The following is a 109,947-nucleotide window of genomic DNA, read 5'->3' as shown; positions in this document are numbered from 1 at the left end:
CGACCCGGGTGAGGACGTCGACGTGGTCCTCGTCGGCGGCGCCGGGCCCGAGTTCGGCTACGCGGCACTGAACCGCGCCTTCGGGCACCTCCAGCGCGGCGCCCGGCTCGTCGCCATGCACCGGAACCTGTACTGGCGTACCGACCACGGTCTCGACCTGGACTCCGGCGCCTTCCTCGCGGGCCTGGAGGCGGCGGCGCGGACGGAGGCCGAGGTCACGGGGAAGCCGTCGCCCGCGTTCTTCGCGGCGGCCCTGGACCGGCTGGGCGTGGCGCCGGACGCGGCGCTGATGGTCGGCGACGACGTCGAGTCCGACGTGCTGGCCGCGCAGCGCGCCGGGATCACCGGTGTGCTGGTGCGGACCGGGAAGTACCTGCCGGAGACGGAGCGGGCGGCGAGCGGCACGCCGGACCACGTCATCGACTCGTTCGCGGACCTGCCCGCGCTCCTGGGGCCGCGCGACGCCACGCGCTAACGCAACAGCAGTTGCAGGCCCCCCACCACCGTCGCCGCGATCACGAGTTGTTCGAACAACCGCTGGTTGATCCGGTTCACCGCCCATTTGCCGAGTAGCGCACCCGGCACCACGAACCCCACCAGCGCCGCGTCAAGCAGCAGCGAGTTCCCGTCGATCAGCCCCAGCCCGGCACTGAAGGGCACCTTGGCGACGTTCACGATCAGGAAGAAGAACGCCGACGTGCCGAGGAAGCCCAGCTTCCGGAAGCCCGCCGACAGCAGGTACATCGCCATCACCGGGCCGCCCGCGTTCGCCACCATCGTGGTGAAGCCGCCCATGACCCCGTACGAGCGGGCCTTCCAGCGGCCCGCCCTGGTGGCCACCGCGTCCGGTTCCGCCGCCGCCCGCTCCGCGATCCGCCGCCGCCACACGGTCACCCCGGCCATCAGCAGCAGGATCGCGCCGATCGAGGTCCGTACGCTCCCGTCGTCGGCCCACAGCAGGAACAGCGTGCCCGCGACCACGCCCACCCCGACCGCGGGGAACAGCCGCGCCAGCGTCGGCCAGTGCGCGTGCCGCCGGTAGACGAGCACGGCGAGGACGTCGCCGAAGATGAGCACCGGCAGCAGGATGCCGGTGGAGGCGCGGGCGGGCAGCACCGCCGCGAAGATGGCGAGGCTGACCGTGTTGGCCCCGCTCACGGCGGTCTTGGAGAAGCCGACGAGCAGGGCGGCCACGGCGAGCGCCGTGAACCCCCAGCCGGATATGTGCCACAGCGTCATCGTGTCCATGCGGGCACCGATGCTATGCCCACGCATGTGCCGACCGTAAGGACCGTCTCGGCAGACGGTCCCGCACAGGGGGGGGCAGCGGGTCACCCGGCGTCCGCGTACCGCGCCCGCAGCTCCCGCTTCAGCACCTTCATGCTCGGCCCGAGCGGCAGTTCGTCCGTGAACCGCACCTGCCGCGGGTACTTGTGCCTGCCGAGCCGCTCCTTGGCCCACTCGGTGAGCGCGGCGGCGTCCGGTACGCCGCCGTCACCCGGCTCGGGTACGACGACCGCGCACACCTCCTCGCCGTGCAGCTCGTCCGGCAGGCCGATCACGGCGACCTGGGCGACGCCGGGGTGCCGCATCAGGACCTCCTCGACCTCGCGCGGGTAGACGTTGAAGCCGCCGCGGATGATGACGTCCTTCTTGCGGTCGACGATCCGCAGGAAGCCGTCCTCGTCCTTGGTGCCGAGGTCGCCGGTGCGGAACCAGCCGTCGACCATCGCCTCCGCCGTGGCCTCGGGTCGGCCGAGGTAGCCGGAGAAGACGTTGTGGCCGCGGATGACGACCTCGCCCAGCTCCCCCACCGGCAGCAGCTCGATCCGGTCGTCGGTCTCGGCGCGGGCGATCTCCACCTCCACGCCCCACAGCGGGTGCCCGATGGTGCCGGGCCGGGCGCCGAACCAGGGCTGGTTGACGGTCGCCGTCGGCGAGGTCTCGGACAGCCCGTACCCCTCGTAGATCCGGGCCCCGAACGCCGCCTCGAACCGCTCCAGGACCGCCACCGGCAGCGAGGCGCCGCCCGAGACACACACCCGCAGCTCGGGCAGGGCGTCCGCGTCGGCCGCGGCGGCGGCCAGCGCGACGAACATGGTGGGCACGCCGTGGAAGGTGTTGACGTCCTCCTTGACCATCAGCTCGATCGCGCGGGCGGCGTCGAACCGCGGCAGCAGCACGAGCGTGGCGCCCGCCCGCCACACCGAGTTCATGGACACCGTCTGCCCGAAGGCGTGGAACAGCGGCAGCGCGCCCAGCGCGATGTCGTCGGCGCGGATGTCGTTGGAGTCGAAGGCGTTGACGGTCGCGTTCATCACCAGGTTGAAGTGGCTGAGCACGGCGCCCTTGGGGACGCCGGTGGTGCCGCTGGTGTAGAAGACCACGGCCGGGTCGTCGGCGTCGCGGGTCTCGTACGAGCGCAGCGGTTCGGCGTCCGCGGCGAGCCGCTCGAACTCCGCGCCCAGGGTGACCGTCCGCACCCCGACGGCCTCGGCGGCGGCGGCGCCGGTCGCGGCCTGCGCGGGGTGGCAGAGCAGCAGGGTGGCGCCGCTGTCCCTGAGCACGTGCTCGACCTCGCCGGGCGACAGCAGCAGGTGGACGGGGACGACGACGGCCCCGGCCGCGGCGATCGCGTGGTACGCCGCCGGGAACTCCGCGGTGTTGGGCGCCATCAGCGCCACCCGGTCGCCCGGCCGCACCCCGAGCCCGGCCAGCGCCCCGGCCTGGGCGCGGGCCCGCTGCCACACCTCGGCGAAGCTCAGCCGCAGGTCACCCTCCACGAGGGCGGTCTTGTCGGGACGGCGCCGGGCGTTCTCGGCGAGGATGGCGGCGACGGAGAGGGTTGCCATGTGCGGGTGTGCTCCGTTTCTCGATCAGCGACTCATGAGACCTGCTGGGGGCGGCGGGAAACGCGCCTATCCGCGCTGCACCAGCACCGCGCTCCCCTGCCCCACCCCGACGCACATCGTGGCCAGCCCCCGCCCCGCGCCCGTCCGCCGCATCCGGTGCAGCAGCGTCGTCAGGATCCGCGCCCCCGAGCACCCCAGCGGATGCCCGAGCGCGATCGCCCCGCCACTGGGGTTGACCAGCTCGGCGTCGATCCCGAGCTGGTCCACGCACGCGAGCGCCTGCGCGGCGAACGCCTCGTTGAACTCGGCCTCCTCGACCTCCCCGACGCCCCACCCCACGCGGGCCAGCGCCTTGCGGGTGGCGGGGACGGGCCCGATGCCCATGACGTCGGGGTGCACCCCGGCCGAGGCCCCGGCGACGTACCGCCCGAGGGACTTGAGGCCGAGGTCGTTCAGCGCCTCCTCGCTGACCAGCAGCAGCCCCGCGGCCCCGTCGTTCATAGGGGAGGCGTTGCCCGCGGTCACGGTGCCGCCCTCGCGGAACACGGGCCGCAGCTTGGCCAGCTTCTCGTAGGAGGTGTCCTCGCGGACGCACTCGTCGCGGTCGACGACGACACCGTCGGGCCGGGTCACCGGCACCAGTTCGTCGTCGAAGTGCCCGTTCTTGCGCGCGTCGGCGGCCCGCTGGTGGCTGCGCAGCGCGAACTCGTCCTGCCGGGCGCGGGAGACGCCGTACCGTGCGGCGACCTCCTCGGCGGTCTCGCCCATGGACAGCAGCCCGTGCAGGTCGGCCATCCGCGGGTTGACCAGCCGCCAGCCGAGGCGGGTGTCGGCGGTCTCCATGCGGTGCGGCAGCGCCTCGTCGGGGCGGGGCAGGACGAAGGGGGCGCGGCTCATCGACTCGGAGCCGCCCGCGATGACGACGTCCGCCTCGCCCGCGGCGATGGTGCGGGCGGCGGCGGTGACCGCCTCCAGGCCGGAGGCGCAGAGCCGGTTGACGGTGGCGCCCGGCACGGAGTCGGGGAGCCCGGCGAGCAGGGCGGCCATGCGGGCGACGTTGCGGTTGTCCTCGCCGGACTGGTTGGCGGCGCCCCAGTAGACGTCGTCGATCCGAACCGGGTCGAGCGCGGGCACCCCGTCGACGAGGGCGCGGATCACGACGGCGGCGAGGTCGTCGGGGCGTACGGCGGACAGGGCGCCGCGGAGCTTTCCGATGGGGGTGCGGCGGGCGGACGCGAAGTGGACGGGACGCACGAGGGGACTCCTGACCGACACTGGGCTCCAGTGACCAGTAACCAGTAAGCAAGGACCAGCGGCAGCTTAATTAGCACTGCTAGTTTTGGACTATAGACCCGGGACCCGCCCCCTGGGAAGATCCCCGGAGGCACCTTCACCCACCCCGGGAGGCGACCAGATGACCGACGTCCGCGCCCACGCCCTCGACGGCACCCGGGGCGTGATCGCCGCCCGCGAGTGGCCGCACCCCCGGCCGCGGTACCTCGCGCTGCTCGTGCACGGCTACGGCGAGCACATCGGCCGCTACGCCGCGCTGGCCGCCGTACTCACCGGCCACGGCGCGGCCGTCTACGGGCCCGACCACGTCGGGCACGGCAGGTCGGCGGGCGAGCGGGTGGTGATCGAGGACTTCGAGGACGTCGTCACCGACGTGCACACCGTCGCGGCACTGGCGCGCGCCGCGCACCCCGGCCTGCCCGTGGTGCTGGTCGGGCACTCGATGGGCGGCCTGGTCGCCGCGCGCTACGCCCAGCGGCACGGCGCCGAGCTGACCGCCCTGGTGCTGTCCGGGCCGGTGATCGGCGCCTGGGAGACACCGGGGCAGTTGCTGGCGCACGCCGAGCGGCACGGGGAGGTCCCGGACATCCCGGTCAGCCCGTCCGCGCTCTCCCGGGACCCGGAGGTCGGACCGTCGTACGCGGCGGACCCGCTGGTCTGGCACGGCCCGATGAAGCGCCCGACGCTGGAGGCGTTCGTGCGCACCCTGAAGGCCGTCGACGAGGGCGGCACCGTGGCCCCGCTGCCGGTGCTCTGGCTGCACGGCGCCGACGACCGCCTGGTCCCGCTGCCCGGCAGCCGCACCGGCGTACGGCGGCTGGCCGGGGACGGCCCGCTCACCGAGCGGGTCTACCCCGGCGCCCGGCACGAGGTGTTCCTGGAGACCAACAAGGCCGAGGTGTACGCCGACCTGATCCACTTCCTGGACGGCGTGCTCACCCCCTGAGACCCGAACGGGTGGCGTTTGCACCTTTTGGCCTTGGGCACCCGCGCCCCCATGGAGTGGTTGCGCAGTGCGGCCTGTGTGGGAGAGGACCCCGAGCTGTTCTTCCCCGTGGGCACCAGCGGACCGGCGCTGCGGGACACAGCCGCCGCGAAGCGCGTGTGTGCCCGTTGCCCGGTGATCACCGACTGTCTGGTCTACGCGCTGGACAGCGGACAGACCTCGGGTGTCTGGGGAGGGACCTGTGAGGAGGAACGCGGCGAACTGCTCCGTACCGCAAGAGCCGACGCCACAAGGAGAAGCACGGTATGACTGTCGTCAAGAGCACGCTGCCCGAGGACGCCCGCCGGATCGCCGGGGACGCGCTCCAGGGCACCCTCGTGGATCTCCTGGGCCTGTCCCTGATCGGCAAGCAGGCGCACTGGAACATCGTGGGGCCCCGGTTCCGTTCCATCCACCTCCAGTTGGACGAGGTGGTCTCGGCGGCGCGTGACTTCGCCGACACCGTCGCGGAGCGCTCGGCCGCGCTCGGGCTGCCGCCGGACGGCCGCCCGGAGACCATCGCCAGCGCCTTCACGCTGCCCGGCCCGAAGGAGGGCTGGGTGCGCGACAGCGAGGTGGTCGAGGTGATGGTGGAGTCCCTCGCGGCGGCGATCGAACGGCTGCGGGAGCGCGTCGACGCCACCGACAAGCCCGACCCGGTCACCCAGGACCTGCTGATCGGCATCACGGCGGAGCTGGAGAAGCAGCGCTGGATGTTCGACGCGGAGAACTGGCCCCGGGAACACTGACGGCACGGATGAGGAAGGGGCAGGCCATGAGCGACCCCCTCGAACTCGACACGCTGTGGGAGGACTTCCACCGCGTGGTGAACATGACCTCCAACGAACTGGCGACCTGGCTGCGGGTCAGCGACGCCGACGAGGACACCGAGCCCCTGCCGGACCACGCGGGTGAGCCCATGGGGCAGCACGTCCTCGCCATCCTCCAGAAGCGGCGGACGGACCTCACCGACGACGACATCGAGGTGATGTACGAAGTCGTGGACACCATCAGCGCCGAGGCGGACCTGGAGAACGAGCCCGAGGCCGACCAGACCCGCCGCAGGCACCACCTGATGTCCCTCGGCCACGACCCGCTGAAGCCATGACCGACGACCGGCGCGTGCTGCGCGAACTGGTGGGCGCGCACGGGCGGACGTACGCCGAGGAGGCGGGCGTCCGGCTGCGGGACACCCCGCAGCCGCTGTACCAACTGCTGGTGCTGGCCCATCTGCTGAGCGCCCGCATCCGCGGCTCGGTCGCCGTCGCCGCCGCCCGCGAACTGTACGGCGCCGGGATGCGCGACCCGAAGCGGATGGCCGGGGCCACCTGGCAGCAGCGGGTGGACGCGCTGGGCCGGGGCGGCTACCGGCGCTACGACGAGCGCACCGCCACCCAGCTCGGCGACGCCGCCGAGCTGGTCACCGAGCGCTGGGGCGGCGACCTGCGCCGGATGCGCGCGGAGGCGGACGGCGACGGGGAAGCGCTGCGCCGACTGCTCCAGGAGGTCCCGGGGGTGGGCCCGGCGGGCGCCGACATCTTCCTGCGGGAGGTGCAGCGGGTCTGGCCGGAGTTCGCCCCCTACCTGGACGGCAAGGCCCTCCAGGGCGCCGAACGGCTCGGCCTGCCGAAGGACCCCGCCCGGGTGGCGAGGCTCGCCGGTGACACGGAACCGGCGGTGCTCGCCGCGGCGCTGGTGCGGGCGTCGCTGGACAAGGACGTGGTGGAGGACAGCCTCCACCGCGCCGCCTGATCACCCGAGCCGACTGAGCGCGGCCGACACCAGCGTCCGCACCCCCGGCAGCAGCACGCCCAGGTCGGGCGCGAACAGCGGGCTGTGGTTGCTGGGCACGCCGCCGATCTTCTCCGCGAGGTCGGCGCCGGGCACCGCGTCCCACACGGCGGCCGGGGTCGAGGTCACGAACCAGTAGTCGTACGGCACCCCGGGCGGCGCCAGCCGGGAGAAGTCCTCGCTGCCCATCGCCGGGCCGAAGTCGAACACCGCGCCCGCGCCGAACAGTTCCCGGTGGGCCGCGGCGACCTCGGCGTCCAGGGCGGCGTCGTTGACGGTGTTCGGGAACTCCGCCGAGAGGGTGATCTCCGGCGGGGACGGACAGCCCGCCGCCTGGCACTCCCCCGTCACGATGCGCCGTACGGCGGTCAGGATCCGCTCCCGGACCGTCGGGTCCTGGGTGCGCAGGTTCAGGGTGAGCGTGGCCTCGGCGGGGATGACGTTGGCCTGGGAACCGGCGTGGAAGCGGCCCACCGTCAGTACGGCGGAGTCCTTCGCGGCGACCTCGCGCGAGACGACGCTCTGCAACCGGGTGACGATGTAGGCGGCCGTCACCAGCGGGTCGACGGTCGTCTCGGGCCGCGAGCCGTGGCCGCCGACGCCGTGCACGACGACCTCGATGTCGTCGCTTGCCGACAGCAGGAGGCCGGGCGTGTGCGCCAGCAGCCCGGCGGGGCCGGGTGCCGCGTGCTGCCCGAACAGCGCGTCGGGGCGCGGGAACCGCTCGTGGACGCCGTCCGCGACCATGGCCGCCGCTCCCCCGCCGCGCTCCTCGGCGGGCTGCCCGACGACGACCACCGTGCCGGACCAGCTCCCACGGGCGGCGGCGAGCGCCTCGGCGGCCCCGGCCAGCCAGGTCACGTGCAGGTCGTGGCCGCAGGCGTGCATCACGCCGTCCACCGTCGAGGCGTACTCCAGGCCGGTCGCCTCCTTCACCGGCAGCGCGTCCATGTCGGCGCGCAGCCAGACCACGGGCCCGTCCCCGTCGCGGAGGACGCCGACCACGCCGGTGCGGCCGACGCCCTCGGTCACCTCGTACCCGGCGGCCCGCAGCCGCGTGGCGAGCCGGGCGGCGGTGCGGTGCTCCGCGAACGCCAGCTCGGGGTGCCGGTGCAGGTCGCGGTAGAAGCCCTCCAGATCGGCGGCGTCGAGCTGGGCGGTGGCCTCCCGGGTGCGGCGGGCGACGGCGGCGGGGTCGCTCATGGGGCTTCCTTCCTGCTGCTCCGTTCCGGCACGGGCGGGCACGGAGCCGCGCCCGTGCCGCCCATCCTGCCCCGGGCGCCGGTTCAGCGCGGGTCGGGGGAGGGCAGCCGGAGCACGTGGGCGATGGTGCGCAGGACGCCGTTGTCGTTGTTGGCGGGCGCCAGGTGGCGGGCGCGGCGGACGACCTCGGGGTGGGCGTTGGCCATGGCGAAGGACCAGTCGGCGGTGTCGAGCATCTCCAGGTCGTTGAGGTAGTCCCCGAAGACCATGGTCTGCGCGGGCGTGATGCCCAGGTCGCGCTGGAGGCGGCGGACGGCGGCGCCCTTGTCGGCGGTGCGGTTCATGACGTCGACCCAGTGCGCGCCGGAGACGACGACGCGGTGGGTGGCGGCGAAGGCGGCGAGCGCCGGTGCGGTGGTCCGCTCGGCGGGGCCGAAGTCGTACAGGGCGATCTTGAGGATGTCGTCGTCGACGGCGGCGACGTCCTCGACGACGCGGTGCTCGACGTAGTACGGGCGCACCTCGGCGAGGAACGCCTCGTCGGTCCGCTCGACGTAGGCGGACCGCTTGCCGCAGACGACGGCGCCGACGTCGACGCCGCCCGCGGCGAGCCGCCGTACGCAGTCCACGACCCGGGTGACGACGTCCGGGGCGAGCGGGTCGGAGCTCAGCTCGACGCCGTCGCGGACGACGTACGTGCCGTTCTCCGCGATGAACACCATGCCCTCCGCCGCCTGCTCGAACTCGCGTGCGAGGGTGGCGTACTGCCGCCCGCTGGCCGGGCTGAACAGCACCCCGCGCTCCCGGAGCTGCTCCAGGACGGTCCACAGCTCACGCGGGGCGCGCTTGGCGTCGTCGAGGAGGGTGCCGTCCATGTCGGTGACGATGAGCCGGATGTCGACGGCGTCACGGGCGGGATCGGCGTCGGACGGCGTGAGCAGCGGCGAGTCGGAGTAGGGCATGGCCGCCCACCCTAACCGGGCCGTCCCGCGCTCCCCGCGCCGGGGCCGTTGCGCGGTGCGGGCCGCGCACTGATCATGAGGGCGGCACCATGGACGCCACGGACCCCTGAGGCCACGGACGCCCCGGACGCCCCGGACGCGAGGAAGGCGCACGACATGCCCGACATGCCCGAGAGCCAGCCGCCCACGGAGGGCGCCGCACGGCTGAACACCACCGTGGCGCACAACGCCCGCGTCTGGAACTACTGGATCGGCGGCAAGGACAACTACGCCGTGGACCAGCAGGTCGGCGGCCAGGTCGCCGCGATGTTCCCGCTGATCAGGGATGTCGCGCGGGCGGACCGCGCGTTCCTGGGCCGGGCGGTGCGCTTCCTCGCCGAGGAGCGCGGCATCCGGCAGTTCCTGGACATCGGCACCGGGCTGCCCACCGCGGACAACACCCACGAGATCGCCCAGCGCGTGACGCCCGAATCGCGGATCGTGTACGTCGACAACGACCCGATCGTGCTGCTGCACGCCCGCACCCTGCTGACCGGCACCCCCGAGGGCGTCACCGCCTACATCGACGCCGACGTCCACGATCCGGACGCCATCCTGGAGCGCGCCGCGGCCACCCTGGACCTGTCCCGCCCGGTGGCGGTGATGATGCTGGGCATCCTGAACTTCGTCCTGGACACCGACGAGGCCCGCCGCATCGTGAGCCGCCTCATGGCCCCGCTCCCCTCCGGCAGCCACCTCGCCCTCACCCACCCCACTCACGAGCCGGAGCTGGGCGGCGCGGGCCAGCGGGCGGCGATGGCGTTCTGGAACGAGCACGCCACACCCCCGATCACGGCCCGCGGCCGCGCCGAGGTCACCGCCTTCTTCGACGGACTGGAACTCCTCGAACCGGGCCTGGTGTCGTGCTCGACGTGGCGCGCCGGGCTCCAGGACCCCGCCGTGGTGCCGCAGTTCGGCGCGGTAGCCGCGAAACCCTGACCGCCCCACCCCCGGAAAGTATGATCACCCAATGTCTGACATGACCGAGACCACGCCCGGCTGGCTCTCCCCGGACGAACTCGAGATGGCGCGTGCCCGGATGCCGATCCTGTACGTCGAGGCGGTGCCGGTGCGCGTCGACGACAGCGGCGAGGTCACCAGCATCGGGCTGCTGCTGCGCATCGGCCCGGACGGCACGGTGAGCCGCACCCTGGTCTCCGGCCGCGTCCTGCACCACGAGCGCGTCCGGGACGCCCTGCTGCGCCACCTGGAGAAGGACCTCGGCCCGGTCGCCCTGCCCCGCGTCCCCCCGTCCCTCCAGCCCTTCACGGTCGCCGAGTACTTCCCCACCCAGGGCATCACCCCGTACCACGACCCCCGCCAGCACGCGGTCTCCCTGGCCTACGTCGTCCCGGTCACCGGCGACTGCCGCCCCCGCCAGGACGCCCTGGACCTGGTCTGGTTCACCCCCCAGGAGGCCCTCTCCCCCACCCTCCACGAGGAGATGCCGGGCGGCCACGGGGTCCTGCTGAAGCAGGCGCTGGCACACGTGGGCCTGACGCACTGACGGCCCGCGCCCGACGCGGAAACGACGAGGGCCGGTTTCGGATGCCTCCGAAACCGGCCCTTGATCTACTGATCTACGACTGTCTCCAGTCGGGACGACAGGATTTGAACCTGCGACCCCTTGACCCCCAGTCAAGTGCGCTACCAAGCTGCGCCACGTCCCGGTGCCGTCTGACCTGGGGTTTCCCCCGGGTGAAACGCGCAGGGAAACAATACCGCACTCGGGTCCGTGGTCGCGCGCGGCTTTCTGGGAGGGGTCGCGGTTGACCTCAAGTTCGGTTGAGGTTGCACGATCGTCGGCATGGCGATCATCGAAGCGACCATCAGGGAGCGTCTGTCGGGCCTCATGGGGCTGATGACCGGCGACGAGAAGCACGGGCCCGCGGCCACCTCCACCCTGGACGTGCTGTGGGTGCTCTACGACCGGGTGCTGCGGGTCACGCCGGAGACGGCGGCGGACCCGGAGCGGGACCGGTTCCTGCTGTCCAAGGGGCACGGGCCGATGGCGTACTACGCCGTGCTGGCGGCCAAGGGGTTCGTGCCCGAGGAGTGGCTGCCGGGGTTCGGCGGGTACGAGTCGCCGCTCGGGCACCATCCGGACCGGACGCTGGTGCCGGGCGTGGAGATCGGCAGCGGTTCCCTCGGGCACGGGCTGCCGCTCGCCGTGGGCACCGCGCTGGGGCTGCGCGCCCAGGGGCTGGACGATCCGGCGGTGTGGGTGCTGGTCGGCGACGCCGAGCTGGACGAGGGCTCCAACCACGAGGCCATCGCCTTCGCGGGCCCGGCCGGGCTGGACCGGCTGCACACCGTCGTCGTCGACAACGCCTCCGCCAGCCACGCCCGGCCCGGTGGCATCGCCGCCCGCTTCGAGGCGGCGGGCTGGTCGGCGGTGACCGTCGACGGCCGGGACCACGAGGCGCTGTACGACGCCTTCACCGCACCGCACCCGGGACGCCCGCACGTGGTCGTGGCCCGGGTGGAGCCCAAGTCCGCCTGAGACCCGACCCGAGCTATCACTAGGAGCGTTTTCGTCATGGACACCATGCGTGACCGTTTCGCGCCCGTCGTCTCCCGGCTGCTCGACGAGGACCCCCGGGTCGCCGTCGTCCTCGCCGAGATCGGCACCGTCGGGTTCGAGGAGGCGCGGCGCCGCCATCCCGACCGGGTGATCAACGTCGGCATCCGGGAGCAGCTCCTCATCGGCGCCGGGGCGGGGCTCGCGCTGACCGGGCTGCGGCCGGTCGTGCACACCTTCGCGAGTTTCCTCGTCGAGCGGCCCTTCGAGCAGGTCAAGCTGGACCTCGGGCACCAGGGGGTGGGCGCCGTGCTGGTCAGCGCCGCGGCCTCGTTCGACTGGCCCGCGGGCGGCTACACCCACATGGCGCCCGGGGACGTGGCGCTGCTCGACACGCTGGACGGCTGGACCGTGCACGTGCCCGGCCACCCGGACGAGGCCGAGACCCTGCTGCGGCACGCCGTCGCCGCCGGGGACGACAAGGTGTACGTACGGCTGTCGGTGCAGTCGAACGAGGCCGCGCTGCCGGTGGACGGCGAGCGGTTCCGGGTCGTGCGGGAGGGGCGGCGCGGGGTCGTCGTCGCCGTCGGGCCGGTTCTCGACGCGGTGCTCGCGGCGGCCGAGGGGCTCGACGTGACCGTGCTGTACGCGACGACCGTGCGGCCCTTCGACGCGGCCGCGCTGCGCCGGGCCACCGGGGCGGCCTCGGCGGACGTCGTGCTGGTGGAGCCGTACCTCGCGGGCACCTCCACGGCCGCCGTCAACGACGCGCTCTCCGACGTGCCGCACCGGGTGCTCGGACTCGGCGTGGGCCGCCGGGAGCTGCGGCGGTACGGGACCGTGGACGAGCACGTGGCCGCCCATGGGCTGGACGCCGCGTCGCTGCGGGAGCGGATCGCCGGGTTCCTGACGGGCCACCAGCCCGCCTGATCAGGCGCCCGGTGGGCGGCCCAGTGCCGGGTACGCCTCCTGGAGGCGCTGCGGGGCCGCCTGGCGCCAGGAGTCGGCGAGGATGTCACGCAGTTCGTCCTCGTCGTCCAGGGCGGCGAGCCGGGCGCGGACCCAGGCGAACTGGGCCTCGTGGCCCGCGATCCAGAACTTATCCGGCTCGGCGAGGACGAGTTCGTCGCGCTCCTCCTTGGGGCAGCGCACCGCCACGGACGTCTCGTCCTCCGGCAGGGTGGCGAACATCTTCCCCGCCACCCGGAACGTGGGCATACTCCAGGCGATCTTCTCCGTCGTATCGGGCAGGGACAGGGCGATACGGCGTACGTCTTCGGCGTGCGGCATGACAGGCACCGTAGCCGCCACCACTGACAATCACGGCAGTCGCTTGTAGTAGATCGTCGTCGGGCGCAACTCCCCGGCCGGGGTCGCGGCGTAGTCGGGGATGGCGCCCACGCGGGTCCAGCCCGCGGTGTCGTAGAGGCGTTCGGCGGGGCTGCCGGTCTCGGTGTCCAGGTGCAGGAGCGTGATCCCGGCCGTGGCCGCCGCCGTCTCCGCGGCGGTGAGCAGGCCGCGGCCGAGGCCCCGGCCGCGGGCCCCGCGGTGCACCATCAGCTTGACCAGTTCGGCGCGGTGGCGGCTGTTGGGCTTGTCCGGGAAGGCGAGGCTGACGGTGCCCAGCACCGGGCCCGCCCCGTCCTGGCGCGCCACCCAGACCGCGCACCGCCCGGCGGCCACCTCCGCCGCCCGCCCGCGCCACCAGGCCTCCGCCTCCGCCCGCCCGAACGGCGGGACGAAGCCGACGGAGGCGCCGCCCGCCACCGTGTCCGCCAGCAGGTCCGCCAACTCCCCCAGGCAGGCGAGCAGTTCACGCTCGTCGAGACGGCTGACCGTCATGGCAGCACCACCGCGAGCACGTACCGCACGCCCTCCGGGTCCGCACAGCGGAACCGCGTCGGCCCCCAGACCCGCAGCCGCAGGCAGTCACCGGCGCCGAGCTGGTGGGTCTGGTCCTGGGCGGTCACCTCCAGGGCGCCCTCCAGCACCCAGACGTGCTGTTCGAGGCCGGGGACGGGCGGGCGGTCGTAGGCGATGTCGGCGCCCGCGCCGAGCCGTCCCTCGACGAGTTCGCCGCGCAGCCCGGTGTGCGGCGGGGAGACGGAGCGGCGTACGAAGCCGGAGGCGCGGTCCTCCCAGACGGGCTGGTCGGCGGCGCGGACCAGCGGGTCCGGTGCCGTCTCCACCTCGCTGAGGAGCTGGGACATGGTCCGGCCGTAGACGGCGCACAGGCGGTTCAGGAGGGCGGCGGTGGGGCTGGTCTCGGCGCGTTCGGCGCGGGAGAGCGTGGACCGGCTGACGCCGCTGCGCTCCGCCAGCTCCCCGAGGGACCAGCCGCGTTCGGCGCGCAGCTCCGCGAGCCGGGCGCCGAGGCGGGTGTCGACGGGGTCGGGCGGAACATCGACCATCGGCTGTTTCATATACGGGATGCTATCCCAGATGTGAAACGCCCACGGTCACCGGGTCGCCCGCAGCGCCTCCCACACCCGGTCCGGGGTCAGCGGCAGCTCACGGAAGCGGACGCCCGTCGCGTGGTGGACGGCGTTGCCGATCGCCGCCGCCGTGCCGACGATGCCGATCTCGCCGATGCCCTTGCTGCCCATCGGGTTGACGTGCGGGTCCTCCTCGTCGATCCAGTGCGCCTCGATGTCCGGCACGTCGGCGTGCGCGGGCACGTGGTACATGGCCAGGTCGCACTCCGCGAAGTCCCCGAACGCGGGGTCCAGGGTGCTGCCCTCGGTCAGCGCCATGCCGAGCCCCATCGTCATCCCGCCGATGAACTGCGAGCGCGCGGTACGGGCGTTGAGGATGCGCCCGGCCGCGTACATGCCCAGCAGCCGCCGTACCCGGGTCTCCCCCGTGACCGTGTCCACGGCGACCTCGGCGAAGTGCGCGCCGAACGCGTGCCGCGCGTAGGGGCTCTCGGCGTCGGCGCGGCCGGTGGTGTCGGCGTGCGCGGTCAGGCCCTCCGGCGGCAGCGGCCCGGCGTGCACGGCCAGGGCGGCGGCCAGCCGGGTGCACGCCCCGTGCACCGACCAGCCCCACGACGAGCTGCCCGAGGAGCCCCCGGCCAGCGGCGCGGGCGGCAGCTCGGTGCTGCCGACCTCGGTACGGACCCGGTCCAGCGGCACGCCGAGCGCGTCGGCGGCGACCTGCGCGAGGACGGTACGGGCGCCGGTGCCGATGTCGGTGGCGTTCAGCCGGACGGTGAAGGTGCCGTCGGGCAGGGCCTGCGCGCTCGCCGTGGACGGGCCGACCAGCACCGGGTAGGTGGCCGCCGCCACTCCCTGCCCGACCAGCCAGGGCCCCTCCCGGGTGCGGTCGCGGTCACGGGACCAGCCGAACCGGTGGGCGCCCTCGCGCAGGCAGTCCACGAGGTGGCGGCTGCTGAACGGCTTGCCGCTGTCGGGTTCGGCGTCCGGCTCGTTGGCCACGCGCAGCTCGATCGGGTCCATGCCCAGCTCGTCGGCGAGTTCGTCCATGGCCGACTCCAGCGCGTACATGCCGGGCGCCTCGCCGGGGGCGCGCATCCAGGACGGGATCGGCACGTCGAGCGGGACGGCGCGGTGCACGGTGAGACGGTGCGGGGCGGCGTACATCACCCGGGCCGGGACGGCGGCCTGCTCCACGAACTCCCTGATCCGGGAGGTGTGCGTGGTCACCTCGTGCAGCACGCTCGTCAGCCGCCCGTCCGCGCCCGCGCCGAGCCGCACCCGGTGCAGGGTGGGCGCCCGGTGCCCGACGACGGACGGCAGCATCCGGCGGTGCAGGGCGAGCGTCACCGGGCGGCCGGTGTGCCGGGCGGCCAGCGCGGCGAGCACCACGTCGGGGCGGGGGGTGCCCTTGGAGCCGAAGCCGCCGCCGACGTGCCGGGCGGTGACGGTGATCGCGTCCTCGGCCATCCCGAACAGCGCGGCGAGGGTGGCCCGCACCACCGTGGTGCCCTGGCTTGAGGTGTGCACCAGGAGCCGGTCGCCCTCGAAGTGGGCGGTGCTGGCGTGCGGCTCCATGGGGTGGTTGTGCAGCGGCGGCACCCGGTAGGCGGTGTCGACGCGCACGGTGGACTCGGCGAACACGTTCTCGGGGTCGCCCTGTTCGCGGCGTCCGGGGTGGCCGCCGTTGGCCTGCTCGGGCTCGTAGCGGTCCGGGTGGTCGGCGCGCAGCGTCACGTCGTACGCCTCGGCGTCGTACGCCACCCGGACCTCCTCGGCCCCGGACCGCGCCGCCTCCGGGGTCTCGGCGACGACCAGGGCGACGAAGGCGCCCCGGGACGGCACGCGGTCGTCCTGGAGGACCCGCAGCATCGGGTCGTCCGGCTCGGCCAGCCGGGGCGCGTTCTCGTGGGTGAGGACGGCGAGCACGCCGGGCAGCGCCAGGGCGGCGGCGGCGTCCACGGAGCGGACGCGTCCGCGGGCGATCGTGGCGGTGACCGGCCAGGCGTGGGCGCGGCCGGGCAGCTCGTGCTCGGCGGCGTAGCGGGCCCGGCCGGTCACCTTCTCCCGGCCCTCGCGGCGTTCGGCGGGCGCGCCGACGGCGGTGTGCGCGCGGGCGGCGACAGTGGGGGCTGCCATCACGTCCTCCCGGACAGGTCGCGCAGGACGTCCACGGCGACGTCGTGGGCCAGGGCCACCTTGTAGGCGTTGTCCCGCAGCGGCTCGGCCGCGGCCAGCTCCAGGTCCACGGCGTGCGCGAACAGCTCGGGGGTGGGGGCGGCGCCCAGCAGCGCCTGCTCGGCGAGCCTGGCCCGCCACGGCCGGTGCGCGACCGCGCCGAGGGCGAGCGCGACATGGCTGACCACCCCGTCCTCGACGCGCAGCACGGCGGCGGCCGAGGCGAGCGCGAAGGCGTACGAGGCACGGTCGCGGGCCTTGCGGTACGCCGAGGGCAGCCCTGCGGTCGCGGCGGGCAGCACCACGGCGGTGATCAGTTCGCCGGGGCGCAGGTCGGTGTCGCGCTCGGGGTGGTCCTCGGGGAGGCGGTGGAAGCCGGAGACGGGGACGGTGCGCTCGCCCTCCGGCCCGTACAGCTCCACCCGGGCGTCGAGGGCGACCAGCGCGACCGCCATGTCCGAGGGGTGGGTGGCGATGCAGTGCGGGGAGTGCCCGAGGACGGCGTGGTCGCGGTGGACGCCGTCGCGGGCCCCGCAGCCGCTGCCCGGCTCCCGCTTGTTGCAGGGCTTGGAGACGTCCTGGAAGTAGGCGCAGCGGGTGCGCTGGAGGAGGTTGCCGCCGGTGGTGGCGGCGTTGCGGAGCTGCCCGGACGCCGCCGACAGCAGCGCCTGGGAGAGCGCCGGGTAGCGGTCGCGGACGGCGGGGTGCGCCGCGAGGTCGCTGTTGCGCACGGTGGCGCCCGCGCGCAGTGAGCCGTCGGGCAGCTCCTCCACGGTGTCCAGGGGCAGTCGGCGTACGTCGATCAGGGTGCCGGGACGTTCGACGCCCAGCTTCATCAGGTCGACCAGGTTGGTGCCGCCCGCCAGGTAGCGGGCGTCGGGCGCGGCGGCGTGCGCGTCGGCCGCCTCCTCGACGCTTGTGGCGCGGACGTAGGCGAAGGGCTTCACGTCAGTACGTCCTCCACGGCGTCGACGATGTGCGGGTAGGCGCCGCACCGGCACAGGTTGCCGCTGAGCCGCTCCCTGATCTCGTCCCGGGTCAGCGGCACCGGCCGCCCGGACGGCACCTCGGCGCCGGTGACGTGCGAGGGGTGCCCGGCCTCGGCCTCGGCGATCGCGCCGACGGCGGAGCAGAGCTGGCCGGGGGTGCAGTAGCCGCACTGGAAGGCGTCCCGGTCGAGGAACGCCCGCTGGAGCGGGTGCAGCGCGTCGCCGTCCGCGAGGCCCTCGACGGTGGTGACGGAGCTGCCGTCCAGGGCGACCGCGGGCAGCAGACAGCCGTTGACCCGCCGCCCGTCGACGAGCACCGTGCACGCCCCGCACTGCCCCTGGTCGCACCCCTTCTTGCTGCCGGTCAGCCCGAGGTCCTCCCGCAGCAGGTCAAGCAGGACCCGGCGGTGGTCGACGGTGAGGGTGTGCGCGGTGCCGTTGACCTCGACCGTGATGACGGAGCTGTATGCGTCCACGTCCATGCGACCAGCGTGGAGCACCCACGACACTCCGGCACGCTGAGCGCGCCCCATAGGGGCGCGGGGAACTGCGCGAGCAACCACGACGAAACCCGCGCCTGGCCACTCACCCCGCGGCGGCCCCCGCCAACGCCCCCAGCACCGGCGCGATCAGCGGATGCGCCTCCGCCCCGCGCCGCACCGCCGCGAACACCCGCCGCGTGGGCGCGACCCCGTCGACGGGGCGTACGACGACCCCGCCGAGCGACATCCCCCGCAGCGCCGACCGCGGCACCAGCGCCACGCCCGCGTCGGCGGAGGCCAGCGCCACCACCGCCCGGAAGTCGTCCGACAGGTGCTCAAGACGCGGCTGGAACCCCGCGCTCTCGCAGGCCAGCACCACCACGTCATGGCACGGATTGCCGGGGTACGGCCCGATCCACGGGTCCTTCGCCAGCTCCGCCAGCGGCACCTCCGCCGCGTCCGCGAGCCGGTGGCTGACCGGTACGACCGCGTCGAACGGCTCGGCGTACAGCGGTACGTGGGTCAGCCGCGGGTCGTCGGCGGGCGGCGCCCCCCGGTACTCGACGGCGACGGCGATGTCCACCTGCCGGTCGAGCACCATCGGCAGGCTGGCGTCGCCCTCGGCGTCCTGCACGCGCAGCCGGATGCCGGGCGCGGAGTCGGCGAGCCGGGCCACGGCGGGCGCGACGACCAGGGCGATGCCGGTGGCGAAGGCGGCGACGGTGACCGTCCCGGCCTCCCCGGCGGCGTACGCGGCGAGTTCCGCCTCGGCCCGCTCAAGCTGGGCGAGGACGGCGTTGGTGTGGCTGAGCAGGATCTCACCGGCGGGGGTGAGCCGTACGCCCTTCGCGCTCCGCTCGACGAGGCGGTGGCCGGTCTCCTGCTCCAGGGCGGTGAGCTGCTGGGAGACGGCGGACGGGGTGAGGTACAGCGCGGCGGCAGCCGCCGTCACCGTGCGGTGGTCGGCCACCGCACGGAGGATGTGGAGCCGCCGCGCCTCGATCATGTGACCGATTCTCTCAGGTTCTCTCAGGTCAGGCGGCCAGCTCCGCACGGGCGGCCACGAAGGCGTCGACGGCGCGCAGCACGTCGTCGGTGGAGTGCGCGGCGGAGAGCTGGACCCGGATGCGGGCCTGGCCCTGCGGCACGACCGGGTAGGAGAAGCCGATCACGTACACGCCGCGCTCAAGGAGCAGCTCCGCCAGCCTCGCCGCCTCGGCCGCGTCACCGATCATCACCGGGGCGATGGGGTGGTCGCCGGGGAGCACGTCGAAGCCCTCCTCGGTCATCCGGCGCCGGAACAGCGCGGTGTTCTCGTTCAGCCGGACGCGCAGGTCGTCCGCCGCCTCCAGCAGGTCGAGCACCTTCAGGGAGGCCGCCGCGATCACCGGGGCGAGGGTGTTGGAGAACAGGTACGGCCTCGACCGCTGGCGCAGCAGGGCGACGATCTCGGCGCGGGCGGCGACGTAGCCGCCGGAGGCGCCGCCGAGGGCCTTGCCGAGGGTGCCGGTGATGATGTCGACGCGGTCCATGACGCCGTGCAGCTCGGGGGTGCCGCGCCCGCCGGGGCCGACGAAGCCGACGGCGTGCGAGTCGTCGACCATCACCATGGCGTCGTAGCGGTCGGCGAGGTCGCAGATCTCGCGCAGGGGCGCCACGTAGCCGTCCATGGAGAAGACGCCGTCGGTGACGATGAGGCGGCGCCGGGCCGACTGGGCCTCCTTCAACTGCTGTTCCAGGTCGGCCAGGTCGCGGTTGGCGTAGCGGAGGCGGCGGGCCTTGGACAGGCGGATGCCGTCGATGATGGAGGCGTGGTTGAGGGCGTCGGAGATGACGGCGTCCTCGGGGCCGAGGAGGGTCTCGAAGACGCCGCCGTTGGCGTCGAAGCAGGAGGAGTACAGGATCGTGTCCTCCTGGCCGAGGAACGCCGACAGCCGCGCCTCCAGCTCCTTGTGCACCTCCTGGGTGCCGCAGATGAAGCGCACGGAGGCCATGCCGTAGCCCCAGCGGTCCAGCGCCTCGTGGGCGGCGGCGATCACCTCGGGGTGGTCGGCGAGGCCGAGGTAGTTGTTGGCGCAGAAGTTGAGCACCTCACCGGGGCGTCCGCCCGCGGTGACGTTGACCGTCGCGGACTGCGGGGTGCCGATGACCCGCTCGGGCTTGTGCAGTCCGGCGGCGCGGATCTCGTCGAGGGTGGCGCGCAGGTCGTCGCGCACGGAGTCGAACATGGCGGGGGCTCCTAAGGGGTTACGCGGTCCAGTCGAGGATGACCTTGCCGCCGCGGCCGCTCGCCGCGTCGGTGAACGCCGTCTCGAAGTCGCGGTAGCCGTAGCGGCCGGTGATCACGGGGGCGAGGTCGAGGCCGCCCTCCAGCAGGACCGACATGGCGTACCAGGTCTCGTACATCTCGCGGCCGTAGATGCCCTTGATGGTGATCATCGAGGTGACGATCCGGGCCCAGTCGACCGGGAACTCCTCGGCGGGCAGGCCCAGCATGGCGATCCGGCCGCCGTGGGTCATGTTGGCGATCATGTCGCGCAGCGCGGCGGGGTTGCCGGACATCTCCAGGCCCACGTCGAAGCCCTCGCGCAGGCCGAGTTGGCGCTGTCCGTCGGCGATGGCGGAGCGGGAGACGTCCAGCGCCAGGCTGGCGCCGACCTTGCGGGCGAGGTCCAGGCGTTCCTCGCTGACGTCGGTGACGACGACGTTGCGGGCACCGGCGTGCCGGGCCACCGCCGCCGCCATCAGGCCGATCGGACCGGCGCCGGTGATGAGCACGTCCTCACCGACCAGCGGGAAGGAGAGCGCGGTGTGCACGGCGTTGCCGAACGGGTCGAAGATCGCGGCGACGTCGAGGTCCACGGGCACCCGGTGCACCCAGACGTTGGAGGCGGGCAGCGCCACGTACTCCGCGAACGCCCCGTCCCGGCCGACGCCCAGGCCGACCGTGGCCCGGCACAGGTGGCGGCGTCCGGCGAGGCAGTTGCGGCACTTGCCGCACACCAGGTGGCCCTCGCCGCTGACCCGGTCGCCGACGGCGATGTCGGTGACGTCCCGGCCGGTGTCGACGACCTCGCCGACGAACTCGTGCCCGAGCACCAAGGGAGTGCGGATCGCCTGCTGGGCCCAGCCGTCCCAGGCGCGGATGTGCAGGTCGGTGCCGCAGATGCCGGTGCGCAGCACCTTGATCAGTACGTCGCCGGGCCCGATCGTGGGCTCGGGGACGTCCGTGAGCCACAGGCCGGGCTCCGCCTTCTCCTTGACCAGCGCCTTCAACGCTACGGCTCCTGACGGTGAGCCCCCGCGGCCGGGCACGCCGAAGGCGCCCACGACGGGGGGAAGGAGTGGAAACGCCTAGCAATCTGCCGTATCGGCGGCCCTCGGGTCCATCGAGGTTTTCTTAAGCGCCGCCGCAGCTTTCCTTCACACCGCCCGCCGCCCCGCGCACCGGCCGTCAGGGCCCGTGGCCGTCGTCGCCCCGCTCCAGCCGTGCGGAGAGTTCCGCGGCCCGCGCCTTGATGGTGGCCAGGCCCTCGCGGCCCCAGCGCCGGGGCTGGACGTCGACGACGGACAGGGTGCCGAGCACCATGCCGGTGGAGTCGATGAGCGGCGCGCCGAGGTAGCAGCGGACGCCGAACTCGTCGACGACCGGGTTGCCCGCGAACCGCGGGTAGTCGCGGACGTCCTCCAGGACGAGGGCCTTGCGCCGGACCACCACATGGGGGCAGAAGCCGTGGTCGCGCGGGAGGTAGCGGCCGATCAGCGGCCGGGTGCCGTCGTCGCGTACGACGGGTCCGGCGACCGGGGTGTGCAGTCCCGCGAAGAACTGTCCGCGCTCGTCGGGGAAGTTGACCATGGCGTAGGGCGCCTCGGTGTGACCGGCGAGCCAGGCGGCGAAGGCGTCGAGGGCGGGTTCGGGGCGCTCGCCGAGGCCGAGGTGGCGCAGCCGCCGTACACGGGCGGGGGCGTCCTTGTCGTCGGGGGTGAGCAGCAGGCGACCGGCCGGGCGCGGCGGCTCGTAGCTCATGGCCGGGCTCCGTCGCGATGGGCGTGTGTCATGTGCGGCTCCGTGCGGTGGTGTGCGGGTGTCACCGGTGGACGCCCTGGCTCGGCGCGGGCGCCGGGGCGTGGGCGATGAGGTGGCGGACGAGGGTCAGCAGGGTCTGGACGCCGGACGCGGAGATCCGGGCGTCGCAGCGGACGACGGGGATGCGCGGGTCGAGGTCGAGGGCGGCGCGTACCTCCTCCGGGTCGTAGCGGTGGCCGCCGTCGAACTCGTTGACGGCGACGATGAAGCCGAGTCCGCGTTCCTCGAAGAAGTCGACGGCGGCGAAGCAGTCCTCCAGGCGCCGGGTGTCGACGAGGATGACGGCGCCGAGCGCGCCCTCGCACAGCTCGTCCCACATGAACCAGAAGCGCTGCTGGCCGGGGGTGCCGAAGAGGTAGAGGACGTGCTGCTGGTCGAGGGTGATGCGGCCGAAGTCCATGGCGACGGTGGTCTCGACCTTGTTCTCGACGCCGCTGAGGTCGTCGGTGGCGGCGCTGACGGTGGTGAGCAGTTCCTCCGTGCTGAGCGGCGCGATCTCGCTGACGGCGCCGACGAAGGTCGTCTTGCCGACGCCGAAGCCGCCCGCGATGAGGATCTTCAGGGCGGTGGGGAAGGGGTCACCGCCCGGATCGCCGCCCGGGGGGCCGCCCGGGTCGGGTGTGTCGGTACGGTCGGGGCCGGGGTGGCCGTCGTAGTCAGAGCTGTCGTCGTAGTCCATCGAGCACTGCCTCCAGAAGGGCCCGGTCCGTGGGGTGGTGGTGGAAGGCGGGGGGCTTGGTGGTGAGCGCCCCGCAGTCGAGGAGGTCCGCCAGCAGCACCTTGGTGACGGCCACCGGCAGCTTCAGGTGGGCGGCGACCTCGGCGACCGGGACGGGCGCGTGGCACAGGTCCAGGGCCTGGGTGTGCTCGGGACCGAGATAGCCGAGGGGGGTGGCCCCGGTGGCCATCACCTGTGACATGAGGTCGAGGGTGGTGCTGGGCCGGGTCCGGCCGTCGCTGACCGTGTAGGGGCGCACCAGCCGTCCGGCCGCGTCGTCGAGCCACGGCCCGTCGCCAGCCGCCGCCACGTTCAAGACCTCAGCGCCGTGGGTTCGACGGCGTGCTGGCGGGGGGCGGTCACCAGGTAGGGGCGGACGCTCTTGACGAGCATCGCCATCTCGTAGCCGAGCACCGCCGCGTCGGCCTCCCGGCCCGCGAGCACGGCCAGGCAGGTGCCGGACCCGGCGGTGGTGACGAACAGCAGCGTCGCGTCGAGTTCGACGACGACCTGCCGTACGTCGCCGCCGTCGCCGAACCTGATCCCGGCGCTGCGGCCGAGGGAGTACAGCCCGGAGGCGAGCGCGGCCATGTGGTCGGCGCTGTCCGGGTCGAGGCCGTGGACCGACTTCACCAGCCCGTCGCTGGACAGGAGCACCGCGCTGCTGGTGTGCGGGACGCGCTGCACGAGGCCGCTCATCAGCCAGTCGAGATCGGATACGTGGCCGGTGGGCATGTCGCTCGCCATGGGGGATCGACTCCTTGGGGTACGGGTGTCCGCGTCAGCGGTGGGGGCGGGGCGGGGGCGGGATCGGGGACGCATCGGGTGCCGCGTGCCGTGGTCATCCGGCCGGTGGGCTCCCGTCGTGCCGGGTGGCGGGGTGTTCGGGGGCGGTGGGGGTGTGCGCGGGTCTGGGTTCCAGGGGGATGAGCCGCCCCGGGGCGCCGTACGTCACCCCGAGGGGTGCCGCCTCCGGTTCCCGCTGGGCCTCGGCGAGGCTGATGCCGCGCTGGAAGGCCGCCATCAGGTTGGGGTCGTGGCCGACGTGGGCGCTGTCGTCCGGGCGGGGCAGGGGGCCGCCGCGAAGCTGGGGCGCGAGGTGTTCCTGGGCGCGGCGCCGGGGCAGTCGGGGCTTGCCCGGGGTGCCGCGGACGGTGCCGGTGCGCGGGACGGGCGGTACGGCGGTGTGCTCGGCGAGCTGGCCGCGGTCCTCGGGACGGATGCCGGGCACGGCGTCGGCGGGGGTGGGCCGCTGGTCGTGGGCGTCGCGGACGGGGAGCGGTCCGGGGGCGGCGGCCGTGCCGTTGGCCGGGTGCGGCTGTCGCGGGGGCGCGGGTACGGCGGTGGGGTGCGGCCCGGTGGGCTGGGCGGGGGCGGGCTGGGTGGTGGCGCCGGGCGGCTGGGGGACGGTGCCGAGGAGTTCGGTGGGGATGACGAGGACGGCCTGGACACCGCCGTAGATGTTGCCCTGGAGGCGGACGGTGATGCCGTGCCGCCGGGCGAGCTGGGAGACGACGAACAGGCCGATGCGGCCGTCCGCGAGGAGCCGGGCGACGTTGACCTGGTCGGGGTCGGTGAGCAGGGCGTTCATCTTGTGCTGCTCACCGGCGGGCATTCCGAGGCCGCGGTCCTCGACCTCGACGGCGAGGCCGGAGGTGACGTGTCCGGTGCGCAGCAGGACCTGGGTGTGCGGGGCGGAGAACAGGGTGGCGTTCTCGATGAGTTCGGCCAGCAGGTGGACGACGTCGGCGACGGCGTGGCCGCGTACGTCGCCGTCGATGGGCGGCACCAGGCGGACCCGGGAGTACTGCTCGACCTCGGCGGTGGCGGAGCGCAGCACCTCGGTCATGGAGACGGGGTTGCTCCACTGGCGGCGGGAGACGGCGCCGCCGAGGACGGCGAGGTTCTCGGCGTGGCGGCGGACGCGGGTGGCGAGGTGGTCGACGTGGAAGAGGCCCTTGAGCAGCTCGGGGTCCTCCATCTCCTGTTCCAGGTCGTCGAGGAGGGAGATCTCGCGGTGCACCAGGGACTGGAGCCGCCGGGCGAGGTTGACGAAGACCTCCAGCTTCTGCTCGCTGCCGGTGCGGCTGGAGAGCTGGGCGGCCTGGAGGACGGCGGTGGCGGCGGCGTCGTGGGCGCGGGCGAGGTCGGCGGCGAGGAGTTCGAAGTCGTCGGCGCCGGGGGGCGGGGTGCCGGGCGGGGTGCGCGGGGCGGGGGGCTCGCCGCGGCGCAGCGCCTCGACGAGGGAGCGCAGGTCGGCCTCGCGGCGGGCGGTGCCGCGGCGCAGGGCGGCGACGCGGTCCTGGACGGTGCGGGCGGCGCGGCCCGCGGCGACGGCGGCGATCACGATGCCCGCGCCGGTGACGCAGAGGGCGCCGGTGAGGACGGCCCACAGGGTGGGTGCGGGGCGGACGCCGGTGGAGCGGACGGTGAAGAGCACGGCGGCGCAGGCGCTGAGGGCGACGGCGATGGGCGGCAGTACGGCGAGGCGGAGGAGCTGGGGCCGTATGTGGGCCTCGGGCAGGGTGGTGGAGGTACGGGCGACCGGCCGTCCGTGCCGCCCGCCGCTCTCACGGCGGTCTGCGCGTGCGGCCGGTGCGCGGAGGTGAGACATCGGCGTCCTCGTACTGGTCCGTCGGTCGGGGGCCTCGTCGGGAGGGCCCGACGGACACTCACAGTAGTCGCCTACGTCTCATGTGCGGTGGGCAGTTGACAAAGTCCCTCGCCACACGTCCCACTCTGGTATGAGGCTTCGTACGCCCGTCCGAGAGGACGCCGGAGGGGCGGTCGTACTGACGTAAGAAGTCGAAACTCCCTGTTCAGAAACGGTCATGAGGGGTCGACATCAGACGCGGGGGTCAATCCGGCACCCGCTTGTCATCCCTTCGCGCGCAGTCAATCGGACGATGGAGACGGACCGTCCCGGAGGCGGGGACGGCGCCTCCGGAACAGGGTTCACCAACACGCTCCGTCATACTCAGGGGTGAGGTAGTCGATCAAGGGGCCAGCGGTTCAGTGGAGCACCTCCGCGGCCGGGCGCCGGGGCACGGTCCGCACCGGCGGGGCGAAGCCGAGGCGCAGCACCATCTGCGGGAAGTCACCGGGCAGGAACTCCCGGCGCACCCGGGCGCGCAGCCGGTCGACCTCCAGCGGCTGGGTGTGGAAGGCGGCCATCACGCCCTGCGCGGCGGCGTGCAGCAGGATGCGCTCCAGCGCCTGCCCGGCGCGCAGCCAGGCCAGCCGGTCGTCCCGGTCCGTGCTCAGCACCGCCAGCAGCCCCGCCGGGGCGGGCATCCGGCCGGGCGGCACCGGGAACATGCCCGTCAGCCCGGCGATGTCGCGCCCGGCGAAGCCCGTGCAGTCGGGGTGGGTGACGCTCACGTCCGTGGGCACGCCGTCCCGCCGGGGTTCGGCGGGCCGCCAGGTCCAGTCGGCCTGCTCGGCGCTGTGCGTGAGCGTCGTGCGGTGCACGTGCTCGGCCTCCTTGACCAGCGCCGCGAGGTTCTTGCGGCTCACGGGGTCGTCCACCACGTGCAGGGCGGCGCCCTCCTCCACCGCCTGCACGCGCAGCGCGTCCAGCAGCCCGGCGGGCAGCGGGTCGGTGCGGAACGGGCCGCGGACGGTGCGCCGCCGCCGCAGGGCGCCGTACATGCGCTGTTCGTCGGGGGTGGGCCTGGCGTACGGTCCCCAGGCCACCCGGGCCAGCAGCGCCGGGTCCTGCGGGCGCGGAAAGGACCGTACGACCGGGGCGAAGCCCAGGTGCCGCATGGCCAGACGGACGTTGAACAGGGCCGCCCCGCAACTGATGACCAGTTCACGGCCGTGCGGGTCGGTGTGAGGCATCCTGCGGTCGGTGTCCGCGTGCAGTTCGATGCCCCGGTCCCCGTCCGCGACGAAGAACCAGGGCTGCGTGTTGTAGACCGAGGGGGCCGTGACGGCCGCGCGCACCAGGTAGGCGGAGGCGTGACCGGTGGGTGCGATGACGACGGACATGGGTGCCGCCCTTTCTCCAGCTTCCTGGCCCCATGGTCGTGGCCGCGCCGGTGCGGCAGCAGGGGCCGCAGGTCCCCGCGTCGGGCCGAGCGGCCTTGCGAGGGGGCCGGTGGGCCCCAGGCGCGGGGGTACCGGACGGGCCACGCTGGAAGGCGGAGAACTCCTCGGGAGGACGTTCGGGAGGGTGTCATGTCCGTACCCGGAACTGGTCCGGCCATCGTCGTCGGCGTCGACGGTTCCCCGGCCTCCGCGGCGGCCCTGCGCTGGGCCGCCGAGCAGGGCCGCGTGCTGCGCGCCGAGGTCGTCGTCGTGCACGTGTGGGAGCCCAGCGGCCCCCGCGTCGCCCCGTACGCGCCCGCCGCGGCGCGACCGGCGGCGGACGACGAGCGGATCGCGGCGGCGCGGGTCCTCGCCGAGACGGTCCGGGGGGTGATGGGCCCGCACGTCGCCCGTACGGTGCGCGCCGAGCTGATCGAGGGACCGCCCGCCCGCGTCCTGCCGCGCCGCGCCCGCGACGCGGCCCTGCTGGTCCTCGGCCACGCCACCGCGACGGGCCCGGTCAGCCGCGCGTGCCTGCGCCACGCGACGGTACCGGTGGTCACGGTCCCCGCCCCGACCGCGACGGTCACCCGGCTCACGGGGCTCCCGGGGCGGGGCGGCCCGAGGCGGGCTGAGCGGGGCGGGGCGTGAGGTCCCAGTACGGCGAGGCGCCCCGGCCGCCCGGTCCCGCACGGCGAGGCGCCCCGGCCGCCCGGTCCCGCACGGCGAGGCGCCCCGGCCGCCCGGTCCCGTCCGGGCGGCCGGGGCGCGCTCGCCCCCTCCCCTCCTAGATGGTCTCGCCGTCCGCCGTCAGCTCCTTGGCGATGCCGGTCGCCCAGGACTCGACGGCGGTGGTGTCGCGGAAGTCGCCGCCCTTGCCGGAGCGGAGGATCATGCGGGCGACCCGGCCGCGGGCGCCCTCCTCCAGCCGTCCGCCGAAGGTGACGTGACCGACCGCGTCCAGCTCCGTCATGGCGCGCTGGACGCCGGGGACGGGCGGGATCTCCCGCTCCGAGGCCGAGGTGTCGAGCGGGCCGCTGCTGAAGAACCACACCGGCCGCCCGGCGAGTTCACCGCGGTGGCGCCGCACGAAGCGGCGGGCGTCCTTGTGCCAGCGCCCCGCGTACAGCGCGCCGCCGACCACCACCGCGCCGTAGGCCGCCGCGTCGGACACGGACCGGGCGGGGCGCGCCTCGGCCGGGACGCCCTCCCGGTTCAGCACCTCGGCGACCGTCTCGGCGATCTCGGCGGTGGCGCCGTTGGTCGTACCGTAGGCAACGAGCACCTTGACGCCGTCTTTGCCGTCCATGGTGTTCCGCCTCCTCTCAGCCGTTCACAGCCTGCGCAGCCAGTCGTCGGCCACGCCGTGCAGGGAGTGCCCGTCGGCGGCGGGCAGCCGCGCGTCGTCCAGCCGGTAGGTCAGCTTGTCGACGACGGCCACGACCCCGTCCACCTGCCGGGTCATGGACACCGCGATCTCGGTCTCGCTCTTGCGCTCCAGGTCCCCGGTGAGCGTCACCACGCCCTCCGTCACCGACACGTCGATGCTGGACGGCGGCAGCCACAGGGCCCGCTCCAGCACTTCGCGCAGCACCTCCTGGCGGATCTCCGCGTCCGGCCGCAGGAACACCCGCAGCAGGTCGCGCCGGGTGACGATGCCGACCAGCCGGTCCTCCTCGTCCAGCACCGGCAGCCGTTCCACGTGCCGTTCGGCCATGGTGCGGGCGGCGGCCACGATGGTGTCGTCGGCGTGCACGGTGACCGGCGGCGCGGTCATCAGCCGTCCCGCCGTACGGGCGTGCGCCTTGGCCGCGCGGCGCCGCGCGGCGGGCCGCAGCGCGGCGAACCGCAGCCGCACGGGCGGCTCGAAGGGGTCGGGGACCTGCGCCTGCCGCATCATCAGGTCGGTCTCCGAGACGACGCCGATGACGTGCTCGTCCTCGTCGACCACGGGCAGCCCGCTGATGTCGTGCTCGGCGAGCAGCCGGGCGACGTTCTTGAACGTGGTGCCGTACTCGGCCCGGACGACGTCGGTCGTCATCACGGAGCCGACCTTGTTGTGCTTCATGGCGATTCCTTCCCTGCGGCTGAGGGTCAGCGCAGTCGGCGCAGATAGGGATCCTGGGACCGGCGGGGCAGCAGCCGCAGCCGGGCGTCGAGGACGGTGACGCGTTCGGGGGTGGCGAGTACGGGGTTGAAGTCGGCCTCGGCGAGCTGCGGCAGGTCGGCCGCCATCCGGGAGAGCCGGTGCAGCAGTTGCTCCAGGCCGTCGAGGTCGACGGGCCCGCCGCCGTGCGCGCCGAACAGCAGCGGGGCGCAGCGCGGGCCGGTGATCAGGTCGTGGACGTCGTGTCCGGTGAGCGGGGCGAGCCGGGCGGCGTGGTCGGCGAGGATTTCGGTCGCGGTGCCGCCGAGCCCGAACAGCACCAGCGGTCCGAAGACCTCGTCCTGCACGACCCCGGCGAACAGCTCGGTGCCGCGCGGCGCGAGCGGCTGGACGACGACGCCGGTGAGGAGTCCGGCGAACCGGGTCTCCAGGTCCCGGTAGGCGGCCCGGACCTGGGCGTCGCCGCGCAGGTCGAGGTGGACGGCGCGCTGTTCGCTCTTGTGCACCAGGCCGGGCCAGTGGGCCTTCAGCACGACCCGGCCGTCCGCGCCGCGCAGCCGTTCGGCGGCGAGCACGGCCTCGTCCTCGGTCTCCGCCCAGGCCCACGGCAGTTGCGGGATGCCGTAGCAGGACAGGAGGTCGGCGCAGGTGCGCGGGTCGAGCCAGCCGCCCTCGGGGTGGGCGGCGAGGTACTCCTCGGCCACCTGGTGGGCGCGGGCGCCGTCGACGTCGTCGAGGGCGGCGGGCACGTCGGCCGGGCGGGCCAGCCAGGCCGCGCGGCGGGCGGCGTGGGCGAGGGCGCGGGCGACGGCGCGGGGTTCGGCGTACGAGGGGACGGTGCCGTCGGCGGCGCGCAGCAGCGTCACCGGCACCTCCTGCTCCAGGCGGACGACGGCGACCGGGCGGGCCCGGCGGCCGGGGCCGTCGGTGAGGGCGCGGACCAGGTCGTCGCCGGTCGCGGCGGCGACGGCGGTGGGCACGAGGGCGACCAGTACGGCGTCGACGCCCGGGTGGGCGACCAGCCGGTCGACGCAGGCCCGCAGTTCGGCCTCGCCGACGGCGGCGGTGGCGTCGACGGGGTTGCCGACCGAGGCGCCCTCGGGCAGCACGGTGAGCAGGTCGTCGACGAGGTCGGGGGTGGGCTGCGGCAGCACCAGGCCCGCCTCGGCGCAGGCGTCGGCGGTGAGCACCCCGGCGCCGCCCGCGTTGGTGACGACGGCGACGCGGGTGCCCGCGGGCAGCGGCTGGGAGTGCAGCAGGGCGGCGGTCTCCAGGAGTTCGCCGATGGAGTGGGTGGCGGTGATCCCGGCCTGGGTGAACAGGGCCTGCCGGGTCATGGTGCCGGTGGCGGCGGCAGCGGTGTGCGAGGCGGCGGCGCGGCGCCCGGCGTCGGTGCGTCCGGCGTCCACGGTGAGGACGGGGATGCGGCGGGTGACGCGGCGGGCGGTGCGGGAGAAGGCGCGCGGGTTGCCGAAGGACTCCAGGTGCAGCAGGGCCAGGTCGGTGCGGTCGTCGCTCTCCCACCACTGGAGCAGGTCGTTGCCGCTGACGTCGTACTTGTCGCCGAGGGAGACGAAGCTGGAGACGCCGATGCCGAGCCGGGACAGCCCGTCGAGCAGGGCGATGCCGACGCCGCCGGACTGCACGGCGACCCCGGCGGTGCCGGGCCGCGGGTGGCTGGCGGCGAAGGTGGCGTCCAGGCCGAGCCCTGGCTCGGTGTTGGCGATGCCGAGGCAGTTGGGGCCGACCAGGCGCATCCCGTGGGTGCGGCAGGCGGTGACCAGGGCGCGCGCGGTGCCGGTGTCGAGGCCCGCGGAGACGACCACCAGGGCGCGTACGCCCGCCTTGCCGCACTCCTCGGCGATGCCGGGCACCGCGGGCGCGGGCGCGGCGACCACCGCGAGGTCGGGCACCTTCGGCAGCAGCGCGACGGACGGGTACGAGGGGACGCCGAGGACGGAGGTGCACTTCGGGTTCACCGCGAACAGGCGGCCGGTGAACCCGCCGGTGTGCAGGTGGTGCAGCAGGGCCCGGCCGACCGAGCCGGGGGTGCGTCCGGCGCCGATCACGGCGACCGTCTCGGGCCGCAGGAGCGGGCCGAGGCTGGCGACGTCGGCGGTCCGGCCGCGTTCCTCGACGGCGGTGAGGTAGGCGTCGTCGGTGTCGAGGGCGATCGAGCAGTGCACCTCGGGGCCGTCGAGCCGCCGGGTGATGTCGAGGCCCAGGTCGGTGAAGAGCCGCATCACCTTGTGGTTCTCGCTGAGGGCGTCGGCGGTGAAGGTGGTGATGCCGTCGGTGCGGGCGGCGGAGACGAGGTGCTCGACGAGGAGCGTGCCGACCCCGCGGTGGTGCAGTCCCTCGGCGACGGCGATGGAGACGTCGGCGGAGGCCGGGTCCTCGCCGCTGTGGTACTCGGCGAGGCCGAGCACCTGCTGGGCCCGCTCGGCGAGCAGCGCGCGGTGGCCGGGGCGGCCGGTGGCGCAGGCCCGTTCGGCGGCCTGCTCGGCGGCGCGGCGGCTGGCCGCGAAGAACCGCAGGCGCAGGTTCTCGGGGGACATCTCCTGGTAGAGGCCCTCGAGCTGGGCGCGGTCCGCGGGTGCCACGGGGCGGATCCGCACGGTGGTGCCGTCCGCGAGCAGGGCGTGGACCGGGGGGCGGTGCAGCACGTCGTCCGACATCACGGATCTCCTCACCTGTGGTGGTCCGGCACTTCGAGCATCCAGCGGGGCGGCGCGGGGTCCCAGGGGCTGACCGGGGACGACCGGGGGGCCGTTGGGCCCGGGTCGGGTCGCGCGGGTTCGGGTATGCCGACGGCCCGTCTCGGGTCCGTGACCCGCGAGGGCCGAGTGGGACGGGCGGACCGGGTAACCCGGCCCTTCGGCCGTCCGGCGCGTCCGGCACGTCCGGCGCCCGGGGGCGGCCCGACGCGGTGGACCCGTCGGTGGGTCCACCGCGTCGCCGGGGTTCAGCGGAGCCAGCCGTTGTCGCGGACGAAGGGGAGCTTCGCCCAGAGGCGGCCGAATCCGAGGGCGTTCCCGGCCGAGACGACGGCCAGGGCGATCAGGATCGCGGCGTAGACGACGTGGTAGTCGGCGAAGGGGTTCGTCGACATGCTCGCCGAGCCGTCCGAGAGGTGCTTGGCGGGCGGCCACTCGGCGATCCACATGAACGCCATCATCGCGGTGCCCGCGACCGCGGCGAGCCGCAGGGCGACGCCGCTCACGAGGGCCACGCCGATGCCGAGGAGGCCGAGCATGAACATCCAGTCGGCCCAGGTGTCACCGGCCCAGGAGTGGAACGTCGACTCCATCGGACCGACCTTGACGTTGCTGAGGAAGCCCAGGGTGGGCGAGCCGCCGTCGATCCAGCCCTTGCCGGACGGGGTCGCGTAGCCGAAGCCGAAGGTCTTGTCGAGGAAGGCCCACAGGAAGACGAAGCCCATGAGGAGGCGGACCGAGCCGAACACGTAGGCCCGCGCGGTGTGGGCCTCGCTCAGCGCGGCGGCGTCGGACTGCGGTGCGGCGGTGGTCCGGTTGCGGCGCAGTGACGGCAGGTGGAAGCCGGTGCCCTGCTGCGGGTGGTTGTGCACGGCCATGACGGTGGTCCCTTCGGGGAACGGTCCGGGTGGTGCCTGACACCTTCACTCTGCTGGCTCCGGCCCCTGGGCGCCGGATGCCGAAGGTCCGCGCCGAGAGGGCTGAACAGCCCTATTTACGCGGGTCGTTCGGCGGGCCTCCGCGGGCGCCCAGAGCGGCAGGTCGAGGCCGTACATGGTGCGTCCGCCGACCAGTTCGCGGCCGGTGACCAGTTCCGGCTCGACGCGCAGCAGGACCTCGCGCGGGGACGGTGCCCAGGACCGCGGGCCGGTGCGGGCGAGGCGCCGCAGGTCGGCGGGGTCGGTGACGACGGTGGCCGTGCCGGTGACGACGACGCTCCAGCCCGCCTCGGCGACGCGGTCGACCTCGTCGGCCTCGAAGGCGACCACCGCGCCGTCGACCGCGCGGACCAGCTCGGAGCCCGCGGCGGTGCGCACGAGCACGGCGCCGTCGTCGTCGAGGCTGAAGTTGACGGGCAGGACGGCCGGGAGGGCCTGGCGGGTGTGCACGATCCTGCCGATGTCGGCTCGGGCCAGCAGGCGCAGGCATTCCCGGCGCCCCAGTTCGCGGAAACCGTCATTCCGATACATGGCTATTCCATCTTTCGCCTGAGGGGCACACTGCCAGCTACGGTCCTCCCATCGTCAGGTGGTGGCGGCCGGGGCGTGAGGGACCTTCTGTCCCGGAGGGACCGGAGACCGGCCCTACCCAGGCCCTGGCGATGTCACGGCACCGTCAGCTCCGGTCGTACGAGGGTGCCGGAGCGGCCGTGCACGATCTCCTGGGCGGCGTCCAGGGCGCCGATCGCCGCCAGGCCCCCGGTGCGTTCCACGAACCGGGCGGCGGCCTCCGCCTTCGGCCCCATGGAACCGTCCGGGAAGCCGCCGCGCCGCAGGTCGGCGGGGGTGGCGTCGAGGACGGCCCGCTGCGCGGGGGTGCCGTAGTCGGCGTAGACGTTCGGGACGTCGGTGAGGATGAGCAGGAAGTCGGCCCGCAGCTCCTCGGCGAGCAGCGCGGCGGTCAGGTCCTTGTCGATGACCGCCTCGACGCCGTGCAGGGCCCCGCTGTCGCGGTCGGCGGTGACGGGGACGCCCCCGCCGCCCGCGCAGACGACCAGCGTGCCGGTGCTGAGCAGCTCGTGGACGGTGTCCGCCTCCACGATCCCCTCGGGCGTCGGGGAGGCGACGACGCGCCGCCAGCCGGTGGTGTCCTGGGCGATGTGCCAGCCGTACCGGTGGGCGAGGGCGCGGGCCTCGGAGCGCGGGTAGACCTGTCCGACGAACTTGGTCGGGTTGCGGAAGGCGGGGTCGTCGGCGCGGACCAGGGTGTGGGTGACCAGCGCCGCCACGCGCTGGCCGGGGAGGGTGTCGTGCAGGGTGCGGACCAGCAGCGAGCCGATCATGCCCTGGGTCTGGGCGCCCAGCAGGTCCAGTGGGTAGGGCGCGGTGAGGGCGGGGTCGGTGGCGCTCTCCACGGCGAGCAGCCCGATCTGGGGGCCGTTGCCGTGGGTGACGACGATCTCGTGCTCCTGGGCGAGGGCGGCCACGGCGGTGGCGACCCGGTCGATGTTGGCCCGCTGGACGTCGGCGTCGGGGCGTTCGCCGCGGTGCAGCAGGGCGTTGCCGCCGAGGGCGATGACGATGCGCACGGTTCAGCCCTCCAGGGTGGCGACGAGGACGGCCTTGATGGTGTGCAGCCGGTTCTCCGCCTGGTCGAAGACGAGGGACGCGGACGAGGAGAAGACCTCGTCGGTGACTTCGAGGCCGGTCAGCCCGTAGGTGTCGCGGAGTTGGCGGCCGAGTCTGGTGTGTTCGTCGTGCAGGGACGGCAGGCAGTGCAGGAACCCGACGTCCGGGTTGCCGGTGGCGGCCAGGGTCTTGGCGTCGACGCGGTAGGGCCGCAGCAGTTCGATGCGTTCGCGCCAGGCGTCGGCGGGCTCCCCCATCGACACCCACACGTCGGTGTGCAGGAAGTCGGCGCCCCGCACGGCGTGGGCCACGTCCTCGGTGAGGGTGATCCGGGCGCCGCTGCGCGCGGCGAGTTCCCGGCAGGTGGCGACCAGGGCCGGGTCGGGGTGGAGCGCGGCGGGGGCGGCGATGCGCACGTCCATGCCGAGCAGGGCGCCCATGGCCAGCAGCGAGTTGCCCATGTTGTTGCGGGCGTCGCCGAGGTAGCAGTAGGCGGTGTCGGTGAGCGGTTTGCGGCTGTGCTCGCGCATCGTGAGGACGTCGCAGAGGCTCTGGGTGGGGTGCGCGGTGTCGGTGAGGCCGTTGTAGACGGGGATGCCGGAGTGGGCGGCCAGTTCGGTGACGACGGACTGGGCGGCGCCGCGGTACTCGATGCCGTCGAACATCCGGCCGAGGACGCGGGCGGTGTCGGCGACGGACTCCTTGCCGCCGACGTGGGTGTCGCCCGGGCCCAGGTAGGTGGTCGCGGCGCCCTGTTCGGCGGCGGCGACCTCGAAGGCGCAGCGGGTGCGGGTGGAGGTCTTCTCGAAGATCAGCGCGAGGTGCCTGCCGCTCAGGCGGGGCCGTTCGGTTCCGGCCCGCCGGGCGGCCTTCAGGTCGGCGGCCAGATCGAGGAGGTGGGTGATCTCCTCGGCGGTGAAGTCGAGTTCGCTCAGGTAGGAGCGGCCTCGCAGGTCGACGGTCATGGTGGTTCCTCGGGGTGGGCCGGTCAGGCGACCGGGTCGCGTTCGACGGGGCAGCTCATGCAGCGCGGGCCGCCGCGACCGCGGCCGAGTTCGGCACCGGCGATGGTGACGACCTCGATGCCCTGTTTGCGCAGGTGGGTGTTTGTGGTGACGTTGCGCTCGTAGCCGACGATCACGCCGGGCGCGAGGGCGAGGAAGTTGCTGCCGTCGTCCCACTGCTCGCGTTCGGCGTTGCGGATGTCCTGCTCGGCGCAGAGCATCCGCACCTTGTCCAGGTCGAGGGCCTCGGCGAGCGCGGTCGGCAGGTCCGGGTCGGGGGTGACGGCGAAGCCCGCCTGGTGGGCGGCGCTGGGCCGCAGCGTCCAGGAGCGCAGCGCGTCCGCGAGCCCGGGGTAGATGACGAAGGCGTCCCGGTCGACCATCGTCAGTACGGTGTCCAGGTGCATGTAGGCCCGTTCCGCGGGGAGTTGCACCGCGATCAGCCGGTGGGCGGTGCCCTCGGCGAACAGCCGGGCGGCGAGGTTCTCCACGGCCTGGGCGGTGGTGCGCTCCCCCATGCCGACCATGACGGCGCCGTTGCCGAGGACGTGCACGTCGCCGCCCTCCAGGGTGCCGACGGCGCCCTGGAGCAGCGGTTCGGGGGCGGTGGCCGCGAACATCGGGTGGAACCGGTAGATCACCTCGGCGTGCAGGCTCTCCCGGCGCCGGGCGGGCTTGGCCATCGGGTTGACCGACAGCCGGTCGTAGATCCAGCAGGAGTTGTCGCGCGGGAAGAGGTGGTTGGGCAGCGGGGCCAGCGCGAACTCCTCACCGCCGAGGGCGCTCCACACCAGGCTGTGCGGCGCGGCGATCGGCAGGTCGCTCTTCAGCAGCCCGCCGACGAGGTACCCGGCGAGCGTCTCGCCGTCCAGCCCGGCGGTGAACTCCCGTACGGGGTCCGCGAGCGCCGGGCCGACGGCGGCCGGGGTGACGACCCGCTCCAGCAGCCACTCGCGTGCCTCGGGCACGTCCAGGGTCTGGGCGAGCAGGTCGGCGAAGTAGTGCACCCGGGCCCCGTGGTCCCGCAGCACCTGCGCGAACGCGTCGTGCTCCTCCCTGGCCCGCTTGGCCCACAGGATGTCGTCGAAGAGCAGCGCGTCGACGTTGCGCGGGGTGAGCCGGGACAGTTCCAGGCCCGGTCGGTGCAGGATGACCTGGCGCAGCCGCCCGGCCTCGGAGTCGACGTGGAAGGTGTTCATGACGGGCTGTCCTCCCTGGGCGTCGTCAGTCGTGGTGGCGGAGGATGCCGCGGAGCCGCCCGGCGCGGACACCGCTCGGGCGGCGGGGCGCAGGCAGCACCAGCGGCGTCTCGGGCGCGCGCCCGGGGCCGGCGTCGGCGGACTCAGAGGCGGCAGGCTCGGAGGCGACGGACTCAGCGTCGGCAGACTCGGAAGCGGCAGGCCCGGCGTCGGCGGACCCGGTGGACTCGCCGGACTCCGGCGGGGTGTCGTCCAATCCGTCGCCGCGCTTCAGCCACACGTACACCGGCAGCCCCAGCAGCAGTACGAACAGGCCGTAGTAGACGGTCTGGTAGCCGCTGCCCTGGATCGACCAGTACGAGAACGCCATGGCGAGCACGGTCACCGTCACGTCCCGGGCGAGGGCGCGCGGGCTGGCGCCGGCACGGCCGCGCAGCAGCCAGTACAGCCGGGCGGCGGCGGAGAACAGGTACGGGATGACCGCGGTCAGCACGCTCAGCAGCACGATCTTGGTGAAGACGTCGTCGAAGCGGGTGTAGCTGAACACCGTGATCAGCGAGGCCAGCACGGTGGAGGCGACGATGCCGAACACCGGCACCCCGCTCTCCCCGCGCAGCCGGGCGAACGCGCCGGGGAAGAGCCCGTCGCGGGCGGCGGCGTACGGCATCTCCGCGCACAGCATGGTCCAGCCGTTGAGCGCGCCGATGCCGGAGACGATCGCCGCGACGGCGACCGCGTCGCCCGCCCAGGTGCCGCCGAGGATGTTGTTCGCGGCGTCGGTGAACGGCGCGCCCGACTCCCCGAGCCGCGCGTGCGAGACGGTGCCGAAGACGGCGAGCGTGCCGAGGATGTAGATCACGGCGCACACCAGCGTGCCGTACACCGTCGCCCGCGGCACGTTCCGCCCGGGATCGCGGACCCGGCCCGCGACCACCGAGGCCGCCTCCAGACCGAGGTAGCTGAACAGGGCGATGGCCCCGGCCGCGGAGATCGCTCCCAGCGTGGACTGGCCGCTGGAGTTGAACGCGCCGAAGTTGTCCGGGTCGATGAACAGCAGCCCGATGGTGGCCATGAACACCAGCGGTACGAACTTCAGCACCGTGGTCACCACCTGGAAGGCGCCGGTGTTGCGCACCCCGCTGAGGTTGATCGCGGCCGGTATCCAGAGCCCGGCCAGCGCGATCAGCACCGAGTACGCCTTGTCGTGCCCTTCGTTGACGAACACCTCGACGTAGCCGACCCACGCCACCGCGATCGCGGCGTTGCCCGCCCACGCGGTGATCCAGTACGACCAGGCGTTGAGGAACCCGGCGAACTCGCCGAACGCCTCCCGCGCGTACACGTACGGCCCGCCGCTCGCCGGGGCCCGCTTCGACAGCGCGCCGAAGGTCAGGGCCAGCGCCAGCGCGCCGAGGGTGACGGCGACGAACGCGACCAGGGCGACGGGGCCGTAGGGGGCGAGCGCGGACGGCAGGGCGAAGACGCCGGTGCCGATGACGCTGCCGATCACCAGGGCGGAGGCGGCGGGCAGACCCAGCGCCGCGCTGGGCGGCGTCCTGGCGCCGCCCGTTTCGGTGGACATGGCTGTGCTCCTTGCGCCGAGGGGGGGCCGGAGTGGGGGTCGGCCGCCGTGGCGACCGGCTCCGGTCCCGATCCTGCTGCGCCCTGGCGATCACGGGGACAGGCCCAGAGGTCCCCGTCCGGTGCCGGAGGTCCCTGCTGGCGGAGCCGGTCGGCCCGTGGCCCGCGGCGGTGGCCGGACGCACGCTGAGGATGAGGAGCCCCATGGCGTCGAGGAGGACACCGTGCATCCAAGCCCCTACGTCGTGAGCGATGTGATGACGCAGACCGTCGTCGCCGTCGGCCGCGACGCTTCGTTCAAGGACATCGTCAGGCTCATGGAGCAGTGGAAGGTCAGCGCGCTGCCGGTGCTGGCGGGCGAGGGCCGGGTCATCGGCGTCGTCTCCGAGGCCGACCTGCTGCCGAAGGAGGAGTTCCGGGACAGCGACCCGGACCGGTTCACGCAGTTGGAGCGGCTGGGCGACCTGGCCAAGGCGGGCGCGCTGACCGCCGGGGAGCTGATGACCAGCCCCGCGGTCACGGTGCACGCCAGCGCCTCGCTCGCCGAGGCGGCCCGCATCATGGCGCAGCGCAGGGTCAAGCGGCTGCCCGTGGTCGGCGAGACGGGTCTGCTGGAGGGCCTGGTCAGCCGCGCCGACCTGCTCAAGGTGTTCCTGCGGCCGGACGAGGAGATCGCCGACGAGGTGCGCCGCGAGATCGTCTCGTCGGTCTTCCGCGCCTCCCCGGAGCCGTTGTCGGTGGAGGTCGTCGACGGCCGGGTCACCCTCACCGGCACGGTCCGCGACACCTCCCTGGTCCCGGTGGCCGCCCGGCTGATCCGCGCCGTCGAGGGCGTGGTGGACGTGGAGTGCCACCTCACCGGACCCGCGCCCCGGTAAGCGGCCAGGTAGCCAGGCAGGAGCGAAGGGCCCGCACGCGCCCCGTGCGGGCCCTTCACCCGTCCCGGCCGTCCGGCTCAGCCGAGCATCCGCTTCCGCCACTGCGGCTCCACCAGCGCCCACTCCGTCTCCCACTGCCCCACGCTGCGCCGCTCCAGCCCGCGCAGGGCCAGGCGGCCCCCGGCCAGTACCAGCGCGGTGATCGCGATGCCGGAGAGCACGCCGAGCAGGACGGCCTGCCGCTGGGCCTGGGCGCCGTCCACCGGTTCGGGGATCAGCTTGCCCCGGTCGTCGGTCCACACGGGCACGGACGTGCCCACGGCGACGCCCGCGTCGATCCAGGCCGCCCCGGTGCGGGTGGCGCCGTCGCCGTCGCTCCAGCGCACCTTGGCCCAGGCGCCGCTGCCGTACGACTCCACGACGCCGTTCTCCGAGTCGGCGAGTGGGATCTCCGTGACGACGGCCTGGACGCGCTGGGCCGCCGAGCGGCTCGCGGCGAGGCTGTCCGCCGTGGCCGCCTCCGCGACCCAGCCGCCGAGCACGCCGCCCAGCAGGGCGCACGCCCAGACGGCGAGCACGAACCACGCCTCGGCGCGGTCGCTGCGGCGCCGCAGTTCGTTGCGCCGCCACCGCCACAGCCACAGCCGCCTGACCCTGGTGCGGCGTCCCTCTTCCATGGCCGTTCCCCCTCTCCCGGTCAGACGGCCGGGCGGTCGCCGGGTGCCGGATCGGGCGCGGGGTGCGAAGAGCCGTACATGATTCCTCCAGGACACGGGCTGGTACGAGGGTTATGGGGGCGGCGGGACGGTTCAGCCGGGTACGCCGCTGCCGTACGGGGCGTACAGGTCGAGCAGTCGGGTGCGGGTGGCGTACAGGCGGTGGGCGAGCACCCGGCCGATCCAGAGCGCGACCGCCTCCCCCATGGCGGGGTCGGTGGCGCACATCCGCCGGGCCGCCCCGGCGTCGAACTCGTAGGCGCGCACCGGGCCCACGGCCTGGGCGCCGAGTTGCCACAGGTAGGGCGGGAACAGCCAGGACCAGCCGACGAGTTCGCCGAAGCCGACGGACTCGACGACGACCGGACGGCGGCCGGGTACCCGGACGTCCAGGGCGATGGTCCCGGACCGGATGATCCAGAAGTGGTCGGCGCGGGACCCCTCGTCGAAGAGGCGGGTGCCCGAGGGGATGTCGACCTCGCGGGCGGCGGCCATGAGCCTGCCGCGGTACTCGGTGGGCAGCGTCCTGGTGAGTCGGGGTGTGATCGTGGTGGTCGTCATGGCGGCGCCTCCTCACACGGGCCGACGGTTTCGCCGGAGGGGCACGACAGCCGGGCCCCTGATTCCAGACTCGGCCGCGCGGCGGACGCCCGGCTTGGGCCGAGTGGCCCCGACCGGGGGTCCCGGTCGGGCACTGTCGACGACCGCGGAACGCCCCACGCCCCGGACGCCCGTGTCCACCCCGGCGCGGCCGGATGGTCAGGGAAGGACCGAATGTGACGTGGTTCGGGCAGTGCGAGAACAGAAGCCGACATGCACGCACGGTTGCGTCCCGGGTGCGCTGTGATGACCGCGAACGGTAAGGAAGGGGGGAATCGGACGTGAGCGCTTTGGACCAAAGGCCGAACAGTCCGGAGACCACCGCGGTCCGGGCGCGCTGCCGCTGCGGTGGGACAGGGCTCGGCGGCGGCACGTCGGTCGCCGAGGAACGGTTCCGTGGGCTGCTTGAGGCGGCACCGGACGCGATGGTCATCGTCGACGACACCGGGACGATCCGGCTCGTCAACGCGCAGACGGAGGCCCTGTTCGGCTTCCGCCGCGAGGAGTTGCTCGGCCGCCCGGTCGAGGTGCTGGTGCCGCGGCGGTTCCGCGACCACCACACCCGGCACCGCGACGACTACACCGCCAACCGGCAGGTGCGGCCGATGGGCGCCGGACTGGAACTGCACGGGGTGCGCAAGGACGGCACCGAGTTCCCGGTGGAGATCAGCCTCAGCCCGCTGGAGACGGCGGACGGGCTGCTGGTGTCGGCCGCCGTCCGCGACGTCAGCGACCGCAAGCGCGCCGAGGCCGAGCTGACCGAACTGTACGAGCAGCAGCGGCACATCGCGCTGACCCTGCAACGGAGTCTGATGGGCACCCCGCCCGCCATCCCCGGCCTCGCGACGGCCAGCCGCTACCAACCCGCCACCCAGGGCGCGGGCGTGGGCGGCGACTGGTTCGACCTGATACCGCTGGGCGCGGGCCGGGTCGGTGTCCTGATGGGCGACGTGATGGGCCGCGGCCTGGAGGCCGCCGCGGTGATGGGCCAGCTCAGGTCGGCCGCGCACGCCCTGGCCAAGACCGGGATGCAGCCACGGCAGTTGATGCAGGCGTTGGACACGTGCGTCGCCGACCTGGACGTGCCCGACCAGCTCGTGACCTGCTGCTACCTGGTCATCGCCCCGGACACCAACACGGTGACGGTCTGTTCGGCCGGTCATCTGCCGACCCTGGTGGCCGGTCCGGGCGGCCGGGTGTACCAGCTCACCGCGCCGGTGAACGCGCCGCTGGGCGTCGGGAACATCATCTACGAGCAGACCCGCGCGGAGGTCCCGCCGGGGGCGACGCTGGTGCTCTACACCGACGGTCTGATCGAGACGCCCGGCAGCGACATCGAGGGCCGGATCGGTGAACTCACCGGCGTGCTCGACGAGTTCTTCACCGACAGCCCCACGGTCCGGCTCGAAGCGGTCGCGGACCACGTGCTGGCCGTGATGGTGCCCAACGCCGAGAGCCACAACGACGACGTGACCCTGCTGCTCGCCCAGCTCCCGGCGGCGCCGGTCGACTCGGCGGTCACGGACCTGCCCGCGGTGCCGTCCTCGGTGCCCGAGGGGCGGGCCTTCCTCCACAAGACGCTGAGCGCGTGGGACTGCACGGCGAAGGCGGACGACGCCCTGCTGCTGCTCTCGGAGATCCTCACCAACGCCGTGCAGCACGCCGAGGGCCCCATCGGGCTGCGGGCGTGCCGGTCCCTGACCGAACTCACCGTGGAGGTGGCCGACCTCAGTTCGCACCTGCCGCAGCCCCGGCTCGCGGAGAAGGACGCGGAGTCGGGGCGGGGCCTGCTGCTGGTGCGCAGCCTCGCCGACAGTTGGGGCGTCCGGCCGACCGACGAGGGGAAGACGACGTGGTTCACCCTGAGGCTGTGAGCGCGGTCAGTCCTCGCCGACCAGGTCGAGGCCGCGGGTGGTGCGCAGCGCGATCTCCGGGACCGGCCACTTCCGGGTGAGCCGCTGCGACACGTCCCGCCACCAGGGGCGTACGGGGAGGTCGCCGCCGGGTTCGAAGGGCTGGCCCGGGACGGGTACGGCGACGGCCTGGCCGACCGCCTCGGCCGCGGCGAGCGTCCACTCGCCCGGCTCGGCCCAGGGGTGCAGGGAGAGGTTGAAGGTGCCCCAGTGGATGGGCAGCAGGACGCCGCCCGGCTGGCCCTGTTGCAGGTCGAGGTGGCTTTGCACGCCCTGGGAGGGGTTCATGTGGATGTCGGGCCACGAGCCGGGCTCGGGTCCGTCCTCCGCCGCCCGGTCGCGGGGCCAGTAGTCGCTGTACGCGCCGATCTGGATCATCGTGGCGTCGAACGGCCCGTGGGCCGCGCCTATGTCGGTGAAGCCGTCGAAGTAGCCGGTGTCGCCGCTGTGGTAGATCCGGTGCCGCTCGCCCGTGACGACCCAGGACGCCCACAGGGTGTGCTGGGTGTTGCGCAGGCCCCGGCCGCAGAAGTGGCGGGCCGGGGTGGCGGTCAGGGTGAGGGAGCCGACCCGGGTCTCCTCGTGCCAGTCCAGCTCGCGCAGCCGGTCCGCGGAGACGCCCCAGTGCTCCAGGTGGGCGCCGACGCCGAGCGGCACCGCGAAGACGGTGTCGGTACCGGCGAGCGCCCTGATCGTGGGCAGGTCGAGGTGGTCGTAGTGGTCGTGCGAGATGACGACGACGTCGACCGGGCCGAGCGCGGCCAGCGGCAGCGGCGCCGGGTGCAGCCGCTTGGGCCCGACGAAGGGGAACGGCGAGCAGCGCTGGCCCCACACCGGGTCGAAGAGGACCCGCTGTCCGTCGATCTCCGCGAGGACGCTGGAGTGGCCCATCCAGGTCAGCCGCAGTCCGCTGGCGGGCGGCCGGGCGATGTCGGCGAGCGTGGTGGCGTGCACCGGGACGCCGCCCCTCGGGGAGCGGCGGGAGCGCTCGTCCTTGTCGAAGAAGATCTTGGCGAACTCCACCGCCGAGCCCGAGGGCCGGGTCCGGGCGGGCGGACCCGGGTTCTGGAAGACGCCGTCCTTGAAGTGCGGGGATCTGCGGATGCGCGCCATGCGCTCACCGCTGGGGTCCGCGCCGAAGGCCACGGGCCGCAGCGAGCGGAGCCCGGAGCGCAGGGAACGGGAACCGGCCACGGTACCTCCAGGTGGAGTCGGTGAGTCCTCCCATTATGGTCGGCTGGCGCGGTGGCGCGTTGACATCCCCGGGAACCCGTTCGAATACTGACCGGCGATTCAGTAGCGTTCCGTCGTCCCCCTGGAGTCCGTATGCCGACCGCCGCCGCCCCGGCCGCTCCCCTGCTCTCCCTCACCTGGACCGACCACGTCACCGGCCGCCGGGGCTTCCTGGTCGTCGACCGGCTGGTGCGGGGCGTGGCCAGCGGCGGACTGCGGATGCGGGCGGGCTGCACGCTGGAGGAGGTGACCGGCCTGGCCCGCGGCATGACCGTGAAGGAGGCGCTGCACTACGACCCCGGGAACCGCTACGTCCCGCTGGGCGGCGCGAAGGGCGGCATCGACTGCGACCCGCGCGACCCGGCGGCGTACGGGGTGCTGGTGCGGTACCTGCGGGCGATGCGGCCGTACGTCGAGAGCTGCTGGACGACGGGTGAGGACCTCGGCCTCAGCCAGGATCTCGTGGACCGGGCCGCCGCCGAGGCGGGGCTGGTCTCCTCGGTGCAGGCCGTGTACCCGCTGCTGGACGACGAGGCCGCCGCCCGGCGTCGGCTCGCCGACGCCTTCGCCCTGGAGGTGGACGGCATCGGCCTGGACGAGCTGGTGGGCGGCTGCGGGGTGGCCGAATCGGCGCTGGTGGCGCTGGACCGGGCCGGGGTGCCGTACGCGGGGACCCCGGTCGCCGTGCAGGGCCTGGGCACGATGGGCGGCGCGACCGCCCGCTTCCTCGCCCGCGCGGGGCTGCGCGTGGTGGCCGTCGCCGACGTCAAGGGCACCATCGCCAACCCGGCGGGCCTGGACGTGGAGGCGCTGCTCGCCGCGCGGGACGGGTACGGCACGGTGGACCGGGCTGCGCTGCGCGCCGCTGACCGGGAGCTGCCGGGGGACGCCTGGCTGACGGCGGGGGCGGAGGTGCTGGTGCCCGCGGCGGCGTCGTACGTGATCGACACCGCCAACCAGGCCCGGATCACCGCCCGCTGGGTCGTGGAGGCCGCCAACATGCCCGTCCTGCCGGAGGCGGAGCGGCTGCTGACCGCGCGCGGGGTGACGGTGCTGCCGGACGTGGTGGTCAACTCCGGTACCAACGCCTGGTGGTGGTGGACCCTGTTCGGGGACGTCGGTGCCGACGCGGCTGAGGCGTTCGCGCACACCCGCCGCGCCATGCGCGCCCTGGTCACCACCGTCCTCGCGCGCGCCGACGCGGACGGCACGACGCCCCGTGCCGCCGCGCACGCCCTGGCCGCCGACCGGCTGCCGGTGATCGCGGAGCGGTTCGGTTGGTACCGCTGACGGGAGTTCGACGACAGGCTCTAGGGTGATCCGCGTGGCGAGGGTGCGGTTGAGTGTGGCGGAGCGGCGGGCCGAGCTGCTGACGGCGGCGGTGGAGCAGATCGAGGCGCGCGGGGTCGCGGCGGTACGGATCTCCGACGTGGCCTCGGCGCTCGGGGTGAGCAACGCGCTGGTGCTCTACCACTTCGCGTCCAAGGAGAAGCTCGTCGCCGCCGCCTTCGCGCACGCCGCCGAGGGCGACCTCGCACACCTGCGCGGGCTGCTCGGCCGCCGTACGACGGCGCTGCGCCGACTGCGCTCGGCGGTGCGCTGGTACGCCCCCACCGGCACCGCCAAGGGCTGGCGGCTGTGGATCGAGGGCTGGGCGGCGGCGCCCCGCGAACCCGCCCTCCAGGAGGTCACCCGGGAGCTGGACCGGCGGTGGAAGTCCGCCCTCGCCGAGGTGATCGCCGAGGGCGTGGCCGCGGGCGAGTTCCGGTGCCCGGACCCGGCCGCCACCGCGCTGCGGCTGACCGCGCTACTCGACGGCCTCGCGGTGCAGTTGACGGCGTACCCGGGCGCCGTCTCCCGCGCGCGGGCCCAGGAGTGGGTGGACGAGGCGCTCGCGCGGGAGCTGGGGCTGGCGGCCGGGGAGGGCTGAGGCGCGCCCCGGTTCAGGCCACGGACGCGATCCGGGTCCTGATGTCGTCCGGGGAGAGCGTGCCCTTGGCGGTGACGTGGTCGCCGGAGGACTCGCCGCGCAGTCGGCGGCCGATCCACGGCACCAGGTACTCGCGCGCCCAGTGCACGTCGTCGCGGCGGATCTCCAGGGTGCCGCGCGGCGGCAGCGGCGGCCAGGGCTGGTCCGGGTCGGCCGGGACCGGCAGGCCGAGGACCTGCCCGGCGCGCAGCGCCACGCGCGTGTGCCCCTCGGGGGACAGGTGCAGCCGGTCGTGGTCCCAGGCCCGGCGGTCCTGGACGGACCTCAGGGACCACAGGTCGAGGACGGGGCAGCCGTACCGGTCCGCGATGGCGCGCACATGTCCGTTGTAGGTGGCGATCTTGCCGCGCAGGTGCTTGAGGACGGGCACGCCCCGGGTGTCGAACCCGGTGGTCACCATCACCGTGCCCGCTACGGCGGTCAGCCGGGCGACCGCCTCCTCGAACCGTTCGGCGACCTCGTCGGGGTCGGTGCCGGGCCGCAGGATGTCGTTGCCGCCCGCGCAGAAGGACACGAGGTCCGGGGCGAGTTCGACGGCGCGCGGTACCTGGTCGGCCACGATCTGGTCGAGGAGCTTCCCGCGCACGGCGAGGTTGGTGTACCGGAAGTCGCCCTCGGGACGCCGGTCCGCGAGCAGCACCGCGAACCGGTCGGCCCAGCCGACGAACGCCCCGTCGGGGCCGGGGTCGCCGACGCCTTCGGTGAAGCTGTCCCCCACCGCCACGTGCGACCCGATCACTGATCTGCTGTCATTCTTCGAATCGTCTGCCACATCGGCCCATCTTTCCCCGTCGATTGTGACCTACGCGACCGTAGGAAAGGGTTGACGGGCGGTGAGATAAGCCACTGCCAAAACCTTGGTCAATTGCGGAATACGCCGACGGCCGGACCCGTGCGTGGGGTCCGGCCGTCGGCGCGGTCGCGGGGCTGGCGTCAGCCGATGGAGACGCCGTGCGAGCGGAGGTAGGCCACCGGGTCGATGTCGGAGCCGTAGTCGGGCGTGGTGCGGATCTCGAAGTGCAGGTGCGGGCCGGTCGAGTTGCCGGTGGAGCCGGACAGGCCGATCTGCTGGCCGCCGGTCACGGTCTGGCCGCTGGAGACGGACAGCGAGGACAGGTGCGCGTACTGGGCGTAGTAGCCGTCGTTCAGCTTGATGACGACCTGGTTGCCGTACGCACCGGCCCAGCCCGCGGAGACGACGGTGCCGGGGCCGACGGACTTCAGCGTGGTGCCGGTGGCGGCGGCGAAGTCGACGCCGGTGTGGTAGCCGCTGGACCACATGCTGCCCGCCACCTTGTAGCCGGTGCCGACGGCGGCGCCGTCGACGGGGGCGCTGTAGCCCGAAGCGGCGGTGGTCGTGGCGGTGCTGGCGGACGACTGCGAGGACTCGGCGGCGGACGACTTGGAGGACTGCGTCGACTGCTTCGGCTTCGCGGGCTGGGCGGGCTTGGCGGCCTTCGGGGCGGACTGCTTCTTGGCCTCACCCTGCTTGGTCTCGCCCTGCGCCGCGGCCTTCTGGCCGATGCTGAGCTTCAGCCCGGGGTGGATCAGCGAGGGGTCGTCGCCGACCGCCGCGCGGTTGTCCGCGTAGAGCTTCTTCCAGCCGCCGTCGACGTTCTGCTCGTCAGCGATCTTCGAAAGGTAGTCGCCGGCACGGACGGAATAGGTCCGCACGCCCGACTTCTCGGCGGTGGACTTCTTCTCGGCGGCCGACTTCTGCGCCGCGGGGGCGGAGTGGACGGCCTTTTCCGAAACGGACTGCGGGGTGGCGGCGTTGGCGCTGGCGGCCCCCATCAGGGGCAGGGCGAGCGCGGCGCCACCGGTACCGGCCACGGCGATGGAGCGGGCGATACGCAGGGACTTGGGACGGCGGTGCTTACCCTTGGCGGGCATGGCGAATTCCTCTCCTGCGCCTGCGAGGTGAGCTGTCGGGTGCGGACTGGAGATGTCCGGCCGCACCGAGGTGCGGCTGTACCCCAAGCCTGTTCCGGGAACCGGAACAGGCGGTCTACCTGTGGGTCCCCCGCTCCTGCCGGGTGCACGGGTCAGTTTGCGCGGAGTCCGGACGGCGGCAGGATTCGGCGTTCCGTCCGGGATCGGTGTGGAACGTAAGCGAGCAAGACGCAAACGGACAAGCGAGAGGTTCCACCCGAACGCCTTTTTCTTGATCCCTTACGGGAATTACCGGTCACCCTGAGTTGTTCCGAGCGGTGACGCTTTCCCTAAAAGCCCTTGAAAAAGCCCCTGATTACGTGAACATGACGGGCGACGGACGGTCACCGCTATGACGCTGCTCACGTGCCGGATTTCCAGCGTGCCGAATTCCGGAGCGAGTTGGAATGGAAGCGATTAATCCGGACAGATGACTCAGATGCGACGCAGTCGGAGAACTGCCGCATCAAGGTCACCGCGCAGCCCCAGCCGTATCCCGTGGTGCAGCAGCACGGCACCTCGGTGGATTTCGCCCGTTTCAGGGCATTCATAGGAGCTTGCCGGGTCCAGTCCGCGCAGCCGGAGCGCGGGGACCGGCTCGCCGTGGTGCTGCGCCTGGAGGCAGGCGAGGACGACCGTCTCGGCACCGCGCACGTACTGCACCGCGCTCAGCCCGCCCCGCGGCGGGCGCAGCCGGTAGAGGTCCCCGCGCTGCACCAGCGGCCGGATCTCCCGGTACAGCTCCACCCAGTCGCGGGCCTCGGCCAGCTCCGCCTCGCTCCAGCGGGTCAGGTCGCCGCCGATCCCCAGCACCCCGGCCATGGCGCTCACGAACCGGAAGCGCAGCGGGCTGACCCGCCCGTTGAGCTGCTCGTTGGGGCTGTCGGTCACCCAGGCGGCCATCACGCGCGCGGGGTGGAGCTGGCTGAAGCCGTGCTGGATGGCGAGCCGGTCGAGGGGGTCGGTGTTGTCGGAGGTCCACACCTGGTCCGTACGGCTCAGCACCCCCAGGTCGATCCGGCCGCCGCCGCCCGAGCAGGACTCGAAGGCGACGCCGGGGTGGGCCGCCCGCAGCCGGTCGAGCAGCGCGTACACGGCCCGTACGTGATCCACCCAGAGCCGCTGCGGGTAGGGCTCGCCGGGCCATCCGGCGTCGGTGAAGCAGCGGTTGAAGTCCCACTTCACGTAGTCGATGGGCGCGCTCGACAGCAGGGCGTCCAGGCGCTCCCACAGGTACTCCTGGACGTCCTCGCGGGCGACGTTGAGTACGAGTTGATTGCGAAACTCTGTCCGCTTACGTCCTGGTTGGTACTGCACCCAGTCCGGGTGCGCCCGGTACAGGTCGCTGTCCGGGTTGACCATCTCCGGTTCGACCCAGATGCCGAACCGCATCCCCAGCGCCCGCACGTCCTCGGCGAGCGGCGCCAGCCCCTTCGGGAAGCGGTCAGGGTTGGGCGTCCAGTCACCGAGCCCGGCGTGGTCGCCGGTGCGGGAGCCGAACCAGCCGTCGTCGACGACGAACAGCTCGACGCCGATCGCCGCCGCCCGCCGGGCCAGCGCCCGCTGCTGGTCCTCGGAGATGCCGAACCCGGTCGCCTCCCAGGAGTTGAACAGCACCGGCCGGTCCTGGTCGGCGTCGGGGATGACGTACGCCCGCTGGTAGCGGTGCCAGGCCGGCTGGCGCCGCCGAAGCCGCCGTCGCTCCACAGCCCGGCGAGGACGGGGCTCGTGTAGGACTCCCCCGCGGCCAGCCGCAGCAGTCCGGAGTCGTCGTGTCCGGCGCCGCCGGTGATCTGCACGCGCGCGTCGGGCAACTGGGCGACGCCGATCCGCCAGGAGCCCGACCAGGCGAGGGCGCAGCCGTACACCTCGCCGCGCTCCTCGGTGGCGTCGGTGTCCAGGGCGACCCAGGGCAGGTGCTGGTGGCCGGTGTGGCCGCGGCGGCTGCCGATGACCTTCTCGCCGTAGGTGAGCGGGGCTGCGGTGAGCCGGGACTCGGCGGCCCAGCGGCCGTGCAACTGGCTCAGCCGCCAGCCGTCGCGCTCCGGGAGCGTGAAGACGGCGGAGTCCGCGCGCAGCAGCTCCACGTCGGCGTCCCCGGCGTTGTCGACGGTGACCCAGCGCTCGACCACGTCGTGCCGGACGCGGTAGTGCAGGGTGACGGTCAGCCCGCCGTCCCGGAAGCGCAGCCGTACGCCGTCGGGGTCGGCCTCGTGGCCCTCGTAGGACCACTCGGTGCCGCGCCGCCCGTCGCCGGTGCGCACGGACAGGGCGGGGCGGGTGAAGCGGGGGCCGCCCTCGACGGGGTACTCCTCGCGGCCGTCGAGCCGGGACTCGAAGGGCCAGTGGTCCGGCAGCGGGCGCGCGGCGAGCGCCTCGGCGTCGGCGAGGGCGATGCGCGGGCCCCAGTGCAGGTGCAGCAGCTCGTCGGCGTCGGTGAGGTGGACGGCGTAACTGCTCGCGGGCCCGGACAGCAGCCACGTACGGCCGTTCTCGGCGATCTCCACCGGCACTGGACCCACCCACCCCACAGATCCCGACAGCAACGCCCAACGCCCAACATCATCAACCGTTTCCCTCCGGGAGGGCAACGCCTGTGGACGGTCGCGGCGACTCCCTGTGGACAACTCATTGCCCAGGGAATCCATGTCGTATGGTCAAGGGCGTACCCGTCGGCGATCGGCGCCGCCGGGGCCGATGGGAGGGAGCCCCCGTGACGCAGCAGGTCCCGTCGACCGAGCCCGAACTGGCTGGCGTGCGCAACTTCCGTGACGTGGGCGGACTGCCGACCGTGGACGGCCGCCGGGTGCGGCACGGCGTGCTGTTCCGCAGCGGCCACCTGGCGCACGCGACCGACGAGGACGCCGCGTTCCTCGCCTCCCTGGGCCTGCACACGGTCTTCGACTTCCGCAACGCCGCCGACCAGAAGCTGGAGGGCCCGGACGTCGAGCTGCCCGGCGTGCGGAACGTGAACCTGCCGCTGTCGGACCCGGCGGACGGCGCCGAGTTCTGGAAGATGGTCCGCGACGGCGACCTGGAGCAACTGCGCTCGGTGCTCGCCGACGGCAAGGCGGCGAACCGCATGATCGCGTCCTACCGCATGATCATCAAGGAGCGCACCGCCGAGCACTCCCGGGTGCTGCACGCCCTGGCCGAGGACAGCGTGCCCGCGCTGATGCACTGCGCCGCGGGCAAGGACCGCGCGGGGCTGTCGATCGCGGTGACGCTGCTCGCCCTGGGCGTGGAGCGCGAGGCGATCCTCGCGGACTACCTGGAGTCCAACGCCACCCACCGCCGCTACAAGGTGCACCGCAGCGGCAGCGCGTCCTCGGCCTACTCGCCCGAGGTGATGGAGCTGCTCAGCCCGCTCTTCGACGCCCGCGCGGAGTACCTGTCGGCGGCCTTCGACACCATCGAGGAGACCTGGGGCGGCGTCGACGCCTACCTCCACGGCGGCCTCGGCGTCACCCCCGAGGTCCGCGACCGGCTGCGCGACCGCCTCCTCGACTGAGACCGACCGGCCGCGCCCCCTGTCCGGCTATTTGGCCCCCACCTCGAAGAGCAGGTACAGGAACGCCGCGAACAGGTGGCCCGCCACCACATAGATGAACAGCCGGAACCAGATGCCCCGCGGCAGCTTCTGCTCTATGTCCCTCTGGTCTGTGTCTCTGTCACTCATCGGGGTCTCCGGGGGTGGGGCCGAGGCACAGGGTGGCCGTCGGGCTCTGCAGAAGAGTGTGCACGAACAACAGATCGACTCCGGTGCCGGTCCCGGCCGCGAGCCGGTGCGGGGTGAGGGAGTCGAAGTGGGCGCTGTCCCCCGGGCCGAGGCGGTGCGCGGTGTCCCCGAGCCGCAGGCGGAGCTGGCCGCGCAGCACGTACAGCCACTCCTCGCCGGGGTGCACCCGCACCACGTCGCCCTGCGAGCCGTACGGCACGTGCACGCGCAGCGCCTGCATCCCGCGCCCGGCGGCGCCCGCCTGCCAGTAGGTCCAGCCGCCCGCGCGGGTCGGCTCGGTCTCCGCGCCGCGCAGGACGGCGTCGCGGTCGCCGACCGTCTCACCGAGCAGTTCGGAGACGGTCGTACCGTAGATGCGGGCCAGCGCGAGCAGCATCGGCAGGGAAGGCTGGCGCTGCCCGGTCTCCAGCCGGGAGAGGTGGGCGGGCGACAGGCCCGCCGAGCGGGCCGCGGCCTCCAGGGTGAGGGCGGCCCGGCGGCGCAGCGCGCGGAGCTGGGGTGCGACGGTGGGCGGCAGGGCCTCGGGTCCTTCGGAGGCCGCCGCGTCTTCCGGTGAGCGCATGACTCCATTGAGCCGCACGCTTGCCCCAGAGGCAATTTCTTTGCCTCTGGGGCAAAAACGCCCGTCAGCGGTTGGCCACCGCCTGCTTGACCAGTGTCCTGCCGAACTCCCACACCAGTCCGCCGTCGTGCGCGTCGTCCATCACCGCGGTGAACGCCTCGACGAACCGGTCCACTTCCCGCTCCCCGATGATCAGCGGCGGGATCAGCTTGATCACCTCCAGGTGGTCGCCGGAGACCTGGGTGAGGATGCGGTGCCGCTGGAGCAGCGGGACGACCACCATCTGCGCGAAGAGTCCCTTGCGGGCGGCCTGGAGCATGTGCCAGCGGGTGCGCAGCCTCAGTGAGCTGGGCCTGCCGAACTCGATGCCGATCATCAGGCCCCGGCCGCGCACGTCCGCGAGCAGCTCGTACCGGTCGATCAGCGCGGCGAGCCGGGTGCGCAGCAGGTCGCCGGTGGCGCGGACGGCGGCGACGGTCTGCTCCCGCTCCATGACCGACAGCACCGCGAGGCCCGCGGCCATGGCCTGGGCGTTGCCGCCGAAGCTGGCCGAGTGGACCAGGACGCGGTCCATGGAGGAGTAGACCTTCTTGAAGATCCAGTCCTTGCCGAGCGTGGCGCCGACCGGTACGTAGCCGCCGGAGAGGGCCTTGGCGACGCAGACCAGGTCGGGTTCGACGCCGTCCTCGTGCTGGTAGGCGTAGAAGTCGCCGGTGCGGCCGAGGCCGGTCTGCACCTCGTCCGCGATGAGCAGCGCCTTGTGCCGGTGCAGCAGTTCCTGGGCGGCGCGGAGATAGCCGGGCGGCGCCTCGTGGACGCCCTTGCCCTGGATCGGCTCGACGATCAGCGCGGCGACGTCGCCGCGCCGCAGCTCGCGGGCGAGGGCGTCGAGGTCGCCGAGGGGGACGGGGGTGTCGGGCAGCAGCGGGGCGAAGCCGTCGCGGAAGCCGGACTCGCCGTTGACGGAGAGGGAGCCGGTCGTCAGCCCGTGGAAGGCGTGGACGCAGTACAGGATCCTCGGTCTGCCGGTGGCGTAGCGGGCGAACTTCAGCGCGGTCTCGACCGCCTCGGTGCCGCTGTTGCCGAAGAACACCCGGTCCAGGTGCGGGCTGTGGGCGAGCAGCCGCTCCGCGAGCAGTCCGGGCAGCGGCTGGCAGTCGAAGCGGGTGAGGTCGGCGAGGGAGGCGTCGAGGACGTCGTGCAGCGCCTTGCGGACGACGGGGTGGTGGCGGCCCAGGCCCATCACCCCGAACCCGGCGAGCATGTCCAGGTAGTCGTTGCCGTCCGTGTCCCAGAAGTAGGCGCCCTCGGCCCGCTCGTAGACCTTGTCGAAGCCGATGGTGTGCAACATGCGCGGCAACTGGTGGTTGAGGTGCCGGGCGTGCAGGTCGTAGCGCTCGGCGCCGCGTTCGGCCAGCAGGGCGCCGAGGTCGAAGTCCGCGCCCGGCGCCGGGCCCGACGGGGACGGCACCGGCACGGACGGCTGGGGCGCGGATTCCGCGGTCGTCATTCAGTCTTCCCCTCGAACGGCGTCTACTCCCCGAACGACGTCTACCCCTCGCACGGTTCCGGGCTCACCCTCGGACGGCACGCGTCCGCCTCCGGACGCGGCCCCTCCACCTCCGGCCGCGGCCCGACCACCACCGACCGCGCCCGGTCCCCTGCCGGACCCGGCCCGGTCACCACCGGAGGCCGTCCGGCCACCACCCGACGCGGCCCGACCGCCACCGGCCGCCGTCCGGCCACCACCAGAGGCGTTACGCCCGCCCCCAGGCGGCACCCGGCCGCCCCCAGACGGCACCCGACCGCCACCAGACGGCACCTGGCCACCACCGGGCGGCACGCGACCACCCCCGGGGGGCACCCGATCGCCGTCGTCGCCCCCGGCCCGCTCCCGCGTCACCGCCAGGCTCGCGCTGACGCGCCCGGCGATCTCGACCGGGGTCAGTCCGATGTCGGCGAGCACCTCGCCGCGCTTGGCGTGGGTGAGGAACTGTTCCGGGATGCCGAAGCGCCGTACGGGGACGTCGACGTCCGCGTCACGCAGCGCCAGCTCCACCGCCGCGCCCACCCCGGCGGCGCGGCTGTTGTCCTCGACGACCGCGGCCAGCCGGTGGCGGGCGGCGAGCCCCGGCAGCGCCGGGTCGACGGGCTTGACCCAGCGCGGGTCGACGACCGTGCAGCCGATGCCCCGGGCCTCCAGCAGCTCCGCGGCCTGGAGGCAGACCGGCGCCATCACGCCCACGGCGACCAGCAGCACCTGAGGCGCCTCGGCCCGGTGCAGCACGTCCACGCCGCCGACCCGGTCGACGGCCGGGATCTGGGGGCCGACGTTCTCCTTGGGGAAGCGGACCAGCGTCGGCGCGTCGTCCACGGCGACCGCCTCCCGTAGCTGGGCGCGGAGCTGGTCGGCGTCGCGGGGCGCGGCGATCCGCAGTCCGGGGACGACCTGGAGGACCGACAGGTCCCACATCCCGTTGTGCGAGGCACCGTCGACGCCGGTCACCCCGGCCCGGTCGAGCACGAACGTCACCCCGCAGCGGTGCAACGCCACGTCCATCAGGAGTTGGTCGAAGGCCCGGTTGAGGAAGGTGGCGTAGACGGCGACGACGGGGTGCAGTCCGCCCGTCGCCAGCCCCGCCGCCGAGACCGCCGCGTGCTGCTCCGCGATGCCGACGTCGTAGACCCGGTCGGGGAACCGCTCCGCGAACGCGCCGAGCCCGACGGGGTGCAGCATCGCCGCGGTGATCGCCACCACGTCCGCGCGCTCCTCCCCGATGCGGACGATCTCCTCGCCGAACACGGACGTCCACGACGGCCCCCCGGACGGGGTGAGCGGCGCGCAGGTCAGGGGGTCCATCACGCCGACGGTGTGGAAGTGGTCCTCCTCGTGCGCGAGGGCGGGTTCGTAGCCGCGGCCCTTCTCGGTGAGGCAGTGCACGAGGACCGGCCCGTGGAAGCGCTTGGCGCGGCGCAGCGCGGACTCCACGGCACGGGTGTCGTGGCCGTCGATCGGGCCGACGTACTTCAGGCCCAGGTCCTCGAACATGCCCTGCGGCGCGAAGGCGTCCTTGAAGCCCTTCTTGGCGCCGTGCAGCGCCTCGTACACCGTGCCGCCGACCACCGGGGTGCGCAGCAGCACCTCCTTGCCCCAGGCCAGGAACTGCTCGTAGCCGTCGGTGGTGCGCAGGGTCGCCAGGTGGTTGGCGAGGCCGCCGATGGTCGGTGAGTAGGAGCGTTCGTTGTCGTTGACGACGATGATCAGCGGCCGGTCCTTGGCGGCGGCGATGTTGTTCAGCGCCTCCCAGGCCATCCCGCCGGTCAGCGCCCCGTCGCCGATGACGGCGACGACGTGGCCCTCCTCGCCCCGCACCTCGCGGGCCTTGGCGAGGCCGTCGGCCCAGCCGAGCGCGGTGGAGGCGTGGCTGTTCTCGATGACGTCGTGCTCGGACTCGGCACGCGAGGGGTAGCCGGACAGGCCGCCCTTGCCGCGCAGCTTGGAGAAGTCCTGACGTCCGGTCAGCAGCTTGTGGACGTAGCTCTGGTGGCCGGTGTCCCACAGGATGCGGTCGACGGGCGACTCGAAGACCCGGTGGAGTGCGATGGTCAGTTCCACCACCCCCAGATTGGGCCCGAGGTGCCCTCCGGTCCTCGCGACCGCGTGGATGAGGAACTCCCTGATCTCCTCGGCCAGTCGGCCGAGCTGCGCCTCGGACAGCGCCTTCAGGTCGCGTGGTCCCCGGATCGTCTCAAGTATGGTCACGCTCGGGCCCCCTCTCGGTCCGTGCCGTGTAGCGTCTAGCGCACCGTCACTTCCGGCTTCCCCGGGACGGTGGGGGCGCCGGACCCGGCGCCGTCCTGTTCCATGCGCTCGGCGATCTTCATCGCCTCTTCGATGAGCGTCTCGACGATTCTGGACTCGGGGACGGTCTTGACGACCTCGCCCTTCACGAAGATCTGTCCCTTGCCGTTGCCGGAGGCCACGCCGAGGTCGGCCTCCCGGGCCTCACCCGGCCCGTTGACGACACACCCCATGACGGCCACCCGCAGCGGCACCTCCATGCCGTCCAGGCCCGCGGTGACCTCCTCGGCCAGCTTGTAGACGTCGACCTGGGCCCGCCCGCAGGAGGGGCAGGAGACGATCTCCAGCCGCCGTTCCCGCAGCCCCAGCGACTGGAGGATCTGGATGCCGACCTTGACCTCCTCGGCGGGCGGCGCCGACAGGGAGACCCGGATGGTGTCGCCGATCCCCCGGGAGAGCAGCGCGCCGAAGGCTACGGCCGACTTGATCGTCCCCTGGAACGCCGGACCCGCCTCCGTCACCCCCAGGTGCAGCGGGTAGTCGCACTGGGCGGCGAGCTGCTGGTACGCCTCGATCATCACGACCGGGTCGTTGTGCTTGACCGAGATCTTGATGTCCCGGAAGCCGTGCTCCTCGAAGAGGGACGCCTCCCACAGCGCGCTCTCGACCAGGGCCTCGGGGGTCGCCCTGCCGTACTTCTGGAGCAGGCGGCGGTCCAGGGAGCCCGCGTTGACCCCGATCCGGATCGGCGTGCCGTGGTCCTTGGCGGCCCGCGCGATCTCCTTCACCCGGTCGTCGAACTGCTTGATGTTGCCGGGATTGACGCGTACGGCGGCACACCCGGCCTCGATCGCCGCGAACACGTACTTCGGCTGGAAGTGGATGTCCGCGATGACCGGGATCTGCGACTTGCGGGCGATGGTCGCCAGGGCGTCCGCGTCGTCCTGCGTGGGGCAGGCGACGCGGACGATCTGGCAGCCGGAGGCGGTGAGTTCGGCGATCTGCTGGAGGGTGGCGCCGATGTCGGACGTACGCGTCGTCGTCATCGACTGCACCGACACCGGTGCCCCGCCCCCGACGGGCACCGGCCCGACCTGGATGCGCCGCGACACACGCCGCTCGGCGATCGGCCGGACCGGTACCTCGGGGACGCCTAGCGGTACGGCGGTCACGGGGTCACTCCCGGTTCCCGGAGACCGTCTCGCGCATCGCGCGCAGGGACTCCTTCAGCGAGCCCATGGTGGCGAGGACGGCGGTCGGCTCGTAGCCGCAGTGCGCCATGCAGTTGTCGCACCGCGGGTCCTTACCGCGGCCGTACTTGTCCCAGTCGGTCTCCTCGATCAGTTCGCGGTACGTCGGCACGTACCCGTCGCTCATCAGGTAGCAGGGGCGCTGCCAGCCGAAGAGCGAGTAGTTGGGGATGGCCCAGGCCGTGCACGGGAAGTCGACCTTGCCCTCCAGGAAGTCCAGGAAGAGCGGCGAGTGGTTGAGCCGCCACCGGCGGCGGTTGCCGCCCGCGAACGCCTTCTTGAACAGTTCGCGGGTCTGCTCCACGCCGAGGAAGTGCTCCTGGTCGGGCGCCTTCTCGTAGGCGTAGGCGGGCGAGATCATCATCTCGTCGACCTGGAGGTCGTCGTTGAGGAAGTTGAGAACCTCGATGATGGTCTGCGGGGTGTCGGTGTTGAAGAACGTGGAGTTGGTGGTGACCCGGAAGCCGCGCCGCTTGGCCTCCTTGATCGCCGCCACCGCCTCGTCGAACACGCCCTCCTTGGCCACCGACTCGTCGTGCCGCTCGCGCAGCCCGTCGATGTGGACGGCGAACGCGAAGTACGGCGAGGGCGTGAACTTGTCCATCTTCTTGCGCAGCAGCATGGCATTGGTGCACAGGAAGACGTACTTCCGTTTCGCCACCAACTGGCGCACGATCTCGTCGATCTGCGGGTGCATCAAGGGCTCACCACCGGCGATCGACACCATCGGCGCGCCCGACTCCAGCACGGCGCCCACGGCCTGCGCGACCGGCATACGCTGCTTCAGCACGCCCGCAGGATGCTGGATCTTCCCGCAGCCCTCACACTTGAGGTTGCAGGCGAAGAGCGGTTCCAACTCGACGATCAGCGGAAACTTGTCCCGCCTGCGGAGCTTCTGTTCGGCCAAGTATGTAGCGACCTTGATGGACTGGCGCAGCGGCATGGCCATCTGGCTCACCTCCTGGGGAGCAGTGCGGAACGGTGCCATTCGAAAAAAGCGGGAAGTACGGAACGAAGAACGCGGAAAGCCGATATTCCACCGCGCAGGGTGCCGATCCGGACGAGTTCATGTTCCGGAGCGTCCACGACCACCCGGACGGCCGCAACGGGGCGCACGCCCGCGCGGACGGCGCTCAGGAGCGTGGCCGCCGACTCCATGTCGACGGCGATCGCGCCGGTGCCGAGCAGTTCGGCCCGCTCCTGGCCGCGGACCACGTGGTCGGCGCCGGTGAGCGGCCCGGTGTGCACGGTACGGCCGGGTACCGCCCGCCCCAACTCCTTGACCAGCAGCTCGGTGCCGGTGCAGGGGGTGCGCCCGCGCGGGTCCCGGGTCTCCTCGGCGACGACCAGGTCGCCGGGGTGCATCCCGGGCGCGAGCCCCGCGCAGAAGCCGGTGGCGAGCACGGCGGCGTCCCGCAGCGCGGCGCCGGTCAGGGCGCGGGTGACGGAGCGCTCGGCCGCCCTGGGGCCCATGCCGGTGCGCAGCACGGTGACGGGCCCGTCGGCGCCGCTCCGGTCGCCGGTGCGCAGGGCGAACTGCTCGATGCCGAGCGCGCAGGCGATCAGCAGCGGTGCCGGTGCTGGCGGTGCCGCCATCAGCCCCCCTTGGCCGCGGTGCGCGGCTTCAGGACGGCGGGCTCCCCGTACACGTACCGGCCGAGCGCGGTGACCGGGAAGACCTGCCGGTAGAGGTGGTAGTTGATGGAGAAGTCCCACGGGAAGCCGGTGCCCGTGAAGTACGGCTCGTCCCAGGAGCCGTCCTCGCGCTGGGTGGCGGCGAGCCACTCCACGCCCCGTTCGACGGCCTTGGAGTCCTTCTCCCCGGCGGCGAGCAGCGCCATCAGCGCCCACGCGGTCTGCGAGGCGGTGGAGGCACCGCGGCCCCGCCACTCGTTGACGTAGTGGTAGGAGCGCAGGTCCTCGCCCCAGCCGCCGTCCTCGTTCTGCACGCTCTCCAGCCAGCCGACGGCGCGCCGGATCGCCGGGTGCGAGGTGGGGAGTCCGGCGGTGACCAGGGCGGGGACGACGGAGCCGGTGCCGTAGACGTAGTTGACGCCCCAGCGTCCGAACCAGGAGCCGTCCGCCTCCTGTGCGTCGAGGAGCCAGGCGATGCCGCGCCGGGTGCGCGGGTCGTGGGCCAGTCCCTCCACGGCGAGCATCTCCACGACGTGCGCGGTGACGTCCGCCGACGGCGGGTCGATGACCTCGCCGAAGTCGCAGAACGGCAGCCGGTTGGGGAAGGGGCTGGTGTTGTCGACGTCGAACGCGCCCCACGCGCCGTTCTTCGACTGCATCCCCAGGTTCCAGCGCACCCCGCGCCCGATGGCCTTCTCCACCCGCTCCGGGTCGTGGTGCCGGACCCGGCGCAGCGCGAGGACCACCTCGGCGGTGTCGTCGATGTCGGGGTAGTTGTCGTTGTGGAACTCGAACGCCCAGCCGCCGGGCGGCAGTCCGGGTCGCCGCACCGACCAGTCGCCGGGCCGCACGATCTGCTCGCCGAGCATCCAGTCGGCGGCCTTGACCAGCGCCGGGTGGTCGGCGGGGACGCCCGCGTCGGCGAGCGCGATGGTGGCGAGGCAGGTGTCCCAGACCGGGGACTGGCACGCCTCGATCATCCGGGCGCCGTCCTCACGCCAGACGGCGAACCGGTCCAGCGACTCCAGCCCGGCGCGCATCACGGGGTGCTTGAGGTCGTAGCCGAGCAGGTGCAGGGCGATGACCGAGTAGACCGCGGGGGGCTGGATGCCGCCCCAGCAGCCGTCGTTCTCCTGCCGTTCGATGATCCAGCGGGCGGCGCTGTTCAGCGCGGCCCGGCGCAGTCGGCGCGGGGCGACCTTCCGGAAGGCGTGCAGGGCCTTGTCGATGCGCTGGAAGGCGCCGTCCCAGGTGGTGGCGGGGGCGAGCGGCCGGTGCGGGTTGGGGTTGGCGGGGTTGGTGTGCAGTTCGTCCAGGGGGAACGGGGCGGGCCGCACCGGGCGCTTGGCGGAGACGATGGTCAGCGGGACGATCGTCTGCCGCGCCCAGCAGCCGAAGTCGTAGATGTTCAGCGGTACCCAACGGGGCAGATAGATGATCTCCGGGGGGAGTTCGGGCAGGTCCTCCCACTTCCACCAGCCGAACAGGGCGAGCCAGATCCGGGTGAAGACGCGTGCGGCGGCGATCCCGCCGCGGGCGCGGATCCAGGCGGACGCCTTCGCCATGTGCGCGGCGTCGGGGTCGTCCCCGGCGAGGCGGAGGGCGACGTACGCCTCGACGGTGGCGGACAGGTCGCCGGGGCCGCCGTAGAAGGTGGCCCAGGTGCCGTCCTCGCGCTGCTCGCCGCGGATGAACAGGGCGGCGGCGTGGCTGGTCTCCTCGTCGAGGATGCCGAGGAACTGGCGGAGCAGCAGGTCCTCGGCGTCCATGGTGACGTTGGTCTCCAGGTCGCCCTTCCACCAGCCCTCGGTGTCCTGGCGGGCCAGCAGGTACTCGGTGGCGCGCTGCACCGCGCGCACGGCGGCTTCCTGGACCCCGGTCGCCGCCGGGGTGGTGGTGAGCGTGGTTTCGCTGGCCGCGGCAGCGCGGGGCGGCAGGGTGGCCCCGGTGCTTCCGTCGGTCGTCGCTGTCATGGCTTCCCCTTCGTGCAGTGTGCAAGTCGTGCGTCTGCTGTGGGTCCGCCGTCGGCCGGAGCACGCTGCTCCGGTCGGCGACTACGCGAGTTCTATCCGGCCAATAATGATCATCTCTCTCGTACGACGACGAAGTCCGCGAGCGCCGTGAACCGGTCGCGCACCCGGTCGGGCATGTCGACGGCGTCGAGGGCTTCGATGGCGATGGTGTGCTGGCGGCGGGCCTCCTCGGCGGTCCACCCGCGTCCGCCCGCGCTCTCGATGAGGGCGGCGCGGACCGCGAACTCCTCCTCGGAGAAGTGCGCGAAGTCGGTTTCCTTGGCGTCGGCGGCGAGCAGTTCGGCGAGGTGCTCGGAGGCGGGGCCGCCCGCGGCGAGCGCGGCCACCACCGGCAGCGACTTCTTGCGCTGGCGCAGGTCGCTCCAGGTCCGCTTGCCGGTGGCGTCCGGGTCGCCCCAGATGCCGAGCAGGTCGTCGATGGCCTGGAAGGCGAGGCCGAGGTGGTAGCCGTAGCGCTCCAGGGCGTCGGCGGCGCGGTCGTCGGCGCCGCCGAGGACGGCGCCGATGGAGCTGGCGCAGGCGAGCAGGGCGCCGGTCTTGTTGCCCTCCATCTCCAGGCACTCCTCGACGCTGACGCGGTCGCGGTGCTCGTAGGAGATGTCCTGGGCCTGGCCGTCGATCAGGGCGCGGGTGGCGGTGGTCAGGCGGCGGGCGGCGCGGCCCGCCTCGACGGTGCCGAGTTCCAGCAGCACCTCCTGGGCCAGCGCGAACAGGGCGTCGCCGACCAGGATGGCCTGGGCGGGGCCGTGCACCTTCCAGACGGTGTCGCGGTGGCGGCGCTGCTCGTCGCCGTCCATCAGGTCGTCGTGGAGCAGGGAGAAGTTGTGGACGAGTTCGACGGCCACGGCGCCGGGCACGCCGGTCTCCGGCGCGGCTCCGGCGACCTCGGCGGAGAGCACGGCGAGGGCGGGGCGCACGGCCTTGCCGCCGTCGCCCGCGGCGGGGTTGCCGTGCGCGTCGATCCAGCCGAAGTGGTAGGCGGCGACCGTGTCCATGGGCGGCGCGAGGCGGTCGACGGCCGCCCGCAGCACCGGCGTGGCCAGGGTTCGGCCGCGCTCCAGGAGAGCGGTCACGTCGACCGCGTCTCTAGCGGCCATGGAGGCCGGGGGCACAGGGGGCACGTTCTCTCCTCTTGTTGCTGTGCTGCTGGAAGTGCGGGTGCCTGCCGCGCGCTGATCGAGTGTCACGCCGCCTCCTCGACGTCGAAGAGGTGGGCGGGGCGGGGCCTGCCGAGGGCGAGCAGCGCGGCGTCGGCCGCGTTGATGCCGCTGCGGACCGCACTCTCCATGGTCGCGGGCCACCCAGTGGCGGTCCACGCGCCGGCCAGGTACAGGCCGGGGGCTCGGGTCCGGGCGCCGGGCCTGAGCCGGGCGACTCCGGGGGCGGGGGCGAAGGTGGCGGTGCGCTCCCGGGTGACGAAGAAGTCCCGCACCGTGGCGCCCCGGGTGCGCGGCAGCAGGCGCTGGAGTTCGGGGAGGTAGCGCTCGCGCAGGTCGGCGACGGGGGCATCGATGTCGTCGTGCGCGGCGGACTGGGACAGCGCCAGGTACTGGCCGTCCTTCAGACCGGAGGCGGCGGTGCGGTCGAAGACCCACTGCACGGGGGTGCCGAGCGCGGCGAGGAAGGGCGCGTCGAGGACCCGGCGGTCGTAGACGACGTGGACGTTGAGGATCGGCGCGGTGCCGATGCGGGTGAGCCGTCCGGGGTCGTCCAGGGCGCCGTCGGGGAGCAGGGCGTGGGTCTCGTGCTGGGGTACGGCGAGGACGACCGCGTCGGTCCGGACGCGGTCGCCGGGAACCTGGACGGTCCAACGTCCGTTGTCGTCCTGGGAGATGGAGGTGACGCGTGTACGGGTCGCGATGCGTACGCCCGCGGAGTCGAGCGCCTTGCGGGCCAGCCGGTCGTGCAGTTCGCCCAGCGGGACATGGGCCCAGCCGATGTCGGCCGCGCCCGGGTCGGAGAGCAGACCGGTCTTGAACACCATCGCGGCGAGCCCCAGCGAGGTGTCGCCCGCGAACGCGTTGAGGGTGGCGACCCCGACCAGGTCCCACAGGGCCTCGATGGCGCGCGCCGACTGGCCGTGCGCGGCCAGCCAGCCGCCGAAGTCCTGGGCGTCCAGGGTCGGATCGGCGAGGTCGAGCCCCTTGAGCGCGAGCGCGGCGCGGCCCACCCGGGCGCGGTCGGCGAGCGGCAGGTGCGGATAGGTGGCGAGGCTGCGGCCCAGGTGCAGGGGCACGGGCAGCGCGTCGCGGCGAATCCTGCCGAGGCGCCGTCCCTCGGGGCGGGTGACATCGACGACGGGGACGTCGAGGCGGTCCTGGAGCGGGGCGAGGGCGGTGCCGTCGATCCGGTCGAGGAACCAGCGGTAGGCGGTGCAGCAGCGCAGGTAGACGTGCTGTCCGTTGTCGACGGTGAGGTCGCCGCGCTGGAAGGAGAAGGCGAGCCCGCCCAGGCGTGGGCGGCCTTCGAGGAGGGTGACCCTGACGCCCGCGTCGGCGAGCGCGAGCGCGGCGGTGATCCCGGCGAGCCCGCCGCCGACCACGACGGCGTCGCGGCCGGGCTCCGCGGTGGGGTGCGCGCCTGGTCCGTCCCCGTCGGTGCGGTCGGTCATCGCGCTCCCTCCCCCACGGTGGTACCACCGTGCTCCGTGCGGCCTGGACGGCAGGTCGTCGCAGTCAGGGACGCCCGCCCGCCGCGGAGGGTTGCCCGCCGCTTGCCGTGGGCGCCGGGGGCGGGGTCACGGTGGTCCAGGTGATCCATCAGACGCGCCTCCTGACGGTCCGCCGGGTGACGTGCCGGGCGTCCAGTCCGGACAGTCCGCGCACGGCGACGTACGCCTTCTCCCGGCCGGGCAGGGAGACCCGGCCGCGCAGTACGGCCTCGGGGTCGCGTTCGATGCGGTCGAGGAGGCGGCGGTAGATCCCGGCCATGGCGGCGACGCAGGCGCCGCTGCGGCGGTCGAGCATGGGGAGCAGCCGGTAGCCCTCGGCGAAAAGGGCGCGGGCCCGTCGCACTTCGAAGTGCACGAGGCCCGCGAAGTCGGAACCCTCCGGTGGGGTCGGCCCGCTGAACCCGGCCGAGCACCCGAATTTCGCGAGGTCGTCGGAGGGCAGGTAGGTTCTGCCGTCCTCGGCGTCCTCGCGGATGTCTCTGAGGATGTTGGTGAGCTGGAGGGCGAGGCCGAGGGTGTCGGCGTACTCCGGCGCCCGCTCGGCGCCGCGCGCGCCGGGTTCGGTGCCGAAGACACCGAGGGAGAGCCGCCCGATGGCGCCCGCGACACAGCGGCAGTACGCCTTCAGGTCGTCCCAGGTCTCGTAGGTCTCGCCGCGTACGTCCATCAGGACGCCGTCGATCAGCTCGTCCAGGCCGCCCAGCGGGATCGGGAAGGTGCGGGCGGCGTGCGCGAGGGCGACCGCGACGGGGTCGGTGTCGTCCTCGGCGACGGCCCCGTCCCGGATCCGGGTGAGCAGCGCCCGGGTGTCCTGGAGCCTGCTGGCCTTCACCTCGGCGTCCAGCGCGCCGTCGCCGATGTCGTCGACGCGGCGGGAGAACGCGTACAGCGCCGACATCGCCCGCCGCTTGGGGGCGGGCAGCAGTCTGATGCCGTAGGCGAAGTTACGTGCCTGCTGTCCGGTGACCGTCTCGCAGTAGCTGTAGGCGGCGAGTACCGGCGCGGACACGTGTGGTGGAGACTCCACGGTCCGGATCACCCCTCTCCTCGCAGAGTCACGCCCACCTCACGCAGCAGCCGGACCTTGCCGGGCTTGGGCGGGCCGGGAAGTACGTCGTAATCAGCGGCGGCGATCGCGTGGATCGCCGCCCTTCCCCCCGCCACGAACCCCGCGAGCAGCAGCCTCAGTCTGCCGTGGACGCTACCCACGAGGGGGGCGCCTTCATTCAGGAGTTCGCGGGCGCGTTGTGCTTCGTACGCGACCAGGGCGCGCACCGAGGCGCCGGTGGTCTTCGGGGTGAGGTCCGCTTCCTGGACGTGAAAGCGCTTCATGTCCTCGGCGGGCAGGTAGATCCGGTCGCGGCCGTGGTCCTCGGCCACGTCCTGGAGGTGCTCGACGATCTGGAGCGCGGTGCAGATGGCGTCGGAGCGGCGGATCCGCTCCGGGGTGGCGGTGCCGGTGACGGCGAGGACGAGTCGGCCGACCGGGTTGGCGGACAGCTCGCAGTAGGCCAGCAGGTCGTCGTAGGTCTCGTAGCGGCTGACGAGCTGGTCCTGGCGGTTGGCGGCGATCAGCCCGAGGAACGGCTCGGGGGTCAGCGCGCGCCTGCGCACGGTGGGCTGGAGGCGGCGCAGCAGGGGGTGGCGGGGGGTGCCGTCGAAGACCCGGCGCAGGTCGGCCTCGAAGGCGTCGAGCAGGGCGAGGCGGTCCTCGGCCGCGTCGGGGTCGACGCCGAGGAGGGCGGCGTCGGCGCCGCCCGGGGCCAGGTCGCCGTCGCCGATGTCGTCGACCAGACGGGCGAAGCCGTAGACGGCCATGAGGTCGGTGCGCCAGGCGCGGGGCAGGAAGAAGGGGGCCACGGGGAAGTTCTCTGCCGTGGCCTTGTCGAGGGTCGCGCGCTCCGGGTCTCCGGTGCGCCCCGTCGCTGCTCCCGTCACCGTTCGCTGCCCGGGGCGGGGACGGCACATGCTGCGCGGAGCCGGGGAGTTTCCGTAGCCATTGCCGTCACATCTCCCGTTCTACACTGCGGACCCAATACACACTATTTCGGACACGCCGCCCGGCGCTCGGCGCGGCGGTCCCGGATCAGGGTGTCGCGCAGTATGGCCCTTATTGCCGTGATTCGGCACCGGTACAGCTTACGTTGTACAACGGACCGGGCAGCTCGGGGGTGTCCTGCACATCACAAGAACACACCGATTGGCCCCAAGATTCCTAAGGCCGCGCAGAGTTGACGTTTCCTTTGCAGACGCGGGCCCCCGCTTGACAGTTCCCGCGGGGCCCGCGGCGGGTGCCGCTACTTGCCGGAGAACTTCTCGTACTCCTTGAGGACCTCGTCGGTCGGGCCGTCCATGCGCAGTTCGCCGCGTTCCAGCCACAGGACACGGTTGCAGGTGTCACGGATCGACTTGTTGTTGTGGCTGACCAGGAAGACCGTCCCGGCCTCCTTGCGCAGCTCGCGGATGCGGGCCTCGGAGCGCTTGCGGAAGCGGCCGTCGCCGGTGGCGAGCGCCTCGTCGATCATCAGGACGTCGTGGTCCTTGGCGGCGGCGATGGAGAACCGCAGCCGGGCCGCCATGCCGGAGGAGTAGGTGCGCATCGGCAGGGTGATGAAGTCGCCCTTCTCGTTGATGCCGGAGAAGTCGACGATGTCCTGGTACCGGGCGCGGATCTCCTCCCGGGACATGCCCATGGCGAGGCCGCCGAGGATGACGTTGCGCTCGCCGGTGAGGTCGTTCATCAGGGCGGCGTTCACCCCGAGCAGGGAGGGCTGGCCGTCGGTGTAGACCTTGCCGCGCTCGGCGGGCAGCAGCCCGGCGATGGCGCGCAGCAGGGTGGACTTGCCGGAGCCGTTGGAGCCGATCAGGCCGATCGCCTCGCCCCGGTAGGCGACGAAGGAGACCCCGCGCACGGCGTGCACCTTGCGCACGCCCCGCTCCGCGTCGTCGGAGCCGCGCCTGAGGATGCGGCTGAGGGCGGCGGTGGCGCTGCCCCGGCCGCCGCGGGCGCCGTTGACGCGGTAGACGATGTGCACGTCGTCGGCGATGACGGTGGGGACGCGCGCCCCGCCCTCGTAGGCGCTGACGTGGTCGGTCTTGTCGAGGTCAGCCACGGCCGTACTGCTCCTCAGCCTTCCAGAAGTACACGAACCCGAACGCGCCGACGAGCACCGCCCAGCCCAGGGCGAAGGCCCACACGTGCGGCGGCAGGTACGAGCTGCCGTAGCCGTCGATCATCGCGAAGCGGACCAGGTCCATGTAGATCGCGGCGGGGTTCCACTGGAGGACGTCGCTGACCCAGCCGGGGACGTCCTTGTTGGCGAGCATCGCCGGGATGCTGAACATCACGCCCGAGGCGTACATCCAGGTGCGCAGCACGAACGGCATGAGCTGGGCCAGGTCGGGGGTCTTGCTGCCCATCCGGGCGAAGGTCAGCGCGAGGCCGGTGTTGAACACGAACTGCAGCACCAGCGCGGGGACCACCAGCAGCCAGGCGGGGCTCGGATAGCTGCCGAACCCGACCATGATGATGACCAGCACGATCAGCGAGTACAGGAGCTGCTGGAGCTGCTGGAGCGCGAACGAGATCGGCAGCGAGGCCCGCGGGAAGTGCAGGGCGCGCACCAGGCCGAGGTTGCCGGAGATGGCGCGCACCCCGGCGAGCACCGAACTCTGGGTGAAGGTGAACACGAACACGCCGGTCACCAGGAACGGCACGTAGATGTCGTGCGGGATGCCGCGGCGGGCGCCGAGCAGCAGGCCGAAGATGAGGAAGTAGACCGCGGCGTTCAGCAGCGGCGTCGCCACCTGCCAGAGCTGGCCCAGCTTGGCCTGGCTGTACTGGGCGGTCAGCTTCGCCCGGGAGAAGGCGAGGATGAAGTGGCGCCGGTCCCAGAGCTGGCGGACGTACTCGACGAGCGAGGGCCGGGCGCCGCTCACGGACAGGCCGTACTTCGCGGCGAGCTGCGCCGCGGTCAGTGACTCGTCGGGCGACGGGAGCGTGGTCGTCACCGCGACTCCTCCGTCGTGCGTTGTCTCACTCACAAGTGGAAACTTTCGTCTACGATCCGAGCGGCCCGCGCGGGGCCCGGCACCGGTCGATGCTCTCAGGGTCGAGCTTGTCAGATGACCGGGGGGCGGCCCAGTCGGGTCAGCCGCCACACCGTACGCCACTTCATGGGCCTGCGGGGACCGCAGGGGCTGGTCCAGCCCTCCCGGAAGCCGCCGAACCACGCCTTCAGGGCGGGCCGGGAGGGGCGCCGCACCAGGGTGAGCAGCAGCCAGACGCCCAGGTAGACGGGGACGAGGACGGCGGGCAGGTTGCGGCGGGCGAGCCAGACCCGGTTGCGGGCGACCATCCGGTGGTAGACCGCGTGCCGGGACGGGGCGGTCGTCGGGTGGTACAGCACCATGTCGGCGCGGTAGTCGATCATCCAGCCCGCGTCCAGGGCCCGCCAGGCGAGGTCGGTCTCCTCATGGGCGTAGAAGAACGCGTCGGGCAGGCCGCCGACCTCGGCGAGGACCTGGGTGCGGACGGCGTTGGCGCCGCCGAGGAAGGTGGTGACCCGGGAGGAGCGCATCGGGTCGGAGGCGCGCAGCCGGGGCACGTGGCGGCGCTGGGTGACGCCGGTGTCCGGGTCGGCGATGCGGAAGCTGACGATGCCGAGCCGGGGGTCGGCGGCGAACGCCTCGCGGCAGAGCTGGGCGGTGTCGGTGCGGGCGAGCAGGCCGTCGTCGTCGAGGAAGAGGAGTATGTCGACGTCCCGGCCGCCGGGGCCGAACGCCTCGATGCCGACGTTGCGGCCGCCGGGGATGCCGAGGTTCTCGGGCAGCTCGATGGTGCGCACCCCGGCCGGGACCTCGGGCACCGGGGAGCCGTTGCCGACGACGACCACCTCGACGGCGGGGCCGTCCTGCTTGGCGACGGACTCCAGCAGGGCGCGCAGTTCGTCGGGGCGGTTGCCCATCGTGATGACGACCGCGCCGACCTTCAGGGCGGACGCGTCCACGGCGTTCACCGCAGCCTGCTGGAGGCGAGGATGGAGACCAGGTGCAGCAGCGTCTGGAGCAGCGCGATGCCCGCGAGGACGGCGACGCCGAGCCGGGAGAAGAACAGGTCGTCGCGGACGGTGTCGAGGACCGCGAGGACGAGGATCAGCAGCGACGCCTCGATGCCGAGGACCAGCCGGTGGAACTTGAGCGCGGCGGCGGCGCGGCGGGCCAGCGCCATCCCGGAGGAGCGCGGCTCGGCCGCCGACTCCTTGACCGGGGGCAGGCCGCCCTGGTGGCGGGCGACGCCGACCAGGTCGGTCTCGGCCTTGATCAGGATGGCGCCGAGCGCGGCGAGGGTGCCGAGGAAGGCCCACAGCCAGTCGATCCGCCCGCCGCCCCACAGGTCGGCCGCGCGCAGCCCGAAGCCGACGAGGACGGCGGCGTCGCACAGGTAGGCGCCGACCCGGTCGAGGTAGACCCCGCCCAGGGAGAACTGCTTCTTCCAGCGGGCCACCTCGCCGTCGACGCAGTCGAGCAGCAGGTAGAGCTGGACCATCAGCACGCCGAGGACGGCGCCCGGTATGCCCGGCACCAGCAGCGCGGGCGCGGCCAGGACGCCGAAGACGGTCATCAGGTACGTGAGCTGGTTGGGGGTGACCCGGGTGTTCACCAGCAGGCGGGTGATCCGCAGCGACACCTCACGCATGTAGAGGCGTCCGCCCCAGTGCTCACCGCTGCGCCGGTCCTTGACCCCCGCGGGGTGGACGACCGGACGGAGTTCAGCTACCGATGGCCTTGACATAGTCGGCGTAAATGTCCTTGGTCTGGTGGGTGTTCAGGTCGAGGTGTTCGAGGATCGTGTAGCGGCCGGGCCGGGTGCGGGGCGCGTACTCCACGACGCGGAAGAACTCCTCCGCGGTGAAGCCGATGTCCTCCGGCAGCACCGGGAGGCCGTGCCTGCGCAGCACCCCGGCCATGTACACCGACTCCTCGTGGGCGCCGCGCAGCCACATCGCGAAGGCGGCGCCGAGCCCGCACTGCTCGCCGTGGGCGGCGGCGCGCTGCGGGTGGAGCAGGTCGAAGGCGTGGTTGATCTCGTGGCAGGCGCCGGAGGAGGGGCGGGAGTCACCGGAGACCGACATGGCGATCCCGGAGAGCACCAGCGCCTCGGCGAGCACCTGGAGGAAGTCGTTGTCGGCGACGGTGCCGGGGTGGCGCAGCACCGCCTCGCCCGCCTGCCGGGCCATGGCGGCGGCGAGGCCGTCGATCTTCTCGCCCTTGACCCGCGCGGCCAGCTCCCAGTCCGCGATGGCGGAGATGTTGGAGACCGCGTCACCGATCCCGGCCCGCACGAACCGCACCGGCGCCTGGCGGACCACGTCCAGGTCGATGACGACGCCGATCGGGTTGGGCACGCCGTAGGAGCCGCGCCCGGCGTCGTTGTCGAGGGTGGCGACCGGCGAGCACAGCCCGTCGTGGGCGAGGTTCGTCGGTACGGCGACCAGCGGCAGGCCGACGCGGGCCGCGGCGAACTTGGCGCAGTCGATGATCTTGCCGCCGCCGAGGCCGACGAGGGCGTCGTAGTGCCCGGCCTTCATGTCGGCGGCGAGCCGGACGGCGTCGTCGAGGGTGCCGCCGCCGACCTCGTACCAGGAGGCGCCGGGCAGCGACGGGCCGATCCGCTCCCGCAGCCGGGCGCCCGAGCCGCCGCTGACGGCGACGGCGAGCTTCCCGGAGTGCGAGATCCGCTCGTCGGCGAGGACGCATCCCAGGTCGTCGAGGGCGCCCGGGCGGATGTCCACGACGACCGGCGAGGGGATGAGTCGGGTCAGTACCGGCACGCGATCTCCCGTCCCCGGGCGAGGTCGTCGTGGTTGTCGATCTCCACCCACGGCACGTCGCCGATCGGCGCCACGTCGATGCGGAAGCCGCGGTTGACCAGCTCCTGGTAGCCGTGCTCGTAGAACTGCTGCGGCTCGGTCTCCCAGACGGCGCGCAGCGCGTCCGCGAGTTCCGGGGCGGCGTCGCCCTCGATCAGGGTGACGCCGATGTACTCGCCGGTCGCCGCGGCCGGGTCCATCAGCTTGGTGATCTCGCGGACGCCGCCGTCGGGGCCGACGACGACCTTCATCTCCTCGTCGGCCAGCGACTTCACCGTGTCCAGGGCGAGGATGATCCGCTTGCCGTCACCGCGGGCGGCGAGCAGCGTCTCCTCGACGGAGACCGGGTGCACGGTGTCGCCGTTGGCGAGGATCACGCCGTCCTTGAGGGCGTCCCGGCCGCACCACAGGGAGTAGGCGTTGTTCCACTCCTCGGCCTTGTCGTTGTCGATGAGGGTGAGCTTGAGGCCGTACGTCTTCTCCAGGGCGGCCTTGCGCTCGTACACGGCCTCCTTGCGGTAGCCGACGATGATCGCGGCCTCGGTGAGGCCGACCTCGGCGAAGTTGCCGAGGGTGAGGTCCAGGACCGTCGGCTCGCCCTCGGTGCCCGCGGGCCCCACCGGCACCAGCGCCTTCGGCAGGGTGTCGGTGTAGGGACGCAGACGCCGTCCGGCGCCTGCCGCCAGCACGAGGCCGATCATGCGGGTTCTCCTTCGTCGTGTACGGCGGGCGCCCCTGCGGAGGCCCAGAAGCGGATGCTCTCGACGAGCACCACCAGCGCCACGGCCACGGCGAGGACCGTGAGCGCGACCGTGAACCGCTCCGCGGTGAGCAGCGCGGCCAGCACGGCGACGAGCAGGGTCCGCCCCTCGTGCCCCCCGACGGTCCGCACCAGCCAGGCCGGGGGTGCTCCGGCGTTGCCGCGGATGCGGTACACCGTGTCGTAGTGATGGTAGGCGACGGCGGCCACCAGGCCGAAAGCCGCGGGCAGCGCCCCGTTCACCTCCGCTTCGGCCGCGAGGATCAGCACGGTGCCGTACTCGGCGGCCCGGAACAGCGGCGGGACCAGCCAGTCGAGGGCGCCCTTGAGGGGCCGGGCGACGGCCTCGGCGGAGAGCAGGACGTAGAGGGCGGCGGACGCCACGACCGGCCAGCCGGGGCCGTCGAGCCAGGCCACGAGCGGCGGCAGCGCGGCGGCGACGACGGCCCACCCGACGCCGGGCACCGGGAGCCGCTGCGGCAGCACCCGCGCGAGGGCCTGCGCGAGCGGACCGGAGTCCGCGAGGTCGGCCAGCGCGGTGGCGGCCCGGTCGGTGCGGCGGGCCCTGCGGGTGAGCGAGCGCAGCACGCGCCCGGCGGTGGTGTACGTCGCGGCGAAGGCACAGCCGACGAGCAGCGCGTAGAAGGTGACGCGCGGGGTGGCGACGGCGGTGAGGACGGCGATCATCGCCCAGCGCTCACCGATCGGCAGGACGATCATCCGCCGCACCCATACCGTCCAGCCGACGCTGTCGAGCTTGTCGGAGAGGGCGGCGGTGGGGCTGGTGTTCGCCGTGGCGTCGTGATTGGCCTCGTTGAAGGAGAAGTCGACCACGTGGCGACAGGTCTGGAGGACCATCGCGCCGAGCGCGAGCGCCCACACGTCGTCGCCGCCGCGGGCCGCTCCCAGCGCGAGTCCGGCGTAGTAGGCGTACTCCTTGGCCCGGTCGAAGGTGGCGTCGAGCCAGGCGCCGAGCGTGGAGTACTGGAGGCTGTAGCGGGCGAGCTGGCCGTCGGTGCAGTCCAGCACGAAGGAGAAGACCAGCAGCAGTCCGGCGGCGACGAAGCCGCCGCGGGTGCCGGTGGCCGCGCAGCCCGCCGCGACCAGCGCGGTGAGCAGCGAGGCGGTGGTGACCTGGTTGGGGGTCAGGCCGCGGCGGGCGCACCAGCGGGCGAGGTACCGGGAGTAGGGGCTGACGCAGAAGGTGGTGAAGAAGCCGTCGCGGGCCTTCACGGCGGACTTCAGGCGTACGGCCTCGTCGTCGACGGCGGCGACGGCCTGCCGTGCCTCGTTGCGGGCCTGCGGGTCGGCCGGGACGGTGGCGACGAGGCTGCCCAGCTCGGGGCGGTGCACGGCGGCGCCGTCGGCGTCCAGGGCGGTGACGACGCGGTCGGCGAGGCTGTCGCTGGCGACGAGGGTGCGCCCGGTGCCGGAGGCGTTCTCGCGGGCCAGCGCCCGGGTCAGCGCCTGGCGTCCGGCCGCCTGGGCGGTGACGGCGCCGGGGACCGCGGCGAGCGGGAAGCGCGGGTCGGTGAGGCCGAGGCGCAGCGCGTGCGGGTGGCCGACGAAGCGGGCGTCGACGACGGCGACCCGCTGGTCGGCGGGGACCGCGGCGAGCAGGGTCTCGGCCTCGGCGGCGTCCGCGGCGGCGCGCACCTCGAAGCCGAGGGCGCGCAGGTCCCCCTCGATCGACGATCCCGGGACCGGCTGGCCGGTGAGGATAGCGGTCGGCAACCGAACTCACTCCCTGGGTGCCGACGCCGTGGCGCCGGGCGTGTGCATGGTGGGGGTCGCCCCTTGGCTGCACCAGGCGGGCGGCATGTCGGCAGAGGCTATCGGATGATGAGAAGACCGTGTTCACCGGCCGTTCATCGCCCGGACGGCGTGGCCTGCCTCGGCCGTCACATCGATCATCATCACGGATGCGGGCCCCGGCGTACAAAATCAGACCGCAGAACAGCCCATATCGCACCGACGGAACGGCCTGTGCAGGGCATAACGCACCGCTGGGCCGTCCGTCGCGGTGACCGGGGCGGCTTAGGGTGGCGACCATGACGTGGCTGATCACCGGCGGTGCCGGTTACATCGGGGCTCATGTGGCACGGGCGCTGACCGGGGCCGGGGAACGGGTCGTGGCGCTCGACGACCTGTCGGCGGGGGTGCCCGCGCGGCTTCCGGCGCGGGTGCCGCTGGTCAGGGGCTCGTCGCTGGACGGGGAGCTGCTGCGCAAGGTCTTCGCCGAGCACGCGGTGACCGGGGTGGTGCACCTCGCGGCGCGCAAGCAGGTCGCGGAGTCGGTGGCACGGCCGACGCTCTACTACCGGGAGAACGTGGGCGGCCTCGCCACCCTGCTCGACGCCGTCGTGGACGCCGGGATCGGGCGCTTCCTCTTCTCCTCCTCGGCCGCCGTCTACGGCGACCCGGGTGTGGGGTTGATCACGGAGGACACCCCGTGCGCCCCGGTGAACCCGTACGGCGAGACCAAGCTCGCCGGGGAGTGGCTGGTGCGCGCCGCCGGGCAGGCGCACGGGATCGCGACGGTGTGCCTGCGCTACTTCAACGTCGCGGGCGCCGCCGCGCCGGAGCTGTCCGACACGGGCGTGTTCAACGTCGTGCCGATGGTCTTCGACCGGCTCACCCGCGACGAGGCGCCGCGGATCTTCGGGGACGACTACCCGACCCCGGACGGCACCTGCGTCCGGGACTACATCCACGTCGAGGACCTGGCCGAGGCGCACCTCGCGGCGGCCGGGCGGCTGTCGGCGCCGGGCGCGGCGGGCGACCTGACGCTGAACATCGGCCGCGGGGAGGGCGTCTCCGTACGGGAGCTGGTCGACGTCATCGGCGAGGTGACCGGCGACCGCCGGGCGCCGCTGGTCGAGGCGCGCCGCCCGGGGGACGCGCCGGTCTCGGTCGCCTCGGCGGCGCTGGCGGCCCGGGAGCTGGGCTGGACGGCGCGGCGCGGGGTACGCGAGATGGTCGAGTCGGCGTGGGCGGGCTGGCGGCTCCAGCACGGCGGCTGACCGCCCGGTGGTCTGACCTGCGGTTCGTTTGCGCAGGTCAGAGCATATGACAACGGTGTTCAGCGTCGCGTTGCCCGATACCCCTGGGCCGTAGTTCACTGGGCCCTCGGACCGATCCCGGCGCGTTCATCAGGAGGCGGCTGTCATGGGGGCAGGGCACGACCACGGGCACGCGCACGGCGCGCCGCCCCGCGGTACGGCGGCCGCGGCGTACCGGGGCAGGCTGCGGGTCGCCCTGTCGATCACGCTCTCGGTGATGGTCGTGGAGATCGTCGGCGGGGTGCTCGCCGACTCCCTCGCGCTGGTCGCGGACGCCGCGCACATGGCGACGGACGCGCTCGGCCTGGGCATGGCGCTGCTCGCCATCCACTTCGCCAACCTGCCGCCGAGCGGGCGGCGCACCTTCGGCTACGCCCGCGCCGAGATCCTCGCCGCGCTCGCCAACTGCCTGCTGCTGCTCGGCGTCGGTGGCTACGTGCTGTACGAGGCGGTGCAGCGGTTCGTCACCCCGGCCGGGACCGACGGCGGTCTGACCGTCGTCTTCGCCGTGATCGGCCTGGTCGCCAACATGGTCTCGCTGTCGCTGCTGGTGCGCGGCCAGCGGGAGAGCCTGAACGTGCGGGGCGCGTTCCTCGAGGTGGCGGCGGACGCGCTGGGCTCGGTGGCGGTGCTGCTGTCGGCGGTGGTGATCCTGACCACCGGCTGGCAGGCCGCCGACCCGGTCGCGTCGCTGGTGATCGGCGTGATGATCGTGCCGCGGACGGTACGGCTGCTGCGGGAGACCCTGGACGTGCTGCTTGAGTCGGCGCCGAAGGGCGTGGACATGACGGAGGTACGGCAGCACATCCTGGACCTCGACGGCGTCGAGGACGTCCACGACCTGCACGCCTGGACGATCACCTCGGGGATGCCGGTGCTCTCCGCGCACGTGGTGGTGCGCTCGGACGTGCTGAACGCCATCGGGCACGAGAAGATGCTCCACGAACTCCAGGGCTGCCTGGGCGACCACTTCGACGTGGAGCACTGCACCTTCCAGCTCGAACCCGTGGGGCACGCGGAGCACGAGGCGCGGCTCTGCCACTGAGGGCCCCTCGCGCGCCCCGGCGCGGACGGTCGCACGCAGCGCGCGGGACATGCGGACGCGCCGGGAAGTGCCGGAACTGCCGGGCCGGTACGGCAGACTGGGGGCGCGAGGACCGATGTTAAGGATGGGTATGCCGATCACACCTGCCACCGCGACGCCCAGCTCGTCGAACGGCACCGCGGAAGCGATCTTGCTGGAACTGGTCGACGAGAACGGCGTGACGATCGGCACCGCGGAGAAGCTCGCCGCCCACCAGCCACCCGGGCGACTGCACCGGGCGTTCTCCGTCTTCCTCTTCGACGAGCACGGCCGACTGCTGCTCCAGCAGCGGGCCACGGGCAAGTACCACTCCCCCGGCGTGTGGTCCAACACCTGCTGCGGCCACCCCTACCCCGGTGAGTCCCCGTTCGCGGCGGCGGCCCGGCGGACGTACGAGGAGCTGGGGGTCTCCCCGTCGCTGCTCGCGGAGGCGGGCACGGTGCGCTACAACCACCCGGACCCGGCGTCGGGGCTGGTGGAGCAGGAGTACAACCACCTCTTCGTCGGGATGGTGCAGTCACCGCTGCGGCCGGACCCCGAGGAGGTCGGCGGTACGGCGTTCGTGACCCCGGCGGAGCTGGCGGAGCGGCACGCGCGGGACACCTTCTCGGCGTGGTTCATGACCGTGCTGGACGCGGCCCGCCCCGCGGTCCGGGAGCTGACGGGCCCGGCCGCGGGCTGGTGACCGGCCGTCCGGCCCGCCGCCCGGCCGGGGTCAGAGCGGCCGGGGTCAGTGCGGCCGGACGGGCTTGAGCGGCAGGGCGGCCCAGATCACCTTGCCGCCGCTGGCGGTGTGCTCGACGTCGCAGGTGCCGCCCGCCTCCCTGGTCACCTCCCGGACCAGCAGCAGTCCGCGCCCGCCGGTCTGCCCGTGGTCGGCCTCCAGGGCGGTGGGCCGGTAGGGGTGGTTGTCCTCCACCGCCACCCGCACCCACTCGGCGCCGACGGCGACCTCCACGGCCAGCATCGGCGACAGCAGCGCCGCGTGCCGTACGACGTTCGTGACCAGCTCGGAGACGATCAGCAGCAGGCCCTGCACCAGGTCGTCCGAGGCGGGCACGCCCTGCCGCACCAGCAGGTCCCGCACGGCGTGCCGCGCCTGCGGGACCGAGACCTCGACAGCGGGGGCGGTGAACCGCCAGACGCCTTCGTACGGCAACGGGGCCGGGGTCGGTGGTTCAGTGCCGCCCGTGGGGCGTGGGGCGGGCCCGCGCCCATGGTCGTCCATCGTCCGGTCGCCACCCTTGTGCTCGATGTGCTCGATTGTCACCACACGTCGAGTGTTGGTAACGAGCCGCTCCCTGCCGGAGAGCTGAACGGAAGTCAGCGACTATCGAGCGGATCTGACCACCTGCGTATGACGCGGTCGGCTGCGGGACTGCTTCCTGCCCGACTCGTGCCAACTTGGCGAACTATTCGTCTTGTACGGGTTTGCCGGTACCGGTAAGCCCGCTGATGAACGGGCACCACTAGCATCCCGGCCATGGAGTCCCGTCTGCTGCACACCGTCACCGACGCGGTGGCCACGGTCGTCATCGAGCACCCGGCCAAGCGCAACGCCATGACCGCCGCGATGTGGCGGGCGCTGCCGCCGCTGCTGGACGCCCTCGCCGCCGACCCCGCCGTACGGGCGGTGGTGCTGACCGGGGCGGGCGGGACGTTCTGCGCGGGCGCCGACATCTCCACCCTGAAGGGGTCGCCCAGGGAGGCTCAGGAGCTGGCCGTCGCCGCCGAGGAGGCCCTCGCCGCGTTCCCCAAGCCGACGCTGGCCGCCGTGCGCGGGCACTGCGTGGGCGGCGGGGCGCAGCTCGCGGCGGCCTGCGACCTGCGCTTCGCCGCGGAGGGCGCGCTGTTCGGGGTGACCCCGGCGAAGCTCGGGATCGTCTACCCGGCGTCCGCCACCCGGCGGCTGGTGTCCCTGGTGGGCCCGGCGACCGCGAAGTACCTGCTGTTCTCCGGCGAGTTGGTCGACGCCGCGCGGGCGCTGCGCACGGGCCTGGTGGACGAGGTGCTGCCCGACGGCGAGCTGGACAAGCGGGTCGCGGAGTTCACCCGGGTCCTGGCCTCGCGTTCGCTGCTGACGCAGGCGGCGGCGAAGGAGTTCGCGGACGGCCGCACCGACCGCGACGACCACTGGGCGGCGCGGGCGCGGGACAGCGGGGACACCGCGGAGGGCGTCGCCGCGTTCCTGGAGCGCAGGAGCCCGCGCTTCACCTGGACCACGCCGGGCTGAACCGGCGCCGTGGCAGGCGGCGGGCATGATCGGCGCCGTACGGGTACCCGGAGGGCACCGACTGACCGTACGGGGGACGAGTGAAAGGGGATGCACGTGCTGCGTGCCATCGCGGATGTGCTCCGCCAGATCGGCGGCGCCGTGGCGACCGTGGTGACGTTGCCGTTCCGGGCGCTGGCCCGGCTGTTCGGCGGGGCCTCAGGGTCCACCCGGCGCGGGGCGCGCCGGGCCTGACCCGCCCTGATCCCCGGCTGTCGGTGCGACCTGCCACAATTGCCGCGCAACCCGAAGTGGAGAAGGCGGTACGGGACGTGACGACACCCGGGGTTCTGGGAGCAGGGTCCATCGAAGGCAGGATCGCCGAGGAGCTCGGCATACGGGAGCGGCAGGTCAGGGCCGCGGTGGAGCTGCTGGACGGCGGTTCCACCGTGCCCTTCATCGCCCGCTACCGCAAGGAGGCCACCGAGACGCTCGACGACGCGCAGTTGCGCACGATCGAGGAGCGGCTGCGCTACCTGCGGGAGCTGGAGGAGCGGCGGACCGCGATCCTGGACTCGGTGCGCGAGCAGGGCAAGCTCACCGAGGAGCTGGAGGCCCGCATCCGGGGTGCCGAGACGAAGGCGCGGCTGGAGGACATCTACCTGCCGTTCAAGCCGAAGCGGCGCACCAAGGCCCAGATCGCCCGGGAGGCGGGCCTCGAACCGCTGGCCGACGGCCTCCTCGGTGACCCGACGGTCGAACCCCTCGCCGCCGCGGCGGCGTTCGTCGACGCCGACAAGGGCGTGGCCGACCCGCAGGCGGCCCTGGACGGGGCCCGCGCGATCCTCACCGAGCGGTTCGCGGAGGACGCCGACCTGATCGGTGAGCTGCGCGAGCGGATGTGGACGCGCGGGCGGCTGGCCGCGAAGGTCCGCGAGGGCAAGGAGGAGGCGGGCGCGAAGTTCGCGGACTACTTCGACTTCGCGGAGCCGTTCACGGCGCTGCCCTCGCACCGCGTCCTGGCGATGCTGCGCGGCGAGAAGGAGGAGGTCCTCGACCTCGTCCTGGAGCCGGAGGAGCCGACCGACGGCCCGTCGTCGTTCGAGGGCACGATCGCCCACCGCTTCGGCATCGCCGACCGGGGCCGCCCGGCCGACAAGTGGCTGCTGGACACCGTCCGCTGGGCCTGGCGCACCCGCGTCCTGGTCCACCTCGGCATCGACCTCAGGCTGCGGCTGCGGACGGCCGCGGAGGACGAGGCGGTGAAGGTGTTCGCGGCGAACCTGCGGGACCTGCTGCTCGCCGCCCCGGCGGGCACCCGCGCGACGCTCGGCCTCGACCCCGGTTTCCGTACGGGGGTGAAGGTGGCCGTCGTCGACGCCACCGGCAAGGTCGTCGCCACCGACACGATCTACCCGCACGTCCCGCAGAACCGCTGGGACGAGGCGCTCGGCAAGCTGGCCCGGCTGGCGAAGGAGCACGCGGTCGAGCTGGTCGCGATCGGCAACGGCACCGCCTCCCGCGAGACCGACAAGCTCGCCGCCGAGCTGATCGCCAGGCACCCCGAGCTGAAGCTGACCAAGGTGATGGTGTCCGAGGCGGGCGCCTCGGTGTACTCCGCCTCCGCGTTCGCCTCCCAGGAGCTGCCCGGCCTCGACGTGTCACTGCGCGGCGCGGTGTCCATCGCGCGGCGGCTCCAGGACCCGCTGGCGGAGCTGGTGAAGATCGACCCGAAGTCGATCGGCGTCGGCCAGTACCAGCACGACCTGTCCGAGGTGAAGCTGTCGCGCTCGCTGGACGCGGTGGTGGAGGACTGTGTGAACGGCGTCGGCGTCGACGTCAACACCGCCTCCGCGCCGCTGCTGTCGCGGGTGTCGGGCATCTCCTCCGGGCTCGCCGAGAACATCGTGGCGCACCGGGACACCAACGGGCCGTTCCGGTCCCGCGCGGAGCTGAAGAAGGTGGCCCGGCTGGGTCCGAAGGCGTACGAGCAGTGCGCGGGCTTCCTGCGCATCCGCGACGGCGTCGACCCGCTGGACGCGTCCAGCGTGCACCCCGAGGCGTACCCGGTGGTGCGGCGGATGGTGAAGACGACCGGGCAGGAGGTCGCCGGGCTGATCGGCAACACGGGCGTGCTGCGCTCGTTGCGCCCGCAGGACTTCGTGGACGAGACGTTCGGTCTGCCGACCGTGACCGACATCCTGCGGGAGCTGGAGAAGCCGGGGCGTGACCCGCGGCCCGCGTTCAGGACGGCGGTGTTCAAGGAGGGCGTCGAGAAGATCGCGGACCTGGAGTCCGGGATGGTCCTGGAGGGCGTCGTGACGAACGTCGCCGCGTTCGGGGCGTTCGTCGACGTCGGGGTCCACCAGGACGGTCTGGTGCACGTCTCCGCCATGTCGAGGACGTTCGTCAAGGACCCCCGCGACGTGGTCAAGCCCGGCGACATCGTGAAGGTGAAGGTCCTCGACGTCGACATCCCGCGCAAGCGGATCTCCCTGACGCTGCGACTGGACGACAAGGCCGCCGCGCCGCAGGGGCAGCAGTCCGGCGCCGGGGGCGGGCGCCAGCAGCGCGGGGGCCGCCCGCCGCAGCAGCGGCAGGGCCGCGGCGGTGCTGGGGGTGGCGGCGGTGGCCGTCCGGCCCCGGCCCCGGCCAACAGCGCGATGGCGGACGCGCTGCGACGCGCGGGCCTGGTGGACCCGAAGAACGGCCGCCGCTGACGGAGTGGGTCCCGAGGCTCCGCCCCGGGACCCCACGGGGGGGTGAGCTGGTCGTCGGGCGCTCGGGTTGTCGGGCGCGCTCGGACTACCCCCGCAGCCCCGAGTTCGCCGCCCTCGCGCGGTCCGACCCCCGGCGCCGCTTCGAGCTACACCCAGCTCATCGCGGCGACACCGGACGGGCGCCGGTCCCTGACGTTCTCCTCGACCACGCAGATCAACGAGGCCCTCAGGCCCGGCCTGCTGCGCGAGCTGCGCGCCGTGCAGGAGGACTTCGTCCGCGCCCTCCTGCGCGGCAAGCGCTAGCGCTAGCGCTCGGTCACCTTGCCGGCCGCGACCTCCAGACGCCGGTTGACGCGGACGGCGTCCAGCATCCGGCGGTCGTGGGTGACCAGGAGCAGCGTGCCGGTGTAGGCGTCGAGGGCCGACTCCAGTTGCTCGATGGCGGGCAGGTCGAGGTGGTTGGTCGGCTCGTCGAGGACGAGCAGGTTGACGCCGCGGCCCTGGAGCAGGGCGAGGGCGGCGCGGGTGCGTTCGCCCGGGGAGAGGGTCGCGGCGGGGCGCAGGACGTGGTCCGCCTTGAGGCCGAACTTGGCGAGCAGGGTGCGCACCTCGGCCGGTTCGGTGTCGGGGACCGCCGCGTGGAAGGCGTCGAGGAGCGGCTCGGGGCCGTAGAACAGTCCGCGGGCCTGGTCGACCTCGCCGAGCAGCACACCGGAGCCGAGCGCGGCGTGCCCGGCGTCCAGCGGGACGCGGCCGAGCAGGGCGCCCAGCAGGGTGGACTTGCCCGCGCCGTTGGCGCCGGTGACCGCGACCCGGTCGGCCCAGTCGATCTGGAGGGTGACCGGGCCGAGGACGAACCGGTCGCGGCGGACCTCCGCGTCGCGCAGGGTGGCGACGACGGCGCCGGAGCGCGGCGCGGAGGCGATCTCCATCCGCAGCTCCCACTCCTTGCGGGGCTCCTCGACGACCTCAAGCCGTTCGATCATGCGCTGGGTCTGGCGGGCCTTCGCGGCCTGCTTCTCGCTGGCCTCGCTGCGGAACTTGCGGCCGATCTTGTCGTTGTCGGTGCCCGCCTTGCGCCGGGCGTTCTTGACGCCCTTGTCCATCCAGGCGCGCTGGGTCTGCGCCCGCTCCTGGAGGGCGGCCTTCTTGTCGGCGTACTCCTCGTAGTCCTCGCGGGCGTGCCTGCGGGCCGTCTCGCGCTCCTCCAGGTAGGCCGCGTAGCCGCCGCCGTAGAGGGTGATCCGCTGCTGGGCGAGGTCGAGTTCGAGGACCTTGGTGACGGTGCGGGTGAGGAACTCGCGGTCGTGGCTGACGACGACGGTGCCCGCGCGCAGGCCGGTGACGAAGCGTTCGAGGCGTTCGAGGCCGTCGAGGTCGAGGTCGTTGGTGGGTTCGTCGAGCAGGAAGACGTCGTAGCGGGAGAGCAGCAGGGAGGCCAGGGAGGCGCGGGCGGCCTGGCCGCCGGAGAGGGACGTCATCGGCTGGTCGAGGTCGACGGCGAGGCCGAGGGTGTCGGCGACCTCCGCGGCGCGTTCGTCGAGGTCGGCGCCGCCGAGGTCGAGCCAGCGCTCCAGGCTGGTGGCGTAGGCGTCGTCGGCGCCGGGTGCCCCGTCGACCAGGGCCTGGGTGGCGTCGTCCATGGCGCGCTGGGCGGCGGTGACGCCGGTGCGGCGGCCGAGGAACTCCCGTACGGACTCCCCGGCCCGCCGCTCCGGTTCCTGCGGCAGGTGCCCGACCGTCGCGGTCGGCGGGGAGAGCCGCAGCTCGCCCTGTTCGGGGGTGGTCAGCCCGGCGAGCAGGCGCAGCAGCGTGGACTTGCCCGCGCCGTTGGCTCCGACCAGCCCGATCACGTCGCCGGGCGCGACGACGAGGTCGAGACCGGCGAAGAGGGAGCGGTCGCCGTGTCCGGCGGCGAGGTTCTTGGCGACGAGGGTGGCAGTCATCAGATGCCGGATTCTAGTGGCCGCCTCCGGCGCGCCTCACCGGGTTACCGCCGTCACCAGCACACCGCCCGCGGTCCGCGCGACGAGGTACGACTCCCCCTTCACCGCCCGGCGGTCCAGCGGCACGCGATGGCGGCCCGGGTCGAGGACGCCCTCGAAGAGGTCCCGGGCGTGGGTGCGGTACAGGCGGTCGAGGCGGTACGCGGTGAGGCGGACCCGGCACGCGGAGGTCACCTCGATCTCCGCCGCGCCGTCGGCCGCGGCGAGGCCGGTGAGGCGGCGCCGCTCGCGCGGGCTGCGGTCGAGGGCGTGTTCGATCTGGGCGACGAGCAGCGGCACGATCGGGGCGAGCCCGTCGACGTAGGCCACGTCGACCCCGGCGTCCGCGAAGGCGCGGCGCACGGCGGCCCGCTCCCGTTCGCCGACGGCGCGGCCGAAGGCGACGGCGCCGTAGCCGCGCAGTTCGTCGGCGGGGACGTGCTCGGCGTCGCGGGTGATGTCGGCGCCGACGCCGATGGTGCGCAGGGCGGCGGCGAGCTTGGCGAGGACGGCGACGCGGGCGCCGATCAGCAGCACGCGGCGGCCGGGGACGGGGGTGGCGTCGGCCTCCGGGTCCGTGGGGGCGATGAGCGCGCCGAGCGCGGCGCGGTAGGCGGCGCCCTCGAAGCGGAACGGCCCTATGCCGTGGTAGCCGTTGCGTTCGAGGTCGACGGCCTCCTCGGTCTGCCAGGCGAAGTCCCGCCATACGTAGTCGTCGCAGCCGTCACCGCCGTCACCGCCGCGCTCTATGACGGCGGTGACGGCGCCGCAGGCCAGGTCGGCGCACTCGGGGCAGCCGTAGATGATGTGACGCCCGCCGGGCAGCGGCGCGTCGGCCTCCAGCAGCAGTCCGCGCACCTGGGCGGTGAAGATGGCGGGCGGCACGTCGGAGGCGAGCGGGGAGACGGCGTCCAGGTCGGAGAGCTGGTGCAGCAGGGGGCGGCCGTCGACGACGAAGTCCACGAAGTCCCGGTGGACCTGGTAGCCCCCGTCCGCGAGGACACCACCGGCGCGGATCGCCGGGGCCAGGCCGAAGGTCGCGTACACGGCAGACATACGGCGAGTATTCCCGCCGTGACGGGGCGCTGAGCGCGGCATGGCGCGTTCCGCTACGGTCCCGGTGTGACGGGTGGCAGTGGGGACGAGGTGCTCGTCGTCGGCGGTGGGGTCATCGGGCTGACGACGGCGGTGGTGCTGGCCGAGCGCGGGCGCCGGGTGCGGCTGTGGACGCGGGACCCGGTCGAGCGGACCACCTCGGCGGTTGCCGGTGCGCTGTGGTGGCCGTACCGGATCGAGCCGGTGGCGCGGGCGCGGGCCTGGGCGCTGCGGTCGCTGGACGTGTACGAGGAGCTGGCCGGGCGGCCCGGGGAGACGGGCGTACGGATGGTCGACGGCGTACTGGGCGAGACGGAACTGGACGAGGTCGCGGGCTGGGCGACCCCCCGGCTCCCGTCCCTGCGGGCCGCGACGCCCGACGAGTACGCCGGGGCGGGGCTGTGGGCACGGCTCCCCCTCATCGACATGCCGACATATCTCCCCTGGCTGCGGGACCGGTTGACGGCGGCGGGCGGAACGGTCGAGGTACGTACGGTGACCTCGCTCGACGGGGCGGACGCGCCGGTGGTGGTCAACTGCACGGGCCTGGGCGCCCGCACGCTGGTCCCGGACGAGACGGTGCGCCCGGTGCGCGGCCAGCTCGTCGTGGTGACGAACCCCGGCATCGACACCTGGCTGGTCTCCACGGACCCCTCCGGCGCGATGGCGTACTTCTTCCCCCAGCCGGGCGGCCTGGTCCTGGGCGGCACCGCGGAACCGGACGCCTGGTCCCTGGAGCCCGACCCGGCGACGGCGGAGGCGATCGTACGACGCTGCGCGGCCCTGCGCCCCGAGATCACCGGTTCCCGCGTCCTGTCCCACCGGGTGGGCCTGCGCCCCACCCGCGCCGCGGTACGCCTGGAACGCCTCCCCCTGCCCGACGGCCGCACCCTGCTCCACCACTACGGCCACGGCGGCGCGGGCGTGACGGTGGCGTGGGGGTGCGCGGAGGAGGCGGCGGGGCTGGTGTGAGCCGGGGCGCGGCCCGTCGGTGCCGGGCGGCTCACTCCTGCGTGGCCCGTCCGCCCTCCCAGCTCAGTTTGACCGTCAGGTGGCCGTCGAGGCTGGACTTGGCGATGACGGCACCGGCCTCGGTGCTCAGGCGCACGCCGAACTCCACCTCGATCCGGTCCGGGCGCACGGGCGCGTCCCGGAACTGGCCGAGGATCGTGGCCGAGGCGTCCCGTACGCCGCTCAGCGCGGTCCCGAGGGAGGTCGCCGCGGACCGGACCACGTCCCGGGAGCGGGACACCGGACTGATCTCGGGACCGTCCTCCGCGATCTCCACCAGTACCTCTCCGCCGTCGTCCAGCGACCAGCGAGCGATCTCGGCCATGTGACTCCTCGTCCTTGGATGATCGTGGGTGAGTGATCGTGCGTGGGGCGCCGGTGCTCCCCGTTCAGGGGCACAGGGGTCCGCTGTACGCCCCGGAGGGGACCAGGTCCTCGATGTTGTCCGTGGCGTTGGCCTGCGGGCCGAGGAGCGCGCACAGGCGGTCGGCGCCGGGCGGCCTGCGGAGGGCGTCGCGCACTCCCGCCTCCGCGGTGTCCGCCAGCCGCTGGAGAGGGCTGCGCCCGCCGGACGCCGCCGACACCACGCCCAGCGCGGTGGCGCGCACGAGCAGGACCGGTCCTCGTGGGGAGTCGCCCAGCGGCATCACCGTCGACCAGTTCCCGGGGTAGGCGGAGTGGGCGACGCGCTTGCCCGTGGTGAGGGACCGGAGGGACACCCTGCTCATCGACTTCTCCGTGAAGTCGGTGAGGTCGGCTTCGTTGATGGCGTCGAAGTCGGAGGGGAGGGAGATCCAGGCGGTGGTCCCGGTGGCGTCGAGGGCGAGCGCGCCGTCCGCCTCGGCGGGGGTGAGGCGCGGGACGTGCCCCGTCTGGGTGCCGGTGGCGATGTTCCAGGCCCGCAGCTCGGCCGGGGCGCCGGACCCGCCCTTGAGCACGGCGGCGACCGTCCGGCCGTCCAGGCTGGTGACGAAGCTCCCGGTCCGGGTCGGGTCCGCCAGCGCGGTGCGTGTCACCCGGTCCGGTGTCACACGGACGCGGGTCAGCGTGAGGTCGTTGCGGATCGTGGAGCCGTCCGCCTCGGCCTCGCTCAGGATCGCCGTCTCGCCGTCCGGGCCGAGCCAGAAGTCGGTCACCATGCTCCGCCACGGCAGTACGGCCTTGCGCAGGAGCTTGCCGGTCCGCAGGTCGAGGAGGTACAGGGTGTTGCGCTGGCCCGCGGCGGTCAGAGGGTTCACGCTGTCCGGCAGCACCAGCCCGAGGACCCGGTTGTTCGGGTCGATGCTCATGGCGACCTGGCCGACCCGGGGCAGCGGCGCGAACTCGGTACCGAGGACGACGCGCTGTTCGACCGTGTCGTAGACGACGAGGCAGATCTTGGTGGAGGTGCTCATGATGTCCGGCACCGGGCAGGAGCCGGGGACGCTCCGCTCCCCCCGGACGTCCGGGAAGAGCTGGTCGGTGAAGGCGACGTACCGTCCGTCGCGGCTGATCACCGCGTCGCTGGTCAGGTCGTTCTCCACCAGCACCCCCTCCAGGGGCTCGGCCACCAGCCCGCCCCCGCTGTCCCGCCACGGGACGATCTGGCCGCCCGGGGCGAGCGTGACCAGGTTCCGGCCCCCGGCCGCCACCAGGTGGGTCAGGTCCCGGAGCGCCGACTGGTCGGCGTACGACACGGCGGGGAGCTTCTGCGCGGTCGGTGTCGACGTGGGGGACGTGGTGGTCGGTGGCGTGGTGGCCGCGCCGAGGTTCGGGACGACGCGGTCGACGGGGCCCAGTCCGTCGTAGAGGTCGGGCAGGCCGCTGTCCGGGTGCGTGCGGTAGGAGCGCAGGCCGAGTTGCATCGCGCCGTACGGGTCGTACGAGAACCGCTCCTCGGCGCGGGTGCGCAGGGTTCCGGCGAGGGACTGGGCGACCTGTTCGCTGCGGTTCTGGTAGATCAGCGTCCCCGCGACCAGCGCGAGGGCCAGGGCGGCGGAGACCGTGCCGTTCACCCGCCAGCGGCGCACCCGGCTGGAGCTGACGTACACCAGCTCCGGGGTGGAGAGGTGGGCCCGGTGGGTGCGCGCCCACCGGCGGGCGTCCCGCAGCTCGGCACCGGCGAGGAGCCGTCTGCCGGGGCGGCCCTGTTCGGTCCAGGTGGTGATGCGCTGGCGCAGGGTGTCCTGCCAGACGCGGAACGCGCGGTGCTCCTCGGTGAGTTCGCGCAGGTGGCGCCAGTGCAGCAGCAGCGAGTCGTGGGCCAGCTCGATGCCGGAGGCGGCGCCCGGGTCGCCTCCGACGCGGTGCATCACCAGCAGCCGTGAGGTGGCGAGGCGTTGCCCGACGGTCCACTGGTCGTCGTCGCACTCGTCGCGCAACGCGGTGCGGCGCACGGTGAGGTCGCCGTCGGGCAGCGGCCTGACCAGTTGGATGAGGAGCCGGTCGGCGACCTCCCGGCTCCCGGGGTCGATGCCGGACCAGATCCGGTCGGCGTAGCGGGCGAGGGACTCCGAGATGCCGCCGAGTTCCTCGTACGCCGCGTGGGTCAGCAGGCCCGCCCGGCGGCGCTGCCAGAGTTCGGCGAGCGTGAACTCCAGCAGGGGCAGGGGGTTCGGGGTGTGCTTCAGGTCGTCCAGGATGCGGGCGACCAGTCCGTCGGCGAAGGAGACGGTGCCGACCCGCGCCAGCGGCCCGGTCATGACCCGGCGCAGTTCGGCCTCGGTCATCTCGCCGACGGTCACCGGGAGCCACCTGCGGGCCAGTTCGGCGGCGGCGCGGTCGGCGAGCGCCGTGCCCAGGAAGGTGTCGCGCAGGTTCACCAGCACGCACAGCCGGGACCCGGCGGACAGACAGGGCAGCAGCGCGCGGACGAAGGCGGAGCGGTCGTCGTCCGGCGCGGCGAAGAACTCCTCGAACTGGTCCACGCACAGGACCAGTTGGTCGGCGCGATGCTGTTCCAGCACGGCCGCCACGAGGTCGGGCAACTGTCCGCCAGCCAGCCACACCTCGGTCGCGGCGACCGACTCCAGGCGGGCCGCGCCCGTGCGGTCGGGGCGCATCAGCCGGTCGAGGGCGAAGGCCAGCGCGGTCAGCGGGGTAGTGGCGTCGGACGGCCGTAACGCCAGGGTGAGCCGGGTGGTGCCGGAGGGGTCGGCGGCGCGCAGCCGGGGCACCACGCCCGCGTGCCACAGCGAGGACTTGCCGATGCCGGACCCGCCGATGACGCTGATCAGCGGCACCCCGGAGCGGATGCGGTCGACGAGCTGACCGGCCAGCTCCTCGCGCCCGTAGTAGAGGTCGGCGTCCTGCTCGGTGAAGGGGCGCAGGGCGCGGTACGGGACGCGCCGCTCGATCACCTCGGCCAGCTCGGGCCACGCCTCCAGCAGCATGTCCACCGGCAGCATGTAGCCGATCTTGGCGCCCGCGCCGGTGACCCGGTAGCCGACCATGCCGACCGCGGCGTCCGCGTCGGTGCTCCACACCGGGGCGCCGGAGAAGCCGGGGGCCAGCATGGCCTGTCGTGCCGGGTCGCTCTCGATCTCCACCCAGCCGGTGGCCACGGGGCCGCCCTGCCGCCCGTGCACCCAGGTGCCGAGTTCCAGGCCGCGGGGGAAGCCCACCATGACCAGCGAACCGTCCAGTTCCCCGTGGCGTCGGCTCAGGACGAGCGGCCGGGCGTCCGCGGGCGGTGGCTCCCGTAACCGGAGCCCGGCGACGTCCATCCCCTGCTCCGGCACCGGGGGCCGCCAGGCGACGACGTCGGCGAGCTGGCGTCTGCCGGGGGCGAGCAGCGGGAAGTCCAGGCTGACCGAGGCGCCCTCGGGCAGGGGCTCGCCGGTGGCCGTGCCGAACACCCCGGCGACCACGTGCGCGGCCGACACCACGTGCCGGGGCCCCGCGAGGAAGCCAGCGCCGACGGGTTCGTCACCGTCCCAGATCCGGACCAGCCCCGCCTCGAGAGGCACCCGCATATCAGACCCCCGTGTCCTCACCTACGCCCCAACGGTACCGTCCCCGCGGTTTCACAGTTGTGGTGCGACAGCAATACTGTTCCACATGGACAGGCACCCCGAGGAGCTGACGCTGACCGTCGACGAGTTGGCCGCGCGGGCCGGGGTCACGGTGCGTACCGTGCGGTTCTACGGGACCAAGGGGCTGTTGCCGCCGCCGGTGATCGGGCCGCGCAGGGTGGGGCAGTACGGCAGGGCGCACCTGGCGCGGCTGGAGATCATCGAGGAGTTGCAGGGGCAGGGGATGACCCTGGCGGGCATCGAGCGGTACCTCCAGCAGTTGCCGCCGGGGCTCAGCGCGCACGACCTCGCCATCCACCGGGCCGTGATCGCCTCCTGGGCGCCGGAGGCGGTGGAGACGGTGACGCGGGAGGAGTTGCGGCGGCGGGCCGGGCGGGTGCTCGGTGACGACGACCTGGAGCGGCTGGCGGCCATGGACGTGGTGCGGCCCGTGCCGGACGGGTACCAGGTCGACCTCGCGTCGCTGCGGCTCGGGGTGCGGCTGCTGGACGTGCCGCTGTCGCAGGAGGCGATCCTCGCGGCGCGCGAGGTGCTGTTCGAGCACTCGCGCGCCGCGGCCCAGGAGCTGGCCCGGCTCTTCCGCGCCGAGGTGTCGGAGCGTGACACGCGGGACGTGCGGTCCCTGTCGGCGCACATGCACCCGCTGGTGGTGCAGGCGCTGCTGACGACGTTCCAGCGGTCGCTGCGGGAGGAGCTGGGCGAGCTGCTCAGCGGGTCAGACGCGGGGTGAGTCGGTGAAGGTCTCGCCCTTCTCGGCCTTGGCCACCAGCAGCGCGGGCGGCGTGAACCGGTCGCCGTAGCGGTCGGCCAGCTCCCGGGCGCGGGCGACGAAGCCGGGCAGGCCGCCCTCGTAGCCGTTGACGTACTGGAGGACGCCGCCGGTCCAGCCGGGGAATCCGATGCCGAAGATGGAGCCGATGTTGGCGTCCGCGACCGACGTGAGCACGCCCTCCTCCAGCAGCCGGACGGTGTCGAGGGCCTCGGCGAACAACATGCGTTCCTGCATGTCCGCGAAGGGGATCTCGTGGCCCGGCTTGGTGAAGTGCTCCCGCAGGCCCGGCCACAGGCCCGCCCGCTTGCCGTCGTCGCCGTAGTCGTAGAAGCCCGCTCCCCCGCTGCGGCCGGGGCGGCCGAACTCGTCCACCATGCGGTCGATGACGGCCTCGGCGGGGTGCTCCCGCCAGGTGCCGCCCGCCTCCTCCACGGCCCGCCTGCTCTCCTTGCGGATCTTGCGGGGCAGGGTGAGCGTCAGCTCGTCCATCAGGGAGAGGACCTTCGCGGGGTAGCCCGCCTGGGCCGCCGCCTGTTCGACGGAGGCCGGTTCGATGCCCTCCCCGACCATGGCGACGCCCTCGTTGATGAAGTGGCCGATGACGCGGGAGGTGAAGAACCCGCGCGAGTCGTTGACGACGATCGGCGTCTTGTTGATCTGCCGGACCAGGTCGAAGGCGCGCGCCAGCGCCTCGTCGCCGGTGCGCTCGCCCTTGATGATCTCGACGAGGGGCATCTTGTCGACGGGTGAGAAGAAGTGCAGCCCGATGAAGTCGGCCTGGCGCTCCACGCCCTCGGCGAGGGTGGTGATGGGCAGGGTGGAGGTGTTGGAGCACAGCAGCGCGTCGGGGGCGACGACGTGCTGGATCTCCTGGAACACCTTGTGCTTGAGGGCGGTGTCCTCGAACACGGCCTCGATCACCGCGTCACAGCCCGCGAGGTCGGCCGCCTCCGCGGTCGGCGTGATGCGGGCGAGCAGCGCGTCGGCCTTCTCCTGGGTCGTACGGCCCCGGGAGACCGCCTTCGCGCACAGCTTCTCCGAGTAGCCCTTGCCCTTGAGGGCCGACTCCAGCGACACGTCCTTCAGCACGACGTCGATGCCCGCGCGGGCGCACGAGTAGGCGATCCCCGCGCCCATCATCCCCGCGCCGAGGACGGCGACCTTGCGGACCTTGCGCGGCTCGACGCCCTGGGGCCGGTTGGCACCGGAGTTGACCGCCTGGAGGTCGAAGAAGAACGCCTGGATCATGTTCTTCGCGGTCTGCCCCGCGGCCAGCTCCACGAAGTACCGCGCCTCGATGACCTGCGCGGTCTCGAAGTCGACCTGAGCGCCCTCCACCGCGGCGGCGAGGATGTTGCGGGGCGCCGGGTAGGGCGCGCCGTTGGTCTGCTTGCGCAGGTTGGCCGGGAAGGCGGGCAGGTTGGCCGCGAACTTCGGGTGGGCGGGGGTGCCGCCGGGGATGCGGTAGCCGGGCCGGTCCCAGGGCTGCTGCGACTCGGGGTGGGCGTCGATGAAGGCGCGGGCGCGGGCCAGCATCTCCTCGTGGGTGTCCACCACCTCGTCGACGAGGCCGTTGTCGAGGGCGCGCCGCGGGTTGTACTGCTGGCCCTGGAGGAGGACCTTCAGCAGGGCGTCGGTGATGCCGAGCAGCCGGACGGCGCGGACCACGCCGCCGCCTCCGGGGAGCAGCCCGAGGGTGACCTCGGGGCAGCCGATCTTGGAGCCGGGGGCGTCCAGGGCGACGCGGTGGTGGCAGGCGAGGGCGATCTCGTAACCGCCGCCTAGGGCCGCGCCGTTGATGGCGGCGACGACGGGCTTGCCGAGGGTCTCGATGCGGCGCAGGTGGCGCTTGATGGCGAGGCCGCCCTCGAAGAGGTCCTGCGCCGTCTCCGGGGTGACGCGGATCAGGTCGCGCAGGTCGCCGCCCGCGAAGAAGGTCTTCTTGGCGGAGGTGACGATGACGCCGCGGATGCCGTCCTTCTCCGCCTCAAGGCGCTCGGCGACCGCGGCGAGCGACTCGCGGAACGCCTGGTTCATGGTGTTCGCGGACTGGGCGGGGTCGTCGAGGACGAGGGTGACGACGCCGGTGTCGTCCTGCTCCCAGCGGATGGTGGTGGACTCGGTGCTCATGAGGTGACTGCTCCTGGTCTTCCGTCGGTCTTCCGTTGGGAGGGGTCAGACGCGTTCGACGATCGTGGCGATGCCCATGCCGCCGCCCACGCAGAGCGTCGCGAGGCCGTACCGCTTGTCCTGGCGCTCCAGTTCGTCGACGAGGGTGCCGAGGATCATCGCGCCGGTCGCGCCGAGGGGGTGGCCGAGCGCGATGGCGCCGCCGTTGACGTTGACCTTGTCCAGGGACAGACCCATGTCCTTCACGAAGCGCAGGACGACCGCCGCGAACGCCTCGTTGATCTCGACCAGGTCGATGTCGTCGATGGTCATCCCGGCGCGGGCCAGGGCCTTGCGGGTGGCCGGGGCGGGGCCGGTGAGCATGATGGTCGGCTCGGAGCCGGAGACGGCGGCGGAGACGATCCGGGCGCGCGGGGTGAGCCCGTACCGCTCGCCGGTCTCCTTCGTGCCGATGGCGACCAGCGCCGCGCCGTCCACGATGCCCGAGGAGTTGCCCGCGTGGTGGACGTGGTCGATCTTCTCCACCCAGTGGTACTTCTGGAGCGCCACCGCGTCGAAGCCGCCGAGGTCGCCGATGTCCGCGAACGACGGCTTCAGCTTGGCGAGGGAGTCGGCGGTGGTGCCGGGGCGCAGGTGCTCGTCGTGGTCGAGGACGACCAGGCCGTTGCGGTCCCTGACCGGCACGACGGAGCGCTCGAAGCGGCCCCCCTTCCACGCCGTGGCCGCCCGCTCCTGCGACAGCGCCGCGTACTCGTCCACGTCCCGGCGCGAGAAGCCCTCGATCGTGGCGATCAGGTCCGCGCCGATGCCCTGCGGGACGAAGTTCGTGGCGAGGTTGGTCATCGGGTCGTTGAACCAGGCGCCGCCGTCGGAGGCCATCGGTACGCGCGACATGGACTCCACGCCGCCCGCGAGGACGAGGTCCTCCCAGCCGGAGCGGACCTTCATGGCGGCCAGGTTGACGGCTTCGAGGCCCGAGGCACAGAAGCGGTTCTCCTGCACGCCCGCCACCGTGTCCGGCAGCCCGGCGGCGATGGCGGCGATCCGCGCGATGTCGGAGCCCTGGTCGCCCACCGGGCCGACGACGCCGAGCACGATGTCGTCGATCGCCGCCGGGTCGAGGCCGGGGAAGCGGGCGCGGATCTCGTGGATGAGGCCGACGACCAGGTCGACGGGCTTGGTGCCGTGCAGGGCGCCGTTCGCCTTGCCGCGTCCGCGCGGGGTGCGGATCGCGTCGTACACGTACGCTTCGGTGGTCACGGGGTGGCCTTTCGCTTGAGGGTGCGGGGCTGCTGGTCGGTGAGGCGCGGGACGTCCCAGTCGCGGGCCACGGCCGCGGTGTCGGCGCCCGGCAGGGCGGGGCCGCCGCGGACGGCGGTCGGGGTCGCGGAGAAGCGGGGCGCGGGGGCGGGCTGGGGGGTGCCGCCGTGGTCGGTGAAGGTGCCGCGGGCGGCGAGGTGCGGGTGGTGCGGGGCCTCGCGCAGTGACAGGACGGGTGCCACGCAGGCGTCGGAGCCCTCGAAGACGGCCGTCCACTCGTCGCGGGTACGGGACCTGAAGCGGGCGGCGACCGCCTCGCGCAGCTCGCCCCAGCGGGCCGGGTCGTCGCGGGCGGGCGCGAGGTCGGGGAGGCCGAGCAGGGTCATGAACTCGTCGTAGAACCGCTGTTCCAGGGCGCCCACGGCGATGTGGCGGCCGTCGGCGGTCTCGTAGGTGCCGTAGAACGGGCAGCCGCCGTCGAGGAGGTTGGCGCCGCGCCGGTCCTGCCAGGCCCCGGCGGCGAGCATCCCGTGGACCATCGCCGTCAGGTGCGCGGTGCCGTCCACGATGGCGGCGTCCACGACCTGGCCGGTGCCGGTGGCGCGGGCGTGCTGGAGGGCGGCGAGGACACCGACGACGAGGTAGAGGGAGCCGCCCGCGTAGTCCCCGAGGAGGTTGGCGGGGACGGCCGGGGGCCGGTCCGGGTCGCCGATCAGGCCGAGGGCGCCGGTGACGGCGACATAGGCGATGTCGTGCCCTGCGCGCTGGGCGAGCGGTCCCTGCTGGCCCCAGCCGGTCATCCGGCCGTAGACGAGGGCGGGGTTGCGGGCGTGGCAGTCCCCGGGGCCGACGCCGAGGCGTTCCGCGACGCCGGGGCGGTAGCCCTCGACGAGGATGTCCGCGCGTTCGGCCAGGTCCAGGACGCGGGCGGGGCCGTCCGGGTCCTTCAGGTCGACGACCACCGAGCGCTTGCCGCGGTTGGTGAGGTCGTGGGCGGGGTCGATGCCGAGGCCGGGGCCGCCGGGGCGGTCGACGCGTACGACGTCGGCGCCCAGGTCGGCCAGGAGCATCGCGGCGAACGGGCCGGGGCCGATCCCGGCCAGTTCGAGCACGCGCACGCCGCTGAGCGGGCCGTGCGGTGGTGTCGTCGCCGCTGCCATGGTCCGCCCCCAAGGTCGTGACACAACTGATGTAACACCAATGATGCTAAGAACACGTTCCAGTCGGCACAAGCCCCAGAAAGCAAGCGCTTGGCCACTGTACGGGCGACGTGGCCCCCGTCACGGGCGGGATCGTCGTCGGGTCCCGTGTCCTCACGCTAGCCTCAGCCACCGACAGCGGCGCGCGAGACCAGACCGAGGGGTGTCATGAACAGGCCGAACAGGGCGGACCGCCCGTACGACATCGTGCTCTTCGGAGCCACCGGCTTCGTCGGGACGCTCACCGCCCGGTACCTGGCCGCGCACGCGCCAGAGGGCCTGCGCTGGGCGGTCGCGGGCCGCGACGAGCGCAGGCTGGCGGAGCTGCGCGAGGGGCTGCCCGGCGGCGCGGACGCCGGGATGCTGCGGGCGGACGTGTCCGACCCGGCGTCGCTGCGCCGACTGGCCGAGCACGCGCGCGTGGTGGCCACCACGGTCGGCCCCTATGTGGCGTACGGCGAGGAGCTGGTCGCCGCCTGCGCGGACACCGGCACCGACTACCTCGACCTCACGGGGGAGCCGGAGTTCGTCGACCTGACGTACGTCCGGCACGACGCACGCGCGCGGGAGACCGGCGCGCGGCTGCTGCACGCCTGCGGGTTCGACTCCGTGCCGCACGACCTCGGCGTCTACTTCACCGTGCGGCAGTTGCCGGAGGACGTGCCGCTGACCGTCGACGGCTATGTGACCGCCGACGCCGCGTTCTCCGGCGGTACGTTCGCCTCCGCGCTGGGCCAGTTCTCGCGCGGGCGGCAGGTGCTGGCGGCGGCGCGGGAGCGGCGGCGGCACGAACCGCGGCTCGTGGGCCGCCGGGCGGTCGCGGTGGCGGGCGCGCCGCGGTACGCCGGGGAGGTCGGCGCGTGGGCGCTGCCGCTGCCGACGCTCGACCCGCAGATCGTGCGCGGCTCCGCCCGTGCCCTGCGGCGCTACGGCCCCGACTTCCGCTACCGCCACTACGCCGCCGTACGGCGGCTGCCGGTCGCCGTGGGCGGGGTGGCGGCCGTGGGCGCGCTGGCCGCGGCGGCGCAGGTGCCGCCCGCGCGGCGGTGGCTGTCGGGGCGGGTGCGGCCGGGTGAGGGGCCGAGCGCGGAGAAGCGGGCGCGGAGCTGGTTCTCCGTCCGGTTCGTCGGCGAGGGCGGTGGCCGCCGGGTCTACACCGAGGTCTCGGGCGGCGACCCCGGCTACGACGAGACGGCGAAGATGTTCGCCGAGGCGGCGCTGTCGCTGGCCTGCGACGAGCTGCCGCCGACCGCGGGCCAGGTCACCACGGCAACGGCCATGGGCGACGCTCTCACCGAACGGCTGCGCCGCGCGGGCATCGTCTTCCGAGTGGCGGCGAGCCGCTGAGCCCGGACGGTTCGAGGGGCGAGCCGCCGCGTCCGGGCGGCGGGACGGCCGGTCACAGCGGCCAGCTCACCAGCGTGTAGATCATCCCGCCGATCCAGCCCACGCCCGCGAGCACGGCCAGCGCCAGGCCGAGGACCACGGCGCGCTCGACGGGGCGGTGGGGGTCGGACAGGGGCTTGGGGGCACGGTGCGTCGTCATGGGGCCAGCCTTTCGAACAGGCGTGGCCCCTGGGCATCCGTACTCCTACTCAGGTGGCACTCAGGAAGCACTCACGCGTACTCAGGCCCCGACCGTCTCCCGCAGCGCCCCGCGGCACAGCGCGTCAGCGCGGCGGGTGGTCTCCGGAAGGCGGTAGTCCGGGGTGAGCCGCAGCACGTGGGCGCAGGCGGTGTCCAGGCGGACCCGGTGGCCGACCGAGACGAACACCGGCTTCACCCCGTCCCGGGTGCGCAGCGCGCGGCCCACCTCCTCGACGCCCGCCAGCAGCGGGGACGACGACCCGCGCGGGTGGGCCGGTTCGTCGTACGTGAAGGTGAACGGGTTCTTGGCGACGCCGATCGTGGGCAGCCCGGTGAGCACGCCGAGATGGCTGGCGAGGCCGAAGCGGCGCGGGTGGGCGAGTCCGTAGCCGTCGCAGACGACGAGGCCCGGCGGGCAGGGCAGCGCCTCCAGGGCGGCCAGCACGGTGGGGACCTCCCGGAAGGCCAGCAGGCCCGGCACGTACGGGAAGGAGACCCGCCCCACGGCGGTCGCCTCGGCGACGGTGTCGAGGCTCACCGCGTCCAGCACGACGGCCGCCGCGGCGACGACGTCCCGCTCGTCGTCGTAGGCGACGTCGACACCGGTGACGTAGCCCGTCCCGGGCGGCGGCCCCGGCTCGTCGTGGACCACCCGCGCGCGCAACTCGTCCTGGACGGCGCGGGCCTGCTGCTCGGTCGCGGGCCAGCCCGCGGGTACGCGTACGGTCGTCATGGTGCTGCCGAGCGTACGCGTACCGCGGCCCGGCTCACTTCCCCAGCGCCCGCCGCAACTGCTCCTTGTTCATGTCCGAACGGCCGTGGACGTTACGGCGCTTGGCCTCCTCGTACAACTGGTCCCGGGTGGGCCCCTGGGAGCCCTGGCCGGAGCGCTGGCCGCCGCGCTTGCCGGACGACATGTCCTGCGTGGAGGTGCGGCTCGCGGTCTTCGACTCACCGGAGCGGGCGCGTTCCTTGTTCACCGTGCGCGCCGCGATCTCCTTGGCGCGCCCCGGGCTCTCGCCCCGGTCCCGCGCGCTCTCCTTGATGTGCTCGTACTGGCGTTCCCGCTTGGAGCTGGAACCGCGTGGCATGTCCACTCACTTCCTCTCGGCTGCGCCGCCCGGGTACCCGCATCGCCGGGGAACGCCACATGGGCCCCGGCCGGGCCCAGCCGAACATTCCGGCACCGCCGCGATTGGGGACGGTGACGGAGGTCACTCGCCCAGGGTGCACGGATTGACGGGTTCCGTCGTCTCAACCCATGCCGGGACGTTCCCGGAAGCCGTCCAGTCGTCCCGCCGTCACAAGGGAGCAAGGCGTTGTCCACCGTCATTGAGCAGCCCGTCGAGGCCCGCCTCGTGGCCGCGGCACCACGGATGCAGAAGATCCCCGCGACCCTCCGCTACGACCGCACGGACCCGTTCGCGGTCCGTATGGCCTTCCCCGCACAGGCCACCCTGGAGGGCGTGGAGGTGTGCTGGACCTTCGCCCGCGAGCTGCTGGCGGCCGGTCTGCACGACGCCGAGGGCTACGGCGACGTCCGGGTGCGGCCCTACGGGTTCGACCGCACCGTCCTGGAGTTCCACGCCCCGGAGGGCACCGCGGTGGTGCACCTGCACTCCGGGGACGTGCGCCAGTTCCTCGCGGCCACCGCGGAGTTGGTGCCGCTCGGCCTCGAACACCTCCAGCTCGACCTGGACCACGGCCTCGCGGAGCTGATGCGGGACGCCTGCTGAGCGCCCCCCCCGTCGGTGGCGGCGCCCTAACGCGCCCCGCCCAGCAGCGCGTTCAGCTCGCCGGAGTCGATGCTCCCGGCCAGGGTGTCGTACGTCCCCGTGTCCAGCAGCTCCCGCGCGGCACGGCGGACCAGGGTGTGCGCGGCGCGCGCGATGCCCGCCCCGGCGCTCACCCGGGCGACGCCGAGCGCGGCCAGCTCCGCCACCGGGGGCGCGCCCGGCCCCACCATCACGTTCAGCGGCACGTCCACGCCGTCCGCGAGCGGCTTCACCGTCCCCGGTTCGACGGCCCCGGGGACGAAGATCCCGTCGGCGCCCGCCGCGCGGTAGGCGGCGGCCCGCTCCAGGGTGTCGTCCACTCCCCCGGCGCCGCGCAGGAGGGTGTCGACGCGGGCGTTGACGAACAGCGGCACGCCCGCCGCGTCGGCCGCCTCGCGCGCGGCGGCGATCCGCTCGGCCTGCTCGCTGACCGCCCGCAGCGGTCCCCGGTCCGGCTCGGGTGCCGTGTCCTCGATGTTGACGCCCACCGCGCCCGCCGCGAGCACCCCGCGCACGGTGTCGGCGACGCCCTCCGGGTCCCTGGCGTAGCCGCGCTCGATGTCGGCGGTCACCGGGAGGCGTACCCCGGCGGCGATGACCGCGACCGCGCCGAGCGCCGCGTCCCGCTCCAGCCGGTCGCCGTCCGCCGCGCCCAGCGCCCAGGCGAGCCCGGCGCTGGTGGTGGCCACGGCGGCGGCGCCCGCGTCCTCGACGATCCGGGCGCTGGCGAGGTCCCAGGCGTTGGGCAGCACCAGGGGGCGTCCGGGGACGTGCAGGGCGCGGAAGGCCAGGGCGCGGTCGTGCAGGGTGGTGGCGGTGTCGTCAGTCGTCATGCGGCCACTCAACCAGGCGGGGGCGGGGCCCCGCTGGCAGGAATCCGACGGGGGCGTGCGGCGGCGGCGTTAATCCGTTGACAGTGCCCGCGGGCCGTCCGTACCTTCGGGAGCGTCCTGTTGCCGCCGATTGGAGAAGGCCGTTGCTCGTCTGAGGTCCTGAGACACCGCGTACCACCCGTTCCTGTGGTGTGCGCCGCGTGCGACCTCGGCGTAGTACGAGCCGTCCCTCCCGTCCCCGGGCACAGGGCTTTCCCATGCCCTGGCAGGTCGCAGGTGTCTCGAAACGCGTCCCCCTGACCGCTTCGAGCAACACGGAGGCCACATGGCTACCACCTCCCTCACCGTCACGTCCCTCGCCTTCGCCTGGCCCGACGGCACCGTCGTCTTCGACGGCCTCGACACCGCCTTCGGACCCGGCCGCACCGGCCTCATCGGCGTCAACGGCTCCGGCAAGTCCACCCTGTTGAAGCTGATCGCCGGTGAGCTGACCCCCGTCGACGGCACCGTCCGCGTCACGGGCGAGGTCGGCTACCTGCCGCAGAACGTCACCCTCGACACCGCCCTGCGGGTCGACGAGGCGCTCGGCATCGCCGCGCGCCGGGCCGCGCTGCACGCCATCGAGGCCGGGGACGCGGCGGCGGAGCACTTCGAGACCGTCGGCGACGACTGGGACGTCGAGGAACGCGCCCTGGCCACCCTCGGCGAGCTGGGCCTCGGCCACATCGACCTGGACCGCACGGTCGGTGAGGTCTCGGGCGGCGAGTCGGTGCTGCTGCGCCTGGCCGCGCTGCTGCTGCGCCGCCCGGACGTCCTGCTCCTCGACGAACCCACCAACAACCTCGACGTCTACGCCCGCAGGCGGCTCTACGCGGCGGTCGCGTCCTGGCCGGGCGTGCTGGTCGTGGTCAGCCACGACCGGGAACTCCTCGACCTGGTCGACCAGATCGCGGACCTGCGCTCCGGGGAGATCTCCTGGTACGGCGGCAACTTCACGGCGTACGAGGAGGCGCTCGCCGTCGAGCAGGAGGCGGCCGAGCGGATGGTGCGGGTCGCGGAGGCGGACCTGCGCAGGCAGAAGCAGGAACTCGTCGAGGCGCACGGCAAGCTGGCCAAGCGGACCCGCTACGCCAACAAGATGTACGAGAACAAGCGCGAGCCGAGGGCGGTGATGAAGCTGCGGAAGCGCTCCGCGCAGGTCTCCGCGGGCAAGCACCGCATCATGCACGAGGAGAGGCTCGCCGAGGCCAGGGAGCGCCTCGACGAGGCCGTGGAGGCCGTACGGGACGACGACGAGATCCGCGTCGACCTGCCCTACACGGCGGTGCCGCCGGGCCGGTCCGTGCTGACCCTGCGCGAGCTGGAGCTGGCGTACAGCGCCCGCGTGGACGGCGGTCTCGACGTGCACGGCCCGGAGCGGATCGCGCTGGTGGGCCGCAACGGCGCGGGCAAGACGACGCTGCTGCGGACGATCGCCGGGGAGCTGGCGCCGGTGGCGGGCGAGGCGACGGCGCACGTCCCGCTGCGGTTCCTGCCGCAGCGGCTCGACGTCCTGGACGGGGAGCTGAGCGTCGCGGAGAACGTGGCCCGGTTCGCGCCGGGCGCCACCAACAACCAGGTCAGGGCGCGGCTGGCGCGCTTCCTGTTCCGGGGTGCCCGCGCCGACCAGCGGGCGGACACGCTCTCCGGCGGCGAGCGCTTCCGGGCGGCGCTGGCGGCGCTGATGCTGGCGGAACCGGCGCCCCAGTTGCTGATGCTGGACGAGCCGACGAACAACCTGGACATGGCGAGCGTCCGGCAGCTCACCTCGGCCCTGGAGTCGTACGAGGGGGCGCTGATCGTGGCCAGTCACGACCTGCCGTTCCTGGAGTCGATCGGCATCACCCGCTGGCTGCTGCTGGACGGCACGCTCACCCGGACCGCGCCGGAGGTGTTGGTGGGTGAGGGGTGAGGGGTGACGAGAGGCGAAGGTGGTGTGAAGGGAGGCGTGCCCTCTTCTGCGCGCGCCCTCGATGCGGTACGCCGGTGAGACCACCCACCCCCTAGGGAGACGCCCGTGCCCAGCAAGAAGGCCCTCGTCCGCCGCCCCAGCCCGCGTCTGGCCGAGGGTCTGGTGACCCACGTCGAACGGGCGGCGGTCGATGCCGAGCTGGCGCTGCGGCAGTGGGAGGCGTACGTCGACGCGCTGACCGCCCACGGCTGGGAGACCGTCGAGGTGCCCCCGGCCGACGACTGCCCGGACTCCGTGTTCGTGGAGGACACGGTGGTCATGTTCCGGAACGTCGCGCTGATCGCCCGCTCCGGCGCCGAGTCCCGCCGGGACGAGACCGCGGGGGTGGAGGAGGTGGTGGCCGGGCTCGGCTGCTCGGTCAACTGGGTCTGGGAGCCGGGCACGCTGGACGGCGGCGACGTGCTGAAGGTCGGTGACACGGTCTACGTGGGCCGGGGCGGGCGCACCAACGCCGACGGGGTACGGCAGTTGCGGGCCGCGTTCGCGCCGCTGGGGGCACGGGTGGTCAGCGTGCCGGTGAGCAAGGTGCTGCACCTGAAGTCGGCGGTCACGGCGCTGCCGGACGGGACGGTCGTCGGCCATGTCCCGCTGATGGACGCGCCGTCGCTGTTCGGCCGGTTCCTGCCGGTCCCGGAGGAGTCCGGCGCCCATGTGGTGCTGCTCGGCGGGGACCGGCTGCTGATGGCGGCGAGCGCGCCGAAGACCGCCGAACTGTTCGCGGACCTCGGGTACGAACCGGTCATCGTGGACATCGGCGAGTTCGAGAAGCTGGAGGGCTGTGTGACCTGCCTCTCGGTCCGGCTGCGGGAGCTGCACACCTGAGCACGCGGGAGCCGCACACCTGAACAGGGGTCTTTACGGCGCTCTTAACCTACGGCTTCGTAACCTACGGATTCGTAGCCTACGATTCCGTAGGTTCCGGCTGCCCACGGCCGGAATGTTCCGTTCAGCGCCCCGTCCCCCTGGAGTACCCGTGACGATCACCTCTCCCCACCTTGGCAGCCCGTCCGTGTGGACCGACGCCAAGCTGCTGTACGCACTGGAGGAAGTGGTCGAGACCGAACTGAACCGGCACCTGAAAATCGCCAAGGACTGGATGCCGCACGAGTACGTGCCGTGGACCGACGGCCGGAACTTCCCCGGGTTCTTCGAGGACGGCGAGTCCTGGGAGAAGGAGCAGTCCAAGGTCACCGAGATCGGCCGGATCGCGCTCGTCGTGAACCTGCTGACGGAGGACAACCTCCCCAGCTACCACCACGAGATCGCCTCCCTCTTCGGCCGCGACGGCGCCTGGGGCACCTGGGTGCACCGCTGGACCGCCGAGGAGGGCAGGCACGGCATCGTCATGCGGGACTACCTGCTCACCTCCCGCGCGGTCGACCCGGACAAGCTGGAGCGGTTCCGGATGGCCCACATGAGCGAGGGCTTCGAGCACGACCACCGGCACTCGATGCTGCACTCGGTCGCCTACGTCGCCTTCCAGGAGCTGGCCACCCGCATCTCCCACCGCAACACCGGGCACCAGTCCGGCGACCCGGTCTGCGACCGGATGCTGGCGCGCATCGCGACCGACGAGAACCTGCACATGGTGTTCTACCGCAACCTGCTGAAGGCGGCGTTCGAACTCGCCCCCGACCTCACCATGCAGGCCGTCCGCGATGTCGTCGTGGGCTTCCGGATGCCCGGTCACGGCATTCCCGGCTTCGAGCGGGCGGCGGCGCAGATGGCCATCGGCGAGGTCTACAACCTGCGCATCCACCACGACGACGTGCTCCAGCCCGTGCTGCGCTTCCTGAAGGTCCTGGAGATCGACGGGCTGGGCCCGGAGGGGCTCAAGGCGCAGGAGGAGCTGGGCCTGTTCATGGGCGGGCTGGACGCCGAGGCCGCCAAGTTCGACGAGAAGCTGGCGGCGCGCAAGGCGCGGATGGCGGCCCGCGCGGGCGCCTGATCCCCGCCCCGCCGCCACCCGCCGCCACCCGGCGTCAGCGCGGGGTGCGCCTGAGGTGCAGGCGCTCCTTCTCGGAGAGGCCGCCCCAGACGCCGAAGCGTTCGTCGTGGGTGAGGGCGTACTCCAGGCAGGCCGCGCGCATCTCGCACATCCCGCAGATGCGCTTGGCCTCACGGACCGAGCTGCCCGGCTCGGGAAAGAAGAAGTCCGCCCCGGTCTGCGCACACAGCGCCTGCTCCCAGGTGGTGCGGGCCGGGCGGGTTGTTTCGGAGTGCATGGCCGAGAGTGTGCCCACCGGCGAAAAACGTTCGATCAACGCCCGCTCAACGCCCGACGCCGGGGTCCCTCCGACCGCCCCGATGATGACCGCCCGTCCTCCCGCGCGCACGGCGGCGCGCGGGAGGAGTGCGGGCGGATCGACGTGGTTCCCGGGGGTGGTCCGTGCGTGGCGCGGTTGTCAGTGGGGAGTGCGAGACTCGAACGAGTGGAGGCAGTGGGTCTCGTGCGAGGAGGGCGGGCATGTTCACGACCCGTTTCGTCGGTGGCGCGCCGAACTGGCTCGACGTCGGGGTTCCCGACCTGGACGGCGCCATCGACTTCTACGGCGGCCTCTTCGGCTGGCGGTTCCGTTCGGCGGGGCCCGAGGCCGGGGGGTACGGCTTCTTCCAGCTCGACGGCCGCACCGTCGCCGCCGGGATGCGGACCGACCCGGAGCAGGGCCCGCCGTCCTGGACGGTGTACTTCCACAGCCCCGACGCGGAGGCCACCGTCAAGGCCGTCGAGCAGGCGCACGGCGCCGTGCTGACCCCGCCGATGGACGTGCTGGGGCAGGGCCACATGGCGGTCCTCGCCGACCGCGCGGGCGTGCCGTTCGGCATCTGGCAGCCGGGGCGGCTCAGCGGCCTGGACGTCTTCGAGGTGCCCGGCGCCCTGTGCTGGCTGGAGCTGTACTCACCGGACATCGCGGCGGCCGCCGGTTTCTTCAACGCCGCGCTCGGCTGGGAGACCACCTCGCTCACCTTCCCCGGCGGCGCCTACACCTGCGTCGCCCCGGCCGGAGCGGGGGACGAGGCCCTGTTCGGCGGGCTGGTCCCGCTGACCGACGACCCCGCGGAGGCGGACTCCCCGCCGTACTGGCTGCCGTACTTCGAGGTCGCCGACACCGACGCGGCGGTCGTCCGCGCCCAGGAGCTGGGCGGCGCGCTGCGGACGGGGCCCACGGACGTGCCGGACGTCGGCCGCATGGCCAAGCTGGCCGACCCGTACGGCGCCCGGTTCGCCGTCCTCACGAGCCTGCCCCAGGAGCGCGGCTGACCGGGCCGGACGACCCAGGGGTACGCCGCACCGGGCACCCGCAACCCAGGGGGTACGCCGCACCGGGCACCCGCAACCCAGGGGGTACGCCCGGTGGCAACCCCGGCATGACGCCCCGTCACCCCGTCCCTTCCTACGCTGCGGGGGTACCCGCTCAAGCGCGACGAAGGGACCCCCTCCATGACCATCGACCTGCTGCTCGCCGCCGACGGTGTCGGCGGCTCCGGACGCGCCGGGGCCGCGGCGTTCGCCCTGCTGGGCCTGTTCAGCGCGGTCGTCGGCGGGCTGGCCCTGGCCCGGCTCGCGGGCAGGACCGGCGTCGGCGACGCCCGCACCGGCGCCCTCACTGCCCTCGCGGCGGGGCCGGTCAGCCTCGTGCTGAGCGCCCTGCACCTCGCCCAGACCACCGGCGGCTTCGGCAACGGGCAGGGGCGCGCCGGAGCCGTCGTCGGCCTGGTCTTCGCCGTGACCGGAATCGGCCTCGGGACGCTGGCGCTGACCCGCGTCCGCCGCGCCGACCGCTCCGGACCGGGCGCGGGTGCGGTGCCCACGCCGTGACCGTACGGCCCTGGCCCGGCCGTCAGGGGCGGGAGATCCAGCCGGGCACGGTCAGCCCGGACTCGTAGGCGAGAATCACCAGTTGGGCCCGGTCCCGGACGCCGGTCTTGGTCATGATGCGGCTGACGTGCGTCTTCGCGGTGGCCGGGCTCAGCACCAGCCGGGCCGCGATCTCGTCGTTGGACAGGCCCTCCGCGACCAGCGCCATCACCTCGCGCTCCCGCTCGGTGAGCGCGCTCAGCCGGGGCCCCGGGTCCGGGTGCGGTGCGCGGGCGGTGAACTCGGAGATCAGCCGCCGGGTGATCGACGGCGCGATCAGCGCGTCACCGCGCGCCACCACCCGCACCCCGTGGATCAGTTCCGCCGGTTCGGTGTCCTTGACGAGGAAGCCGCTGGCCCCGGCCCGCAGGGCGCCGTAGACGTAGTCGTCCAGGTCGAAGGTGGTCAGGATGATCACCCGGACGTCGGTTCCGGCGGCGATCTCCTCGGTGGCGGCCAGCCCGTCCAGGCCGGGCATCCGAATGTCCATCAGCACGACGTCCGGCCGCAGTTGGCGGGCCAGCCGCACCGCCTGAGCGCCGTCGGCGGCCTCACCGACCACCTCGATGCCGTCCTCGCCCTCCAGGATGGACCGGAACCCGGCGCGCACCAGCGTCTGGTCGTCGGCGAGCAGCAGGCGGATCACGCGGCGTCCCCCCGTCCGGCGTGCGGCGCCGCCGCGCCCACCGGCACCGGGGCGGGCCGCAGCGGCAGCCGGGCGCGCACCAGGAAGCCGCCGCCCGGCGCGCGGCCCGCGGTCAGGGAGCCGCCGAGCGCCCGCGCCCGCTCGCCCATGCCGCGGATGCCGTAGCCGGGCGGGCCGGGGGTGCCGGTGCCGTCGTCCTCGACCTCCACCAGGACGTCGTCGCCCTCGGGCCGGACCCGGATGGCCACGGTGTGCGCGCGGGCGTGCCGGGTCACGTTGGTGAGCGCCTCCTGCACGATCCGGTACGCCGCCCGGTCGGCCTCCGGTGGCAGCGGCCGGGTCTCGGCCAGCTCGGTGCGGATCGCGAGGCCGGAGCGTCCGGCGGCGGTGACGAGCGCGTAGAGGCGGTCAAGGCCGGGCGCGGTCACGGCCGGGGCGTTGTCGTCCTCGCGGCGCAGCACGGTGAGGGTGGCGCGCAGCTCGGTCAGCGTCTCCTTGCTGGCCTGCTTGATCGCGGTGAGCGCCTGGGTGGAGCGGTCCGGGTCGGGCCGGTGCAGGGCGGCGCTGGCCTGCACGTTGATCAGGGAGAGGTGGTGGCCGAGGGCGTCGTGCAGCTCGCGGGCGATGCGCAGCCGGTCCTCGGTGGCCCGGCGCCTGGCCTCCTCGTCCTTGCGCTGCTCGGCGGCCAGCTCCCGGGCGCGCGCCTCGGCGACGTAGGCGCGGCGGTTGCGGGTGACGCCGACGATGACGGCGACCAGCCAGCCCGCGTGCAGCAGCGTCGCGCCGTTCCCGCCGCCGTCGTCGGCGTGGTAGCCGTCCGCGAGGGCGAAGGCCAGCACCGAGGCGGCGCCGAAGCCGAGGGCGACCGCGAGGTGCCCCTCGTCGACGAGGGTGTAGAGGGCGACGACGAAGACCAGCATGACCGGTCCCGGCTGGTGCAGCAGCGCCCCGTAGGCGGCCACGGCGGCCAGCGCCACCGCGCCCACCGGCACCGGACGGGAACGCCGCCAGAAGAGCGCGGCGCAGGACAGCAGCACGACCGGGAGCGCCGTCCACTCGGCGGCGGTGTCGACGCCCCGGGACTGCACCGCCAGGCCGAGGAGGGCGACCAGGCCGACCCCCGCCACCAGCGCCGTCTCCGCCACCGGGCCCCGCCACCGCCACCTCACCATGCGCCGAGCCTAACGCCCCGTCACCACACGGGAGAAGGGCGGAGGAGCCGGGCCGGTGGCCGTGGGCGGAGGAACGGGCGCCGGTGGCCTCAGGCGGAGGCGCGGCGGACCAGGGTGGTGGGCAGGACCACGCTCGTCGGCGGGAGGTCGGCCGCGGTGCCGTCGGCTCGGCGGTCCAGGCGGTGCAGCAGCAGACGGGCCATCAGACGGCCCATCCCCTCTATGTCCTGGCGGATCGTGGTGAGCGGCGGGTCGGTCTGCTCGGCGATCGGTGACATGTCGTCGAAGCCGATCACCGCGACGTCCTCGGGCACCCGGCGCCCCCGCTCGCGCAGCACCCGCAGCGCGCCGGAGGCGGTGAGGTCGTTGGCGGCGAAGACGGCGTCCAGGTCGGGTCGGCGGTGCAGGAGTTCGCGCATCGCCCGCTCCCCGCCGGACGGCGTGAAGTCGCCCTCGACGGTCAGCTCTGGGTCGGCGTCGCCCATGACGTCCCGGTAGCCGTCCAGCCGGTCCACCGCCGAGGTCTGGTCCAGCGCCCCGGCGATGTGCGCGATCCGCGTGCGGCCGAGGCCGACGAGGTGCTGTACGGCGTCCCGGGCGCCGCCCCGGTTGTCGCTGTCAACGAAGACCGCCGACGGGGCGTCGGGGTCGGCGCCCTCGCCCCAGCCGGGCCGCCCGCCGAACACGGTCGGCACCCCGGCGCCCCGGATCAGGCCGGGCAGCGGGTCGTCGAGGTGCAGCGAGAACACCAGCGCCCCGTCGACATGGCCCCCGGCGAGGTAGCGGGCGACGCGGGCGTGGTCGTCGCGGCCCTCGGTGAGCAGCAGCACGAGCTGGTTGTCGTGGGCGGTCAGCTCCTTGCTGATGCCGCGGAGCTGGCGGGCGAAGAAGGGGTCGGCGAAGACCCGGGTCTCCGGTTCGGCGATGACGACGGCGATGGCGTCGTGGCGCCGGGTGACGAGGGTGCGGGCGGCCTGGTTGGGGACGTACCCGAGTTCCTCCACCGCGCGCCTGACCCGCTCGGCGAGGGCGTCGCGCACGCCGTTGCCGCCGTTGACGACGCGGGAGACGGTGGCCCGGGACACGCCCGCACGCGCGGCCACCTCTTCCAGGGTGGGACGCGACACTGCCTCGGTCACTTGGTGCACTCCTCCTGCGCGGCTGCGGATCAGGATAGCCGCGGGCGGGGAGGGAGGCGGCGACGCTCACGAACCGGCGGGAACGCCCTCGAACCGGCCGTGCGCGGGGCGGGTGGCACGGCCCGCCCCGGGGAGTCCACCCCATCGCCTAGTGCCCCTCGTGTTCCTCGTGTCCCTCGTGGGGATGGTGCGGTTCGTAGCCGGGGATCGTGCCGTCCGCCTTCTTCACCAGGAACAGGCCCACCATCCCCATGTCGGCGTGGCTCTGCACGTGGCAGTGGTACATCCACGCCCCGGCGCCCACGCCCTCCCCCGCGATCACCTGGAAGCCGAAGGAGTCGGCGGGTCCGACGATCTTGTTGTCGATGACCGCGCTGGGGTCCTCGGGGCCGGTGAGCAGGCCGGTGCGGTTGTCCGCCCAGCGGTGACCGTGCATGTGGAACGTGTGGTAGAACTCGCCGTGCGTGATCACCACGAACTCCACCCGGTCGCCCACGGTGGCCTCGAAGTCCGGACCGGTGTGCGGGGCGCGGTTGTTGACCGTCATGTCGTTGAAGACGATCGTGTGGGTCCGGTCCGGCAGGACGTCGTCCTTGCGGCGGACGATCACCGCGCCGTACAGGCCCTTGCGGATGCCGCCGGTGCCGTGTTCGGTGCCGACGACGTGGTCGTGGTAGTGCCAGTAGCCCGCGCTGCCGGGCCGCCAGGTGCCGTCCTTGCGGCGGCCGGGGGCGTGGGTGCGCCAGGTGTAGGTGCGGGTGCCGCCGGGTTCGACGTGGCTGTTGTTCTGCTTGGTGCCGTCGCTGGAGATCTCGTAGTCCAGGCCGTGCACATGGAGGCTGGCGGCGACGTCGAGGGTGTTCTCCACCTCGATGTGCAGGGTGTCGCCCTCGTTGAGTTCGATCAGCGGGCCGGGCACGGTCGCCTTGCCCTTCTCCAGGCCGTAGCCCATCCGGCCGTCGGCGAGCTGTTCCATGTAGAGCTTCAGGTGCCTGACCTCGCCACCGGCCGGTGCGGTGCGGGCCGGTTGGGCGGCGGCGCTGACCGCCTCCGGGGCCATGGACAACGATGTCGCCACGGCCGCGCCGCCCAGCAGCACCCGACGGTTGAACCCACGTCTGTCCATGGTGAACTCCCCACTCCAGTACGGGTTTTGTGACCGTAACCGGAGCGGACGCGTTTATCCACACCCAGGACAAAGTTTGTTCTGTTCCGGTCATATCTCTTGGCGAACCGAGCAAAGGGGTCTAGCTTCCATGGCGCTGTTGCCGTGACCGACGAGGGGTGGGTGACCACATGCGGTCCACTTCGCACCAACGGCCCGGAAAAGCCAACCGACCAACCCGCGGAAGACGGGTGCTGACCGCCGTCCTGACCGCCGGATTCGTCACCGCGGGGCTGCTCACCGGCTCCGCCGCGCAGGCGGGTCCGGCGCCCGAGCCGACGCTGACAACGATGTCCGTCAAGTCGCCCCCGGGCGGCGCGAACGTACGGGTGCTGATCTTCTACGGCTCCGCCGCCCCCGGCGGGGAGTCGCCCCTGGTGAACGCCGGGATCGAGGCGATCGAACGGATCGGCCTCACCGGCCCGGCGAACGAGCGCTTCAAGGTCGAGGCCACCGACGACGCCTCGGTCTTCACCGACGAGACGAAGCTCGGCCGCTTCAACTCGATCGTGTTCCTCACCGGCGGCGGGGACGTCCTCGACCCCGAGCAGGAGGCCGGTCTCGAGGCGTACATGGAGGCGGGCGGCGGCTTCGTCGGCCTGCACGACGCGGCCCGCGCCGAGCCCTACTCCGACTGGTTCACGGGCCTGATCGGCGCCCGCCCTGCGGCCTCCTCGCCCGGCACCGTGCAGCGCGCCACCGTCGAGGTGGGCGACCGGCGGCACCCGGCCACCAAGGACCTGCCGCTGGAGTGGAGGCGGCCCGACCTGTGGCTGAACTGGACCCGCAACCCCTCCGGCGCCGTGCACACGGTCGCCCGGGTACGGGAGTCGACCTACCAGCCGGGGACCGGCGCCAACGGCTGGGACCACCCGGTGAGCTGGTGCCGGGACTACGACGGCGGCCGGTCCTTCTACACCGGCATGGGCGGCACGGTGTCGTCCTACGACGAGACGGACTTCCGCGCCCACCTGCGCGGCGCGCTGCTGTGGACCACCCGGATCGCCCGGGCCGACTGCAAGGCGACGATCGCCGGGAACTACAAGGCGGAGCGCCTCACCCGGCCCAACCAGCCCGGCCAGAGCGACCAGATCGGCGAACCGCACGGCCTGGTCACGGCCCCCGACGGGCGCGTCCTGTACATCGGCCGCGGCGGCGGCGACGCCTCCCAGCCCGTGGTCACCGACTGGAACGACCCGGACATCGGCAAGGGCAGGGGCCAGATCCACGTCTACGACCCGGAGACCGGGCGGGTCACGCTCGCCGGTGAGCTGACCGTGTTCGGCAACAAGGGCGGCGGCGACGAACTGGTCAAGGTCGAGGAGGGCCTCCTCGGCATCGAGCTGGACCCGGACTTCGAGGCGAACGGCTGGGTGTACCTGCACTACACCCCGCACTCGGAGATCAACCGCGACACCCGCATGGCCCAGCGGCGCGTCTCCCGCTTCACCCTCGACCCGGCCACCGACAGGCTCGACCTGGCCAGCGAGAAGGTGCTGCTCCAGTGGCCGGTGCAGATCCACAGTTGCTGCCACGCGGGCGGCGGGATGACCTGGGACTCGAAGGGCAACCTGTACATCGCCACCGGCGACAACAACTCCAGCGGCTTCAGCGGCGGTTACTCCGGCAACAACCCGCAGCCCAACTTCAAGGGCGTCTCCTTCGCGGACGCCCGCCGCACCGCCGGGAACACCAACAACCTCAACGGCAAGATCCTGCGCATCCACCCGGAGCCGGACGGGACCTACACGCTCCCGGAGGGCAACCTGTTCACCGGCAGGGAGACCGACGAGGGCGGCGGCAAGACGCGCGGCGAGATCTACGTCATGGGCGTCCGCAACCCGGCGCGCATCTTCGTCGACCAGCGCACCGACGTGCTGTACGCGGGCTGGGTGGGCCCGGACGCCTCGGCGCCGTCGCCGGTGTGGGGTCCGGCCAAGTACGACACCTTCGCCGCCATCACCAGGGCGAGCAACCGCGGCTGGCCGTACTGCATGGGCGACAAGCAGCCCTACCGGGACCGCAACCTGCCCGATCCCAGCCAGCCGCTGGGCTGGTACGACTGCGACCACCCGAAGAACGAGTCCCCCAACAACGACGGCCTGGTCAACCTGCCGCCGGTCACCGGCAACAACATCTGGTACTCGCCGCAGGGCGGCGGACCCGACTTCCCGCGCGACGCGGCCGGGGTGCCGTCGTACCAGCAGGACCAGGCGACGTACCGGCTGCCGTGGCTCAAGGGCGGCGGGCAGGCCGCGATGAACGGGCCGGTCTACCGGTACGACGACGCGGCGGCGGACAGCACGGTCAAGTGGCCCGCGTACTGGGACGGCAAGTGGTTCGTCGGTGACTTCTACGACGCCGACCAGCCGCGCAACGCCGTGCTCATGGACCCGCGGACGCAGGGTGACGGCGGGCTGCCGGTGCACTCGGAGTCGCTGAAGAGGATCGTGCCGGTCGGCAACGACGGCATCAAGAACCTCATGGACTGGAAGTTCGGTCCGGACGGCGCCCTGTACGTCCTCGACTACGGCCGCGGCTTCTTCACCTCGGACGCCAAGTCCGCGCTGTGGCGGGTCACCTACACCGGCGGCGGGCCGACCCCGGCCGCCGACCAGTTGGCGAGAGGGGCGACGCGGTGACGCGGCGACACAGAGTGTGGACGGCCCTGCTGGCGGCCGTACTGACCATCCTGGGACTCCAGGCGGCACCCGCCGTCGGCAGCGAGCCCTCACCGGGGGCCACGGCGGCCCAGGTGCTGACCTGGACGGCCAACGACGACATCACCAAGTACGCCTCCGCCCCCACCACGGCGGTGGCGGGTCCGGCGACGATCGTCTTCGAGAACAGCGCGGCGACCGGCAACACCACGGGGATGCCGCACACGCT

General features: G+C 73.4%; 103 protein-coding genes, 1 tRNA gene, 3 pseudogenes and 1 riboswitch (2 of these 108 running past the window's edge). Of the genes and pseudogenes, 34 read left to right on the top strand and 73 right to left on the bottom strand.

Going from position 1 to position 109,947, the window contains the following annotated elements; genetic code table 11:
• Positions 1 to 475 carry the 3' portion of an HAD-IIA family hydrolase gene (locus tag ACFQZ6_RS30915; RefSeq protein WP_381615703.1) on the top strand. It extends 323 nt beyond the left edge of the window, so the window shows 475 of its 798 coding nt (coding positions 324-798); its start codon lies beyond the left edge, outside the window; it ends in the stop codon at positions 473 to 475.
• Here ACFQZ6_RS30915 and ACFQZ6_RS30910 read toward each other — a convergent pair.
• From ACFQZ6_RS30910 to ACFQZ6_RS30900, 3 genes are all read right to left on the bottom strand, one after another.
• On the bottom strand, positions 472 to 1,248 hold the full coding sequence (locus tag ACFQZ6_RS30910) for a sulfite exporter TauE/SafE family protein (protein ID WP_381618789.1): 777 nt from the start codon (positions 1,246 to 1,248) through the stop codon (positions 472 to 474). The two genes, ACFQZ6_RS30915 and ACFQZ6_RS30910, sit on opposite strands and share 4 nt — an antisense overlap.
• A gap of 83 nt (positions 1,249 to 1,331) precedes the next feature.
• On the bottom strand, positions 1,332 to 2,852 hold the full coding sequence (locus tag ACFQZ6_RS30905; protein ID WP_381615701.1) for a long-chain-fatty-acid--CoA ligase: 1,521 nt from the start codon (positions 2,850 to 2,852) through the stop codon (positions 1,332 to 1,334).
• 66 nt (positions 2,853 to 2,918) lie between these two features.
• Positions 2,919 to 4,106: a thiolase family protein gene (locus ACFQZ6_RS30900; protein WP_381615698.1), complete on the bottom strand. Its 1,188-nt coding sequence runs from the start codon at positions 4,104 to 4,106 to the stop codon at positions 2,919 to 2,921.
• Positions 4,107 to 4,266: 160 nt separating this feature from the next.
• On the opposite strand from ACFQZ6_RS30900, the gene ACFQZ6_RS30895 reads away from it, so the two are divergent.
• From ACFQZ6_RS30895 to ACFQZ6_RS30875, 5 genes are read left to right on the top strand one after another with little or no spacing between them, the layout of a single operon-like run.
• The gene (locus ACFQZ6_RS30895; RefSeq protein ID WP_381615695.1) at positions 4,267 to 5,091 is read left to right on the top strand and encodes an alpha/beta hydrolase; all 825 of its coding nucleotides are present in this window, start codon (positions 4,267 to 4,269) and stop codon (positions 5,089 to 5,091) included.
• Positions 5,092 to 5,142: 51 nt separating this feature from the next.
• Positions 5,143 to 5,400: a WhiB family transcriptional regulator gene (locus ACFQZ6_RS30890; RefSeq protein WP_381615692.1), complete on the top strand. Its 258-nt coding sequence runs from the start codon at positions 5,143 to 5,145 to the stop codon at positions 5,398 to 5,400.
• On the top strand, positions 5,397 to 5,879 hold the full coding sequence (locus ACFQZ6_RS30885; protein ID WP_381615689.1) for a Dps family protein: 483 nt from the start codon (positions 5,397 to 5,399) through the stop codon (positions 5,877 to 5,879). Before ACFQZ6_RS30890 ends, ACFQZ6_RS30885 begins: the two co-directional genes overlap by 4 nt.
• 26 nt (positions 5,880 to 5,905) lie before the next feature.
• Positions 5,906 to 6,238 carry a DUF3140 domain-containing protein gene (locus ACFQZ6_RS30880; protein WP_381615686.1) on the top strand — a complete coding sequence of 111 codons (333 nt, stop codon included), beginning with the start codon at positions 5,906 to 5,908 and terminating at the stop codon, positions 6,236 to 6,238.
• Positions 6,235 to 6,882: an endonuclease gene (locus ACFQZ6_RS30875; protein ID WP_381615683.1), complete on the top strand. Its 648-nt coding sequence runs from the start codon at positions 6,235 to 6,237 to the stop codon at positions 6,880 to 6,882. Before ACFQZ6_RS30880 ends, ACFQZ6_RS30875 begins: the two co-directional genes overlap by 4 nt.
• Here ACFQZ6_RS30875 and ACFQZ6_RS30870 read toward each other — a convergent pair whose 3' ends face one another.
• Positions 6,883 to 8,124: an amidohydrolase gene (locus ACFQZ6_RS30870; protein ID WP_381615680.1), complete on the bottom strand. Its 1,242-nt coding sequence runs from the start codon at positions 8,122 to 8,124 to the stop codon at positions 6,883 to 6,885.
• Positions 8,125 to 8,207: 83 nt separating this feature from the next.
• Positions 8,208 to 9,086, bottom strand: a complete 879-nt coding sequence (locus ACFQZ6_RS30865) for a Cof-type HAD-IIB family hydrolase (RefSeq protein WP_381615677.1) — start codon at positions 9,084 to 9,086, stop codon at positions 8,208 to 8,210.
• 165 nt (positions 9,087 to 9,251) lie between these two features.
• Between ACFQZ6_RS30865 and ACFQZ6_RS30860 the strand changes: the two genes are divergently transcribed.
• Together ACFQZ6_RS30860 and ACFQZ6_RS30855 are read left to right on the top strand one after the other, a co-directional pair.
• Entirely contained in the window at positions 9,252 to 10,064 is an 813-nt protein-coding gene (locus ACFQZ6_RS30860) for an SAM-dependent methyltransferase (RefSeq protein WP_381618787.1), read from the top strand.
• Between the two features lie 40 nt (positions 10,065 to 10,104).
• Positions 10,105 to 10,632: an NUDIX hydrolase family protein gene (locus tag ACFQZ6_RS30855; RefSeq protein ID WP_381618784.1), complete on the top strand. Its 528-nt coding sequence runs from the start codon at positions 10,105 to 10,107 to the stop codon at positions 10,630 to 10,632.
• Positions 10,633 to 10,721: 89 nt separating this feature from the next.
• On the opposite strand, the gene ACFQZ6_RS30850 is transcribed toward ACFQZ6_RS30855, so the two are convergent.
• Positions 10,722 to 10,795 (bottom strand) — tRNA-Pro (locus ACFQZ6_RS30850).
• A gap of 137 nt (positions 10,796 to 10,932) precedes the next feature.
• Here ACFQZ6_RS30850 and ACFQZ6_RS30845 point away from each other — a divergent pair.
• Together ACFQZ6_RS30845 and ACFQZ6_RS30840 are read left to right on the top strand one after the other, a co-directional pair.
• A complete protein-coding gene (locus ACFQZ6_RS30845) occupies positions 10,933 to 11,628 on the top strand; it encodes a transketolase (protein ID WP_381615675.1) in 696 nt (231 codons plus the stop codon).
• Positions 11,629 to 11,664: 36 nt separating this feature from the next.
• Positions 11,665 to 12,576, top strand: coding sequence for a transketolase family protein (locus ACFQZ6_RS30840; protein WP_381615674.1), 912 nt, complete (start codon positions 11,665 to 11,667; stop codon positions 12,574 to 12,576).
• Here the strand turns inward: ACFQZ6_RS30840 and ACFQZ6_RS30835 are convergent, their stop codons facing one another.
• From ACFQZ6_RS30835 to ACFQZ6_RS30765, 15 genes are all read right to left on the bottom strand, one after another.
• Positions 12,577 to 12,936, bottom strand: a complete 360-nt coding sequence (locus tag ACFQZ6_RS30835; protein ID WP_381615671.1) for an MmcQ/YjbR family DNA-binding protein — start codon at positions 12,934 to 12,936, stop codon at positions 12,577 to 12,579.
• Between the two features lie 30 nt (positions 12,937 to 12,966).
• Positions 12,967 to 13,488: a GNAT family N-acetyltransferase gene (locus ACFQZ6_RS30830; RefSeq protein ID WP_381615668.1), complete on the bottom strand. Its 522-nt coding sequence runs from the start codon at positions 13,486 to 13,488 to the stop codon at positions 12,967 to 12,969.
• Positions 13,485 to 14,069 (bottom strand): helix-turn-helix domain-containing protein, encoded by a 585-nt coding sequence (locus ACFQZ6_RS30825; protein ID WP_381615665.1) that lies wholly within the window; start codon positions 14,067 to 14,069, stop codon positions 13,485 to 13,487. Before ACFQZ6_RS30825 ends, ACFQZ6_RS30830 begins: the two co-directional genes overlap by 4 nt.
• Before the next feature lie 36 nt (positions 14,070 to 14,105).
• Positions 14,106 to 16,220: a xanthine dehydrogenase family protein molybdopterin-binding subunit gene (locus ACFQZ6_RS30820; RefSeq protein WP_381615662.1), complete on the bottom strand. Its 2,115-nt coding sequence runs from the start codon at positions 16,218 to 16,220 to the stop codon at positions 14,106 to 14,108.
• Positions 16,220 to 17,206 carry an FAD binding domain-containing protein gene (locus tag ACFQZ6_RS30815; protein WP_381615659.1) on the bottom strand — a complete coding sequence of 329 codons (987 nt, stop codon included), beginning with the start codon at positions 17,204 to 17,206 and terminating at the stop codon, positions 16,220 to 16,222. The genes ACFQZ6_RS30820 and ACFQZ6_RS30815 overlap by 1 nt, the downstream gene beginning before the upstream one ends.
• Positions 17,203 to 17,730, bottom strand: coding sequence for a (2Fe-2S)-binding protein (locus ACFQZ6_RS30810; protein WP_381615656.1), 528 nt, complete (start codon positions 17,728 to 17,730; stop codon positions 17,203 to 17,205). Before ACFQZ6_RS30810 ends, ACFQZ6_RS30815 begins: the two co-directional genes overlap by 4 nt.
• Positions 17,731 to 17,833: 103 nt before the next feature.
• Complete coding sequence (locus tag ACFQZ6_RS30805; protein ID WP_381615653.1) at positions 17,834 to 18,736, bottom strand: LysR family transcriptional regulator; 903 nt, start codon at positions 18,734 to 18,736, stop codon at positions 17,834 to 17,836.
• A 28-nt stretch (positions 18,737 to 18,764) separates the two neighbouring features.
• On the bottom strand, positions 18,765 to 19,958 hold the full coding sequence (locus ACFQZ6_RS30800; protein ID WP_381615650.1) for a glycine C-acetyltransferase: 1,194 nt from the start codon (positions 19,956 to 19,958) through the stop codon (positions 18,765 to 18,767).
• A 19-nt stretch (positions 19,959 to 19,977) separates the two neighbouring features.
• Positions 19,978 to 21,006: an L-threonine 3-dehydrogenase gene (tdh, locus tag ACFQZ6_RS30795; RefSeq protein ID WP_381615647.1), complete on the bottom strand. Its 1,029-nt coding sequence runs from the start codon at positions 21,004 to 21,006 to the stop codon at positions 19,978 to 19,980.
• 178 nt (positions 21,007 to 21,184) lie between these two features.
• Positions 21,185 to 21,757, bottom strand: coding sequence for a GAF domain-containing protein (locus tag ACFQZ6_RS30790; protein WP_381615644.1), 573 nt, complete (start codon positions 21,755 to 21,757; stop codon positions 21,185 to 21,187).
• A 61-nt stretch (positions 21,758 to 21,818) separates the two neighbouring features.
• Positions 21,819 to 22,496 (bottom strand): GTP-binding protein, encoded by a 678-nt coding sequence (locus ACFQZ6_RS30785; protein ID WP_381615641.1) that lies wholly within the window; start codon positions 22,494 to 22,496, stop codon positions 21,819 to 21,821.
• Positions 22,474 to 22,845 carry a DUF742 domain-containing protein gene (locus ACFQZ6_RS30780; RefSeq protein ID WP_381615638.1) on the bottom strand — a complete coding sequence of 124 codons (372 nt, stop codon included), beginning with the start codon at positions 22,843 to 22,845 and terminating at the stop codon, positions 22,474 to 22,476. Before ACFQZ6_RS30780 ends, ACFQZ6_RS30785 begins: the two co-directional genes overlap by 23 nt.
• Positions 22,846 to 22,847: 2 nt before the next feature.
• A complete protein-coding gene (locus ACFQZ6_RS30775) occupies positions 22,848 to 23,282 on the bottom strand; it encodes a roadblock/LC7 domain-containing protein (RefSeq protein ID WP_381615635.1) in 435 nt (144 codons plus the stop codon).
• Between the two features lie 94 nt (positions 23,283 to 23,376).
• Positions 23,377 to 25,149: a sensor histidine kinase gene (locus tag ACFQZ6_RS30770; protein WP_381615632.1), complete on the bottom strand. Its 1,773-nt coding sequence runs from the start codon at positions 25,147 to 25,149 to the stop codon at positions 23,377 to 23,379.
• Positions 25,150 to 25,547: 398 nt separating this feature from the next.
• Complete coding sequence (locus tag ACFQZ6_RS30765) at positions 25,548 to 26,528, bottom strand: Acg family FMN-binding oxidoreductase (RefSeq protein WP_381615629.1); 981 nt, start codon at positions 26,526 to 26,528, stop codon at positions 25,548 to 25,550.
• Positions 26,529 to 26,717: 189 nt separating this feature from the next.
• Here ACFQZ6_RS30765 and ACFQZ6_RS30760 point away from each other — a divergent pair, with 189 nt between their 5' ends.
• Positions 26,718 to 27,218 carry a universal stress protein gene (locus tag ACFQZ6_RS30760; RefSeq protein ID WP_381615626.1) on the top strand — a complete coding sequence of 167 codons (501 nt, stop codon included), beginning with the start codon at positions 26,718 to 26,720 and terminating at the stop codon, positions 27,216 to 27,218.
• Between the two features lie 136 nt (positions 27,219 to 27,354).
• Here ACFQZ6_RS30760 and ACFQZ6_RS30755 read toward each other — a convergent pair whose 3' ends face one another.
• The 9 genes and pseudogenes from ACFQZ6_RS30755 to ACFQZ6_RS30715 all read right to left on the bottom strand — a co-directional run bounded on the left by ACFQZ6_RS30755 (position 27,355) and on the right by ACFQZ6_RS30715 (position 37,671).
• Positions 27,355 to 27,876 (bottom strand): flavodoxin domain-containing protein, encoded by a 522-nt coding sequence (locus tag ACFQZ6_RS30755; RefSeq protein ID WP_381615623.1) that lies wholly within the window; start codon positions 27,874 to 27,876, stop codon positions 27,355 to 27,357.
• A 24-nt stretch (positions 27,877 to 27,900) separates the two neighbouring features.
• Positions 27,901 to 28,635, bottom strand: coding sequence for a CBS domain-containing protein (locus tag ACFQZ6_RS30750; RefSeq protein WP_381615620.1), 735 nt, complete (start codon positions 28,633 to 28,635; stop codon positions 27,901 to 27,903).
• 26 nt (positions 28,636 to 28,661) lie between these two features.
• Entirely contained in the window at positions 28,662 to 31,352 is a 2,691-nt protein-coding gene (locus ACFQZ6_RS30745) for a bifunctional acetate--CoA ligase family protein/GNAT family N-acetyltransferase (RefSeq protein ID WP_381615617.1), read from the bottom strand.
• A gap of 287 nt (positions 31,353 to 31,639) precedes the next feature.
• Positions 31,640 to 32,269: a hypothetical protein gene (locus ACFQZ6_RS30740; RefSeq protein ID WP_381615615.1), complete on the bottom strand. Its 630-nt coding sequence runs from the start codon at positions 32,267 to 32,269 to the stop codon at positions 31,640 to 31,642.
• Between the two features lie 159 nt (positions 32,270 to 32,428).
• Positions 32,429 to 32,860, bottom strand: a pseudogene (locus ACFQZ6_RS30735) (pyridoxamine 5'-phosphate oxidase family protein); the annotation flags it as partial.
• A 134-nt stretch (positions 32,861 to 32,994) separates the two neighbouring features.
• Positions 32,995 to 33,918, bottom strand: coding sequence for a carbamate kinase (locus ACFQZ6_RS30730; protein ID WP_381615612.1), 924 nt, complete (start codon positions 33,916 to 33,918; stop codon positions 32,995 to 32,997).
• Positions 33,919 to 33,921: 3 nt separating this feature from the next.
• Complete coding sequence (gene argF, locus ACFQZ6_RS30725) at positions 33,922 to 34,923, bottom strand: ornithine carbamoyltransferase (RefSeq protein WP_381615609.1); 1,002 nt, start codon at positions 34,921 to 34,923, stop codon at positions 33,922 to 33,924.
• A 23-nt stretch (positions 34,924 to 34,946) separates the two neighbouring features.
• Complete coding sequence (locus ACFQZ6_RS30720; RefSeq protein ID WP_381615607.1) at positions 34,947 to 36,161, bottom strand: arginine deiminase; 1,215 nt, start codon at positions 36,159 to 36,161, stop codon at positions 34,947 to 34,949.
• Positions 36,162 to 36,186: 25 nt separating this feature from the next.
• A complete protein-coding gene (locus ACFQZ6_RS30715) occupies positions 36,187 to 37,671 on the bottom strand; it encodes an APC family permease (RefSeq protein ID WP_381618781.1) in 1,485 nt (494 codons plus the stop codon).
• Positions 37,672 to 37,999: 328 nt separating this feature from the next.
• Here ACFQZ6_RS30715 and ACFQZ6_RS30710 point away from each other — a divergent pair, with 328 nt between their 5' ends.
• Positions 38,000 to 38,620 (top strand): CBS domain-containing protein, encoded by a 621-nt coding sequence (locus ACFQZ6_RS30710; protein WP_381618779.1) that lies wholly within the window; start codon positions 38,000 to 38,002, stop codon positions 38,618 to 38,620.
• A 77-nt stretch (positions 38,621 to 38,697) separates the two neighbouring features.
• Here the strand turns inward: ACFQZ6_RS30710 and ACFQZ6_RS30705 are convergent, their stop codons facing one another.
• Entirely contained in the window at positions 38,698 to 39,297 is a 600-nt protein-coding gene (locus ACFQZ6_RS30705) for an Rv1733c family protein (RefSeq protein WP_381615600.1), read from the bottom strand.
• 132 nt (positions 39,298 to 39,429) lie between these two features.
• Complete coding sequence (locus tag ACFQZ6_RS30700; RefSeq protein ID WP_381615597.1) at positions 39,430 to 39,897, bottom strand: Crp/Fnr family transcriptional regulator; 468 nt, start codon at positions 39,895 to 39,897, stop codon at positions 39,430 to 39,432.
• A 320-nt stretch (positions 39,898 to 40,217) separates the two neighbouring features.
• Here ACFQZ6_RS30700 and ACFQZ6_RS30695 point away from each other — a divergent pair, with 320 nt between their 5' ends.
• Positions 40,218 to 41,810: an ATP-binding SpoIIE family protein phosphatase gene (locus ACFQZ6_RS30695; RefSeq protein WP_381615595.1), complete on the top strand. Its 1,593-nt coding sequence runs from the start codon at positions 40,218 to 40,220 to the stop codon at positions 41,808 to 41,810.
• A gap of 6 nt (positions 41,811 to 41,816) precedes the next feature.
• On the opposite strand, the gene ACFQZ6_RS30690 is transcribed toward ACFQZ6_RS30695, so the two are convergent.
• Entirely contained in the window at positions 41,817 to 43,043 is a 1,227-nt protein-coding gene (locus ACFQZ6_RS30690) for an MBL fold metallo-hydrolase (protein WP_381615592.1), read from the bottom strand.
• A gap of 132 nt (positions 43,044 to 43,175) precedes the next feature.
• Between ACFQZ6_RS30690 and ACFQZ6_RS30685 the strand changes: the two genes are divergently transcribed.
• The gene (locus ACFQZ6_RS30685; RefSeq protein WP_381615589.1) at positions 43,176 to 44,372 is read left to right on the top strand and encodes a Glu/Leu/Phe/Val dehydrogenase dimerization domain-containing protein; all 1,197 of its coding nucleotides are present in this window, start codon (positions 43,176 to 43,178) and stop codon (positions 44,370 to 44,372) included.
• 34 nt (positions 44,373 to 44,406) lie between these two features.
• Positions 44,407 to 45,012 carry a TetR family transcriptional regulator C-terminal domain-containing protein gene (locus ACFQZ6_RS30680; RefSeq protein WP_381615586.1) on the top strand — a complete coding sequence of 202 codons (606 nt, stop codon included), beginning with the start codon at positions 44,407 to 44,409 and terminating at the stop codon, positions 45,010 to 45,012.
• A gap of 13 nt (positions 45,013 to 45,025) precedes the next feature.
• On the opposite strand, the gene ACFQZ6_RS30675 is transcribed toward ACFQZ6_RS30680, so the two are convergent.
• The 3 genes and pseudogenes from ACFQZ6_RS30675 to ACFQZ6_RS30665 all read right to left on the bottom strand — a co-directional run bounded on the left by ACFQZ6_RS30675 (position 45,026) and on the right by ACFQZ6_RS30665 (position 49,547).
• Positions 45,026 to 45,811 carry an SGNH/GDSL hydrolase family protein gene (locus ACFQZ6_RS30675; RefSeq protein WP_381615583.1) on the bottom strand — a complete coding sequence of 262 codons (786 nt, stop codon included), beginning with the start codon at positions 45,809 to 45,811 and terminating at the stop codon, positions 45,026 to 45,028.
• Positions 45,812 to 46,005: 194 nt separating this feature from the next.
• Entirely contained in the window at positions 46,006 to 46,965 is a 960-nt protein-coding gene (locus ACFQZ6_RS30670; RefSeq protein WP_381615581.1) for a M23 family metallopeptidase, read from the bottom strand.
• Positions 46,966 to 46,969: 4 nt separating this feature from the next.
• Positions 46,970 to 47,123, bottom strand: a riboswitch (cyclic di-AMP (ydaO/yuaA leader).
• Positions 47,124 to 47,439: 316 nt separating this feature from the next.
• Positions 47,440 to 49,547 (bottom strand): annotated as a pseudogene (locus tag ACFQZ6_RS30665) (alpha-galactosidase).
• 170 nt (positions 49,548 to 49,717) lie between these two features.
• On the opposite strand from ACFQZ6_RS30665, the gene ACFQZ6_RS30660 reads away from it, so the two are divergent.
• Positions 49,718 to 50,515, top strand: coding sequence for a tyrosine-protein phosphatase (locus ACFQZ6_RS30660; protein ID WP_381615578.1), 798 nt, complete (start codon positions 49,718 to 49,720; stop codon positions 50,513 to 50,515).
• 27 nt (positions 50,516 to 50,542) lie between these two features.
• Here ACFQZ6_RS30660 and ACFQZ6_RS30655 read toward each other — a convergent pair whose 3' ends face one another.
• The 20 genes from ACFQZ6_RS30655 to ACFQZ6_RS30560 form a co-directional block, all read right to left on the bottom strand.
• Positions 50,543 to 50,683 (bottom strand): DUF6126 family protein, encoded by a 141-nt coding sequence (locus ACFQZ6_RS30655; RefSeq protein ID WP_381615575.1) that lies wholly within the window; start codon positions 50,681 to 50,683, stop codon positions 50,543 to 50,545.
• Entirely contained in the window at positions 50,676 to 51,305 is a 630-nt protein-coding gene (locus tag ACFQZ6_RS30650; protein WP_381615572.1) for a helix-turn-helix domain-containing protein, read from the bottom strand. The genes ACFQZ6_RS30655 and ACFQZ6_RS30650 overlap by 8 nt, the downstream gene beginning before the upstream one ends.
• Before the next feature lie 64 nt (positions 51,306 to 51,369).
• The gene (locus tag ACFQZ6_RS30645; protein ID WP_381615569.1) at positions 51,370 to 52,815 is read right to left on the bottom strand and encodes an aspartate aminotransferase family protein; all 1,446 of its coding nucleotides are present in this window, start codon (positions 52,813 to 52,815) and stop codon (positions 51,370 to 51,372) included.
• On the bottom strand, positions 52,816 to 55,068 hold the full coding sequence (dxs, locus tag ACFQZ6_RS30640) for a 1-deoxy-D-xylulose-5-phosphate synthase (RefSeq protein ID WP_381615566.1): 2,253 nt from the start codon (positions 55,066 to 55,068) through the stop codon (positions 52,816 to 52,818).
• Positions 55,069 to 55,103: 35 nt separating this feature from the next.
• The gene (gene ispG / locus ACFQZ6_RS30635) at positions 55,104 to 56,279 is read right to left on the bottom strand and encodes a flavodoxin-dependent (E)-4-hydroxy-3-methylbut-2-enyl-diphosphate synthase (RefSeq protein WP_381615563.1); all 1,176 of its coding nucleotides are present in this window, start codon (positions 56,277 to 56,279) and stop codon (positions 55,104 to 55,106) included.
• Between the two features lie 4 nt (positions 56,280 to 56,283).
• Entirely contained in the window at positions 56,284 to 57,306 is a 1,023-nt protein-coding gene (hpnH, locus tag ACFQZ6_RS30630) for an adenosyl-hopene transferase HpnH (protein WP_381615560.1), read from the bottom strand.
• A gap of 5 nt (positions 57,307 to 57,311) precedes the next feature.
• Positions 57,312 to 57,953: a phosphorylase family protein gene (locus tag ACFQZ6_RS30625; RefSeq protein WP_381615557.1), complete on the bottom strand. Its 642-nt coding sequence runs from the start codon at positions 57,951 to 57,953 to the stop codon at positions 57,312 to 57,314.
• Positions 57,953 to 59,965 (bottom strand): squalene--hopene cyclase, encoded by a 2,013-nt coding sequence (shc, locus tag ACFQZ6_RS30620; RefSeq protein WP_381615554.1) that lies wholly within the window; start codon positions 59,963 to 59,965, stop codon positions 57,953 to 57,955. The genes ACFQZ6_RS30625 and shc overlap by 1 nt, the downstream gene beginning before the upstream one ends.
• Before the next feature lie 110 nt (positions 59,966 to 60,075).
• Positions 60,076 to 61,122: a polyprenyl synthetase family protein gene (locus ACFQZ6_RS30615; RefSeq protein ID WP_381618777.1), complete on the bottom strand. Its 1,047-nt coding sequence runs from the start codon at positions 61,120 to 61,122 to the stop codon at positions 60,076 to 60,078.
• Between the two features lie 86 nt (positions 61,123 to 61,208).
• Positions 61,209 to 62,636, bottom strand: a complete 1,428-nt coding sequence (gene hpnE / locus ACFQZ6_RS30610; protein ID WP_381615551.1) for a hydroxysqualene dehydroxylase HpnE — start codon at positions 62,634 to 62,636, stop codon at positions 61,209 to 61,211.
• Positions 62,633 to 62,785 (bottom strand): DUF6380 family protein, encoded by a 153-nt coding sequence (locus tag ACFQZ6_RS30605; RefSeq protein WP_381615548.1) that lies wholly within the window; start codon positions 62,783 to 62,785, stop codon positions 62,633 to 62,635. The genes hpnE and ACFQZ6_RS30605 overlap by 4 nt, the downstream gene beginning before the upstream one ends.
• A complete protein-coding gene (gene hpnD, locus ACFQZ6_RS30600; protein ID WP_381615545.1) occupies positions 62,785 to 63,735 on the bottom strand; it encodes a presqualene diphosphate synthase HpnD in 951 nt (316 codons plus the stop codon). The genes ACFQZ6_RS30605 and hpnD overlap by 1 nt, the downstream gene beginning before the upstream one ends.
• Positions 63,732 to 64,664 carry a squalene synthase HpnC gene (hpnC, locus tag ACFQZ6_RS30595; RefSeq protein WP_381615543.1) on the bottom strand — a complete coding sequence of 311 codons (933 nt, stop codon included), beginning with the start codon at positions 64,662 to 64,664 and terminating at the stop codon, positions 63,732 to 63,734. The genes hpnD and hpnC overlap by 4 nt, the downstream gene beginning before the upstream one ends.
• Before the next feature lie 329 nt (positions 64,665 to 64,993).
• On the bottom strand, positions 64,994 to 65,809 hold the full coding sequence (locus ACFQZ6_RS30590) for an ABC transporter ATP-binding protein (protein ID WP_381615541.1): 816 nt from the start codon (positions 65,807 to 65,809) through the stop codon (positions 64,994 to 64,996).
• Positions 65,802 to 66,740 carry an ABC transporter permease gene (locus tag ACFQZ6_RS30585; protein ID WP_381615538.1) on the bottom strand — a complete coding sequence of 313 codons (939 nt, stop codon included), beginning with the start codon at positions 66,738 to 66,740 and terminating at the stop codon, positions 65,802 to 65,804. The genes ACFQZ6_RS30590 and ACFQZ6_RS30585 overlap by 8 nt, the downstream gene beginning before the upstream one ends.
• A 77-nt stretch (positions 66,741 to 66,817) precedes the next feature.
• Positions 66,818 to 67,663, bottom strand: coding sequence for a glycosyltransferase family 2 protein (locus ACFQZ6_RS30580; RefSeq protein ID WP_381618775.1), 846 nt, complete (start codon positions 67,661 to 67,663; stop codon positions 66,818 to 66,820).
• Positions 67,664 to 67,710: 47 nt separating this feature from the next.
• Positions 67,711 to 68,490 carry a CDP-alcohol phosphatidyltransferase family protein gene (locus ACFQZ6_RS30575; protein ID WP_381615536.1) on the bottom strand — a complete coding sequence of 260 codons (780 nt, stop codon included), beginning with the start codon at positions 68,488 to 68,490 and terminating at the stop codon, positions 67,711 to 67,713.
• Positions 68,468 to 69,529: an iron-containing alcohol dehydrogenase family protein gene (locus ACFQZ6_RS30570; RefSeq protein ID WP_381615533.1), complete on the bottom strand. Its 1,062-nt coding sequence runs from the start codon at positions 69,527 to 69,529 to the stop codon at positions 68,468 to 68,470. The genes ACFQZ6_RS30575 and ACFQZ6_RS30570 overlap by 23 nt, the downstream gene beginning before the upstream one ends.
• The gene (locus ACFQZ6_RS30565; RefSeq protein WP_381615531.1) at positions 69,517 to 70,269 is read right to left on the bottom strand and encodes a phosphocholine cytidylyltransferase family protein; all 753 of its coding nucleotides are present in this window, start codon (positions 70,267 to 70,269) and stop codon (positions 69,517 to 69,519) included. The genes ACFQZ6_RS30570 and ACFQZ6_RS30565 overlap by 13 nt, the downstream gene beginning before the upstream one ends.
• Positions 70,266 to 72,062 (bottom strand): DUF5941 domain-containing protein, encoded by a 1,797-nt coding sequence (locus ACFQZ6_RS30560; protein ID WP_381615528.1) that lies wholly within the window; start codon positions 72,060 to 72,062, stop codon positions 70,266 to 70,268. Before ACFQZ6_RS30560 ends, ACFQZ6_RS30565 begins: the two co-directional genes overlap by 4 nt.
• 317 nt (positions 72,063 to 72,379) lie before the next feature.
• Between ACFQZ6_RS30560 and galE the strand changes: the two genes are divergently transcribed.
• From galE to idi, 3 genes are all read left to right on the top strand, one after another.
• Positions 72,380 to 73,351 (top strand): UDP-glucose 4-epimerase GalE, encoded by a 972-nt coding sequence (gene galE, locus ACFQZ6_RS30555; protein ID WP_381615525.1) that lies wholly within the window; start codon positions 72,380 to 72,382, stop codon positions 73,349 to 73,351.
• A gap of 145 nt (positions 73,352 to 73,496) precedes the next feature.
• Positions 73,497 to 74,435 (top strand): cation diffusion facilitator family transporter, encoded by a 939-nt coding sequence (locus ACFQZ6_RS30550; RefSeq protein WP_381615522.1) that lies wholly within the window; start codon positions 73,497 to 73,499, stop codon positions 74,433 to 74,435.
• A gap of 130 nt (positions 74,436 to 74,565) precedes the next feature.
• Complete coding sequence (idi, locus tag ACFQZ6_RS30545; protein WP_381615519.1) at positions 74,566 to 75,159, top strand: isopentenyl-diphosphate Delta-isomerase; 594 nt, start codon at positions 74,566 to 74,568, stop codon at positions 75,157 to 75,159.
• Positions 75,160 to 75,204: 45 nt separating this feature from the next.
• Here the strand turns inward: idi and ACFQZ6_RS30540 are convergent, their stop codons facing one another.
• Positions 75,205 to 75,702, bottom strand: coding sequence for an ATP-binding protein (locus ACFQZ6_RS30540; protein WP_381618772.1), 498 nt, complete (start codon positions 75,700 to 75,702; stop codon positions 75,205 to 75,207).
• Positions 75,703 to 75,957: 255 nt separating this feature from the next.
• Between ACFQZ6_RS30540 and ACFQZ6_RS30535 the strand changes: the two genes are divergently transcribed.
• From ACFQZ6_RS30535 to ACFQZ6_RS30520, 4 genes and pseudogenes are all read left to right on the top strand, one after another.
• Positions 75,958 to 76,707, top strand: coding sequence for an enoyl-CoA hydratase/isomerase family protein (locus ACFQZ6_RS30535; protein WP_381615517.1), 750 nt, complete (start codon positions 75,958 to 75,960; stop codon positions 76,705 to 76,707).
• Positions 76,708 to 76,803: 96 nt separating this feature from the next.
• Positions 76,804 to 76,941 (top strand): LPFR motif small protein, encoded by a 138-nt coding sequence (locus tag ACFQZ6_RS30530; protein ID WP_381615514.1) that lies wholly within the window; start codon positions 76,804 to 76,806, stop codon positions 76,939 to 76,941.
• A gap of 77 nt (positions 76,942 to 77,018) precedes the next feature.
• Complete coding sequence (locus ACFQZ6_RS30525) at positions 77,019 to 79,406, top strand: Tex family protein (protein ID WP_381615512.1); 2,388 nt, start codon at positions 77,019 to 77,021, stop codon at positions 79,404 to 79,406.
• Between the two features lie 132 nt (positions 79,407 to 79,538).
• Positions 79,539 to 79,709: pseudogene (locus tag ACFQZ6_RS30520) on the top strand (peptidase S12); the annotation flags it as partial.
• 2 nt (positions 79,710 to 79,711) lie between these two features.
• On the opposite strand, the gene ACFQZ6_RS30515 reads toward ACFQZ6_RS30520, so the two are convergent.
• Together ACFQZ6_RS30515 and ACFQZ6_RS30510 are read right to left on the bottom strand one after the other, a co-directional pair.
• Entirely contained in the window at positions 79,712 to 81,352 is a 1,641-nt protein-coding gene (locus tag ACFQZ6_RS30515) for an ABC-F family ATP-binding cassette domain-containing protein (protein ID WP_381615509.1), read from the bottom strand.
• Between the two features lie 36 nt (positions 81,353 to 81,388).
• The gene (locus ACFQZ6_RS30510) at positions 81,389 to 82,447 is read right to left on the bottom strand and encodes an oxidoreductase (protein WP_381615506.1); all 1,059 of its coding nucleotides are present in this window, start codon (positions 82,445 to 82,447) and stop codon (positions 81,389 to 81,391) included.
• Between the two features lie 66 nt (positions 82,448 to 82,513).
• On the opposite strand from ACFQZ6_RS30510, the gene ACFQZ6_RS30505 reads away from it, so the two are divergent.
• Positions 82,514 to 83,458, top strand: a complete 945-nt coding sequence (locus ACFQZ6_RS30505) for an FAD-dependent oxidoreductase (RefSeq protein WP_381615503.1) — start codon at positions 82,514 to 82,516, stop codon at positions 83,456 to 83,458.
• Positions 83,459 to 83,489: 31 nt separating this feature from the next.
• Here ACFQZ6_RS30505 and ACFQZ6_RS30500 read toward each other — a convergent pair whose 3' ends face one another.
• Together ACFQZ6_RS30500 and ACFQZ6_RS30495 are read right to left on the bottom strand one after the other, a co-directional pair.
• Positions 83,490 to 83,822, bottom strand: a complete 333-nt coding sequence (locus ACFQZ6_RS30500; protein ID WP_381615500.1) for a CU044_2847 family protein — start codon at positions 83,820 to 83,822, stop codon at positions 83,490 to 83,492.
• Positions 83,823 to 83,886: 64 nt separating this feature from the next.
• The gene (locus ACFQZ6_RS30495; RefSeq protein WP_381615497.1) at positions 83,887 to 87,450 is read right to left on the bottom strand and encodes an nSTAND1 domain-containing NTPase; all 3,564 of its coding nucleotides are present in this window, start codon (positions 87,448 to 87,450) and stop codon (positions 83,887 to 83,889) included.
• A gap of 85 nt (positions 87,451 to 87,535) precedes the next feature.
• Between ACFQZ6_RS30495 and ACFQZ6_RS30490 the strand changes: the two genes are divergently transcribed.
• Positions 87,536 to 88,240, top strand: a complete 705-nt coding sequence (locus ACFQZ6_RS30490; RefSeq protein WP_381615494.1) for a MerR family transcriptional regulator — start codon at positions 87,536 to 87,538, stop codon at positions 88,238 to 88,240.
• Here the strand turns inward: ACFQZ6_RS30490 and ACFQZ6_RS30485 are convergent.
• The 3 genes from ACFQZ6_RS30485 to ACFQZ6_RS30475 are packed head-to-tail and all read right to left on the bottom strand — an operon-like array spanning position 88,226 to position 92,832.
• The gene (locus ACFQZ6_RS30485) at positions 88,226 to 90,412 is read right to left on the bottom strand and encodes a 3-hydroxyacyl-CoA dehydrogenase NAD-binding domain-containing protein (protein ID WP_381615491.1); all 2,187 of its coding nucleotides are present in this window, start codon (positions 90,410 to 90,412) and stop codon (positions 88,226 to 88,228) included. The two genes, ACFQZ6_RS30490 and ACFQZ6_RS30485, sit on opposite strands and share 15 nt — an antisense overlap.
• A 45-nt stretch (positions 90,413 to 90,457) precedes the next feature.
• Positions 90,458 to 91,672 carry an acetyl-CoA C-acetyltransferase gene (locus ACFQZ6_RS30480; RefSeq protein WP_381615488.1) on the bottom strand — a complete coding sequence of 405 codons (1,215 nt, stop codon included), beginning with the start codon at positions 91,670 to 91,672 and terminating at the stop codon, positions 90,458 to 90,460.
• Complete coding sequence (locus ACFQZ6_RS30475; protein WP_381615485.1) at positions 91,669 to 92,832, bottom strand: CaiB/BaiF CoA transferase family protein; 1,164 nt, start codon at positions 92,830 to 92,832, stop codon at positions 91,669 to 91,671. The genes ACFQZ6_RS30480 and ACFQZ6_RS30475 overlap by 4 nt, the downstream gene beginning before the upstream one ends.
• Positions 92,833 to 93,039: 207 nt before the next feature.
• Between ACFQZ6_RS30475 and ACFQZ6_RS30470 the strand changes: the two genes are divergently transcribed.
• Positions 93,040 to 94,218 (top strand): saccharopine dehydrogenase family protein, encoded by a 1,179-nt coding sequence (locus ACFQZ6_RS30470; protein WP_381615483.1) that lies wholly within the window; start codon positions 93,040 to 93,042, stop codon positions 94,216 to 94,218.
• A 52-nt stretch (positions 94,219 to 94,270) separates the two neighbouring features.
• Here ACFQZ6_RS30470 and mmpA read toward each other — a convergent pair whose 3' ends face one another.
• The 3 genes from mmpA to ACFQZ6_RS30455 form a co-directional block, all read right to left on the bottom strand.
• Positions 94,271 to 94,417: a morphogenic membrane protein MmpA gene (mmpA, locus tag ACFQZ6_RS30465; RefSeq protein ID WP_381615480.1), complete on the bottom strand. Its 147-nt coding sequence runs from the start codon at positions 94,415 to 94,417 to the stop codon at positions 94,271 to 94,273.
• Positions 94,418 to 94,498: 81 nt separating this feature from the next.
• Positions 94,499 to 95,191 (bottom strand): endonuclease V, encoded by a 693-nt coding sequence (locus tag ACFQZ6_RS30460; RefSeq protein WP_381615478.1) that lies wholly within the window; start codon positions 95,189 to 95,191, stop codon positions 94,499 to 94,501.
• 34 nt (positions 95,192 to 95,225) lie between these two features.
• On the bottom strand, positions 95,226 to 95,549 hold the full coding sequence (locus ACFQZ6_RS30455) for a plasmid stabilization protein (RefSeq protein ID WP_381615475.1): 324 nt from the start codon (positions 95,547 to 95,549) through the stop codon (positions 95,226 to 95,228).
• Between the two features lie 228 nt (positions 95,550 to 95,777).
• Here ACFQZ6_RS30455 and ACFQZ6_RS30450 point away from each other — a divergent pair, with 228 nt between their 5' ends.
• Positions 95,778 to 96,194: an SsgA family sporulation/cell division regulator gene (locus tag ACFQZ6_RS30450; RefSeq protein ID WP_381615472.1), complete on the top strand. Its 417-nt coding sequence runs from the start codon at positions 95,778 to 95,780 to the stop codon at positions 96,192 to 96,194.
• Positions 96,195 to 96,220: 26 nt separating this feature from the next.
• Here ACFQZ6_RS30450 and ACFQZ6_RS30445 read toward each other — a convergent pair whose 3' ends face one another.
• Positions 96,221 to 97,066 carry an isocitrate lyase/PEP mutase family protein gene (locus ACFQZ6_RS30445; protein WP_381615470.1) on the bottom strand — a complete coding sequence of 282 codons (846 nt, stop codon included), beginning with the start codon at positions 97,064 to 97,066 and terminating at the stop codon, positions 96,221 to 96,223.
• Between the two features lie 325 nt (positions 97,067 to 97,391).
• On the opposite strand from ACFQZ6_RS30445, the gene ACFQZ6_RS30440 reads away from it, so the two are divergent.
• The 3 genes from ACFQZ6_RS30440 (at position 97,392) to ACFQZ6_RS30430 (ending at position 101,025) form a co-directional block, all read left to right on the top strand.
• Positions 97,392 to 99,017 carry an ABC-F family ATP-binding cassette domain-containing protein gene (locus tag ACFQZ6_RS30440; protein WP_381615467.1) on the top strand — a complete coding sequence of 542 codons (1,626 nt, stop codon included), beginning with the start codon at positions 97,392 to 97,394 and terminating at the stop codon, positions 99,015 to 99,017.
• Between the two features lie 105 nt (positions 99,018 to 99,122).
• Positions 99,123 to 99,899: a dimethylargininase gene (gene ddaH / locus ACFQZ6_RS30435; RefSeq protein ID WP_381615464.1), complete on the top strand. Its 777-nt coding sequence runs from the start codon at positions 99,123 to 99,125 to the stop codon at positions 99,897 to 99,899.
• A gap of 151 nt (positions 99,900 to 100,050) precedes the next feature.
• Positions 100,051 to 101,025 (top strand): acyl-ACP desaturase, encoded by a 975-nt coding sequence (locus ACFQZ6_RS30430; RefSeq protein WP_381615461.1) that lies wholly within the window; start codon positions 100,051 to 100,053, stop codon positions 101,023 to 101,025.
• A gap of 34 nt (positions 101,026 to 101,059) precedes the next feature.
• Here ACFQZ6_RS30430 and ACFQZ6_RS30425 read toward each other — a convergent pair whose 3' ends face one another.
• Positions 101,060 to 101,302, bottom strand: a complete 243-nt coding sequence (locus ACFQZ6_RS30425) for a WhiB family transcriptional regulator (RefSeq protein ID WP_381615458.1) — start codon at positions 101,300 to 101,302, stop codon at positions 101,060 to 101,062.
• A 242-nt stretch (positions 101,303 to 101,544) separates the two neighbouring features.
• Here ACFQZ6_RS30425 and ACFQZ6_RS30420 point away from each other — a divergent pair, with 242 nt between their 5' ends.
• Both ACFQZ6_RS30420 and ACFQZ6_RS30415 read left to right on the top strand, forming a co-directional pair.
• On the top strand, positions 101,545 to 102,339 hold the full coding sequence (locus ACFQZ6_RS30420) for a VOC family protein (RefSeq protein ID WP_381615456.1): 795 nt from the start codon (positions 101,545 to 101,547) through the stop codon (positions 102,337 to 102,339).
• A gap of 180 nt (positions 102,340 to 102,519) precedes the next feature.
• Complete coding sequence (locus ACFQZ6_RS30415; RefSeq protein WP_381615453.1) at positions 102,520 to 102,897, top strand: DUF6223 family protein; 378 nt, start codon at positions 102,520 to 102,522, stop codon at positions 102,895 to 102,897.
• A 22-nt stretch (positions 102,898 to 102,919) separates the two neighbouring features.
• Here the strand turns inward: ACFQZ6_RS30415 and ACFQZ6_RS30410 are convergent, their stop codons facing one another.
• From ACFQZ6_RS30410 to ACFQZ6_RS30395, 4 genes are all read right to left on the bottom strand, one after another.
• Complete coding sequence (locus ACFQZ6_RS30410) at positions 102,920 to 103,582, bottom strand: response regulator (RefSeq protein WP_381615450.1); 663 nt, start codon at positions 103,580 to 103,582, stop codon at positions 102,920 to 102,922.
• The gene (locus ACFQZ6_RS30405) at positions 103,579 to 104,754 is read right to left on the bottom strand and encodes a sensor histidine kinase (protein ID WP_381615447.1); all 1,176 of its coding nucleotides are present in this window, start codon (positions 104,752 to 104,754) and stop codon (positions 103,579 to 103,581) included. The genes ACFQZ6_RS30410 and ACFQZ6_RS30405 overlap by 4 nt, the downstream gene beginning before the upstream one ends.
• A gap of 89 nt (positions 104,755 to 104,843) precedes the next feature.
• Complete coding sequence (locus tag ACFQZ6_RS30400) at positions 104,844 to 105,893, bottom strand: LacI family DNA-binding transcriptional regulator (RefSeq protein WP_381615444.1); 1,050 nt, start codon at positions 105,891 to 105,893, stop codon at positions 104,844 to 104,846.
• A gap of 148 nt (positions 105,894 to 106,041) precedes the next feature.
• Entirely contained in the window at positions 106,042 to 107,019 is a 978-nt protein-coding gene (locus tag ACFQZ6_RS30395) for a multicopper oxidase domain-containing protein (protein WP_381615441.1), read from the bottom strand.
• Positions 107,020 to 107,189: 170 nt separating this feature from the next.
• Between ACFQZ6_RS30395 and ACFQZ6_RS30390 the strand changes: the two genes are divergently transcribed.
• Together ACFQZ6_RS30390 and ACFQZ6_RS30385 are read left to right on the top strand one after the other, a co-directional pair.
• Entirely contained in the window at positions 107,190 to 109,700 is a 2,511-nt protein-coding gene (locus ACFQZ6_RS30390) for a ThuA domain-containing protein (protein ID WP_381615438.1), read from the top strand.
• Positions 109,697 to 109,947: the beginning of an OmpL47-type beta-barrel domain-containing protein gene (locus tag ACFQZ6_RS30385; protein ID WP_381615435.1), read on the top strand. Its footprint extends 1,954 nt past the window's final position; the window shows 251 of its 2,205 coding nt (coding positions 1-251); the start codon lies at positions 109,697 to 109,699; its stop codon lies beyond the right edge, outside the window. Before ACFQZ6_RS30390 ends, ACFQZ6_RS30385 begins: the two co-directional genes overlap by 4 nt.

It is taken from the genome of Streptomyces flavalbus (assembly GCF_042674625.1).
GTDB lineage: Bacteria > Actinomycetota > Actinomycetes > Streptomycetales > Streptomycetaceae > Streptomyces > Streptomyces flavalbus.
Note: the sequence above shows the minus strand (reverse complement) of the source record. Positions and strands in the feature narration are given on the sequence as shown.

What these genes read in the sequence shown, in the direction of transcription:
- ACFQZ6_RS30840 (WP_381615674.1), top strand. Translation starts at nt 11,665, where the DNA reads ATGGACACCATGCGTGACCGTTTCGCGCCCGTCGTCTCCCGGCTGCTC.
- ACFQZ6_RS30510 (WP_381615506.1), bottom strand. Translation starts at nt 82,447, where the DNA reads ATGTCTGCCGTGTACGCGACCTTCGGCCTGGCCCCGGCGATCCGCGCC.
- ACFQZ6_RS30880 (WP_381615686.1), top strand. Translation starts at nt 5,906, where the DNA reads ATGAGCGACCCCCTCGAACTCGACACGCTGTGGGAGGACTTCCACCGC.
- ACFQZ6_RS30415 (WP_381615453.1), top strand. Translation starts at nt 102,520, where the DNA reads ATGACCATCGACCTGCTGCTCGCCGCCGACGGTGTCGGCGGCTCCGGA.
- ACFQZ6_RS30700 (WP_381615597.1), bottom strand. Translation starts at nt 39,897, where the DNA reads ATGACGACCACCACGATCACACCCCGACTCACCAGGACGCTGCCCACC.
- ACFQZ6_RS30445 (WP_381615470.1), bottom strand. Translation starts at nt 97,066, where the DNA reads ATGACGACTGACGACACCGCCACCACCCTGCACGACCGCGCCCTGGCC.
- ACFQZ6_RS30720 (WP_381615607.1), bottom strand. Translation starts at nt 36,161, where the DNA reads ATGAACACCTTCCACGTCGACTCCGAGGCCGGGCGGCTGCGCCAGGTC.
- ACFQZ6_RS30745 (WP_381615617.1), bottom strand. Translation starts at nt 31,352, where the DNA reads ATGTCGGACGACGTGCTGCACCGCCCCCCGGTCCACGCCCTGCTCGCG.
- ACFQZ6_RS30910 (WP_381618789.1), bottom strand. Translation starts at nt 1,248, where the DNA reads ATGGACACGATGACGCTGTGGCACATATCCGGCTGGGGGTTCACGGCG.
- ACFQZ6_RS30390 (WP_381615438.1), top strand. Translation starts at nt 107,190, where the DNA reads ATGCGGTCCACTTCGCACCAACGGCCCGGAAAAGCCAACCGACCAACC.
- ACFQZ6_RS30460 (WP_381615478.1), bottom strand. Translation starts at nt 95,191, where the DNA reads ATGACGACCGTACGCGTACCCGCGGGCTGGCCCGCGACCGAGCAGCAG.
- ACFQZ6_RS30615 (WP_381618777.1), bottom strand. Translation starts at nt 61,122, where the DNA reads ATGGCCGCTAGAGACGCGGTCGACGTGACCGCTCTCCTGGAGCGCGGC.
- ACFQZ6_RS30475 (WP_381615485.1), bottom strand. Translation starts at nt 92,832, where the DNA reads ATGGCAGCGGCGACGACACCACCGCACGGCCCGCTCAGCGGCGTGCGC.
- ACFQZ6_RS30420 (WP_381615456.1), top strand. Translation starts at nt 101,545, where the DNA reads ATGTTCACGACCCGTTTCGTCGGTGGCGCGCCGAACTGGCTCGACGTC.
- ACFQZ6_RS30705 (WP_381615600.1), bottom strand. Translation starts at nt 39,297, where the DNA reads ATGGAAGAGGGACGCCGCACCAGGGTCAGGCGGCTGTGGCTGTGGCGG.
- ACFQZ6_RS30575 (WP_381615536.1), bottom strand. Translation starts at nt 68,490, where the DNA reads ATGTCAAGGCCATCGGTAGCTGAACTCCGTCCGGTCGTCCACCCCGCG.
- ACFQZ6_RS30860 (WP_381618787.1), top strand. Translation starts at nt 9,252, where the DNA reads ATGCCCGAGAGCCAGCCGCCCACGGAGGGCGCCGCACGGCTGAACACC.
- ACFQZ6_RS30550 (WP_381615522.1), top strand. Translation starts at nt 73,497, where the DNA reads ATGGGGGCAGGGCACGACCACGGGCACGCGCACGGCGCGCCGCCCCGC.
- ACFQZ6_RS30500 (WP_381615500.1), bottom strand. Translation starts at nt 83,822, where the DNA reads ATGGCCGAGATCGCTCGCTGGTCGCTGGACGACGGCGGAGAGGTACTG.
- ACFQZ6_RS30770 (WP_381615632.1), bottom strand. Translation starts at nt 25,149, where the DNA reads ATGTCTCACCTCCGCGCACCGGCCGCACGCGCAGACCGCCGTGAGAGC.
- ACFQZ6_RS30495 (WP_381615497.1), bottom strand. Translation starts at nt 87,450, where the DNA reads ATGCGGGTGCCTCTCGAGGCGGGGCTGGTCCGGATCTGGGACGGTGAC.
- ACFQZ6_RS30825 (WP_381615665.1), bottom strand. Translation starts at nt 14,069, where the DNA reads ATGAAACAGCCGATGGTCGATGTTCCGCCCGACCCCGTCGACACCCGC.
- ACFQZ6_RS30580 (WP_381618775.1), bottom strand. Translation starts at nt 67,663, where the DNA reads ATGGGCAACCGCCCCGACGAACTGCGCGCCCTGCTGGAGTCCGTCGCC.
- ACFQZ6_RS30800 (WP_381615650.1), bottom strand. Translation starts at nt 19,958, where the DNA reads ATGTTCGACTCCGTGCGCGACGACCTGCGCGCCACCCTCGACGAGATC.
- ACFQZ6_RS30895 (WP_381615695.1), top strand. Translation starts at nt 4,267, where the DNA reads ATGACCGACGTCCGCGCCCACGCCCTCGACGGCACCCGGGGCGTGATC.
- ACFQZ6_RS30775 (WP_381615635.1), bottom strand. Translation starts at nt 23,282, where the DNA reads ATGGCGAGCGACATGCCCACCGGCCACGTATCCGATCTCGACTGGCTG.
- mmpA (WP_381615480.1), bottom strand. Translation starts at nt 94,417, where the DNA reads ATGACGACGCACCGTGCCCCCAAGCCCCTGTCCGACCCCCACCGCCCC.
- ACFQZ6_RS30755 (WP_381615623.1), bottom strand. Translation starts at nt 27,876, where the DNA reads ATGGACGGCAAAGACGGCGTCAAGGTGCTCGTTGCCTACGGTACGACC.
- ACFQZ6_RS30685 (WP_381615589.1), top strand. Translation starts at nt 43,176, where the DNA reads ATGCCGACCGCCGCCGCCCCGGCCGCTCCCCTGCTCTCCCTCACCTGG.
- ACFQZ6_RS30750 (WP_381615620.1), bottom strand. Translation starts at nt 28,635, where the DNA reads ATGAAGCACAACAAGGTCGGCTCCGTGATGACGACCGACGTCGTCCGG.
- ACFQZ6_RS30760 (WP_381615626.1), top strand. Translation starts at nt 26,718, where the DNA reads ATGTCCGTACCCGGAACTGGTCCGGCCATCGTCGTCGGCGTCGACGGT.
- ACFQZ6_RS30470 (WP_381615483.1), top strand. Translation starts at nt 93,040, where the DNA reads ATGAACAGGCCGAACAGGGCGGACCGCCCGTACGACATCGTGCTCTTC.
- hpnE (WP_381615551.1), bottom strand. Translation starts at nt 62,636, where the DNA reads ATGACCGACCGCACCGACGGGGACGGACCAGGCGCGCACCCCACCGCG.
- ACFQZ6_RS30565 (WP_381615531.1), bottom strand. Translation starts at nt 70,269, where the DNA reads ATGATCGGCCTCGTGCTGGCGGCAGGCGCCGGACGGCGTCTGCGTCCC.
- ACFQZ6_RS30865 (WP_381615677.1), bottom strand. Translation starts at nt 9,086, where the DNA reads ATGCCCTACTCCGACTCGCCGCTGCTCACGCCGTCCGACGCCGATCCC.
- ACFQZ6_RS30440 (WP_381615467.1), top strand. Translation starts at nt 97,392, where the DNA reads ATGGCTACCACCTCCCTCACCGTCACGTCCCTCGCCTTCGCCTGGCCC.
- hpnH (WP_381615560.1), bottom strand. Translation starts at nt 57,306, where the DNA reads ATGGCCATGCCGCTGCGCCAGTCCATCAAGGTCGCTACATACTTGGCC.
- ACFQZ6_RS30820 (WP_381615662.1), bottom strand. Translation starts at nt 16,220, where the DNA reads ATGGCAGCCCCCACTGTCGCCGCCCGCGCGCACACCGCCGTCGGCGCG.
- ACFQZ6_RS30765 (WP_381615629.1), bottom strand. Translation starts at nt 26,528, where the DNA reads ATGTCCGTCGTCATCGCACCCACCGGTCACGCCTCCGCCTACCTGGTG.
- ACFQZ6_RS30405 (WP_381615447.1), bottom strand. Translation starts at nt 104,754, where the DNA reads ATGGTGAGGTGGCGGTGGCGGGGCCCGGTGGCGGAGACGGCGCTGGTG.
- ACFQZ6_RS30485 (WP_381615491.1), bottom strand. Translation starts at nt 90,412, where the DNA reads ATGAGCACCGAGTCCACCACCATCCGCTGGGAGCAGGACGACACCGGC.
- ACFQZ6_RS30855 (WP_381618784.1), top strand. Translation starts at nt 10,105, where the DNA reads ATGACCGAGACCACGCCCGGCTGGCTCTCCCCGGACGAACTCGAGATG.
- ACFQZ6_RS30395 (WP_381615441.1), bottom strand. Translation starts at nt 107,019, where the DNA reads ATGGACAGACGTGGGTTCAACCGTCGGGTGCTGCTGGGCGGCGCGGCC.
- ACFQZ6_RS30810 (WP_381615656.1), bottom strand. Translation starts at nt 17,730, where the DNA reads ATGGACGTGGACGCATACAGCTCCGTCATCACGGTCGAGGTCAACGGC.
- ACFQZ6_RS30540 (WP_381618772.1), bottom strand. Translation starts at nt 75,702, where the DNA reads ATGGACGACCATGGGCGCGGGCCCGCCCCACGCCCCACGGGCGGCACT.
- ACFQZ6_RS30905 (WP_381615701.1), bottom strand. Translation starts at nt 2,852, where the DNA reads ATGGCAACCCTCTCCGTCGCCGCCATCCTCGCCGAGAACGCCCGGCGC.
- ACFQZ6_RS30535 (WP_381615517.1), top strand. Translation starts at nt 75,958, where the DNA reads ATGGAGTCCCGTCTGCTGCACACCGTCACCGACGCGGTGGCCACGGTC.
- ACFQZ6_RS30875 (WP_381615683.1), top strand. Translation starts at nt 6,235, where the DNA reads ATGACCGACGACCGGCGCGTGCTGCGCGAACTGGTGGGCGCGCACGGG.
- ACFQZ6_RS30425 (WP_381615458.1), bottom strand. Translation starts at nt 101,302, where the DNA reads ATGCACTCCGAAACAACCCGCCCGGCCCGCACCACCTGGGAGCAGGCG.
- ACFQZ6_RS30605 (WP_381615548.1), bottom strand. Translation starts at nt 62,785, where the DNA reads ATGGATCACCTGGACCACCGTGACCCCGCCCCCGGCGCCCACGGCAAG.
- ACFQZ6_RS30845 (WP_381615675.1), top strand. Translation starts at nt 10,933, where the DNA reads ATGGCGATCATCGAAGCGACCATCAGGGAGCGTCTGTCGGGCCTCATG.
- ACFQZ6_RS30830 (WP_381615668.1), bottom strand. Translation starts at nt 13,488, where the DNA reads ATGACGGTCAGCCGTCTCGACGAGCGTGAACTGCTCGCCTGCCTGGGG.
- shc (WP_381615554.1), bottom strand. Translation starts at nt 59,965, where the DNA reads ATGACAGCGACGACCGACGGAAGCACCGGGGCCACCCTGCCGCCCCGC.
- ACFQZ6_RS30740 (WP_381615615.1), bottom strand. Translation starts at nt 32,269, where the DNA reads ATGGCCGTGCACAACCACCCGCAGCAGGGCACCGGCTTCCACCTGCCG.
- idi (WP_381615519.1), top strand. Translation starts at nt 74,566, where the DNA reads ATGCCGATCACACCTGCCACCGCGACGCCCAGCTCGTCGAACGGCACC.
- ACFQZ6_RS30805 (WP_381615653.1), bottom strand. Translation starts at nt 18,736, where the DNA reads ATGATCGAGGCGCGGCGGCTCCACATCCTCCGTGCGGTGGCCGACCAC.
- argF (WP_381615609.1), bottom strand. Translation starts at nt 34,923, where the DNA reads ATGACCGTCGACCTGCGAGGCCGCTCCTACCTGAGCGAACTCGACTTC.
- ACFQZ6_RS30490 (WP_381615494.1), top strand. Translation starts at nt 87,536, where the DNA reads ATGGACAGGCACCCCGAGGAGCTGACGCTGACCGTCGACGAGTTGGCC.
- ACFQZ6_RS30790 (WP_381615644.1), bottom strand. Translation starts at nt 21,757, where the DNA reads ATGAGCTACGAGCCGCCGCGCCCGGCCGGTCGCCTGCTGCTCACCCCC.
- ACFQZ6_RS30650 (WP_381615572.1), bottom strand. Translation starts at nt 51,305, where the DNA reads ATGCGCTCACCGGAAGACGCGGCGGCCTCCGAAGGACCCGAGGCCCTG.
- ACFQZ6_RS30835 (WP_381615671.1), bottom strand. Translation starts at nt 12,936, where the DNA reads ATGCCGCACGCCGAAGACGTACGCCGTATCGCCCTGTCCCTGCCCGAT.
- ACFQZ6_RS30670 (WP_381615581.1), bottom strand. Translation starts at nt 46,965, where the DNA reads ATGCCCGCCAAGGGTAAGCACCGCCGTCCCAAGTCCCTGCGTATCGCC.
- hpnC (WP_381615543.1), bottom strand. Translation starts at nt 64,664, where the DNA reads ATGTGCCGTCCCCGCCCCGGGCAGCGAACGGTGACGGGAGCAGCGACG.
- ACFQZ6_RS30890 (WP_381615692.1), top strand. Translation starts at nt 5,143, where the DNA reads ATGGAGTGGTTGCGCAGTGCGGCCTGTGTGGGAGAGGACCCCGAGCTG.
- ACFQZ6_RS30710 (WP_381618779.1), top strand. Translation starts at nt 38,000, where the DNA reads ATGACGCAGACCGTCGTCGCCGTCGGCCGCGACGCTTCGTTCAAGGAC.
- ACFQZ6_RS30625 (WP_381615557.1), bottom strand. Translation starts at nt 57,953, where the DNA reads ATGGCGGCACCGCCAGCACCGGCACCGCTGCTGATCGCCTGCGCGCTC.
- ACFQZ6_RS30870 (WP_381615680.1), bottom strand. Translation starts at nt 8,124, where the DNA reads ATGAGCGACCCCGCCGCCGTCGCCCGCCGCACCCGGGAGGCCACCGCC.
- ACFQZ6_RS30655 (WP_381615575.1), bottom strand. Translation starts at nt 50,683, where the DNA reads ATGAGTGACAGAGACACAGACCAGAGGGACATAGAGCAGAAGCTGCCG.
- ACFQZ6_RS30515 (WP_381615509.1), bottom strand. Translation starts at nt 81,352, where the DNA reads ATGACTGCCACCCTCGTCGCCAAGAACCTCGCCGCCGGACACGGCGAC.
- ACFQZ6_RS30455 (WP_381615475.1), bottom strand. Translation starts at nt 95,549, where the DNA reads ATGCCACGCGGTTCCAGCTCCAAGCGGGAACGCCAGTACGAGCACATC.
- ACFQZ6_RS30785 (WP_381615641.1), bottom strand. Translation starts at nt 22,496, where the DNA reads ATGGACTACGACGACAGCTCTGACTACGACGGCCACCCCGGCCCCGAC.
- ACFQZ6_RS30885 (WP_381615689.1), top strand. Translation starts at nt 5,397, where the DNA reads ATGACTGTCGTCAAGAGCACGCTGCCCGAGGACGCCCGCCGGATCGCC.
- ACFQZ6_RS30645 (WP_381615569.1), bottom strand. Translation starts at nt 52,815, where the DNA reads ATGACGACCGCGGAATCCGCGCCCCAGCCGTCCGTGCCGGTGCCGTCC.
- galE (WP_381615525.1), top strand. Translation starts at nt 72,380, where the DNA reads ATGACGTGGCTGATCACCGGCGGTGCCGGTTACATCGGGGCTCATGTG.